Origin of the sequence: Oryzicola mucosus (assembly GCF_014534685.1) — a bacterium.
GTDB lineage: Bacteria > Pseudomonadota > Alphaproteobacteria > Rhizobiales > Rhizobiaceae > Oryzicola > Oryzicola mucosus.
The window spans coordinates 399106-514448 of the sequence record NZ_JACVVX010000003.1; the positions used below are offsets into that span (position 1 = coordinate 399106).

Below are 115343 nucleotides of genomic sequence, written 5' to 3' on the forward strand. Positions count from 1 at the left end.
CCGTTGTGCACGCCATAGGCGGCAAGCCCGGTGGTGACCGTGTTGCTGTTGAAATTATAGGTCGAGCTGACCAGAGCGCCGATCGACTTGCCGTCGAGCAGCAGGTCGTGCGCATTCTTGGTCTCGTAGGCGATGGAGCCCGCGAGTGCCCCGGGACCGGCATCGGCGGGTGCGACGCCGGCATCCACCGCGACCGCCCTCAGCAGAGCGGGGTCGATGACGTTGGTGGCGTTGTGGTGGAACACCTTGTTGTTCTGGCGGCTGCCGTCGATGCTGACGGCGAGGTTGGTTTCCTCGATGCCGTTGACATAGACCTTCTGCGACGCAGGCAAAGAGCTGCCGACCTGGACGCCGGGCTGTTCGCGGAACACGTCGCCAAGATCGGTCGGGTTGATGCGCTCAAGCTGCTGCGGGCCGATCACGGTCTCGGCGACACCGCCCTGCCCGATGCCCTGGCCCTCGATGGTGATGGTGTCGAGCACGATGCTCCCATCGGCCGCGACACCGCCGCCGCCAACCGCCGCGCTCCCGCCTGCCTCACCGACGATGGCCGTGCCATTGCTGATGCGGAACGGAATGCCCGTCCCCGACAGAAGCTGCGATAGCGCCTGCTGCGGCGTCAGCGAACCACTCACGGGCCGTGCGGTAACGCCGCGCGAGGTTGAGGCGGCAAGCGAAACCTGAAGGCCGGACTGCCGGCCGAAGACATTCAGCGCGGTGTCGAGCGGTTGCGCGGGTATGTTGAAGCTGCGCGTCGCCTCCTGCGCCAAGGCGGGAGCAACTCCCAACGCAAAAGTGCCGGCAACCACCGGCAGCGCCGCCGATGCCAGCAGCCGGGCTGCGAAAGCCGCCTTCGCATGCTTGCCGTTTGCCGAATTGAATAGACCCATGAACCCCGTCTCCTGAAGCACTATGCGGGGATCATCTCCCGCACTCATGACCAAAGACGATTGCCACGCTCCACTTTTTCACGCCGCTGGAAGTTTTTTCGCTATTGCGAGAGATTTCTTCAGAAAGGCGCCAGAACTCGGAAATAGGACGAGATGTGGTGAACCTTTCCGCCATATGGTTCGACCAGCGCGCCGAGTGCGCGATCGGGATTTTTAAGATCGTAGAGCCCTGTCACGCGTTGCGCGGCGAGAGCGCCGTCCGGAATGCTGATCCAGGCGGTGTGATAGCGCTGCAAGGCTTCTGCCACCTCACCGATGCTGACATTGCTGACGAACAGCCGGCCGCTGCGCCAGGATGCGATGTCCTCCTGCGCGATGGTGCTGCGGGTCATGACGCCATCGGCATGCGAAACGGTAGCCATTTCGCCCGGTGCAAGCCTTATGGCACTCCCAGGCTCGCTCCCGAATGACAGGCCGACGACACCGCGTGCAAGCTGCACCGTGGTCTGCGTTTCAGACAGGCTGACGTCGAATGCAGTGCCGATGACCGACACTTCGACGCCGCCCGCCTCGACTTTGAAGGGCCGTGTCGCGTCGCTGCGGACGTCGAAAAACGCTTCGCCGGCAAGCAGCGTGACAGCCCTGCCCTCAGCGGTGAAACTGGTTTTGATGGCGCTGGCAGCGCCCAGTTCGACGGTCGATCCGTCTTCCAAAACGATCGTCTGCAACTCCGCCGTCTGCGTCAGATGATCTGCCTGCAGCCGCAGCAGAAGCGACGGCATGGCCAGAAGGAGAAACAGACCTGCGACAAGCGCGGCACCGATGCCGGCCCCCCATGGCAGCCTGCGGCTGCGCCGTCTGGAGTTACCGCCGGGACGCCACAAATGCTCATAGTCCGGTTGAACTTCGCCCATCAACTGCCAGGTTTGATTTGCTTTCTTCCATGCATTTCGATGTGCATCCGAAGCGTTCAACCAGCGGGCGAAGTCCTCGGCCACGACACTTCCTGTCGGCACGGAACGAAGGCGCAGGAACCAGTCCATGGCCTCTTCCAGCAGGTCGGGAGTTTCATCGTCTGGCCGCTTCAAGGATGCCTCTGCTGAGGGAATTGGGTCACGAATCCCCTTCTCATATGTAGGACGAATGAGACGAGCGTTTTTTTCGTTGCAATCCACCGGATCAGGAATTTTTCACATCGAGGGCGCGTGCGATTTGCACCATCGCGGTACGCACGTGCCGGTGAGCCGTGGCGACCGATATGCCGAGATGCTGTGCCACCTCCTCGAGTGTGAGGCCGCCGAGCCGGTGCATTTCGACAGCGATCCGGATGTCCCGCGGCAAAGAGGCAAGGACCTCGCCCGCGATGCGTGCCCCGTCGCGATACAGCAGGTCGTGCTCCGGTGTCGGAAGGTCGCCGGGAACCGACCAAGCCGGCGCGGCCTGTTCCTTGACGCGGGTTTCCAGCCGTCGCCGCTTCATCAGGTCGAGACAGAGATTGCGCACCACCTTGTAGAGATAGGCCAAGGCCTGAGAGGCCGATAGATGATCGAGCCCGGCCGGCTCGAAGCGGATATACGCATCCTGCACGACATCCTCGGCTGCATCGCGAGAGCCCAGAATGCGCGCGGCATAGTCCACCAGCGCAGGCCGATGCACCAGATAAAGGTCATGATCCATGCGGTGCGGCGAGAGATTCACGGAGTTCCAGACGTTAAAAGCCTACAATCATACTCATGTTTATACGAGGCTCGTTCGGCGATGAAAAGCAGGTTTCCTTTTGCATATTTTATGTTATACAATTACATAGATAGGCACTTGACTTCGCCTGCATCGCGGTTAGCTTGCCGCTCGTCATGGTCTTCCATCCTTGGATGGAAGCTAAGAGGGAATCCGGTGCCCCTTCACGGGGAAATCCGGAGCTGACCCGCAACTGTGAGCGGTGAGCTTTTCGCCCAATGTCACTGGCATTCCGATGCTGGGAAGACGGGCGAGGCGAGCGTCGACCCGCAAGCCAGGAGACCTGCCTGACAGAGTGAAGTTCCGTGGTCGGGGTGTGCCACAGGAATGCCGTTGCCGAGCCATGGCGATTTGTCGTGGCGCGTGTCTGCTGCATTGCCGCGCCCCGTCGAATAAGAGGGTGCGACCGTGACAGGCGATCACAGGCGGCAACGATCGGGACGGGCAGTCCTGCTTCTTGCAAAGTCGGCCTTTGCGGCCTCCCCGATCCAGGAGATGGAACGGCTCGCCGCGCGCGTAGCAGCGTTTGACGGCGTTACCGAGACCGCCTTTGCGTTTACGGAACAGGGCGAACCGTCGCTGCGCGAGACGCTCGAAGCGCTGTGCGCCAAGCCATTCGCGGAAATCCTCATCTTACCGTTGTTCCTGCCGATGGAGCCGAGCCTCCTGGCCTGGCTGAAGCGCAGCCTTTCGCGCTGGCAGCTTGAGGCGATCGAGCCTTGGCCGCAGTTGCGCATGGCCCGGCAGGTGTCGGAAAGCGATGCCTTCGACCGGCTGCTTGAGGCGCTGACACAAAGCATCGCTGACCAGACGGAGCTTGTCCCCGCCGCCAGAAAAGCGGCGGAAGGCTCTCTTGTCCCGCCGCAGAAGCGGCGTGTTCTGGTCTGCCAGGGCGGCCCCTGCAATGCCGCCGGCGCATCGGCGATATGGGGTCATTTGAGGAATGAGCAGAAGCGTCAGAACCTTCGCACCACCGGCGATGGCACCATGACGGCGAAGACAACCTGCCTGGGTCCGTGCAATCTCGCTCCGGTCATGCAGGTCTTCCCCGAAGGTACCTATTACGGCGGGGTCACCGAACGGGCGGTCGACCGCATCATTTCCGAACATCTGCTCGAAGGGCGCATCGTCGCCGACTTCGCCTACGAAGCAAACGGCAGGAAACAGTTTCTGCGCGGCTGATTAGACCACTTATCAAGCTGATTAAACCACTTATCAAAACGAGGGAAATCTATGAAATTCAAGCATATTGCGCTTTGGCTCGGCATAGCGGCCGCGGCCTGGCTAAGCGCTTCTTCAGCGTCAGCCGAAAGCTTTACCGACGATGCCGGCCGCACCGTAGAGGTCGAGGTGCCGGTCAAGCGTGCGGTGATCTTCAACCGCTATGCGGTGGAATTCGCTCGCGCCATCGGCGGGATCGAGGATGTCGTCGGCGTCGACGCCAGCACGATGCGCGACCCCGCCTACTGGCCGCAATTCAAGGAAAGCGATATCGTCGGCCAAGGGCAGACCCAGCCGAACTACGAAGCTATCGTGGCGCTCAACCCGGATGTGGTGATCCTGCCGCGCAACGGGGTCTATGAGGAGGCCGTCAAGCAACTCGAGCCGTTCGGCATACCGGTGCTGGTGGTGACCGCCTGGGACACGCTGCAGCATGTCGAGAACGTCACTCTCTTCGGCAAGCTCTTCGGCAAGGAAGAGCGGGCCGCAGCATTGAACGCCTATTACACACGCTACATGGATCTTCTCGCCGAGCGCCTGAAAGGCGTCGAGCGCAAGCGCGTCTATCTGGAAGAAGTGCGGGATTTCGTCACCGTCACCCCCGGTTCGGGCTGGCACGACATGGTCGAGGCCGGCGGCGGCATCAATGTCTTCGGCGACATCGACATCAAGAAGGAGCCGACCTCGCGCGGCAACGAGAACAGCTTTACCGTCGATCCCGAGGAGATCGTCAAGCGCAAGCCGGACGTCTTCATCAAGCTGCAGCCGGGTTCGTACAAGACCATTCCGACCGCGAAATTCGAGGAAAGCTGGAACGCCCTTTCGACCCGGCAGGACGTGCTTGCCACGCCCGCGGGGCAGTCCGGCGACGTCCACCTGATCAATTACTATCTCGCCGGCGGCTCCTCCAAGGTCACCGGCGCGCTGCAGGTCGCCAAATGGCTTTACCCCGATCTGTTCAAGGACATCGAGCCGGAAGCAGCGATGAAGGAATGGATCGAGATATTCCAGGGCCTGCCCTTCGAGGGCAGCATGACGTTCCAGGGCGAAATGTAGGCCCGAAGGCCAGCACATCGGGGTAGCGGGATGGATATGACAAGCAACATGCAGGCCGCGCATACAGCGGCCACCAATGCCGAAAGCTACCGGCGCGCAGGGCGTATCAAGGTGCTGGTCATCGCTGCGAGCTTCGTCGGCCTGCTGCTGCTTGCCGGCAGCGTCGCGATCACCGGCATTTCCGAAACCAGCCTCGGTACCCTGTTTGCGGTGGTTGTTGAAAAACTGACCTTCGGCGCTGTTGCCGCCAGTGTCGACCAGCAGCAGGCGCGCGTCCTGCTGCATCTGAGGCTCCCCCGCGTCGTCATGGCGATGATCGCGGGAGCATCGCTCTCCTTCGCTGGTGTGCTGATGCAGGCCATCACCCGCAACCCGCTGGTCAGCCCCTACACAATTGGCGTGTCGTCGGCGGCGGCCTTCGGCGCCTCCATCGCCATCATGTTCGGTGTCGGCTTCTCCGCCGCCGGGCTCTATTTCGTCCCGCTGACGGCTTTCCTGTTTGCGTTCGGCTGCGCAATTCTGGTGTTTTCCATGGCTTGGCTGCGCGGCATGGGCGGCCAGACCATGATTCTTACCGGCATCGCGCTGATGTATCTGTTCAGCGCGATGACAGCCGCCGTCCAGTTCGTCGCCACGCAGGAACAGCTTGCCCGCGTCGTGCACTGGACATTCGGCAGCCTCAACGGCATTCGCTGGGACGCAGTGGGCGTGGCTGCCATTGCCATGGCGGTCGCACTGCCGTTGGCGCAGTTGAAGGCCTGGCAGTTTAACGCGCTGACCACCGCCGGCGACGACGTCGCCCGTTCGCTCGGCATCGATGTAGCGGTGCTGCGCGGACTGGCCGTGTTTCTTTCTGTGACCGTATCCGCTGTGGTCATCAGCTTCACCGGGGTGATCGGCTTCGTTGGATTGATCGGACCGCATGTCGCGCGGCTTCTGATTGGCGCCGACCACCGCTATCTCCTGCCCTTTTCCTGCATCTGCGGCGCCGTGCTGCTTCTGCTGGCCGATACGCTCGGCCGCATCGCCTTCAGCCCGACCGTCATTCCCGTCGGCATCGTCGTCGCTTTTGTTGGGGTGCCAGTTTTCCTGCATCTCGTTCTGTCGCGCCGGTCGGAGTATTTTTCATGACCCCATGCCTCGACATTCAGTCGGTCTGCTTCGGCTACAAGACGCGGCCGGTGCTGCGCGACCTCTCCTTCACGCTGGATAAAGGCCATATACTGGGGCTCGTCGGGCCGAATGGCGCCGGCAAATCCACCCTTGTGCGCATCGTGTTGGGGCTCCTCGCGCCTGGTTCGGGCCGCGTTCTGCTCGACGGGCAGGACCTGCGCGGCATGACGCCCAAGGCGCGCGCGCGCCGCATCGCCTACGTGCCGCAATCCGCGCCGCTAAGCTTTCCGTCCACCGTTTTCGAAACCTGCCTTCTGGGACGGACCCCGCATATGGGCTCGAAACCCGCGCCGCGCGATCTCCAGGTGGTGGAGAACATTTTGACCCGACTGCGGCTGGAGGACTTCGCTTTCCGGCTGCTGTCGGAACTCAGCGGTGGCGAACGCCAGCGCGTCATGCTGGCGCGCGCACTCGTGCAGGAAACGGATATTCTGGTGCTGGACGAGCCGACCAGCGCGCTCGATATCGGCAACCAGCTCTTCACGCTGCGCGTGCTGTCGGAAGTGGTGCGCGAACGCGGCGCGACGGCGCTGGTGGCAATCCACGACCTGTCGCTCGCCGCGCGCTTCGCTGACCGGCTGCTGCTGCTCAACAAGGGACAGGTGGAAGCCCATGGCGAATGGAGCAGCACGCTGACTGAGGCTTCGCTCCGCGACGTCTACGGCGTCAATGTCGAGATCGGCATGGTTCGCGACATCCCGATGTTCGCGCCCTACGAGAACCGCTGATGCGCATCGACCTTGCGGGTTTTGCCCGAGGCGGTCGCGACCATTCACACAGCGAGATGCTGGCGCTGTGTGAGACGGCGGAACGGCTCGGTTTCGAAGGCATATGGTTCAACGAGTTCCATTTCCAGGAACCGCCTCAGGCCTACCCCTCGATCACGATCCTCGCATCGTCCATCCTGGCGCGGACTTCGAGGCTGCGCGTCGGAGCCTCCGCCATCATCACGCCGCTGCACCATCCGCTGCTTCTGGCGGAGGACATCGCTCAGCTTCATTGGCAAAGCGGCGGTCGCTTCGATCTCGGTATTGGGCGCGGTACCCACCAAGACACATTTTGCGCACTGGGCGTCGATATAGACACTGCGCGCGACCGTTTCGAACAAGCCTACGATATCGTCACAGATGCCTGGGCAACGGGGATCGAGACAACGTCGGGCAGAAGCGTCGGCCCGCTTCTGCCCGGCGAAAAGGTGCCGGTCTACGTCGCCGGCACATCGAAGGAAACGCTCGGCTTTGCCGCCCGGAATAAGCTGCCGCTACTGCTGAGCCTCGACCCGCCTGAAGCGGCGCAACTGGCCACGTGCCGGAACATCCTCGCCGAGACCGGCCACGCCTGCGACCTGCGGGAGTCGTCGTTGTCGCGTTATGTCTGCATCGACACGTCCCGCGACCGGGCGATGGAAAAGCTTGACCGCCTGTTGCCACAGCTCCACCAACGCCGCCTGAGAGCCGCCCACGAGGCTGGCCGCGACGTCTCGACCGTCGTCATGCCCGACCGCGAAACGGCGCTTCAGCGCAAGTTCATCGCCGGTTCGCCCGAGGAGTGCGCGGCGCAGCTCGTTGGCCTACAGCGGGAGACTGGGATCCGAGCTGTCCGGCTCGTCTTCAATGGCAACGGGGTGATCGACTGGCAAACCGCCGAACGGGACATGAGGCTGTTTTCCGCACATGTCATGCCGGCGCTGAAGCAACGAGACATCGCCCCGCCCTGAACTCAGAGCGCTCCAAACAGCGGGGCGATGGTTTCGCGATGCGCCACGATGCGGCGTGCCAATCCGACCATGTCGGGCAACGGATGGGTTGGGCCGAGGCCGCGTGCCTTCCGGACATGGGCGAGCGCGGCGTCGAGGCTCGGAAACGCCTCGCCATGCACGAGATGGAGGTAGAGCGCGACGACTCCGGCCGAACGGCTGCGGCCGCCACGGCAATGCACCAGCACGTTACCCTGCCGATGCGGCGGGTAGCTCGTCTTGCCGGGGCTCGCCTGCCCAAGAATGCCGTGCAGCGTGAAAACCGCGCCCAGCACATGCTGCGGCAGGTTTCCCGGCCCGTCGATCAGTCCGATATGGGTCCGGCGCACGACGGAGCCATCCGGCAAGGCCAGCGGCAACAGTTCGATGTTCACCGCAAGGTTCATGGTCGAGGTTATGCCGTTTGCGGACAGCAGATTGGCATTGTCGGCTGCGACGCGATTGCCGATGAACAGTTTGCGAAGCCCGAGCGCATCGCCGCCCAGCACCTCGATCAGCACGGGCAGCGTGTCTTCGTGCTTTTCGCTCAGCGGCGTGGCGTGGTCGTGCGCGGTCATGTGCCGGTTCCTTGCAAACGCTCCGTCTGGCCGAAAACGACCGTCCTGTCGAGCACCAGACGAGAACCAAGTGCGCGGCACAGTTCCGGCATGTCTTCGGGCCGTGCAAACGCTGGAATGACGTATCTTGCGCCGGTGGTTTCGGTCAGGCCCAGAGTATCGGACAGACGCGGGTGAACGTTCCATGGCAACCATTGCGCTCGGCCTTCCGCCAGCAACGCGGCGGCGGGCGTCCCGACAGGAACATGGCTTGAGAACAGGAAGCGGAACCCTTCCCCGCCAGCCAGCAGATCGGCGGACAGGCCGGCCTCGGCATTGGCCTCGACCGCGACGATTATGTCGGAGGGGCGGTAGTCGTCGGACATCGGCAGCTCCTTGAGAACAGACCGCAGACCCGCACGATCCTCCGCCGTCATGCCGTCTCCTTGCTCAGCAGCAAGCCGTTCCATCTCGGCCCGAATCGTCGGGCAGGCTTTCGGCTTCAATCCGCGCTGCGCCAGCACCAAAACCATTTCCGGTCCGCGCCCACCCGATGGGACAGGCAGAACCATGCCGCCCTTTGCAGCCTCCGCGAGCGCCTCGACCTGTTCGGGGAGAGCCGCCTCCCGGTCGCCATAGGACGCGTCGGTGACGACGCAGTCGGCGGGCGGCGGCGCGTCGAACGGCAGGAGCGCCGACTCTGCACTCCAGTCGCCCATATAGAGAAATCCGCCATCCAGCGGAACATGAAACCAGATGCCTCCCGGCGCATGGCCGCTGCGGCCAAGCGTGATCGGCAAGCCCGCGACAACCGCATCGCCGCGCATCGGCAGAGCACGGCGGCGCATGACAGGAAGCACATCGAATGGAAGCTGCTGCAAGGTCGTTTCCGTCGCATAGACTGGCGGATCGCCAATCTCCGCCGCGAGATGCAGCCCGCCGGCATGGTCCATATGGGCATGCGACAGGCAGATCGCATCCACGCGCCCTACGCCAGTCAGATCGGGAAACACTCCGGCCTGCGGCCCCTCGCCCAGATCGAACAGGATACGCCGGTCGGCAACCTCCAACAGAAACGCCGCCGGAAGCTTGCCGCCGACGCCGCTCAGCGCCGTCAGTTTTGCCACGGCAGAGCCCCCTTGGGCAGGCGCGACGACAGGCCGGACGCCACCAGCATCAATGCAAGCACGATGACGATCATCAGGCAGCCGACGGCAGCCGCCAGCGTCGACGAGCCGCCTTCTTCGAGAAACACGATCATCGGCCCGATGGTGCGGGCGCTGGACGACACCAACAGGATCGAGACCTGTATCTCGTTGAGCGCGCTCATGAAAACGATGATGCCGCTGGCAAAGGCGGCCGGTGCGACCAGCGGCACGATGATGTCGCGCATGCGTTGCAGAAAACCAGCGCCAGCGACCTGGCTCGCCTCTTCCAGCGAGCGGTCGATCTGGGCGAAACCACCGAGAACGGGACGCAAGGCCAGCGCCAGGAAGTTCGAGAGATAGGCTGCCAGGATGATCCAGACCGTGCCGTAGATGCTGAACCCCAGCACCGGAAGCGGCTTCAGGAAGAACAGGATCATCGCCACGCCCAACACGATGCCCGGCAGGGCGTAGGACAGCTCCGCCGCCATGTGGATCAGCCGCACCTCCACGCTGCGCTGCCAGCTCAGAAAATAGCCGAGAAACAGCGCCACCACCATCAGCACGATCACCGCCACAGTGGTAAGGCCAAGGCTGGTCAGGAAGGCTTCCCGGATGGAGGCATGGTGCAGCAGCGCGTTGGAATAGTTGGCGAGGGTCAGGGTGGCAAGGCTGAGTTCCTGGCCGAAACCGGTGACCAGCGAGGTCGCCACCAGAGCAGACAAGGGCAGGACCAGGGTCGTTGCCAGAAACACCCAGCAGGCTGCCTCAACCGGGGGACGCCAGCGGCCGAGGTCGATCTGGATCGCGCCGCCGAGCCCCTCCACGCGCGCATCTTTGCGCCGGCCGAGCCAGCCGGAAAAGCAGATGCCGGCTACCGTGATCAGCGACAGCATCAACGCAAGCGAGGCCATGTCGGCCAACGCATCGGGGCCGTAGCTGTTGAGTTGCTGGTAGATCAGCGTGATCAAGGTGGGAAAGCGCGCCGGGATGCCGAGCATGGCCTGAATGCCGAAATTGCCGATGGCCGAGACGAAGGACAGGGCCGCACCTGCGAAGATGCCCGCGCGGGCAAGCGGCAGCAGCACGGTGAAGAACACGCGCCAGCCGCCCGCGCCGGCGGCACGCGCCGCCTCTACCAGATTGGCGGGCAGACGCCGAAGGGCGGCGCGCACCGTCAGGAACACTAGCGGCGCATTGTAGAGACCGAGCAGCAGCACGATACCATATGAGGAAAACAGCGGATGCCGCGCGCCCTGCGGCAGCGTAAGGCCCAACAGGCCGAGCACCGGGCTGGTCGGCGAAAACGCCTGTACCCAGGCGAGCGCCGTCACCTGCGGGGGGATCATCAAGGGCAGGACGAAGCCAAACACCCAGGCCGTCTTGGCGCGCATGTCGGTGTAGACGGTCAGAACCGCTGCCAGGACGCCGACGATCAACGCCAGCACGGTCGAAGCAACGGCGACATAGAGCGAATTCAGCGTTGCGGTGAAGACGCGCTGCTTGAGCAGAAGGTCGGACAGACGCTGCAGGTCGACAAAGCCATCGGGCGCCACGCCGGTCAACGCCAGCCGCAGCAAGGGCGCAAGCGACAGGACGGCGACGAACGCCGCCAGGCCAGCCAGAATGAGCCCCTTGGCCGATATGGAGAACGCCGGCATATGCCGGCGCTCCCTGAGCATGGGCGAGGCCAGATCGGTCATCCGATCAGCCGCCGAAGATCTCGGTGAATTTCTCGCGCACCTGCTTGTCGTCGGCGACGGCCTTGTCGGCGTCCAGCGGCAGCAGCTTGATATCGGAAAGTTTCGGAAAGCCGGCGGGCGGCGCGACAGACGGGTCGATCGGCATGTTGCCCTGCTTGGCGACCAGTTCCTGGCCTTCCTTGGACAGCAAGAAGTCGACGAACGCTTTGGCGGCATCCGGCTGCTTGGCGGTCGAGAGGATCGCGACCGGCTCGGTGATGAAGGAGACGCCATCCTTCGGGAAGATCAGGTCGACCGGCGAGCCGGCTGCCTTGGCGCGGATAACGTCGGCATCGGCAATGATGCCGTATTTGGCGAGACCGCTGGCCACCGCCTTCAACGCAGGGCCATTGCCGCCGTCGGGCGCGATGTCGAGCTCGGCCAGACGCTCATAGAACTCCCAGCCAATGCCGGGCACGTCGATGACGCTGTGCAGGTGGTTGAGCGCAGCACCCGAATAGAGCGGGCTCGGCACGGCGATCTGACCCTTGTTGTCCTCGACCAGCAATTCGCCCCAAGTCTCGACCGGCTTGGCCGACTGGGTGTTATAGGCAATGCCGGTGGAGATGATCTTGGTGCCGAAGAAGGTCATGTCCTTGTCGTAGGTGCTCTTTTCGTATGAGCCGACCTTGGCATCCGCATAGGCCAGAAGCCGGCCTTCGGCCTTGAGCTGGCCGAGATTGATGGTGTCGGCGACCAGGAGCACGTCCGGCTTGACGTCGCCGGCGGCGATCTCGGCGCGCAGCACGTTGAGAAGCTGGCTGGTCCCGTTGCGCGTCCATTCGACCTTGATGTCGGGGTATTTGGCCTGGAACGCATCGACGGTCTGCTGGGCAATTTCAGGCGACTGCGAGGTATAGAGGGTCAGTGTCTCGGCATGGGCGGTGCCTGCCATCAGAAGCAGGGCGAAAGCGGAAACGAGGCGCATGAGAAGGTCCTTTTTGATCGGTAAGGGTGATATGGTCAGGCAGCGGCGGGGATGACCCAGCCATCGTCGATACGCACGGAAATTGCATGTCCGGGCGCAACCGCACGGTCGAGAGGGGCATGCAAGGTCAACGACAGCTCGGGCATCGCGTCGGGATGGAAATCGACCTGGTTGTGGCTGCCGCGATAGACGACGCGCTCGACGGTGGCGGAGAACCCCTCCCCGTCGTCATTGGCAAGGGCAAGATCATTGGGATGCACGCTGAGCTGCGCGCCGGCACGACCGGACAGCGGCGCACGCACGCGATGGGGCGTACCGAACACTTCAGCCATCACCTGCCCCGGCTGCGAGGCAGCGGCAATACTGCTGGCGGGCAGGATCAGGCCATTGCCGATGAAGCGCGCCACCATCTCGTCGCGCGGTTCGCGATACAATTCGTGCGGACGGGCAAACTGCACGAGCCGGCCCTTATCCATCACCGCGATACGGTCGGCCAGAGCCATGGCTTCGGACTGGTCGTGCGTGATGTAGAGCATCGTCGCACCGGTGCGCTTATGGAAACCGAGGAACTCCTTTTCCATCGAAGCGCGCAGATGGACATCCAGATTGGCGAGCGGCTCGTCGAGCAGCATCACCGACGGGTTGGCGGCGAGGCAGCGAGCAAGCGCGACACGCTGGCGCTGTCCGCCGGACAGATCGGCCGGCGCACGTTCGGACAGGTCGCGCATGCCCACCGCATCCAGTGCATCGAGGCTTTTCCGCTTGCGTTCGGAGGAGCCGACGCCGGCGATCTTGAGCGCATAGCCGACATTGTCGCCAACGCTCATATGCGGCCAGAGCGCGTAGTTCTGAAACACGATGCCGACATTGCGTTTTTCGGGTGGCAGGGTGAAATGCTTGTTAGACACTTCGACACCTCCAAGCGCGATCGAACCGTCGTCCAGTTTTTCAAAGCCCGCGAGAAGGCGCAGCAAGGTGGTCTTACCGCAGCCGGACGGGCCGAGAATGGCGACGAACTCGCCCTTGTCGATGCGCATCGAAACACCGTCCAACACGCGCTTGCCAGCGTAGCTCTTGGCGGCATTGTCGATATCGATCGCGACCAAAGGTCTTGTCCTAAGCACTTGTCTTGTCTGGAATTTCAAACTAGGCGCATCCTGCTTCAGTTTTGTGACAGTGCTGTCGGCTATGGAAAAGTGCCGGGAATCGGCCAATGCCGATGGGATCAGGCACCTGGAATCGCGGCGCTTCATCCGCTTTCAGATCGGATCGATCTCGACGACGAACAGGCTGCAGCTTGGCCCCGACGATGATACCAATTTGTCGCTGGCATCGCAGACCAGACAATCGAAGCGTCGCAGCGGGGCGTCCAGCCCCTCGACATGGCAGAGGTCAGTGGCAAAGATCGCCGTGTGGGCGCTTGTCGTCACGATTGTCATCGGAGCTGATAGCGCGAGGCGCCGGACCCTATGACGACAATGGCTGCGCCGGGTCATGACGTTGAGATCGACGATCGGCCCATTCGTGAGCCGCGCCCAAGTTGGCGCATCACCAAGGAACGACAACGGATTGGTGTATTTGGTCAGGACGTGGCTGCCCATACCTTCGATGTCGAGCGCCATGCCCTCCCCGTCGAGGATGCTCAAGGTGCGGTCGATGCCTTCGAAAACCGAGAACGGCCCGTCGCTGGCGACCGTCGCCATGCTGATCCGCCAGCCAAAGTCGCTGACAGACGCATTGGCAGGAAAGGCAAGGATTTCAGCGGTTTCGCCGCCGCCGTTCTTCCACAGCATGCGGCGATAACTTTCGGCTCTGAGCCGCCGCACCGGGTCAGTTCCCCAGAATGCCGGGCAGCCGCAGGCCTTGTTCCTTGGCGCAATCCAAGGCGATGTCGTAGCCTGCATCGGCATGGCGCATGACGCCGGTGGCCGGATCGTTCCACAAAACGCGCTCCAGCCGGCGCGCCGCATCGGGGGTGCCGTCGGCGCAAATGACCATGCCCGAATGCTGCGAAAAGCCCATTCCGACCCCTCCGCCATGGTGCAGCGACACCCATGTCGCACCCGACGCGGTGTTGAGCAGCGCGTTGAGCAACGGCCAGTCCGAGACGGCATCCGAGCCGTCTCTCATCGCTTCCGTCTCGCGGTTCGGCGAGGCGACCGAGCCCGAGTCGAGGTGGTCGCGGCCAATGACGACAGGCGCCTTCAACTCGCCGGACCGGACCATTTCGTTGAAGGCAAGCCCAAGCCTGTGGCGGTCGCCCAGCCCGACCCAGCAGATGCGCGCCGGCAGGCCCTGGAAGGCGATGCGCTCGCGCGCCATGTCGAGCCAGTTGTGCAAATGCGTGTTGCCGGGCGTCAGTTCCTTCACCTTGGCGTCGGTCTTGTAGATATCCTCCGGATCGCCCGACAAAGCGGCCCAGCGGAAAGGCCCGATGCCGCGGCAGAACAGCGGACGGATATAGGCCGGAACAAAACCCGGAAACGCGAAGGCATTTTCGAGACCCTCGTCCTTGGCGACCTGGCGGATGTTGTTGCCGTAGTCCAGCGTCGGCACGCCCGCGTCCCAGAAGGCGACCATGGCCTCCACATGGGTACGCATCGACGCACGCGCCGCGGCCTCGACCGCTTTGGGGTCGCTCTCGCGCTTGACCTTGTGCTCGGCAACGGTCCAGCCGGCTGGCAGATAGCCGTTCAGCGGATCATGCGCCGAGGTTTGGTCGGTAACGATGTCGGGGCGCGGTCCGCCCGCCTGCATGCGGCGCACGAGTTCGGGAAAGATGTCCGCCGCGTTGCCCAAAAGGCCGACCGACTTCGCCTCGCCCGCCTTGGTCCAGCGCTCGATCATTGCCAGTGCCTCGTCCAGGCTCGTTGCCTTTTCGTCGACGTAGCGGGTGCGCAAACGGAAATCGATGCGGGTCTCGTCGCTTTCGACGGCGAGGCAGCAGGCGCCGGCCATGACGGCTGCCAGCGGCTGCGCGCCACCCATGCCGCCGAGCCCACCCGTCAGGATCCACTTGCCCTTGAGGTTGCCGCCATAATGTTGCCGGCCGGCTTCGACAAAGGTCTCGTAGGTGCCCTGCACGATGCCCTGCGTGCCGATATAGATCCACGAGCCGGCGGTCATCTGGCCATACATGGCGAGACCCTTCTTATCCAGTTCGTTGAAATGGTCCCAGGTCGCCCAGTGCGGCACGAGGTTGGAATTGGCGATCAGCACACGCGGCGCATCCTTGTGGGTGCGGAAGACGCCGACCGGCTTGCCGGACTGAACCAGCAGGGTCTCTTCTTCCGTCAGGGTCTTCAACGTGGCGACGATGCGATCGAAATCCTCCCAGGTGCGCGCCGCGCGGCCGATGCCGCCATAGACGACAAGCTCGTTGGGGTTTTCGGCCACGTCCGGGTCGAGATTGTTCATCAGCATGCGCAAGGGCGCTTCCGTCAGCCAGGACTTGGCGTTGAGCTCGGTGCCGCGCGGGCTGCGTACCTCACGGATGTTGTGACGCGGATTGGTCATGATGCCCCCTGTGCGAGCTGGCGCGCAGCAATATCAATGCGCGAAAGGATTTTTTGGAGATGAACGCGCAGGCGTTCGGCCTTGGCGTCGTCATAGGCGAAGGGCGGCGTCTCCGTGGCAAGATGGGTGGACTGCGCCAGTTCCATCTGGACGGCATGGATGCCCTCTTGAGGCCTCCCATAGTGCCGTGTGGTCCAGCCACCCTTGAAGCGGCCATTGAGAATGCCGGTATAGCCGATCGCTTCGGCCACGGTGTCGACCACGATCTTCTCAATGGCCGGGTCGCAGGTTTTTCCCATGTCCGTGCCGATGTTGAAATCGGGCAAGGTGCCTTCGAACAGGAATGGGATTTGCGAGCGGATCGAGTGGCAATCGTAGAGCACGGCATAGCCGTGAATGGCTTGCACCCGCTCGATCTCTGCCGCCAACGCGTGGTGATAGGGCGCATGGAAAGCCTCCACCCGCCCGGCGATGTCGGCATCCGTCGGCGCCTGCCCGTCCTTCCAGATCGGCAGCCCGTCGAAATCCGTTTCCGGGACCAGCCCGGTGGTGTTCTGGCCGGGATAAAGGCTGGAGCCGGCTGGATCGCGGTTGGCGTCGATGACGTAACGGTGGAACGTCGCGCGAACAGTGGTGGCACCTTCGACCAGGCCGTCATAGAGCCGATGGATATGCCAATCGGTATCGGCCAGAAGTTTTCCGTTGTCGTTGAGGCGCTCCCAGATGGCAGGCGGGACATCGGTGCCGGTGTGCGGCAGGCCGAGGATGAGCGGCGAAGTGCCTTGGTGAAGGAGGACGGGGGTCATTGATATGCCTCCAGCCCCAGATGCGTCCAACATCCCTACCCCTCCAACCCCGGCAATATCCCAGCCGACACCGCAGCGCACAGCCGTCCTTCGGCGACGAGCGAGGACGCGGCGGCGAGGTCGTCGGCCATGTAGCGGTCTTCCTCCAGCGTCGGCACAACAGTGCGGATCGCGGCAATCGCCTTGGCGAGTTCTGGGCTCGTTTTCAGCGGCGCACGCAGTTCGACGCCTTGCGCGGCCGTCAGCGCCTCGATGCCGATGATGCCAAACAGGTTGTCCGTCATCTGCAACAGCCGCCGCGCTCCATGGCATGCCATCGACACATGGTCTTCCTGATTGGCGGAGGTGGGCGTGGAATCAACCGAGGCCGGATGCGACATCTGCTTGTTTTCGCTCATCAAGGCGGCTGAGGTGACCTCGGCTATCATCAGGCCGGAATTCAGCCCCGGCTTCTTCGCCAGGAAAGCGGGCAGTCCGTAGGACAAAGCCGGATCGACCAGCAGCGCGATGCGGCGCTGCGCAATCGCGCCGATCTCGCAGACGGCGAGCGCGATCTGGTCGGCGGCGAAGGCAACCGGCTCGGCGTGAAAATTGCCGCCCGAGACCACCGAATTGTCCGACAGCACCAGCGGATTGTCGGTCACCGCATTGGCCTCGATCTCCAGCGTACGGCCCACGGACCGCAACAGATCGAGGCAGGCACCGTCGACCTGCGGCTGGCAGCGGATGCAGTAGGGGTCCTGCACGCGCTCGTCACCCTCGACATGGCTCTGGCGGATGATCGAGTTCTCTAGCAAGGCGCGCAACGTCGAGGCCGTGTCGATCTGGCCCTTATGGCCGCGCAGCGTGTGGATATCGGGATGGAACGGCGCGGACGAGCCCATCGCCGCATCCGTCGACATCGCGCCGGTGACCAGCGCCGCCTGTGCGGCGCGATGGGCGCGGAACAAGCCGGCGAGCGCGAGCGCGGTCGACGTTTGTGTGCCATTGATCAGCGCCAGCCCTTCCTTGGCGGCGAGCACGACCGGCTCAAGGCCGGCCTGTTCCAGTGCCTCGCGCCCGCCTAGCCTGTGGCCGGCAAAGAAGGCTTCTCCCTCGCCCATCATGACGGCGGCCATATGCGCCAGCGGGGCGAGGTCGCCGGAGGCGCCGACCGAGCCTTTTTCCGGAATGACGGGAATGACACCCTTTTCAAGCATCGCCTCGATCAGGCGCACCAGTTCCAGCCGGACGCCGGATGCGCCGCGGCCGAGCGAAATCAGCTTCAGCGCCATGATCAGCCGCACGATGCTTTCCGGCAGGGGCGCGCCGATGCCGCAGCAATGCGACAGGATCAGATTGCGCTGCAAGGTCGCGACATCGGCTGCCTCGATCTTGATCGAGGCAAGTTTGCCGAAGCCGGTATTGATGCCGTAGACCGGCTCGTTTCCGGCTGCGATCTCTGCGATGCGCGTCGCCGCCTTGCGGATTCCGGCATCGAAGGATGTGTCCAGCCGAACGGGCTCGCCGGTCCGGTAGAGGGTTTCGAGATCGGCCAAGCGCACCTGTCCGGGATGGAGAATGATGGTCAACGGTCGATCCTTTCGCCCCTGAAGACTTGAGCATGCAGCGGGTTGAAGCCGATGCGGTAGACGAGTTCGGCGGGGCTCTCGATGTTCCAGACGGCGAAGTCGGCCGATTTGCCGGCTTCCAGCGTTCCCGCCTCGCCCAAAAGCCCAAGCGCACGCGCCGCCTCGCGCGTCGCGCCGGCAACGCACTCTTCGACCGTGAGGCCGAACAGCGTGGCGGACATGTTCATGGTCAAAAGCAGAGACGTCAGCGGCGAAGTGCCGGGATTGCTGTCGGTGGCAATCGCTATTTTCGTACCGGCGGCGCGCAGGGCGGCAACCGGTGGCTTGTGCTTTTCCTGAAGTGCATAGAACGCGCCCGGCAGCAGTACGGCGACGGTGCCGGCAGCGGCCATTGCCTGCACGCCCTTCTCGTCGAGATATTCGAGATGGTCTGCCGAAAGCGCGCCATAGGAGGCCGCGAGTTCCGCGCCGCCGAGATGCGACAGTTGCTCTGCATGCAGTTTGACCGGCAGGCCGCGCGCCTTGGCGGCGTCGAAAACCCCAGCAATCTCTTTTACTGAAAAAGCGATGCCTTCGCAGAACCCGTCGACCGCATCGACCAGCCCCTCCGCATGCGCCTGCTCGAGACCCGGCAGGACCACATCCGAGATGTAGTCGCCGTTGCGGCCCTTGTAGTCCGGCGGTGTGGCATGTGCGGCGAGCCACGAGGTGACAACCCGCACTGGCCGCACGGTCGCAAGCTGCCGTGCGGCGCGCAGCATCTTCAGCTCGGCCTCGATGTTCAGTCCGTAGCCGGACTTGATCTCGATGGTCGTCACGCCTTCCGCAAGCAGGGCGTCGAGGCGCGGCAAGGAAGCCTGAACGAGCGCGTCGACAGACAGCGCATTCGTCGCCTTGACCGAGGACAGGATGCCGCCTCCGGCGCGGGCGATATCCTCATAGGACGCGCCTTCCAGCCGCATTTCGAATTCACGCGCGCGGTTGCCGCCATAGACGATGTGGGTGTGGCAATCGATCAAGCCGGGCGTAACCCAGCGCGCGCCGAGATCGACGACGTCGACCGCAGCGATTGAGGGATCGAGGCCGCTGCGTGGGCCGGCATAGACGATGCGCCCGTTTTCGACGGCGATGGCACCGTCTTCGACAAGGCCAAGGCCCGGCGCAGCTGGATCAAGGGTGGCAAGCCGCGCATTGACATACAGCTGAGGGGCGTCGGTCTGCCCGTTACCGCCGCTGGAATTTTTTCGTTCCGCCATGCGCCTCGCCTTCCAACTCCAGAAAACATGTATATACATAATAATTGCCTGGCAAGCGAAATTCCGCGTGCCATGCTATCGAACGATCAAAACAGGAGAGAGTCCATGCCAGGTCTGTTTGCGCGTTCGGCCTTTCTCCCCGAAGGCTGGCGAAGGGATGTTCGCTTCACCTTTGCCGACAGGCAGATTGCGACGGTTGAGACGGATGCTGTGGCGCAAGCGGGCGACGAAAGCCACGACGTCGTTCTGCCGGGCATGCCCAACCTGCACAGCCACGCCTTCCAGCGCGCCATGGCAGGCCTCGCCGAAACACGCGGACCAGGCGACGACAGCTTCTGGAGTTGGCGCACCACCATGTATCGCTTCGCGCTGTCGATGACGCCGGAGCAGGTCGAGGCGGTCGCGGCACAGCTTTACATGGAAATGCTGGAGGCCGGCTTTTCGCGCGTCGGTGAGTTTCACTATCTGCATCACGACCGCGACGGCTCCGCCTATGGCGACATTGCGGAAATGGCCGAGCGGATCGGTATGGCGGCTGGTGAGACCGGCATCGGTTTGACACTTCTTCCGGTATTTTACGCCCATTCCGGCTTTGGCGGTGCGGTCCCTGTTGAAGGACAACGCCGGTTCATCAACACGCTCGACAGCTTTTCCCGATTGTTCGAACGCTGCGGCGATGTGGTGCGCGCCCTGCCCGGCGCGGTGCTGGGAGTGGCTCCGCACAGCCTGCGCGCCGTGACGCCGGAAGAACTGGAAACGGTTGTCGCACTGGCTGGCGACCGGCCGATCCACATCCATGTCGCCGAGCAGCTCAAGGAGGTCGAGGATTGCATCGCCTGGTCGGGCGCTCGACCGGTCGATTGGCTTCTGGACCACGCCCCCGTGAATAGCCGCTGGTGCCTGATCCACGCCACCCACATGACCGACGACGAAACCCTGCGCATGGCGAAAAGCGGCGCAACCGCGGGCCTATGCCCGATCACGGAAGCAAACCTCGGCGACGGAATCTTCAACGCACGGCAATTTTTAAATGCAGGCGGCAGATATGGTGTCGGATCGGATTCCAACATCCGGGTCTCGCTGCCCAGCGAACTGAGCCAACTCGAATATTCCCAGCGTCTCGGACTGCACGCCAGAAACATCTTTGCCGCACAGCCTGGATCGTCCACCGGAACGGCACTTTACGAGCAGGCCGTGCTGGGCGGCGGCATGGCGCTTGGCGCGAAAGCCGGACTGGCCGCCGGCAACCGAGCCGACCTCATCTCCCTCGACACAACAGCGGTTCCTTATCTCAAGACGGAACAGCTGCTCGATGCCTGGATTTTCGCAGAGGGCGTCAAGGTCGATTGCGTCTGGACGTCCGGCCGAAAACAGGTGGAGAACGGACGCCACCGCTTGCGCGATGCGATCGGTCGGCGCTTTCTCCATACCATGCAGGAACTGTTGGCGGCATGAACCGCATCATCATCCGTGACGCTGGAGAGACGATGGACATTGCCAGGGATGCGACGCTGCACCAGCGCATCTTGAACGAATTGGAAAGCCAGATCGTTTCCGGCGCATGGCCGCCCGGCCATCGCCTGCCCTTCGAGGTTGATCTGGCCAAGCAGTACGGATGCTCGCGCATGACAGTCAACAAGGTCATGACGCAGCTTGCCAAGGCCGGTCTGATCGAGCGGCGCAAGAAATCGGGCAGTTTCGTCACACAGCCGCAAGCGCAATCCGCCGTTTTGGAAATCCACGACATCAAGACGGAAGTCGCTTCGCTCAAGCTCGCTTATTCCTATGCACTGCTGGCGACGACGGAGCGCGAGGCGGATATCGAGGACCGTCGGCGGCTCGACCTTGAGAAGCCCGGTCCGGTGCTGGAGGTGCGCTGCATGCACCTGGCTGCGGGAGACCCCTTCTGCCTCGAGGAGCGTCTGATCAATCTGGAGGTGGTGCCGGACGCGCGACACGCCGATTTCAGCAATGTCGCCCCAGGCCCCTGGCTCCTCGAGCGTGCGCCATGGACCGCTGCACAACACCAAATTCAGGCGGTCGGGGCGGATCGCGAGACGGCAAAGCTGCTGAAGCTCAAACCAGAAACGGCCTGTCTGGTGATCGAGCGGCGGACCTGGAATACCTTCGGTCCGGTAACACATGTCCGCTTTACCTATCCCGGCACCAGGCATCGGGTCGTCGCCGACTTTCAGCCTTCGAGCAGTCAGCCGCGCTGAAAAGCTAGAATTTCGGTCGTGTATGTCCGGCCTTGCGGGCAGCGGCGATAACCGTGTTGGCCATCAGCATGGCAATCGTCATCGGGCCGACGCCGCCGGGGACGGGCGTGATGGTCGAGGCGACTTCGGAGACTTCGGCAAAGGCGACATCGCCGACAAGCCTGGTCTTGCCTTCGCCCTTGTCTGGCGCAGGCACGCGGTTGATGCCGACGTCTATCACCGTCGCACCCGGCTTGATCCAGTCCGCCTTGACCATCTGCGGACGACCAACCGCAGCCACCAGAATATCGGCGTTGCGGCAGACCGCGGCCAGGTCGCGCGTGCGCGAATGCGCCATGGTGACCGTGGCATTGGCGTTGAGCAGCAACTGAGCCATCGGCTTACCGAAGAGATTCGAGCGACCGATGACTACCGCGTTCAGGCCCGAAAGGTCCTCGCCATGGGCGCGGCGCACGAGAATCATGGCGCCCGCAGGCGTGCAAGAGATCAATCCGGTCTCAAGGTCGCCCACCGCCAGCTTGCCGGCATTGACGACATGCAGCCCGTCGACATCCTTTTCGGGCAGGATCGACTGGATGATCGGATCGCTCTGAAGCGGTTTGGGCAGCGGCAGTTGCACCAGAATGCCATGGATGGACGGATCGGCGTTCAGCTTTGCCACCAGAGCGGCCAGTTCGTCCTGACCGGTCTCAGCCGGCAAAGTGTGCTGGACCGAGTTGAAGCCGCATTCCTTTGCCATGCGCCCTTTGGCGCCGACATAGGCGTGGCTTGCCGGATCGTCGCCAACGATCACCACGGCAAGGCCGGGCTGGACGCCATACCCACTCAGCAGCGCCTGCGTTTCGGCCTTGACCGCCTCGATGACGGAGACGGCCGTCTCCTTGCCGTTGATGATCGCCGCCATATTGTTCAGCCCATCCGTTCCGAGGCATAGCTGCCGGGGCTTGCCGGGAAGACCACCGTACGGTTGCCGTTGATGAAGGTTCGATGATGGATGTGGGCGTGAATAGCGCGCGCCAGCACCTGCGCCTCAACATCGCGGCCCAGCGAGACGTAGTCGTCGGGGCTTTGTGCGTGGGTGATGCGGACGGTGTCCTGCTCGATGATCGGGCCTTCATCCAGGTCGGCCGTCACGTAGTGCGCCGTCGCCCCGATCAGCTTCACGCCGCGTGTATAGGCCTGCTTATAGGGATTGGCCCCCTTGAAGGACGGCAGGAAGGAGTGGTGAATGTTGATAACCTTGCCCGACATCTTGCGGCACAGATCGTCCGACAAAACCTGCATGTAGCGGGCGAGCACGATCAGTTCCGTGCCGCTCTGCTCGACCAGATCCATCAACTGGGCCTCGGCCTTGGGTTTGTTGTCTTTCGTCACCTTGATGTGGTGAAAGGGAATGTCGTGATTGACCACCAGCTTTTGATAGTCGAAATGGTTTGACACAACTGCAACGATATCAATGGGAAGCGCGCCGATCTTCCAGCGATAAAGAAGGTCGTTCAGGCAATGTCCGAAGCGCGACACCATCAGCATCACCTTCATGCGATGCGCCGGGTCGTGGAACTCGTACTGCATGTCGAAGGGCGCGGCGACCTCCGCGAAATCGGCAGTGATGGTGTCGAGCGCAACCGCCGTTTCGGAGATGAAGCTGACGCGCATGAAGAACAGGCCGGTCTCCAGATCGTCGAACTGCGAGCTGTCGACGATGTTGCAACCCTGCTTTGACAAATAACCGGAGATGGCGGCAACGATGCCGCGGGTGGACTTGCAGGATACGGTGAGGACGATGCTGTTCACGGGTTATGTTCCTTGGTCAGTCTCGAGTCGCGCTTTTACAGCATGCCGTACCGCAGCGTCACCGGGGCAATGCGCCACGTTGTTGTTTTTTCGCGGCAGATTGTCCGGAAACCCGCTTGGAGTCTCCGGTGTTTGTCTAACGTCGGGACATCGCCCTCAGATGTCGAGCGTGGTGGCGTGTTCCCACGAGGTGAATTGCGCGCAATAGGTGTTCCATTCGCCATGCTTCAGCTTCAAATAAGCGGCGGAAAAACCTGTCCCGAGGGCTGCCTGTAGTTCGGCGTCTTTCTCATATTCGCGAAGTGCATCGAGCAGGTTGAGCGGCAGCTTCGGTGCATCGGTGACGGTGTGGCCATCCTTGTACATGTCGATGTCGTAGTGACGGCCAGGGTCGGCCTGCGTCCTGATACCGGACAGGCCGGCGGCGATGATGATGGCCTGCAGAAGATAGGGATTGACCGCGCCATCGGGCAAGCGAAGCTCGAAACGGCCTGGACCCGGCACGCGAACCATGTGGGTGCGATTGTTGCCGGTCCAGGTCACGGTGTTGGGTGCCCATGTGGCACCCGAAACCGTACGCGGTGCGTTGATGCGCTTGTAGGAATTGACGGTCGGATTGGTTATCGCGGCAAGCGCGGAGGCATGTTTCATGATGCCGCCAAGGAACGTGCGGCCCTGTGCCGACAGGCCGAAGGGCATCGCCTTGTCGGCAAAGGCGTTACTCTTGCCTTCGGCGTCCCACACGGAGATATGCGCGTGGCACCCATTGCCGGTCAGGCCCTTGAACGGCTTGGGCATGAAGGTGGCGCGCAGGCCGTGCTTTTCAGCAACCGATTTGACCATGAATTTGAAGAAGGAGTGCTTGTCGGCGGTCTGCAGCGCGTCGTCATACTCCCAGTTCATCTCGAACTGGCCGTTCGCGTCCTCATGGTCGTTCTGGTAGGGCTTCCAACCCAGTTCGAGCATGTAGTCGCAGATTTCCGCGATGACATCGTAGCGGCGCATGACCGCCTGCTGGTCGTAGCAGGGCTTCTCGGCGGTATCGTAGTCGTCGGAGATTTTGGAACCGTCCGGGGAGATCAGGAAGAACTCAGGCTCGACGCCGGTCTTGACGCGCAGGCCCTGGGCGGCGGCTTCGGCGACGAGTTTCTTCAAAACAACGCGCGGCGCCTGGTCGACCGGCTGATCTTCCATGACGCAATCAGCAGCGACCCAGGCAACATCGCGCTTCCAGGGAAGGCGGATGACAGAGGACGCATCGGGAACGGCGAACAGGTCGGGATGCGCCGGCGTCAGGTCGAGCCAGGTGGCGAAGCCCGCAAAGCCCGCTCCATCCTTTTGCATGTCGGCAATGGCCTGTGCGGGGACCAGCTTGGCACGCTGGCCGCCGAACAGGTCGGTATAGCTGATCATGAAATATTTGATGCCGTTATCGGCGGCATAGGTCGAGAGGTCCAGTGTCACGTCGTTCCCCATAGTTTTTTGTCTCGTTCAAAGTCTTTGGCCGCGCCCTCCCAAGCGTGGTTCAAGACCGTTAGAAGCCACCCTTGCCAGGATACCAGCCTGTTCCGGCCAGCGGTATCTGCGCCATCGCGGCCGCTTCGAGCGTCAGCGCGCAGAGGTCCTCGGGCTCGAGATTGTGCAGATGGTTCTTGCCGCAGGCGCGCGCGATGGTCTGCGCTTCCAGCGTCATCACCTTGAGGTAGTTGGCGAGGCGACGACCAGCTGCCACCGGATCGAGCCGCTTGGCCAATTCCGGGTCCTGCGTGGTGATGCCGGCGGGATCCTTGCCCTCATGCCAATCATCATAAGCACCTGCCGTGGTGCCGAGCGCCTGATACTCGGATTCCCATTTCGGATCGTTGTCACCGATGGCCACCAGCGCCGCCGTGCCGATGGCTACGGCGTCAGCGCCGAGCGCAAGCGCCTTGGCAACATCGGCGCCCGAGCGGATGCCGCCCGAGACGATTAACTGCACCTTTCGGTGCATGCCGAGATCCTGCAGCGCCTGGACAGCGGGCCGTATGCAGGCCAGCGTCGGCATACCGACATTCTCGATGAACACGTCCTGCGTGGCCGCAGTGCCGCCCTGCATGCCATCCAGAACAACGACGTCGGCCCCCGCCTTCACCGCAAGCGCGGTGTCGTAGTAAGGGCGCGCGCCACCGACCTTGATATAGATCGGCTTTTCCCAGTCGGTGATTTCGCGCAGTTCGAGGATCTTGATCTCCAGATCGTCTGGTCCGGTCCAGTCGGGATGGCGGCAGGCCGAGCGCTGGTCGATGCCCTTGGGCAGGTTGCGCATGTTAGCGACGCGGTCGGAAATCTTCTGGCCCAAAAGCATGCCGCCGCCGCCCGGCTTGGCGCCCTGCCCGACGACGACCTCAATGGCGTCCGCACGGCGCAGGTCCTTCGGGTTCATGCCGTAGCGCGACGGCAGATACTGGTAGACCAGCGTCTGCGAATGGCCGCGTTCCTCGTCCGTCATGCCGCCATCGCCGGTGGTGGTAGAGGTGCCGGCAAGCGTCGCGCCACGGCCGAGCGCTTCCTTGGCGTTGCCCGACAAGGCGCCGAAGCTCATGCCGGCAATGGTAATAGGCGTTCTCAGCGTGATCGGCTTCTTGGCGAAGCGCGTTCCGAGCGTAACCGTCGTATCGCATTTCTCACGATAGCCTTCGAGCGGATAGCGAGAGATCGAGGCGCCGAGAAACAGCAGATCGTCAAAATGCGGCACCTTGCGCTTGGTGCCGGCACCGCGAATGTCGTAGATTCCGGTGGCCGCCGCGCGGCGGATTTCGGCCAGCGTGTAGTCGTCGAAAGTGGCCGACTTGCGGGGCGGCGTGAAGGGATTGTGATAGCTCATGATGTGTCCCCTGCCTCAATATGCGTCGGCGTTGTCGATGTTGAAATTGTAGAGCTTGCGGGCCGAGCCATAGCGCTTGAATTCTTCCGGCTTCACATCGGTGGCACCGGCCTTTTCGAGAAGCTCGGCAAGCAGTTTCAGATGCTTTGGCTTCATCTCCTTCTGAACGCAGTCAGCGCCCAGGCTTTTGACGGTGCCGCGCACGAAGAGCTTGGCTTCGTAAAGCGAGTCGCCGAGCGCATCGCCCGCATCACCCAGCACAACCAGATGTCCGGACTGCCCCATGAAGGCTGACATGTGGCCGATGGAGCCATGGACGACGATGTCGATGCCCTTCATCGAAATTCCGCAACGCGATGCAGCGTTGCCCTTGATGACGAGGAGACCGCCGCGACCCGTGGCGCCGGCATATTGGGAGGCGTCGCCCTCGATGACGACGGTACCCGACATCATGTTTTCGGCCACGCCGGGGCCAGCCGAGCCGTGCACGGTGATCGTGCCACCATCGTTCATCCCGGCACAGTAATAGCCTACCGAACCCTTGACCTCGACGGTGACCGGCTTGTCGATGCCGACGGCGACCGAGTGACTACCGCGCGGATTGACGACTTCGAAACTCGTGTCGTTAGCGCCGGGCGCTACGGTGTGCAGCGCGCTGTTGAGCTCGCGCAGCGGGGTTGTGGCAAGGTCGAAAACTCGCATCGATTCAAGACTTTCTCGTTGGACGCTGGCGTGCACGGTCAGGCGGCCTTCTCGTGATCCCAGAAATATACGGTCGCCGGCTCCGGCTCCCAGACCCGGGCATCCTCGATGCCGGGCAGGTTGACCAGCGCGCGATATTCGGACCCGAAGGCGACATACTGGTCGGTTTCGGCCATGACGGCAGGCTTGCAGGCGATCGGATCGCGCACGACGCCGAAGCCGGATTTGGTGCCAACGACGAAGGTGAAGAAGCCGTCAAGATCGTCAAGCGCGCCTTCCAGCGCTTCGCCCAAATCTTTGCCCTTGGCCATTTCGGCAGTGAGATAGGCGGCTGCAACTTCCGAGTCGTTCTGAGTCTCGAAGGTCATGCCCTCGCGGATGAGTTCGCGACGCAGATTGTTGTGGTTCGACAGGGAGCCGTTGTGCACCAGGCACTGGTCGGCGCCGGTCGAGAACGGATGCGCGCCGAGCGTGGTGACAGCCGATTCCGTCGCCATACGGGTATGGCCGATACCATGCGTGCCGGACATGGCGCGAACACCAAAGCGCGCGACCACATCCTTCGGCAGGCCGACTTCCTTGTAGATTTCGACACTGTCTCCCGACCCCATGACGCGTACATCAGGACGGCTGGCAGTGATAAAGGCGCGGATATCGGCGATGTCAGCAGCGGTTTCGACAACCGCATGGGTGCTTTTGATCGTAACCGAAGCGTCAATACCCGCCGCCTTCAAGTCCGCAGCGAGCTGCCGAAAATCCTGATCGGGCTCTGCCGACTGCAGCGTGACTTTGGTCTTGCCGTCCGCCTTGCCATAAATTGCGATGCCGGCGGAATCCGGCCCCCGGTCCGTCATCGTGATCAGCATATCGGAGAGAAGCTCGCCGAGCTTAGGCTCAAGCGCCTTGTCTTTCAGGAACAATCCAACAATGCCGCACATGCAAACAGCTCCGTATTTGGGTGAGATGAATGCGGTGTAGCAAGAAGTTGGAGGCGTCGCAATCCTTAGGAATATAAAATTCTTAAAAGGAATAATAGCGTTGATTTGTCATCGGTGGGTGCAAGGATTCCAGCAAGCCTGCCGGAGGTGCGGATACCGTATGTGCTGTGAAGACGACTTCAAGCCGTTGATACCAGATTCGCCGCTTGCTATGATGTGACCATAAAGTTGGTCAGGAGTATATCGATGACCCGTTTCAACCTCGCCGAAGCCAAGTCGCATCTCAGTGAACTCATCAACCGCGTCGAAAACGGCGAGACCGTGCAGATCATGAAGCGCGGCAAGCCGGTCGCGGAGCTTGTTCCCATTCGCAAGCCGAGGAAACCTATCGACAAGGACTTCTTCAAGTCGGAAACGCAGCACATTAAGGTACCTGAGGTACCCGACGACTCAAACGAGTTCATGCAGCGTCTGCGCGATTCCGACCGCTACTGATGGTCTACGTCGATACCTCGATCCTGGTCTCCGCTTTGACCGTCGAAACGCGCAGTTTGGAGATGCAGCAATGGCTCATCGCCGCGAGTCAGACAGATGGCGTTTTGATCAGCGAGTGGACGATCACCGAGTTCTCCAGCGCACTTTCCGTCAAAGAAAGAACCGGGCAACTGACGTGGGAAGGTCGCGGATCGGCATTGCAGTCGTTCCGCGCACTGATACGAGACACGTTCGAAGTCAGGACGGTCACGCGGCAACATTTCTTGTTTGCCGCAGGGCTGTCCGATCAATCCAAAATAGGCTTTCGGGCATCGGATGCTTTGCACGCCGCAGTCGTCATCCTTGAACAGGTAACGCTGGCCACTTTGGACAGGCGTTTGGCCGCAGCAATGAATGAGGGCGGGGCGTCCTGCCTCGTGCCATAAGTGGTCTTTGTCAGCGCTACTGCGGATAGGAAATGATCGACAGGTAGCGAGCAGGCAGCTTGACCAGCTGTTCGGGACCATGCGGCGCATCAGCATCGAAAAACAAGCTGTCGCCAGGCTGCATTGTGTAAAGCCGGTCGCCGTGGCGGTACACCACCTCCCCTTCCAGCATATAGAGGAATTCCAGGCCCTCGTGCTGGAAGGTCGGGAATACGTCCGAGGCGGTCGTCAGCGTGATCAGATAGGGCTCGACCGCGACTCCGCTGGAATTGTTCTCGAACGCGCCCAAAAGGCTATATTGGTGGCCGGCGCGCGTACCGCGCCGCTCAATGTTCACGCCCTCGCCCGCCTTGACGAAAGTAGCGCTGCGGGTTTCCTCGAACCCCTTGAAGAAGGCTGTAAGCGGTACGCCGAGCGCTTTGGAAAGCGCCTGCAGCGTTGTCAGCGACGGCGAGATGTTGCCGTTTTCGATCTTGGACAGCATGCCCACCGACATCTCCGTGGCCACGGCCAGATCGGTGATGGTCAGCCCCAGCTTTTTGCGGTAGGCGCGCACCTCACGGCCGATCGCCATTTCGAGATTGTTTTCGCGAGGCTCGCGTACTGCATGCGGATCCTGATTGAACGCCGGTCTCGAAGGCGGATTTTCTTCAGCTTTTGCAGTTTTATTCGCCAATGCCGATACCCCGGATTTTTCTCAGAACTATAATAAGACGAGAAAAATTCAACCGTGAAGAAAATTCGGTTATAATTTTTTGCGTGTTGCCCGAGGCGCCTCGCCATAGGCCCGGCCATAGACATTGGAGAAATGCGCGGCGCTCGAAAAGCCGGTCGCAAAGGCGATTTCCGAGATCGACAAGGGGCTCTGCTCGATGAGGCGGCGGGCGTGGCTAAGGCGGATTGTCCTGTAGGTCTCCAGAAATCCCGACCCCAGTTCATTGGCAAAGAGCCGGTCGATATGGCGTTCGCTGATACCGGCAAAGGCGGCCATCGCAGCGCGTGGCAGCGGCTTTTCTACAGTCACCTCCATTTTTTCAAGTATTGCCAGAAGAGCGGGATGGTGCGTGCCAAAGCGTTCCGCCGCCGAACCTCGCTGCGGGGCTGTCGGTTCGGCCACCGCGGCATGCAGGTACCAATCGCTGACCCGTCGGGCGAAGTGAGATCCCATCCGTTCGGCGATCAAGGCGTGCATCATGTCGAGCGGGGCGATGCCGCCGCCGCAGGTGATGCGGTCCCCGTCGAGCACGTAGCGTGCCTGGCGCGGTACCAGATGCGGAAAGGTTTCCCTCAGCACCGGCGCGTGTTCCCAGTGAATCGTGAAATCGCGGTTTTCAAGCAGACCGGCGGCAGCCAGCAGGAAGGAGCCGCTGGAAATCGCGCCAATGCGGACGCCTTGCCGCGACAAGCGTCTCAGTGCAGAGATCAGCGTGTCGTTGCCCATCCAATCCTGTGGGCCTCCGCCGGCGCACATGAAGATCGTATGGCACTCATCTCCTTCTGTGGAGAGGGCCTTGCAGTCGATGGCCATGCCTGACGAACTGGTCACGGCCAAGCCGTCGACGGACAGCGGAATGACCTCGTAGAGATCGACGCCGGAAAGAAGATTGGCGGCCCGCAACGGCTCTGTGGCCGACGCGTAGGACATCAATGCGAAATTGCTGATGAGCAGGAAGCCCATACGGTATGTGTCGGAGGCCATGTCCCAATTTTACACTTACGCGTCCTATTCTTGCAATCCCTTAATGATACTCTTTGGTATTCTCAAAGACGGCTTTGCAAAGACGCCTGATTTCAAGGGCCTTCCTGAATGCGCTATTCGGCACTCTCGGTTTTTCTCAACGGCTTGCGCGGCAATAAGGGCTGGGGGGCGGCCTGGCGCTCCCCGCAGCCCAAGCCGCATTACGATGTGGTGATCGTCGGCGGTGGCGGGCACGGACTGGCAACCGCCTATTATCTCGCCAAGGAATTCGGCATCACCAATGTGGCTGTGGTCGAGAAAGGCTATATCGGCTCCGGCAATGTCGGCCGCAACACCACCATTATCCGCTCCAACTATCTGCTGCAGGGTAACAACCCGTTCTACGAGCTATCGATGAAGCTGTGGGAGGGGTTGGAGCAGGACTTCAACTTCAACGCCATGGTCTCGCAGCGCGGCGTGGTCAATCTCTACCACTCCGACGCACAGCGCGACGCCTATACCCGACGCGGCAATGCCATGCGGCTGCATGGCGTAGATGCCGATCTGCTCGACCGTGAGCAGGTGCGCGCAATGCTGCCTTTCCTGGATTTCGACAATGCACGCTTTCCGATCCAGGGCGGGCTGATGCAGAAGCGCGGCGGAACCGTGAGACACGACGCGGTAGCTTGGGGCTATGCGCGCGGTGCCGACATGCGCGGCGTCGACATCATCCAGGATTGCGAAGTCACCGGCATCCGGCGCGAAAATGGCGCGGTGACCGGCGTGGAGACCACCAAGGGTTTCATCGGCTGCGGCAAGCTGGCGCTGGCAGCAGCCGGCAACTCGTCGCGCGTCGCGGCGATGGCCGACATGAAGCTGCCGCTCGAAAGCCATGTGCTGCAGGCCTTCGTGTCCGAAGGGCTGAAGCCGTTCATCGATTGCGTCGTCACCTTCGGAGCGGGACACTTCTACTGTTCGCAGTCGGACAAGGGCGGTCTCGTCTTTGGCGGCGACATAGACGGCTACAACTCCTACGCCCAGCGCGGCAACCTTGCCACCGTCGAACACGTCGCGGAAGCCGGCAAGGCGATGATACCCGGCCTGTCGCGGGTGCGCGTGCTGCGTTCGTGGGGTGGCATCATGGATATGAGCATGGATGGCTCGCCCATCATCGACCGAACCCATATCGACAATCTCTACCTTAACAGCGGCTGGTGCTATGGCGGCTTCAAGGCGACGCCGGCGTCCGGCTTCTGTTTCGCCCATCTGATCGCGCGCAACACGCCGCAGGAGACGGCGACGGCTTTCCGACTGGACCGTTTCGCGCGCGGCTTCATGCTTGACGAAAAGGGCCAGGGCGCCCAGCCCAACCTGCACTGACCCCGCAAGGATTTCGAACCATGGCAAGCCTCGTTTCCTGCCCTCATTGCGGCAGCAGACCCAAGGAAGAATTCACCGTCAAGGGCGCCGCACTGAAGCGGCCCGCGCCGGATGCCGGCCAAGAACGCTGGATGGATTACGTCTATCTCCGCGACAATCCGCGCGGCGCCTATGAGGAATACTGGCATCACACGTCGGGCTGCCGACGCTGGCTGGTGGTGACCCGCGACACCGCAACTCATGAAATCGCGGACAGCCGCGATGCCGCCCTCGGCGTTCCGGAAACCCGCGCATGACCTCCTATCGCCTGCCAAAAGGTGGTTTGATCGACCGCCAGTCGCCCCTCAGTTTCCGCTTCGACGGCAAGGCCCTGTCGGGTTTTTCCGGTGACAGTCTGGCGTCCGCGCTGCTCGCCAACGGCCAGCGGCTGGTCGCCCGCAGCTTCAAATACCATCGTCCACGCGGCATCCTGACGGCCGGCAGCGCGGAGCCCAATGCGCTGATGACGATCGGCAGCGGCGGACGCACCGAGCCCAACACCCGCGCCACCATGCAGGAACTGTATCAGGGGCTCGAAGCGCAGAGCCAGAATCGCTGGCCGTCGCTTGACCTCGACATCGGAGCGCTCAACAGCCTGCTGTCGCCCTTCCTCGGCGCAGGCTTTTACTACAAGACGTTCATGTGGCCGGGCGCCCTTTGGGAAAAGCTCTATGAACCCTTCATCCGCAAGGCTGCGGGGCTGGGCAAGGCAACGTACGAAGCCGACCCGGACGGTTACGAGAAAAGCTGGGCGCATTGCGACCTGCTGGTGATCGGTGCCGGACCTGCCGGCCTTGGCGCCGCGCTGACGGCTGGCCGTAGCGGCGCTCGTGTCATCGTGGTCGACGAGCATGCGCTGGCCGGCGGATCGCTGCTGGCCGAGACCGCAAGCATCGGCGGAGCGACGGCCGCCGAGTTCGCCCGACAGGCTATAGCCGAGCTGGAAAGCCTGCCCAATGTCGAGGTGCTTACGCGAACGACTGCTTTCGGATGGTATGACGGCAATGTCTTCGGCGCGGTGCAACGGGTGCAGAAGCATGTCGCGACCCCCAAGGACAATGTGCCAGTCGAACGGCTGTGGCGCATCGCGGCCAAACGGGCATTGCTGGCAACCGGTACGGAAGAACGCCCGCTTGTTTTCGGCGGCAATGACATTCCGGGCGTGATGATGGCCGGTGCTGCGCGCAGCTATCTCAACCGCTATGGCGTAGCCTTCGGCAAGCGCGCAGCGGTGTTCACCACCAATGACAGCGGTTATGCGCTGGCCCGCGACCTCGAGGGGGCGGGTGTGGAGCTTGCCGCGATTGTCGACAGCCGTGCCGATGCTGCGATCGCCTGGTCGGGCAAGGCGCGACTGGTCAAGGGCGCTTTCGTCAGCGATGCCAAGGGCGGCAAATCGCTGTCGGGCATCTCGATCTGGAAGGACGGCAAAAGCGAAACGCTCGATGTCGATGCGCTTGCCGTTTCCGGGGGCTTCAGCCCCATCATCCATCTCGCCTGCCACCGTGGCGGCAGACCGGTCTGGTCGGATACCCATTCAGCCTTTCTTGCACCGACGAAGCTGAATGGCCTGTCGCTCGCTGGCGCCGTAAAAGCCACGAGCGGTATCGCGGCCTGCATGGCAGACGGCGCTGCGCAGGCATCGGCGCTGCTTGGCGAGCTTGGCTTCAAAGTTGAACCTGCCACGTTCGGCGCGGTCGAGGGCGATATCGCGGTACCCGCCGCAAAGGCGGTCTGGTCGATCCCCGGCATCAAAGGCAAGGCTTTCGTCGATTTCCAGAACGACGTGCACCGCAAGGATCTCGGCCTTGCGGTCCAAGAGGGCTACGGCCATGTCGAACTGGCCAAGCGCTACACCACCACCGGTATGGCAACCGATCAGGGCAAGCTATCCAATGTCAACGCCATTGGTTTGCTGGCGGAGGCGCGCGGCGTCTCGCCGGCTGACGTCGGCACGACCACCTTCCGCCCCTTCTACACGCCAGTGTCCTTCGGCGCGTTGACCGGCGCCTATCACCGCGACCACTTCCAGCCCGTCCGCAAATCGCCACTGCACGATTGGGCAGCAAAGAACGGAGCCAAATTCGTCGAGACCGGCCTTTGGTATCGCTCGTCATGGTTTCCCCGCGACGGCGAGACGAGCTGGCGCGAAAGCGTCGACCGCGAGGTCCGCAACGTCCGGCTGAACGCCGGGCTCTGCGATGTCTCCATGCTTGGCAAGATCGAGATCGTCGGGGCGGATGCAGGCGAGTTTCTCAACCGCATCTACTCCAACGGCTTCGCCAAGCTCCCTGTCGGAAAGGCGCGCTACGGGCTGATGCTGCGCGAAGACGGCATCGTCTATGACGACGGCACCACGAGCCGGATCGAAGAAAACCGCTATTTCATGACGACCACAACCGCCTACGCGGCGGGTGTGATGAACCATCTCGAATTCTGCTCCCAGGCGTTGTGGCCGGATCTCGATGTGCGGCTGTCCTCGGTCACCGATCAGTGGGCGCAGATGGCGATTGCCGGACCAAAGTCACGCACGATCCTTCAGGCCATCGTCGACGACGATATTTCCAACGAGGCTTTTCCGTTTCTCGCTGCACGGGACGTCTCGCTGTTCAGCGGGCAACTGCGCGGTAGACTGTTCCGCATCTCGTTCTCGGGCGAACTGGCCTATGAATTGGCGGTGCCCGCAGGGTATGGCGAAAGCGTCGCCGATGCTTTGATGGATGCCGGCAAGCAACATGGCATCTGCGCTTACGGCGTCGAGGCGCTGTCGGTCCTGCGCATCGAAAAAGGTCATGTCACCCACAACGAGCTGAATGGCACGGTGGTGCCCGCCGATCTCGGTTTCGGCAAGATGGTGTCGGCTGCAAAGCCGGACTTCATCGGCAAGGCGATGGTCGACCGCGAAGGACTGGTTGCCGAGGACCGGCCGCAATTGGTCGGTGTGGTGCCGCTCGATCCGGCGCAGGCGTTTCGCACCGGCTCGCACATCCTCGCCAAGGATGCTGCCGCGACGCTCGAGAACGACCAGGGTTATGTCACCTCAAGCTGCTATTCCCCGCATATCGGCTCGACCATCGGCCTCGCCTTGGTCAAGCGCGGATCGCAGCGGCATGGCGAGGATGTCATGATCTGGAACGGCTTGCGCAACGAATATACGCCGGGCCGCCTGTGCAGTCCCGTCTTCTTCGATCCGGCAAACGAGAAGCTCCATGTCTAAGTATCGCCTCATCCACCGTCCCGCGCTTTCGGACAAGCAGCCGTTCAACGCGTCGGGCATCGGCCTGACCGCACTTCCGGAAGGTCATGTCATTCATGTGCTCGCGGAACAGGGCGCGGATCCGTCCGCCATGCTGAAGGGTCTGGCAGAACAGGGGCATTCCGTGCGCTACGCGGCGCCGGGCCAATGGTACATCGTCGGCGACGAACCATTGGCGGATGACGCGCTGGCCGCCTTGCTGACCAGGCTTACGCCGCATGCCGAGGGTGTCGACCAAAGCCATGGACGCGTGCGCATCCTTGCACGCGGTCCGATGGTCGAGCGCGTCTTGGCCAAGGGCAGCGGCACTGACCTTGCCCTGTCCGCCTTTGTCGTCGGCCGGTCGACCACGACGCTGATCGGACACATCGCGGCGCATATCACCCGCGTCGAGGATCACGCCTTCGAGATCATGGTGCTGCGCGGTTTTGCCGAAAGCCTGTGGGACGATCTCGCGCAGATGAGCGCCGAATTCGCGGCGTGACGAGGTTTGGCTGACAAATTTAGCCTGCTGACGCTCTACGTCCGCGAAGGAATGCGACCCAGCTTCTTACCCGCCGCTGTCGCCTCCCTCCGCGTCGAACGCATTGGCCTGGGCGATCAGCCAGTCAGAAAAACGGATGAGCGAGAGGCTACGCTCACGGTCGCGCGGGGTGACGAGATAGTAGGAGCTCGGGCTTTTCACACGCCAGTCGAACGCCTGCACCAGTTGGCCGCTTTCCAGTTCCGACGCGATGAGGAAAGTTGGCATCAGCGCGACACCCAGACCCTCGATGCAGGCCTGTGCGACGCTGATGAACTGTTCGAAGCGCATGCCGCCGCGATGGTTGGCCTCCAACCCCAGCGTTGAGAACCAGTAGCGCCACGCGCCTGGGCGCGATGCCATTTCCAGCAACGGCAGCTTGAGCAGCGCCGACGGCTCTTCGATCGGATGTTTTGCCAGAAACGCCGGACTGCAGACCGGAGCCACTGTCTCGCCCATCAGAAAATTGCATTCCGCGCCCGGCCAGTCCGGCGCGCCGATATGAATTGCGGCATCCAGCTGTTCGGTGCGAAAGTCGAAGTGGCCGATACGGGTGGCGAAATTGATGATGATGTCCGGATTTTTCCCGACGAAATCGGAAATGCGGGGCAAGAGCCAGCGCGTGCCCATGGTCGGGAGAACGGCAATGCCGATGGATTTGGCCGGGCTCCCGCTCAAAGTCTCAAGCGACAGCGTGCGGATGCGCTGGATAATGTCAGCGACGCCCGCGGCATAGGTCTTGCCGCGTTCGGTCAGCGCGATGCCGCGATTGGTGCGCTCGAACAACGTTACCCCAAGCTGCTGCTCCAGCAGCGCTATCTGGCGGCTAAGAGCACCCTGCGTCAGGTTGAGCGATTTTGCACCGGCCGAGAAACTGCCGAGCCGCGCGACAGCGTCGAAAGCCACGAGCGCTGTTGTTGACGGCAGAAGGCGTCGCGTGAGGGGATCCATCTGGTATGAGTAAAACTGATAGCGCCGCAAGTAAATATGGTTTGCCTGCAGGTGCGAAAATCGCGACACTGCGGACAACAAGGGAGCCGTTATGAGCACTGCAGCATTTTCCTGGGAAGACCCGTTTCTGCTCGACCAGCAGCTGAGCGACGATCAGCGCATGATCCGCGATTCCGCCGCCGCCTTCGCCGAAGCCGAACTCGCGCCGCGGGTCGAAGACGCCTATCTGAACGAAGAGACAGACGCCTCGCTGTTCCCTCTGATGGGCAAGGCCGGGCTTCTCGGCATCACCTTGCCTGAGGAATATGGTGCGGCGAATGCCGGCTATGTCAGCTACGGCCTGGTTGCGCGCGAGATCGAACGCATCGATTCCGGTTACCGCTCGATGATGAGCGTGCAGTCCTCGCTCGTCATCCACCCGATCTATGCCTATGGCTCGGAAGAGCAACGGAAGAAGTATCTTCCGGGCCTGGTGGCAGGCGACCTGATCGGCTGCTTCGGCCTGACCGAGCCGGACGCAGGCTCCGACCCCGGCGGCATGAAGACTCGGGCGGAGAAGATCGAGGGCGGCTATCGCCTGCGTGGATCCAAGATGTGGATTTCCAACGCGCCGATCGCCGATGTTTTCGTCGTCTGGGCCAAGTCGGAAGCGCATGACAACCAGATACGTGGCTTCGTGCTTGAAAAAGGCATGAAGGGGCTGTCGGCCCCGAAGATCGGCGGCAAGCTGTCGCTGCGCGCCTCGATCACCGGCGAGATCGTCATGGAAGGCGTTGAAGTCGGCGAAGACGCTCTGCTGCCCAACGTGTCGGGCCTCAAGGGACCGTTCGGCTGCCTCAACCGTGCCCGCTACGGCATTTCCTGGGGGGCGATGGGCGCGGCCGAAGACTGCTGGTTCCGCGCGCGGCAATATGGCCTCGACCGCAAGCAGTTCAACAAGCCGCTCGCCGGCACCCAGCTTTATCAGAAGAAGCTGGCCGACATGCAAACCGAGATCGCGCTCGGTCTCCAGGCGTCGCTGCGCGTAGGCCAGCTTTTCGATGCTGGGCAGATGGCGCCGGAGATGATCTCGCTCGTCAAGCGCAACAATTGCGGCAAGGCGCTCGACATCGCCCGGCAGGCCCGCGACATGCACGGCGGCAACGGCATCCAGATCGGCTATCATGTCATGCGCCACGCGCAGAATCTGGAAACCGTCAACACCTATGAAGGCACGCATGACGTGCATGCGCTGATCCTGGGCCGCGCCCAGACCGGCATTCAGGCGTTCTTCTGAGCGGAGCAAAACAGATGTCGGAAGCGCCGCTTGCCGGGATCCGGGTCATCGAACTCGCCCGCATCCTGGCCGGACCGTGGATCGGCCAGACGCTGGCCGATCTCGGCGCGGATGTCATCAAGGTCGAGAGCCCGGAAGGCGACGACACCCGCAAATGGGGTCCGCCCTATGTCGATGAAGGCGAAGACGGCCGCTCCGCCGCCTATTTCCACGCCTGCAATCGCGGCAAGCGCTCGATAGCGGCCGATTTTGGCTCGGAAGAGGATTTGGCCACCGTCAAGGCTTTGATTGCATCGGCCGATGTGGTGGTCGAAAACTTCAAGGTCGGCGGGCTGGAGAAATTCGGCCTCGACTATGACAGCTTGAAAACCAACAACCCCGGCCTGATCTATTGCTCGGTGACTGGCTTCGGCCAGACCGGACCCTACGCGCAGCGCGCCGGCTACGACTTCATGATCCAGGGCATGAGCGGCATCATGGACCTGACCGGCGAGCCGGACGGGCCGCCGGAAAAGATCGGCGTCGCTTTCGCCGATATCTTCACAGGGCTATATGGCGTCATTGCCATCCAAGCGGCTCTCAGGGCGCGGGAAACGACCGGGCGTGGCCAGCATATCGACATGGCGCTGCTGGACTGCATGGGTTCGGTTCTAGCCAACCAAGCGATGAACTATCTCGTCTCCGGCACAGCGCCGAAGCGCATGGGCAACGCGCATCCCAACATCGCGCCCTATCAGACCTTCCCGGTTTCGGACGGCTACATCATCGTCGCCTGCGGCAACGACAAGCAGTTTGTCCGGCTCTGCGGCGTTCTCGGCCTGGCGGAGCTTCCGCTTCAACCGGACTTCGCGACCAATCCTGAACGTGTGCGCAACCGTGTTGCACTGACCGAGACGATGGAAGCCAAGACCGTACTCTGGGCGCGCGACGACCTGCTTGCCGCACTGGAAAAGGCCGTCGTGCCCGCCGGGCCGATCAATACGGTCGGCGACCTCTTCGAAGACCCGCAGTTCCGGCATCGTCAGATGCAGGTGACGCGCGACGGCATCCCGGGCGTGCGGACGCCGGTCGTTTTCTCTAAATCCGCACTCAATCTGACACGCCGTTCACCTCGGCTGGATGAACATCGCGACGAAATCCTCGCTGAAATTGAAGCTGCTCGCGCGAGGTAGCCACTTCGGCTGATCTTACTTCGGCGTCGGCAACCTCGCCAGTTGTCAGCACATCCGGCGACCGCTATGTACTTGGTAGGCCATATTACGAATCTCGGACAATCCGGGAGGGGTTTGACGGCCTTGCTAAAGAGGTGCCGGAACATGAGCAACGCGCTGGACGACACGGCTATTCGCGTCGAACGTCCGACCAAGACCTTGCGCGAGCTTGCACTGGACAAGGTTCGCGAGGCGATCGTGAACGGCTATTTCAAGCCCGGACATCGACTGGTGGAACGCGATCTCTGTGCCCAGCTCGGCGTCAGCCGCACCATCGTTCGCGAGGTTCTCCGCCACTTGGAATCCGAAGGGTTGGTTGCCAATTTGCCCAACAAGGGCCCGATCGTCGCCCTCCTTGATCCCAATGAGGCCAAGCAGATCTACGAAATCCGTGGTGCGCTCGAAGGCATGGCGGCCCGGCTGTGCGCCGAAAGCGGTGATGCCTCCATAGTGGCCGAGCTTGAAAAGTCTCTCATTGGAATCCGCAACAGCTATCGTGACAAGGACATGCCGGGTGTCCTCACCCACACCTCGACTTTCTACCATACGCTTTTCGGGAAGGTTGACCGCCATGTCGCGTGGGGTGTCGTCAACCTGCTGACCGTGCGTATCAATCATTTGCGTTCGATGACGATCAAGACTGAGAATCGCAACATCGAAGGTCCCGCTCAGATGGAGCGGATCATCGAGGCCATCCGCAAGGGTGACGGTCCCGGTGCCTATCAGGCTGCCATAGACCATGTCACTCATGCAGCGGCGATTGCCGAGAAGGTCTTGTCCAGCCAGGCCGCTCCCCCACAAGCCTGAAGACGTCTCGCTAAAACCTGCCTTGATCGGATGCAACAGACGCGCGCCAGCGCCTGTCTGGAAAGCTGCGCGACCGACAAACGGCCATCTTCACCCGCAGATGAGAATGGATTTTCATCGGAAGGTTGCTTGACAGCAAACTTGGTTCGATGTGATGGTATGCCATAATCAATAATACCAAAATATGGGAACCGTAATGAGCCTTGTGAATCCTAGCCGTTATTCTTCTCGCCTTGTGAAAAGCGCCCTCGCCGCCTCGGCATTTTCCGTCCTTGCCAGCATTGCCCATGCGCAGGACTGCGAGCCAAAAATCTCCGACGACCATCTCGTCAAGGCCGGGCATCTCGTCATGGCAACCAGCCCCACCCTCCCGCCGATGGCCTATGCCGATCAGCAGGGCAATCTGAAGGGTCTTCGCGTCGAGATGGGCCTCGAAGTCGCCAAGCGCCTGTGCCTGACGCCCGAATATATCAGCACCGAATATGCGACGATGGTGCCCGGACTTCAGGGCGGCCGCTGGGACATGATCAATGCCGGCCTATTCGTCACCGCCGAGCGTCGCAAAATCCTGCTGATGATTCCCTATGAGAACCTAGCCATCAGCATCTCCACAGTCATGAACGGCCCCAACCCGATTACCAAGATCGACGACCTTGCCGGCAAGACGGTGAGCACCGATATCGGCGGTTACGCCGAGCGCAAGATCAAGGAACTGAACGAAGACTTCAAGAAGCGCGGTCTTCCGGAAATGACCATCAACCTGTTCGACAACTACGCCACCGTTTATCAGGCGCTGCGCGCGGGCCAGGTCGAGGCTGCCGTCTCCATCGATCCCGTCGCCAAGCAGTACCAGGATCGCGGCGAGTTCACCCACGCGCTGTCGGGGATGTATCCGACGCCCGGCTCATTTGCCTTCGGCAGTCCGGAGGTGGCGGAGGCCGTTTCGGTAGCGCTCAAGGAAATGAAGGCGGACGGCACGTTCGACAAGATCATGTCGTCTTATGGCGTCACCCCCGCCCCGGGCGATCTCAGCGTGCTCAGCCTCGAGGGCTGATCGTTTCCCGGATATCTGATGATCTTTCGTCCCGGCGGGCGCGTCCCGCCGCGATGATCTTTGAATGAACGGAGAGACTTGTGAAGGGTTGGAACTGGGAAGGCTTCTTCGAGTATTTGACGAATTATTACCTGCTCGAAGGCGCATTGATAACGCTTGGTCTCACCGTCTTCGCTATGACCGCAGGGCTCTTTATCGGCTTTTTCGTCGCCATGATGCGCATGTCGCGCTACAAAATCCTCTCCGCGCCGGCGAATTTCTATATCTGGATCTTTCGCGGCACGCCGCTTCTGGTGCAGCTTATCATCATCTACACCGGCCTGCCGCAGATCGGCATCAAGTTCACCGTCATCCAATCGACCCTGCTTGGCCTGGCACTCTGCGAGGCAGCTTATCTGGCTGAAATTATCCGTGCGGGTATCTCGGCGGTCCCGAGCGGACAGGTCAACGCAGCGCGGGCCATCGGCATGCGGGAATCCCAGGTGATGCGCTACGTCGTGGCGCCGCAGGCGCTGCGCATCATCATCCCTCCGCTTGGCAACTCGGTGAACAGCGTTCTCAAGACCACCTCGATCGCTTCGATCATATCCATGGAGGAATTGCTTCGGCGGACCCAGGTTTTGATCCAGGAGAAATTCCTGGTGCTCGAACTCTTCACCGTCGCGGCCCTCTATTATCTCGCTATGACAACGGCTTGGGAACTGATCCAGCGTCGCATCGAAAAGCGTTTCGGCAAAGCCTATGGCCCGATGTCGGTCGACGCACACTGAGGAGGCGATCATGCAGGAACAGACCAAGATGATCGAACTCAACGCCGTCAACAAATGGTACGGCAGCAATTTCCAGGTGCTGAAAAACTGCAGCCTGACGGTTGGTAAGGGCGAGGTGGTGGTGATTTGCGGCCCCTCGGGCTCTGGCAAGTCCACTCTCATCAAGTGCGTCAACGCGCTTGAGCCGATCGGCAACGGTCGCATCACCGTAACCGGCGTCGAAGTCAGCGACCCCAAGACGGATATGCCGAAGCTGCGCTCCAAAGTCGGCATGGTGTTTCAGCATTTCGAGCTGTTCCCGCACATGACCATCCTGGAGAATTTGTGCGTAGGCCAGGAAAAAGTGCTCGGCCGCAGCCATAAGGAGGCGTTGGTCAAGGCAGAGGCCTTGCTCGAGCGGGTCGGCCTGACCGCCCACGCGAAGAAATATCCGAGCCAGCTGTCCGGCGGACAGCAGCAGCGCGTCGCGATAGCGCGCGCCCTTGCGATGGACCCGGTTGCCATGCTGTTCGACGAGCCGACATCGGCGCTCGATCCGGAGATGATCAACGAAGTGCTCGACGTCATGGTAGCGCTTGCTCACGAAGGCATGACGATGATGGTCGTTACCCACGAGATGGGTTTTGCACGCAAGGTGGCGGACCGCATCGTCTTTATGGATGGCGGCGAGATCGTCGAAATCGGCGGCGGCGACAGCTTCTTCGACAATCCGAAGACCGAGCGGGCGAAGTCCTTCCTGTCCAAAATACTCGCCCACTGACACGTCAAACTGTCCCAGCCGGAATTTTAGCGGAGCACCGCAATGATCAATCGTGTCCTGATGCCGCGTGAAATCCTCATCGGCGGCGGCAGCCGGTACAGGCTCGGCGACGTCCTGATATCGCTGAACGTCAGCCGTCCACTGCTGGTGACCGATCCAACGATGGTGAAGCTCGGCCATGCCCAAGATCTATGCAGATCTCTGGAGAAGAAGGGGCTGGCTGCAGGCGTCTTCGCTGATGTGGTAGAGGACCCCACCGACGTCTCAATCCACGCGCTGGCGGCACAAATCCAGGCCGGTGACCATGACGGTCTTGTCGCGCTCGGTGGCGGCAGTGCAATCGATACCGCGAAAGCCGCGGCACTCGTCGTCAAGACGGGTGAGGGTCTGCCGGCGCTGAAGGTGCCACGTATCGTGGATATCCCGGTCATGCCGGTGATCGCAATCCCGACCACCGCCGGCACCGGCTCGGAGGTGACAAGGGCCGCCGTGGTAACGGACACGCAGGTCAATGAGAAGATGCTGATACTCGGAACGGCGGCGCTGCCGGCGGCCGCCATCGTCGACTATGAACTCACCCTCACCTGTCCTTATCGCGTCACCGTAGACACCGGCATCGATGCCCTGACCCACGCGCTAGAGGCACTGGTGAACCGCAACGGCAATGCCCATTCGGACGCCTTGGCGCTTTCGGCACTGAAGTTGATCGGCGCCAATCTGGAATGTGCTGCCGAAGAACCTGGCAACCATGCCGCGCGCGAGGCGATGATGCTTGGAGCGACACATGCGGGCCTTGCCGTGTCCAACACCTCGACCGCGCTGATTCATGGCCTCAGCCGGCCGATCGGTGCGTTCTTCCACGTGCCGCATGGCATGTCGAACGCCATGGTGCTGCCGCTGGTCACGCATTTTTCCCTGTCGTCCGCGCCAGACAAATATGCCGCCGCCGCACGGGCGCTCGGTTTTGCCACCGACGAGCACGATCTGACGGCGGGCAACAAGCTCGTCTCGGCATTCGAAAATCTCAATCGGCGGTTGAAGGTGCCGACGCTCAGGGCATTCGGCCTCGAACGTCAACGTTATGCCGACCTCATACCGGAAATGGCGCGCCAGGGACTGGCATCCGGGACGCCGGGCAACAATCCACGCGTCCCCAACGAGTCCGAGATGATGCGGCTTTATGAACTCGCCTACGATGGTTTGATCGAGACCGTCTGACCGATCCAACTGCGCCGCCGTCCGCCTAACAAGCAGGCGTAATAGGGCGCTTGACACATCAATATTATGGCATACCATAGTACAAGCCTTTACGAGGAGCTTCGATGTCCGTCCAGATCCGCAAAACTTTGCTACAAGTCGAAACCACGCTAATCGAGGGCGGCAAGTCCGCGGCCATCCCTCTCAAGCTCTTCTCGGCTTTCGCCGTGGTGAAAAATCCATGGGCCGGCAAAGGCTTCGTGGACGACCTGAAGCCGGAGATTCACGCGGCGGGCCCGGTTCTTGGCGAACTGCTCACCAAGATGATCATCGATGCTGTGAGCTCGGGTGAAGCCGTTGAAGCCTATGGCAAAGCCGCGGTGGTGGGGCTGGACGGCGAGATCGAGCACGCCTCGGCGTTGATCCACACGCTGCGCTTCGGCAATCACTACCGCAACGCGGTCGGCGCCAAAAGCTATCTGGCTTTCACCAACACCCGCGGCCCGGCGAATGCACCCATCATGATTCCGCTGATGGACAAGAACGACGAAGGCCGCCGCTCGCACTATCTGACAATCCAGGCCGCCATTCCCGATGCGCCCGCAGCCGACGAGATTGTCGTTGCGCTCGGCGCTTCGGTGGGTGGCCGGCCACATCACCGCATCGGCGACCGCTATCAGGATCTGAAGGACCTTGGCCAGGACGTTTCCAACCCGGCCGGCGTTTGAGACGTCGAGCGCGGCGATGCTGATCATGGACACCAACCCCGCCGACCAGCGCTCCAAGGCCCATCATCGGGCCTTCGAGCGTCTGCACACCGCTGGCGGAACCGCTTATGTTTCGGAGGGTGAAGGCGATCCGCTGGTCCTGATCCACGGCGTCGGAATGCGGCTGGAGGCTTGGGCACCGCAAATCGCGTATTTTTCCACGACCCGTCGCGTTATCGCTGTGGACATGCCCGGCCATGGCGGAAGCGACAAACTGCCGGAGGGCAGCCGGCTGGAGGATTTCGTCGCCTGGTTCGGCCGTTTCCTGGACGATATCGAGATCGACGCCGCCACCATCGCCGGCCACTCGATGGGCGCGATGATCTCGGGTGGCGCCGCTGCCACAATGGGAAACCGCATACACGGCGTCGGCTACCTCAATGGCGTCTATCGCCGCGACCCGCAGGCAAAGGCCGCCGTTCTTGCACGGGCGGCTTCGATCAAGACGGATGGCGTCGACAAGGACGGCCCGCTTCAACGCTGGTTCGGCGACGATGCCGACAGCGTGCATGCACGGTCGCTGACCAAGTCCTGGCTGGAAATGGTCGATCCGGAAGGTTACGCGGTGGCCTACACCGCTTTCGCCGACGGGGACGAGACCTATGCCGGCCGCTGGCCGGACGTCCAGTGCCCGGCCTTGTTTCTGACGGGTTCGGGGGATCCGAATTCAACACCGGAGATGGCGCGTCAGATGGCGGCACTGGCGCCCAAGGGTTCCGTCGCAATCGTCGAAGGACACCGCCACATGGTCAATTTGACAGCGCCGGACACGGTCAACGATCTTCTGGCGCAATGGCTCGGGAAAAAAGGATAGCGAGATGACAATCGACCCTCGTGCCCTGAGAGACGCTTTCGGCGCTTTCCCGACCGGGGTCACCGTTGTCACCACCCACGACCATGCCGGCAACCCGATCGGCTTCACCGCGAATTCCTTCACCTCCGTGTCGCTCGATCCGCCGATGCTGCTGGTGTGCCTGGCAAAGACGTCGCGCAATTTTGGCGTCATGACTGGTACCGCTCGCTTTGCGGTCAACATTCTGTCCGAAACGCAAAAGGATGTTTCCAACACCTTCGCTCGACCGGTGGAAGATCGTTTTGCCGCCGTGGCATGGAGCGACGCACCGGGCGGCTGCCCGGTCTTCGCCGATGTTGCCGCATGGTTCGAATGTTCTATGGATCGTGTCATCGACGCCGGCGACCACGTCGTCCTGCTCGGACTGATCACGTCCTTCGCCAATTATGGGCTCAACGGCCTGGGCTACGCGCGCGGGGGCTATTTCACGCCGATGCTCGCCGGCAAGGCCGTATCGGCCGCGGCCGACGGCAATCTCAGGATTGGCGCGGTGGTCGAGCGCGATGGCCAGGTTCTTCTCATCGGTACGAACCCGGTGTCCCTGCCCACCTGCGATGCAGGCGCCGAAGATCCTGCCGAGGCGCTCAGCGCCTATCTGGAAAAGCTCACCGGACTGCAAGCGTCGCTCGGTTTCCTCTATTCGGTCTATGACGACAAAAGCGACGGCCACCAGCACATCGTCTACCGGGCGTTCCTGAGCGACGGAAAGCCGAAGCAAGGCCACTTCCTCGATCCTGCAACAGCGGCAGAAAAAGCCAGCGATAGGCCGACCGCTGACATTCTCAGCCGGTTCGCGATCGAAAGCTCCATCGGTAATTTCGGCGTCTATTTCGGCAGCGAAACCGCAGGAAAAGTCCATCCCATACCCGTGAAGAGGGCCTAGGCATATGAAATTCTCCCTTTTCGTCCATATGGAACGGCTGGATGCGAGCCAGAACCACAAGGAGCTCTACGAGGAGTTCGTGGCTTTGTGCGAAATCGCCGACAAGAGCGGTATGCATGCCATATGGACAGGCGAACATCATGGCATGGACTTCACCATAGCGCCGAACCCATTCGTCACCATTGCGGACCTTGCGCGCCGCACCAAGAATGTACGCCTGGGGACCGGCACGGTGATTGCGCCCTTCTGGCACCCGATCAAGCTGGCCGGCGAGGCGGCGATGACCGACCTGATCTGCGACGGCAGGCTGGATATTGGCATCGCTCGCGGCGCCTATTCCTTCGAATATGAGCGCCTTTTGCCAGGCCTGGATGCGTGGGGAGCCGGCCAGCGCATGCGCGAACTCATCCCCGCGATCAAGGGCGTGTGGGAAGGCGACTACGCCCATAACGGCGAGTTCTACCAGTTTCCCGCGACCACATCGGCGCCGAAGCCGATGCAAGAGCCGCATCCACCGATCTGGGTGGCGGCGCGCGACCCCAACAGCCACGAATTCGCGGTTGCCAATGGCTGCAATGTGCAGGTGACGCCACTCTGGCAGGGCGACGACGAGGTGGAAACCCTCATGAGCCGCTTCAACGATGCCTGCGCCAAGAATCCGAGCATAACACGGCCCAAGATCATGCTGCTGCGCCACACCTATGTCGGCTCGGATGAGGCGGATGTTGCACGGGGCGCCCACGAACTGAGCGTCTACTACAATTATTTCTTCGCCTGGTTCAAAAACGAGAAGCCGATCCATCAGGGTCTGATTGAACGCATCCCCGACGACGTCATCGCCGCAAACGCGATGCTTTCGGGCGATACGATGCGCAAGAACAATGTTGTCGGCAATGCCGAGGAGGTCATTGCACGCATCAAGACCTACGAGGCCATGGGTTATGACGAATATTCCTTCTGGATCGACACCGGCATGAGCTTCGAGCGCAAGAAAGCTTCGCTCGAGCGCTTCATCGCCGACGTCATGCCGGCTTTTGCGGAGTAAGCCGATGGAGCAGTTCCAACATTATATCGACGGCGCTTTTTCCGATGGCGAAGGCCGATTCCCGAGCATCGATCCGGCAACCGGCGCTCCGTGGGCCGAGATGCCGGAAGCGCGCGAAGCCGATGTCGACCGCGCGGTCGAGGCCGCGCACAAGGCGCTTTACGAGGGCGCTTGGGCAAAGACAACAGCGACCCAGCGCGGCAAGCTGCTCTACCGACTGGCCGATCTCGTTGCCGCCAATGCGCAGAAGCTCGCGGAACTGGAAACCCGCGACACAGGCAAGATCATCCGCGAAACCTCGGCGCAGATCGCTTATGTGGCTGATTATTACCGCTACTACGCCGGCATCGCGGACAAGATCGAGGGCTCCTATCTGCCCATCGACAAGCCGGACATGGATGTCTGGCTACGCCGCGAGCCTGTCGGCGTCGTCGCCATGGTGGTGCCATGGAACAGCCAGCTTTTCCTGTCCGCCGTCAAGATCGGCCCGGCGCTGGCAGCCGGTTGCACCATGGTGGTCAAGGCATCCGAGGACGGTCCGGCACCGTTGCTCGAATTCGCGCGCCTGATCGACGAAGCAGGCTTTCCCGCAGGCGTGGTCAACATCCTCACTGGCTTCGGTTCGTCCTGCGGGGCGGCACTGGCGCGCCATCCAAAGGTGGCTCATATCGCCTTTACGGGCGGCCCGGAAACAGCGCGCCACATCGTGCGCAATTCCGCAGAGAACCTGGCTTCCACCTCGCTTGAACTGGGCGGAAAATCCCCCTTCATCGTCTATGCCGACGCCGATCTCGAAAGCGCCGCCAATGCCCAGGTCGCAGGCATTTTCGCTGCTACGGGGCAGAGCTGCGTGGCCGGGTCGCGGCTTCTGGTCGAGCGCAGCATCAAGGACCAATTCGTCGGCCTGCTCAAGGCCAAGGCGGAAGCAATCCGCATCGGCGGACCGCTGGACATGGCGACAGAGGTCGGCCCGTTGGCGACGAGCAGGCAGCGCGATCACGTCACGGCACTGGTCGAGCGCTCTGTGGCTGCTGGAGCGAGGCTGGTCACAGGCGGCAAGGCCCTTTCCGGCGACGGGTTCTACTATCTGCCGACCATAATCGATTGCGACGGCGTGGCCTCGCCGTCACTTGCAGAAGAGTTCTTCGGGCCGGTCCTTTCCGTGGTTTCCTTCGAAGATGAAGCGGAAGCGGTGCGGATTGCCAACGATACGCCGTTCGGCCTTGCCTCCGGCGTCTTCACTCAGAACCTGACCCGCGCCCACCGCATGATCAAGAGCATCCGCGCCGGCGTCGTGTGGGTCAACACCTATCGAGCCGTATCGCCGATTGCACCGTTTGGCGGGTACGGCCTTTCCGGTCATGGCCGCGAAGGAGGCATGGCGGCCGCGCTCGATTTCACGCGAACCAAGACCGTGTGGCTCCGGACATCGGACGATCCAATCCCGGACCCCTTTGTCATACGGTGACGGCTCGCCTCCTGCAACGGAGCGCGCCAGGAAGACGATCGACGATCGGGAGAACGTCGGGAAGCATAAAGAGAACAACATCGAGATTGGAGTAAAGGGAACATGAAGACGACATTCGCATCAGCGGTGTTTGCCGCAGCGCTCGCATTTTCCACCTCGGCCTTTTCGGCTGAGATCGTCTTCTCCAGTTGGGGAGGCACCACCCAGGACGCGCAGAAAGCCGCTTGGGCTGACAAGTTCACGGCCGAGACCGGCACCACCGTGCTGCAGGACGGGCCGACCGACTACGGCAAGATCAAAGCCATGGTCGAAGCCAGTGGCGTGACCTGGGATGTCGTCGATGTCGAGGGCGATTATGCCGCGCAGGCCGGCAAGAACGGCATGCTCGAAAAGCTCGACTTCGCCGTCATCGACAGATCAAAGCTCGATCCGCGCTTCGTCACCGATTACTCAGTCGGCAGCTTCTATTACTCCTTCGTCATCGGCTGTAATGTCGATGCGGTCGACGCCTGCCCGAAGAACTGGGCTGACCTGTTCGACACCACCAAATTCCCCGGCAAGCGCACTTTCTACAAATGGTCTGCCCCTGGCGTGATCGAGGCTGCCCTGCTCGCTGACGGCGTGGCAGCCGACAAGCTCTATCCGCTCGACCTCGACCGAGCCTTCAAAAAGCTCGACACCATCAAGGGCGACATCATCTGGTGGTCGGGCGGCGCGCAGTCCCAGCAGTTGATCGCGTCGGCGGAAGCCCCCTTCGGCAGCGTCTGGAACGGCCGCATGACCGCACTCGCGGAGACTGGCGTCAATGTCGAGACGTCATGGGAGCAGAACATCACGGCAGCCGACTCGCTCGTCGTACCGAAAGGCGCGAAGAACAAGGACGCCGCGATGAAGTTCATCGCATTGGCGACATCCGCCCAGGGCCAGGCCGATCTGGCCGCCGCCACCGGCTATGCGCCGACCAATCTCGACTCCGCAGCGCTGATGGACCCGGAAAAGGCAAAGACTTTGCCGGACCAGCAGACCGCCAGCCAGGTCAATGCCGATATGAATTACTGGGCCGAAAACCGCGATGCCATCGGCGAACGCTGGTATGCCTGGCAGGCTCAGTAACGACCGACCCGGGGGAGCGGCGACGCTCCTCCGTCCTCTCAAAGGACTATCGTCATGCCTTCATTCGTTGCCCTGCCCGAAGTTGCGACGGTAAAGCGGCGCGAATTCCGTTCCACGCTGCCGGCCCTGCTGTTCCTTGCACTGTTCTTCGTGGTGCCGGTGATAGCCCTTCTGCTGCGCAGCGTTCTTGAACCCCAGCCAGGCTTGCAGAACTATGTCGAGTTGCTGGGGTCTTCGACCTATTTGAAGGTCTTCTTCAACACCTTTATGGTGTCGGCGGTAGTGACGATCGTGTCACTGACCATTGGATTTCCGGTCGCCTGGACCTTGGCCATCATGCCATCGCGCTGGGCCGCGATCGTTTTCGCCATACTGCTTCTGTCGATGTGGACCAATCTTCTCGCACGCACCTACGCCTGGATGGTGCTCCTGCAGCGGACGGGTCTGATCAACAAGATGCTGATGGGCATGGGCCTGATCGACAAGCCGCTGGCACTGGTCAACAACCTGACAGGCGTGACGATCGGCATGACCTATATCATGCTGCCCTTCATCATCCTGCCGCTCTACGGCACGATCCGGAAGATCGACCCCGCGATCCTGCAGGCTGCCGCGCTGTGCGGCGCAAATCGCTGGCAGGCGTTGACGCGGGTGCTGCTTCCGCTCACCGTCCCGGGCATGGCCGCGGGCGCGCTGATGGTGTTCGTCATGTCACTCGGCTATTTCGTCACACCCGCCCTTCTGGGCGGCACATCCAACATGATGCTCGCCGAACTCATCGCACAGTTCGTGCAATCGCTGGTCAACTGGGGCATGGGCGGCGCAGCCGCGCTGGTTCTGCTGGTTGTCACGCTTGCGCTCTATGCCGTGCAGCTTCGCATCGTCGGCAACGAGAGTGAAGGAGGCCGTTGAAGTGCTGCTCAATTTCGAACGGCTCGGTTGGTTGAAATATGTGCTGCTGGGCATCACGCTTTTGACCGCCTTGTTTCTCCTGCTGCCCATCATCTTCATCGCGGCACTCTCTTTCGGCTCGTCGCAATGGCTGATCTTTCCGCCACCAGGCTGGACGCTGAAATGGTATAGCGACCTTCTCGCCGATCCGCGCTGGCTGTCCTCAGCGTGGACGAGCTTCAGGATCGCGGCAATCGTGACCGTGCTCTCCGTCCTGCTGGGGCTCGTGACATCCTTCGGGCTGGTGCGCGGGCGATTCCTGTTCCGCAAGACGCTGAGAGCGCTGTTCCTGACGCCGATGATCCTGCCGGTGGTCGTGCTGGCGGTCGCGCTTTACGCGTTCTTCCTCAAGATCGGCCTCAACGGGACGATGACGGGATTCGTCATTTCTCATCTCGTTCTAGCGCTGCCTTTCTCCATTCTTTCGATCAGCAATGCGCTCGAACGCTTCGACAAATCGATAGAGGATGCCGCCGTGCTGTGCGGTGCATCGCCGCTTGAAGCGAAGATCCGCGTGACCCTGCCCGCGATCAGCCACGGCATCTTTTCTGCGGCAATCTTCTCGTTCCTGACGTCTTGGGATGAGGTTGTCGTGGCGATCTTCATGTCGAGTCCGACTTTACAGACCCTTCCCGTCAAGGTGTGGGCGACATTGCGGCAGGATCTTACCCCTGTCGTGGCCGCCGCTTCGACCCTTCTCATCCTGCTGACCGTCATTCTGATGGCACTGTTTGCGCTGGTGCGCAAAGGATTGAAATCATGACGACACCCTTCCTGAAAATCGAAGGAATCCGCAAAGAATACGGGCCCGTTGTCGCCGTGCAAGACGTCAATCTCGAAGTTGAGCGCGGCGAATTCCTGACCTTTCTCGGACCATCGGGCTCGGGCAAAAGCACCACCCTTTACATCCTCGCCGGCTTCGACAACCCGACGCGTGGCGACATCAAGCTCAACGGCAAGACGCTGCTCGCCACGCCATCGCAAAAGCGCAACATCGGCATGGTCTTCCAGCGTTACACGCTGTTCCCGCACCTCTCCGTCGGCGACAACATCGCATTTCCGCTCAAGGTCCGGCGGCTGCCGAAGCATCAGATCGATGCCAAGGTCAAGGAAATGCTGCGGCTGGTGCGCCTTGAAGGCTTTGAGGACCGCAAGCCGGCGCAGATGTCCGGCGGCCAGCAGCAGCGCGTCGCGCTAGCCCGCGCGCTTGCCTACGATCCTCCGGTGCTTTTGATGGATGAGCCGCTCTCCGCACTCGACAAGAAACTGCGCGAGGAAATCCAACATGAGATCCGTCGAATTCACCAGCAGACCGAGGTGACGATCCTCTACGTGACGCACGACCAGGAGGAGGCCCTGCGCCTGTCGGACCGCATCGCCGTATTCTCCAAGGGCGTGATCGACCAGATCGGCACCGGGCCTGAGCTTTACGCCAATCCCGCCACCCGGTTTGTCGCCCAGTTCATTGGCGACAGCGATTTTCTGCCGTGCCAAATGCTTCACTCGGCCAATGGCCGCGCCACCGTTTCGGTTGGAGGAGCGGTCTTCAGCGACGTTCCTCTGCACGAAACCGGCAAATCGGAGGGCGCCGCCCTGATGCTGCGCCCCGAACGTCTGTCGCTGACGCGAGAACCCTTGCAGCAACGATTGGCCGCGACAGTGAGCGACATCACCTTTCTCGGCAACAACGTCCACGTCGCCACATCAACGCTAAGCGGTGATCCGCTGTCGGTCCGCCTGCCTTTCGGACATCCGGCGATTTCAGGCCTGAGCAGAGGCGACAGCGTCTGGCTTGGTTTTGAGGCCGCGTCCGCGCATGTGTTCAACTGAGCGGCGAGAACGCGCAGATTTCAGGACCGCGCGTTTCCAGATGGAAGTCAGCCAGCGGCACTAGCCTTGTCAAGCGCCGCGATATCCGATTCGGATAGTTTGAGGTCAGCAGCTTTTGCGAAGCTTTCGACCTGCGCAACGCTTGTCGCGCTGGCAATCGGCGCCGTGACGCCCTTACGTGCGATCAGCCAGGCGAGCGCGACTTCGGCCGGCTCGACGGCATGCCCAGCAGACACTGCGTCGAGCGCGTCGAGAATCGCGAGGCCGCGCGGCGTCAGATATTTGGCGGCACCTTCGCCGCGCTGGGATTTGCCGAGATCGGCTTTGGAACGATATTTGCCGGACAGGAAACCGGAGGCGACGCTGTAATAGGTCACCACGCCGATGTCTTCCTCGATGCACAGATCGCGCAATGCCCCATCGAATTCAGCGCGATCGTAGAGATTGTAGCCGGGCTGGAGCACTTGATAGGCGGGCAAAGCCTTATCCTTGGCAACCGCTAGCGCCTCGCCCAATTGTTCGGCGCTGAAATTGGAAGCGCCTATCGACCGTATCTTGCCTGCCTTGAGCAGCTTGTCATAGGCGCCAAGCGTCTCCTCATGCGGCGTGTTGTCGGGCCAGTGCGAGAAATAGAGGTCGATGACATCGGTCTTCAGCCGCGCTAGGGATTCGTCGGCCGCCTGGAGAATCCACTTCTCGGACAGTCCCTTTTTGCCGGGAATGCCGAGATCGGAACCGACCTTGGTGAAGATGACGACCTTGTCGCGCAAGCCCGGCCGGCTCTTCAGCCAGTTGCCGATGATCACCTCGGATTCGCCGCCCTTGTTGCCGGGCGCCCAGGACGAATAGACATCCGCCGTGTCGATGGCGTTGAAGCCACTGTCGACGAAGGCATCCAAGACGGAAAAGCTGGTCTTCTCATCCGCTGTCCAGCCGAAGACGTTGCCGCCGAGGACGAGCGGAGCAATATCGAGGCCGGTTTTTCCGAGGGGGCGTTTCAGCATATGAGATTTCCTTTGCCTGTTCTGGCTTTGGCCAGCGACAATCAAGATAGGGACGCACAGGGGCGGGTCAAGGTTGGCTCACTGGCTTGAAGCGTGGCGCGGGAAAGACATTCCATCGGAAGGCGTCACGCCTCCCGATCCCAGCCGTCAGTCCTTGACGGCTGGGCGAGCGCTCAGCCAGACCGCGAGCATGGTGCAGATGGCACCCGAGAGCAGATAGCCGCCAGCGGCCAGAAGGCCGAATTCGGTGGAGAGCAGGAGAGCCGCCAGCGGTGCGAAACCCGCTCCGAACAGCCATGCAAGATCGCTCGTGATCGCAGAGCCCGTGTATCGATAAGTTTTTGAGAACCCCGCCGCCACGACGCCCGAGGACTGTCCGAACGACAGGCCGAGCAGAATGAAGCCGAGCACCATGAACACGGTCTCGCCAACCGGCCCGCCGTCAAGCAGTTGCGGCGCGAAACCGCTGAAGGCGGCAATCGCCACCGCCGTGCCGATGAGAAGGGAGCGACGCCCGACGCGATCGGCAATGATGCCCGATGCCACGATGGCCGCCAGCCCGAAGAAGGCGCTGACGGTTTCGATGACCAGAAAGCGCGCAATCTCTTCCGAGGTGAACAGGAAGACCCAGGACAGCGGGAACACCGTGACCATGTGGAACAGGGCAAAGCTTGCCAGCGGCGCGAAGGCGCCGATGAGAACGGTTCGTCCTTCCATGCGGAAAGTGTCGAAAACCCGCATCGGCATCAGTTCGCGGTTGGCGAACATGTCGGCATATTCCGGCGTCGAAACCATGCGAAGGCGGGCGAACAGCGCCACCACGTTGATCGCGAAGGCGACGAAGAACGGGTACCGCCAACCCCAGTCGAAAAAGTCCTGCGCTGAAAGATTGCCGACGAAAAAGGCAAAAAGTGCGCTCGCGACGATGAGGCCCGCGGGGGCGCCGAGTTGCGGGATCATCGCATACCAGCCGCGCTTTTCCTTCGGCGCATAGAGCGCGAGCAGCGAAGCCAGCCCGTCCCAGGTGCCGCCAAGCGCTATGCCCTGCAACATGCGGGCAATTGCCAGAAGCCATACGGCGGCGATGCCGATGCGCTCATAGCCGGGCAGGAACGCGATGGCCACGGTCGCCGTGCCGAGCAAGAAAAGCGCGGTGATCATCTTGGCGCCTTTGCCATAGGCTCGGTCGACCGCCATAAAGATCGCAGTACCGATTGGCCGAACGACGAAGGCGAGCGCGAAGATGCCAAAGGAATAGAGCGTACCGGTCAGGGCATCGACATAAGGAAAGACGAGTCGGGGGAAGACGACTACCGAGGCAATGGCATATACGAAGAAGTCGAAGAACTCCGACGTGCGGCCGATGAACACTCCGACGGCGATTTCGCCGGGTGCGATGGAGCCGTGGCTGCCGATATGTCCGTCCCGGACTTCCGGGCCGAGATTATCGGATATAGGGTGTGTTGCCGAGGGTTGCGTCATGGTCGCTTTGCAAAACAGGGAATTTCCCGATCAAGCCCACTCTAGCGGACAAAATCGCGCTGGTCGTGGGACTTATGCGCGTGAGCATACAATAGAGGCATTGGGCAAATTGTCCAATGTGTCTGAAAGGCTGCGGGGGATAGGACAGCGCATCGACCATAATCCGTGCGGACCCATTGCGTTGACTCGTTTCAAATATTTTCTGCTTCTGCCGCTGGCTGTGATGCTCAGCGGGTGCAACCTCGTGGTGCTGAGGCCTTCGGGGGACGTTGCCAGTCAGCAGGCCAATCTTATCGTCATCTCGACGGTTCTGATGCTGATCATCATCGTGCCGGTGATGTTTCTCACCGTCTTTTTCGCCTGGCGCTATCGCGCCGGCAACAAGGAGGCGAAGTACGAGCCGGACTGGGACCACTCCACCCATCTGGAATTGGTGATCTGGGCGGCGCCGCTCCTCATCATCATCTGTCTCGGCGCGCTGACATGGATGTGGACGCATTTGCTCGATCCCTATCGCCCACTCAGTCGCATCGCGGAAGGCCAGCCGATAGAGGATGCCGGAGATCCGCTCGAAGTGCAGGTGACCGCGCTCGACTGGAAATGGCTGTTCATCTATCCCGAATACGGCATCGCATCGGTCAACGAACTGGCGGCGCCGGTCAACCGGCCGGTCCGGTTCCGGATCACCTCGTCCTCGGTGATGAACTCGTTCTACATCCCTGCCCTCGCCGGACAGATTTATGCGATGCCGGGCATGGAAACGACGCTGCATGGCGTCATCAACAAGCCCGGCGAATACACCGGCTTCTCCGCCAACTACAGCGGCGACGGCTTTTCCGGCATGCATTTCGCCTTCCACGGCCTGGAAACCGCCGCTTTCGACACATGGGTCGCCGACACCAGGGCTGAAACCGGCGCACTCGACCGGACTTCCTATCAAGAACTGGCCAAGCCCAGCGAAAACGTACCCGTGCAGAAGTTCGGCACGGTCGAAAACAATCTCTTCCGCTTCATTCGCGACCGCTGCGTCGAGCCCGGCAAGATGTGCATGGATGAAATGATGGCTATCGACCGCAATGGCGGTCTCGGTCTCGCCGGCGTCAACCTGCTGCAGCAGCCCATGGTAGGCGACACGGCGGTGCGAACGGCCCTGTTCGGCCTCAAATCAAATATCGTCACCGGCATCTGCACGATCGAGGAACAGGAAGCCGTCGCCGACGTCGGTATCGCCATAGGCAAGCCGGTCAATCCCGATCCGCTGGTCGGCGCCGGTCTCGCGCGCCGCAGCTTCCTGCCGTTCCGTGCACCGATGCTCGACGCACAGTTGCAGTTCAGCCGGCCGTCAGGCTCCTGAGGACTCCGATGTCTGAAAATTTGATCAAAATGATCTTCGGCCGACTGACTTTGGAGTCTTTTCCGCTCCACGAGCCCATTGTCGTGGTCACCTTCGCTGTGGTCGCACTGATGGGCATGGCCGTTCTGGGCGCGATCACCTATTTCCGCCTTTGGGGCTATCTGTGGCGCGAGTGGTTCACCACCGTCGACCATAAGCGCATCGGCATCATGTACATGATCCTCGGCATCATCATGCTGCTGCGCGGTTTCGCCGACGCCATCATGATGCGGCTGCAGCAGGCCATGGCCTTCAACGGGTCGGAAGGCTATCTCAACGCCCACCACTACGACCAGATCTTCACCGCGCACGGCGTGATCATGATCTTCTTCGTCGCCATGCCGCTGGTGACGGGCCTGATGAACTATGTCGTGCCGCTGCAGATCGGCGCGCGCGACGTTGCGTTCCCCTTCCTCAACAATTTCAGCTTCTGGATGACCGTCGGTGGCGCCGTTCTGGTGATGATGTCGCTTTTCGTCGGAGAGTTCGCGCGTACGGGTTGGCTTGCCTATCCACCGCTGTCGGGGGCGGAAGCCAGTCCGGGCGTCGGCGTCGACTATTACATATGGGCCTTGCAGGTGGCCGGCGTGGGCACGACTTTGTCCGGCATCAACCTGATCTGTACCATCGTCAAGATGCGCGCGCCCGGCATGGCGATGATGAAGATGCCGGTCTTCACCTGGACATCGCTGTGCACCAACGTGCTGATCGTCGCGACCTTCCCAGTGCTCACCGCCACCTTGGTTCTGTTGTCGCTCGACCGCTACGTCGGTACGAACTTCTTTACCAACGACCTCGGCGGCAATCCGATGATGTATGTGAACCTCATCTGGATCTGGGGCCACCCGGAGGTCTACATCCTCATTCTGCCGGCCTTCGGCATTTTCTCGGAAGTCGCCTCGACCTTCTCGGGCAAGCGGCTGTTCGGCTACACTTCGATGGTTTACGCCACGGTCGTCATCACCATCCTGTCCTATCTGGTCTGGCTCCACCACTTCTTCACCATGGGTTCGGGTGCCAGCGTCAACTCCTTCTTCGGCATCACCACCATGATCATCTCGATCCCGACGGGAGCGAAGATTTTCAACTGGCTGTTCACGATGTATCGCGGGCGCATTCGCTTCGAATTGCCGATGATGTGGACCATAGCCTTCATGCTGACCTTCACCATCGGCGGCATGACGGGTGTGCTGCTGGCCGTGCCGCCAGCGGACTTCGTTCTGCACAACTCGCTGTTCCTCGTCGCGCACTTCCACAACGTCATCATCGGCGGCGTTCTCTACGGCCTGTTCGCCGGTATCACCTTCTGGTGGCCGAAGGCGTTCGGCTTCAAGCTCGATCCGTTCTGGGGCAAGGTCTCGTTCTGGCTGTGGGTGGTCGGTTTCTTCTTCGCCTTCATGCCGCTCTATGTTCTCGGCCTGATGGGCGTCACCCGCCGCCTGCGCGTGTTCGACGATCCGTCGTTGCAGATCTGGTTCTGGCTGGCAGGCTTCGGCGCCTTCCTGATCTTCTGCGGCATCGGGGCCATGCTGGTGCAGTTCGCCGTCAGCATCATGCGTCGCGAGCAACTGCGCGACACCACCGGCGACCCGTGGGACGGGCGCACACTGGAATGGGCGACTTCCTCGCCGCCGCCGGATTACAACTTCGCCTTCACCCCGGTCGTCTATGACAATGACGCCTGGTGGGACATGAAAAAACGTGGCTACGAGCGTCCGATGGATGGTTTCAAGCCCATCCACATGCCCAAAAATACCGGTGTCGGCGTTGTCATCGCCGGTCTCAGCGTGGCGCTGTCGGTCGGCCTGATCTGGTACATCTGGTGGCTCGCTGCGGTCTGCTTCGTCGCAATCCTTGCGGTCGCCATCAGCCACACGTTCAACTACGACCGCGACTTCCACATCGAGGCCGACGAAGTCACGCGGACCGAAGGCGCGCGCACCAAGCTGCTCGCGGCAGGTGAGTAAGACAATGACAGCATCCATCCCAGCATCGGCCAACGACAAGAAGCCGGTCTTCTACCAGCGGGAAGAGCACGGTCACGCCGAAGGTGGCAGCACCATGCTCGGTTTCTGGATCTATCTGATGAGCGACTGTCTCATCTTCGCGGTGCTGTTCGCCACCTACGGCGTGCTTGGAGCGAACTATGCCGCCGGCCCCGCCCCCAAGGACCTGTTCGATCTGAACCTCGTGGCGCTCAACACCGCCATGCTGCTGTTCTCGTCGATCACCTACGGCTTTGCCATGCTTGAGATGGTCAAGGGCAACCAGAAAACCACGCTGATTTGGTTGGCCGTGACGGGCTTGTTCGGCCTAGCCTTCCTGGGCATCGAACTTTATGAGTTCCACCACCTGATCGAAATCGGCGCCACGCCGCAGCGCAGCGCTTTCCTGTCGGCCTTCTTCACGCTGGTCGGCACGCACGGGCTGCATGTTACCTTCGGCATCATCTGGCTGGTGACGTTGATGGTTCAGGTCAGTCGTCGCGGGCTGATCGAGGCAAACAAGCGCCGGCTGATGTGCCTGAGCATGTTCTGGCACTTCCTCGATGTGATCTGGATCGGGGTTTTCACCTTCGTTTATCTGATGGGGATGCTGAGATGAGCGGCGCCAACACAAAAGCCCACGTCCCGACCGCGCCTCACGACGATCATGACGATCACTCGCACGGATCGATGCGCAGCTATCTGATCGGCTTTCTCCTGTCGGTCGTGCTGACCGCCATTCCGTTCTGGCTGGTCATGAACGGCGTTCTCGACAGCAAGATGGTCACCGCCATTGTGATCATGGCCTTCGCCATCGTGCAGATTTTCGTGCATATGATCTATTTCCTGCACATGAACGCGCGGTCGGAACAGGGCTGGACGATGATGGCGCTGATCTTCACGCTGATCGTAGTGGTCATCGCGCTGAGCGGCTCGCTTTGGGTCATGTACCACCTCAATGCCAACATGATGCCGGTCCACGACATGCAGCAGATGCCGTGACCAACACCGCGAAGCCCAGGCGCTCTTTTGCCTTTCTGTTGGTGGCAATTTGCGCCGCGCTGGTGAGTGCTGTGCTGCTGGCTTCCCTTGGTGTCTGGCAGATCGAGCGGCTGCGGTGGAAGGAAGCGTTGATCGCGCGTGTCGAGCAGCGCGTCGGCGCAGAGCCTGTCGCGGCGCCGGGGCAAGCCGACTGGAGCGGCATCAGGCGTGACGGGAGCGAGTATCTTCGCGTTCAACTCCAAGGCCGCTTTCTCAACGACCGGGAGACGCTGACCCAGGCGGTGACGGGCCTCGGCGGCGGTTACTGGGTGTTGACGCCCTTCTTGACCGATGGGGGCTTTACCGTGCTGGTCAATCGCGGCTTCGTACCACCTGACAGGCGCGACCCCTCCTCGCGGCCCTCCGGCCAGATCGAAGGCGCCACCAGCGTGACCGGCCTGCTGCGCCTCACCGAGCCAGGCGGCGGTTTCCTGCGCAACAACGACCCCGCAGCCGACCGCTGGTATTCGCGCGATGTCGAGGAAATTGGCGCCAAGCGCGGCCTCGGCCAGACCGCTCCCTATTTTATCGATGCCGATGCCACGCCGAACATCGGCGGCTGGCCGGTCGGCGGCCTCACTAAGATCACGTTCAACAATCACCACCTCATCTATGCCTTCACCTGGTTCGGCCTGGCCTTGATGGCGCTGGGAGCTGTTTGGATGCTGTTGCGCGACCGGCTCGGCAAACGATCTGCGAAGCGCGACGCCGGCCAGCCCCGGACGGCGGTCTCGTGATCACGCCTAGCACCCCTCAGGATCGGCTGGTGTGACCGATGTCAGCCCAGGAGACTACAAACCGCAAGAATCTGCTTCTGCTGGTCCAGCTTCGCTGGCTCGCCGTTGTCGGCCAGGTCATTACGATCCTGATCGTCCATTTTCAGATGGGGGTGGATATTCCCCTCGCCCAGATGACGGGGATCGTCGCCTGTCTGCTTGTGCTGAACCTCGCCACCTTGCTTCGGCTCAACAGTGATCGCGATGTCACTCAGGCTGAGCTGTTTATCGAACTCATCCTCGATGTAGCAGCACTAACCGCTCAGCTCTATTTGAGCGGCGGTGCGGCCAACCCCTTCGTTTCGCTCTATCTGCTCCAGATCACGCTCGGCTCGACCTTGCTCGACACGCGTTCGACATGGGCTTTGGTCGCCTTTGCCAGCCTATGCTTTCTGCTGCTGATGCGCTTTAACCAGCCTCTGGTGCTCCCGAACCTCGAAGACGGCGGATTTCTGACTCGCTATATTCAGGGCGCTTTCGTCAGCTTCCTGCTCGCAGCCATCCTGCTCGTTCTGTTCATCACCCGAATCTCGAGGAATCTGCGGGAGCGCGATGCGCATCTGGCTGACTTGCGACAACAGTCGGCCGAGGAGGATCACATCGTTCGCATGGGGCTTCTTGCTTCCGGTGCCGCGCATGAGCTTGGCACGCCGCTCGCGACCGTCTCGGTCATCCTCAATGACTGGCGGCGCATGCCCAAATTCAAGAAGGATGCCGAACTCATAGAGGATATCCGCGAGATGCAGGCGCAACTCGACCGCTGCAAGCAGATCGTCACTGGCATCCTCATGTCCTCCGGCGAAACGCGTGGCGAAGGGACAATTCGCACCACGATACGTGACTTTTTCGATGAGACGGTGGTAGATTGGCTCGCCAGCCGGTCGCCAGCGACGTTCGACTATAACAACGCCCTCGTTCCGGACACCGCCATCGTCTTCGATGCGGCACTGAAGCAGGTCGTTTTCAATTTGTTCGACAACGCGTTCGAGGCTTCGCCAAACTGGGTGGGCCTGTCCGTCACCCGGCAGGAGGACAAGCTGGTCACTATCGTCAGGGATGCGGGTCCAGGGTTCAGCCCGGATATGCTGGACACGCTGGGAACGCCCTATCAGTCGAGCAAGAACCGGCCGGGCAGCGGACTTGGCCTGTTTCTCGTCGTGAACGCAGTGCGAAAACTCGGAGGAACCGTGGTCGCGGCGAACAATCCGGGCAAGGGTGCGTCTGTGACCTTGACGCTCCCGCTGACAACCTTGTCACCTGAGGGAATTGCATGACGAACGACCGCCCCCTGCTGATCCTGGAAGACGATGCAGCCTTTGCCCGCACGCTGAAACGCTCATTCGAACGTCGCGGTTATGAAGTGATGGTCTGCGAAGGGCTGGAACAGCTTTCCGAAACGCTGAAGAACAGCAAGCCCGGCTACGCAGTCGTCGATCTCAAGCTCGGAACCGGCTCAGGCCTCAAGGGCGTCAAGATGTTGCACGAGCACGATCCTGAGATGCGGATCGTGGTTTTGACTGGTTTCGCCAGTATCGCCACTGCGGTGGAGGCGATCAAACTGGGTGCATCGCACTATCTGGCAAAACCCTCCAATACCGATGATATCGAAGCCGCCTTCGGCAAGTCTAGTGGCGATGCCGAGGTGCCGCTGACCAAGCGCCAGACCTCGATCAAGATGCTGGAGTGGGAGCGCATCCACGAGACGCTTGTCGAAAACGACTTCAACATCTCCGCGACCGCGCGCCATCTCGGCATGCATCGCCGGACCCTTGCCCGGAAGCTGGAGAAGCGCCGTGTCAACTGACAGGAACAATATCGTCGCCCGGACCGAGGGCGTGGAAGACGACTCCCAGTTGCTTGAGCAGGTCGAGGCGCATATGCGCGCCACCCTCATGAACGAAGCGTGCGATATGATGCGGCGCACGGGACTGCCTGCGATGACGGTGCTTCGGCTGGCGGCCACCGCGATGGGTTCGATCTATCGCGAAATGGCGGACGAACATCTGCAGGGGATCTGCGAATGCGGCTGGCAGCCGGACGAAACCAGCGAACTGCGCGAACTTTGCCAGGCATTGATGGAAAAGACCTGCCAGCGCGCTCTTCCCGACCTGGCCGCCATGCACGTTGCTGGCAGCGCCTAAACATCGCTGCTCAGGGACGTTGGAGTTTTTCGTAGCGTTTGACGAGCCGTTCGCGCTTCAGCCGCGACAGACGCTGCAGCCAGAAGATGCCGTCGAGCTGGTCGATCTCATGCTGGTGGCAGACCGAGCGCAGGCCCTCTGCCTCTTCCGTTTTCTCGATGCCGTCCATATCCTGATAGGCGATCCGCACCGAAGCATGGCGCTCGATCTCGTCGACGACGCCGGGCATCGACACGCTGCCTTCCTGATGACGAAGAAGCGTTTCGGACCGCCAGACGATTCGCGGATTGATATAAGTCTGGACGCCGGCGGCGGCCGAAAGCTCCAACACAACGACCCGCTTGAGGACGCCGATATGCGGTCCTGTGATGCCGATACCGGGCGCTGCGCGCATCGTATCGAGCAGATCGGTCGCAAGCTCTCGCAGCCCGGTATCGAATATTGTTACCGGCTCCGCAACCAGCCGCAGGCGCGGATCCGGATATGTGACGATGCTCCTGATTGTCATCTCGCTTCCTGTAGAGCCTCGTAGCGATCACGATCTGGTAAACGCCGACACACCGCCTCGTGATGCCTAGCCAGCCATTGAAGGCTCAGAAAAGGCCCGCGCTGCCCGGCAGCGCGGGCTTTTTCGTAGCTGCTAACGCGACCATACATTGGTCTGCAGCAAATAATCGCGTGTCGAGCGGTCGAGCGGATAGACCATCATGCCGTCCCGCCCGAACCACTTGTCGTAGATCTCCATGTAGCGGCCACGATAGTCGGCGAGGCCGCTGGTCAGGCCAACGATGGTCTGATTGACGAAATCCCGCCATTCGCTGTCGTTCTGCGGGAGAATGCAGGCCATGGCTTCGTTGCTCAGCGGCTCGGTTCGCGGCAACAGGACCACGCTGCGGGTCGGCTCGAGCTTGCGGGCCAAGCCGAGCAGGATGATGCCGATATTCGAAACGCCTTGGATTTCTCCACGGTTGAGCGCGGCAAAGGCATCGTCCATCGTCGGATAGGGTTTCGTCACGATGCCCGGCATGGCTTCTTCCAGGATGGTAGCCGTAGTCGTGCCTTCGGCAATGCCCACCACCATGTCATTGATATCGGGCGTTTGACGCAAGGTCTCGCGATAGGCCAAGATGCGGGTGCCGTCGCGGAAGAAGGGAATCGAGAAATCGATCGTCTTTTCGCGCTGCCAAGTGGGCGTGGTGATCTCGCACACGATATCGAGCTCTCCGGCTTCGACAAGCTGCAGCCGGTTGGACGGTGTGACGATGGATAGGTCAAGCCTGACAGGCTTACCAAGCCGCGCTTCGGTGGCGGCGCGGATTTCCTCAAGCAAATCGACAGAGAACCCTTGTGGCGTTCCGTTGGGGCCACGGAATGCGAATGGCACCGCATCCGCTCTTGTGCCGGCCCGGATGACGCCGCTTTCGGCGATGCGCTGAAGCTCGGTCGCCTGTACGCCGAACGAAGACAATAAACAGGCTGCGGCGACGATCAGCGCTCTTATGCCCTTCCGATGTGTCACACCCAACCTTTCCTAGCCGTTGAAGCGAAATCGCTGTCACTGTGGGGCTTATTTGTTCATAAATTACGTAAGATATTCAAACCAATTCAAACTTGGACAAGACGGATCGTCCTGTGCCTCTTTTCTTATCGGCCCCCGCCTTCTGGCTGATCGCTTTCCTATGCCTTCTTGTCGCGCCGCCAGCGCGAGCGGATGCGCTTGACGACATCAAAGCCAGAGGCGAACTCGTGGCTGGCGTCAAGGCCGATTACCAGCCTTTCGGCTATCGCGACCGCCAAGGCAACATCGTCGGTTTTGATGCGGATGTCGCAGCCAGCCTGGCGGAAACCCTCGGCGTGCCCCTGCGGCTGGTGCCGGTAACCAGTTCCAACCGCCTTCAGAAACTGGCCGCAGGCGATGTCGATGTGGTCGTGGCGACGCTAGGCGATACAATTGACCGCCGCCGCCTCGTCCGCATGATCGAGCCTGGATATTACGGGGGCGGCGCCAGCATCCTCGTGCCGGAAGACAGCCCGATCCGCGCCTGGAGCGATATTGCCGGCAAGCCTCTCTGTGCGGTTCAGGGCGCGCTCTGGAACAGGCTCGCCGCAACACGTCTGCTTGCCGACATCAGGGCTTTCGCCAACACAAGAGATGCCGAGCTTGCCTTGCGCGAGCGCAACTGCGCCGCATGGCTCTATGACGAGGCCGCCCTCCAGCACGCACTCACCAGCGGGGCATGGCCGAACTATAGGCTGCTGCCGGCCGATTTCGTCTCGCCATGGGCCATTGCTGTAGCCTCTGACGGGCGATTGGCCGACCAATTCGACCAGATTGTGGCCGGCTGGCTGCGCGACGGTCATCTGAAGGCGTTGGAAGCCAAATGGGGACTGCCGCCCGCCGCCTATCTCCAGGATGCAGGCGCACTCTGGTCGAGGCGTGATGACGATGGAGAATGGCACTGCAGGCGCGGCGCCGATGGGCGCTGGACCGCCGATTGCCGCGATCTCAATCTGGTCGAGGCGCAGGAACTGCAAGGCTTCGGCGCCATGGTCCTGAGCCTGCGCGACCGCTTCGGCATCGACCTGACCGCCTTCTACGACCCCTATGGCCGCGACCTTTTCGTCAGGGCACTGCTGACAACCTGCATCCTCGCTATATCGGTGATTGCGGGCAGCCTCCTGGTCGGATTCGCCGGAGCGGCACTGTTGCGGCTGCGCATTCCCGGACTCACGCAGCTGATAGCGACGCTGTTGACCGTTTTGCGCATGACCCCGCCCTTGCTGCAGCTTTATCTGGTCTTCTTCGGCATTGGCGGCCTTCTGGCGACACACGGCTTCAGCCTGAATGCCATGATCGTGGCAATCGCTGTTTTGTCGCTTTATGCAGGTGCGGCAAATGCCGTCACCCTGGCGGACGCATCTGCAACCGTCACCGCAACATCGACAGATCGGCGCCATCGGATCGCCGTGCTTGCCTATCCGGCGGTGATGGGCAGTTGCATCAACATCGTCAAGGCAACGGCCATGGCCAGCGCCATCGCCGTCCCGGAACTGGTTTACGCCAGCACCACCATCATTGCCGACTACGGCAATGGCGGCTTGATGATGAACATTTTGCTCGCCTGCTACGTCGCCATCGTTCTGGTCGTCGTGCAGGGCTTCAACCTGTTCCAACGCAGGGTGCTGCAGCGGTGAGCACGGCCGAGGTCTTCACCATGCTATGGGTCTGGACGCCGTTTCTGGCGGCCGGCTTCCTGTGGAACATCCTGATATCGGCCACCACGATGGCCATCGGTACCCCGCTGGGTTACGGGCTTGCGAGGCTTCGACTGTCGGGGTCGCGGCTTGGCCGCTTCCTGACGGCCGCTGCGCGCGTGCCGCCCACCTTCGTGCTGATCTATTACCTCGCCTACGTCCTGCCTACCGAGATCTCAATCGGCGGCGTGTCGTTGGGGATTGCGGGCTGGATCAAGGCGTCGCTTGCGCTTTCAGTCGCCGTCGCCGGTTTCGTTTCCGACAATGCGCTTTCGGCCATCCGGCACCATCGGCGCGGCGAAACCGTCGAGGCACTCTATTTCATCCCTGCATGGACAACTTATTTTCTTATCATCGTCATGGCTTCGTCCACCGCGTCGGTCATCGGCGTGCCTGAAATCGTGCAGCGTGCGAACACCGTGATTGCCGCCGTCGGCGATCCGAGCGCGACGCTATGGGTCTACATCTATACAATGCTGTGGTTTCTGGCCTTCTGCTGGCCACTCAGCCGGCTGATGAACTATGCCCGTGCCCGACTAGGCCGCTATGCTGGCCATGGACCGCGCAAAGATACCGACCCTATTGTGCCGCTGGCCGGGCCGATGATCGTGCAGGAGGAAAAGTAAATGGTTCCTGACACCGAGGTGGTAAGCCGCTTCAAGGTACCTGCGACTCTGGATGCCATCGGCGCGATCCAAGCGGCGGTCGAGGAGGCTGCGGAGGGTGTGCTGGCGCCAGCCGCAGTGTTCAAGCTGACCATGTCGATCGAGGAGTTGGTCACCAATATCGTGACCTACGGCAAGGCGGAGGGGACTGACATCGGTGTCGTCATCACGGCGACCACAGCCAGCCTCTCCGTTGAGCTGGATGATGCCGGCGTCGCCTTCGACCCTTTTCATCAGGCGCCGGAGCCCAGGCTGAACGAGTCCGTCGAGGACCGGGCTATCGGCGGCCTGGGCGTTTTTCTCGTGCGCGAGATGGTCGATGAGGTCGCCTATCACCGCAGCGCCGAGCGCAACCATATCCGGCTGGTCATGCTGAGACCCACCGCGAAGTCCGACGGAACCGCACCATGACTCTCACCCGTCGTCTAGTCCTGATGGTGGCGGCGTGCATCGCGCTCGCTATTCTGTCGATCAGCCTCGTCTTCGGCTATCTCGGACGAAACGCGCTAATCGAACAGGCTGAAGAGCAGGCCCAGGCCATCGCCCGCATCGTCGCCGAAAGCGCGCGCCTCACGGAAATCTCCCTTGAAGAGATGGAAGGGGTCGTCATCGACGATCTGTCCATTCTCGCCTTCGCCATCGGTAGCATGAATACCTTGTCGCCCGGGGAACTCGGCAACCGCCTGGCGGAGATTGTCGCCCGCGGCAATGCCTCGTCCATCTGGCTGGTCGACAGCAATCTCAGGGTCATCGCCAATTCCATCGGCGATTATGGCGCGATCATCGAGGGTGAAACGCTGCCGATCGGCCTGCCGCGGCATGCGCTCGACGCCTTGACCAGCGGCAAGCGGTTCACCCTGGAGTTGGGCAGTCCCATCGATGGCGTGCAATATGTCGGTGTCCGCGTCGATGGGGGACGCGCGCTGATTGCCGGCCAGCCCATCACCGTGCTCGATCCGGTCCGAGCAGCCAACAGTGTTCCCGTGCTTCTCGCCGCCTTGCTCAATCGCGACGAAATCCAGGCGATCCAGATTTTCGACGACACGATGCGCATGACAGCAAAGATCGGCGACGAGTTGCCCGTTGACGACGTCAACGAGTTGGTCGATGACAGCATCAGCGGCGCAGCACCTTCGTCCGACCTGTGGGAGAACAAGCTGCTGGTGGCCGCACCGATCCGCGACAGTGCTGGCATCGCCATCGGTTCGACCGTGATTGCGTTGTCGACTAAGCGCCTCGATGCGATGCTGTCGAGTTATCTGCTCTATGGCGCAATCGCTGCGGCCATCGTCTTTGCCCTCGGTTCGGCCATAGCCGGCGTGTTTGCCGGCCGTATCACGAGGCCAGTGGCTGCGATGACGCATGCTGCTCGCGAGATCGACGGCCGTACCTTCCAACCCGAGAGCCTCAACGGGTTGGCTGCGCAGAGCGACGAGCTCGGAACCCTTGCCCGCGTGTTCCAGCACATGGCGATAGAGGTGCAGGCGCGAGAAGAGCATCTGGAGTCGCTGGTTCGTGCGCGCACCATCGAACTCGAGCAGAAAAACCACCTTTTGGAGGAATCCAAACGCCGCGTCGAAGCCGAACTCGATGCTGCTCGCTCGCTGCAGGCGGCGATCCTGCCGCAGGCCTTGCCCGCCCACCCTTCCTATGACGGTAAGGCAACGATGGTACCGGCCCGCGAGCTTGGCGGAGATTTCTACGACTTCTTCGCCATCGACGACCGGCATCTCGGCATCGTCATCGCCGACGTTTCCGGCAAAGGGGTTCCGGCTGCTTTCTTCATGGCGATCTCGCGCACAGTGCTCCAATCGACCGCGCGCGAGAGCCATTCAGCCGGCACTTGTCTGGCTGCCGCCAACACGGTGATCTGCAGCCAGAACCCGATGGATCTGTTCGTCACCACCTTTTACGGCATCCTCGATACCGAGACAGGCGATTTCACCTACGCCAATGGCGGGCACAATCCACCTTTGATGATCCGCCGCGCCGATGGCAGTGTCGCAGACCTGCCGCGCACCGGCGGCATGGCGCTGGGTGTGATGCCCGGCCTGTCCTACAGCGAGAAGAAGGTCCACCTCAACGCCGGCGACACCTTGTTCCTGTATACGGACGGCATTTCGGAAGCGATGGACAGCGAAGGCCGGGAGTTCACGGAAGGGCGGCTGAAGGATGCGTTGATCGACGCCCATGCGCAGCATGTCGATCTGGTCATCTCCGGGGTAACGGACGCCGTCGGACGTTTCGTCGACGGCGCGGAGCAATCCGACGACATCACCTGCCTCGTCATCCGCTACAAGGGCGCTCGCGAGACGCTGGATTCACCGACAGAACTCGCGAGAGCTTCATAATTACAGGCGGGTCAAGGCATCCGCGCGGCTATCGGCGACATCGAGGATGCCAAGAAAACCGGAAATCTCGAACACATCCTTGATATGGGGTTGCAAGCCGGCAAGAATGAACTTGTTGCCGGACTGTTTCAGGCGCTTCGCAACGACCAGCACGACCCGCAAGCCTGCGCTGGAAATGTAATCGAGCCGCGTGAAATCCAGGACGAAAGCGCTGGAGCCAAGTTGCTTGAAGAGTTCAGCCTCGACCGCCGCCGCATTCGTGCTGTCCAGTCGGCCCTGAACGTCTGCGACGACCGCAGGTCCATGCGCCTCGAATGTAATGCTCATCTTTGTTCGGTTCCTAAGTGCCGGATTGCGGCTGGTATGTTGCTCACAAAGGTAAAAATTAACAGAATGAGAGTTACACAACTAGCACCGTAATCACAATGTTCCAGAGGTCATGAGGAAGCAGGCGGAGTTGCGGGAAAGTCTCACCCAGCATGCTCCGTCTTTCATTGACATCGGCAAGGCACCCTATGATCGGCTTCACCCTCCCGCCATCGCGACCGCGCCGCAGACCGCAGGAACTTTCCATCGCGGCCGATGAAAAAGCCGCGTGGTCAGTGCTGCTGCCTATCGGCTTCCAGCATGCTGCCATGGCGTTGGGCCTGTCTGCCTATGTGCTCGCACTCGCCAAGGCCTCCAATTTCGATTTCGAACAGACCAGAAATCTGCTCGCGGTCACCATCATGACCATGGCCTTTGGCACAGCACTTCAGGCCTGGGGCGGAAAGCTCGGTTCCGGTGCGCTGATCGTCCACATCCCAACTGCGATTCTCATCCCACAGATTGCACCGATATTCATCGAGACAGGCCCCGGCGGCGTGGGGGTGGTGACCATTCTTTGCGCCATCGTGTCGCTGATCCTGGCGCCGCTCACACCGCGACTTCGGGGCCTGTTTCCTCCCATCGTTGCCGGTCTCATCGTGCTGATCGGAGGCATGTCCCTTGTCGAAGGCGCGTTCGCACATTCCACCGGCTTGAGCGAAGACATGACGCTCGACCCCAACAGCATGATTATCGCCGGCATCACGCTTGGGCTGATCGTGGCGACCTCGGTTTGGGGCAACCGCAGCCTGCAGCTGTTTTCTCTCCTGATCGGCATTGGCGGTGGCGTCATTGCGGCGTTTTTCCTTGGAGAGCTTTCCGGTGGCCAGGCGCTGATGAGCGCACCCATCGTCGATTTGCCCAGCATTGCGACCCCGGTCTTCAATATCCCGATCAGCGCATTGATCGCTGCTGCCTTCGTTGCGGCACTGGTAGAGATAGATTCCATTGGCAGCTTCATCCTGATGGACAAGATGGACGACGCCGACTGGCGCAGGCCGGACATGAAGCAAGCCGGGCGCGGCATTCTTGCCGGCGGCATAGGCGATGCGCTCGGTGGTCTGCTGGGCGGCATGAGTACGGCCACCTCGTCGGCCAATATCGGTCTTTGCCACGCCAGCCGCACCACCACGCGTTATGCCGGCCTCGTGGCCGCGGCGATGCTTCTATTCATCGCCTTTCTGCCGCAGGCGACAATGGCCCTGACGCTGATCCCCACCCCGGTGATCGGCGCCATCGAAATGTATGCGGCAGCCTTCCTCATTGCAGCCGGCATCGATCTAATTGCCGAGCGTAAATTCGACACGCGCGGCATGTTCATCGTCGGCATCTCCATGGCGGGCGGCGTTGCCATCATGCTGCTGCCGGGTCTGGCCGAACGCATACCGCCTTCGCTGCGCCACTTGCTCGGCAGCGGCTTCATCGTCACCGGGGTGCTGGCGATCGTCCTCAATCTCCTGTTTCGCATCGGGATCAAAAAGACGCAGCTTCAACAGATCGAGCCGAACGGCCACCCCATCGCCATTCAGGTCACAGACTTCATCGAGCGCATGGGCGGTGCCTGGGCAGCGCGACGCGACGTCGTACAGCGAGCCGCGCAAGCCTCCGTCGAAGCTATCGAGGCAATCCAGTCGACCGGCGTGCATAAGGTGACTTCGGTTGTGGGCCACTTCGACGAGTTGAACTTCAACATCGAGTTGCGGCACACCGGATCGCCCTTGCCGCTCGGGCCGGGCGCCATGCCGGACCTTGCCTCGATCCTCGACGCCGACAATGACGAAGGCATCGACGCGGCCATCGCCAGTGTCTCGCAAGTTCTGATCCATCGGCTGGCTGACGGTCTGAAATGCGGCGCCCTGCCCTCCGGCGGCGGCGCCTTCCTGCGCCTGCATTTCGATCACTGACCGATGAAGAATAATGGCAATCGCGACATGAAGCAGACGGAAAGTGTGCCGAGCGCCGCCCTTGGCCGCAACGAAATGCGTCGAAGCTACGACGCTTACTTTGCCTCCGGCCTTTATGTCTCGCGCTATCCCAAACCGAACCGGCGATGTTTGCGCCTTTTGTCCGCGGCTCTTCCCAAGGGAGGGCGGCTGCTCGACTACGGCGCGGGCGAAGGCCGCTACTGCTTCGCACTGGCAAAGAGCCATGACGCAGATGTTCTCGCCGTCGACATCAGCGCGGTCGCGCGCAGTCACCTTACCTCGGCCGCCCAAAGCGAGGGTCTGGGCGCCAAGGTGACCGTTTGCGACGTTGGCGATGCGGCCTACACCCGCGAGGTCGAAAGCGGCAGCTACGACGTTGCGCTGCTGGGTTTCGGCGTGCTCGGCCACATCGCAGGCAGAAGCAGGCGGCTCGAGGCACTCATCGATATGCGCCGTGCTTTAAAACCAGCTGGGACGCTTGTGCTGGGCGTACCCAACGCATTCAGACGCATGCGCGAGCAGCAAGCCGAATGCCGCCCGATGGTGGAACGCGGCGAACTGGAACCCGGCGACATCCGCTATCGGCGTTCGGTTGGCGGAAACGACATCGCTCTGTTCTATCATCTGTTCACCGAGACAGAAATTCGCGACGATCTCACGGCGGCGGGTTTCACGGTAGAGCAACTAACCGGCGAGAGCCTTCTGCCGGAAAGTGCCGTTACCCACTCCAGCCTTGTCGGGATTCTGGATGACCTTGCCTGCGCCGTCGTGCCGCCCGGATTGTGCTACGGCTTGCTGGTCGCGGCGCGGCCGAGGTAACCCTCACACTTCCTGGGGTGTATCGCTGCTTTGGCCCACACGCGGACGGAAGCGGCGCAGGAACCCTCTGAACCGCTTTGTCCAACTGACATCGCGCGCTTCGACGATCCGCGCCATGGTCCGGGCATAGTCGACCACCAGACCGGGCGTCCAGGTCGCAGAATTGGCCCGGTTGCTGATCATCGCGGCCACCCAGAGGTCGGGGTTGATGAGCAGGCGGATCAGCCGAAGCCATGGCGTCTTGCCAGCCAGCGAGCCTTCCAAAGCCGCGTTGAGTGCTGCGGCGACCACAACGGAACAATTGCGATTGGTCAGATTGTAGGTGTTGTCCTGCCTGTATCCGGCCCAGAACGCCCGCAGGCGCCTTGGATTGTAGTTCCAGAAATCGATGTTGACGTCGGCATCGCACCACCAATCCGACTCCCATGCATAGGATGGCTGGAAACGACCGTGGAGATCGTTTTCCGAAGTCCCGCGTAGAGAATTGATGAAGTCCTGCTCGGAGCGTTCGAGCTCCTTCTTCGGATAGTGACTGATATAGACGTCGGGCAGCATTTCCATAGCGGCATGGCCTGTGGAAATCACACCGTTTTTGTCGACGGCGGCAACGTATCGGTCGATCAGGAGCCGGCGCGCCGGCTCCTCGGCCGATCCGACGGGCGTCCAGACATGGACGGTGAGTGGGTTTTCGACCTTTACCTCTTCGCCAGTATCGATCAACACGGGTGCATTGTCATACCAGCCGCGACCGGCGAACAGTGGCAGATTGAGGATTGCGACTTCGCTTTCAAGCGTCCTCAGCATCAGCGACATGCGCACGAGCAGCCATCCAGACAACGCCAGGAACAGGCTGATACAGAAGATGATGTTCTTTTCGCGTGGCAGCGGCCATTCGGTGATGACGAGGACGGCAAGCATCAGTTCGACGGTGCCGTAAAAAACCCCCATCCGCCAGCGTGGGAAACGAACGATGACAGCGGTGGCGATACGGCCTGCCCCATCGAGCAAGAAGGCCAATGCGAACAGCATGGCAATGCCGATGTCGGTCCGGAATGGATAGCCGATGATGAGAACACCGATGATGATCAGGCCAATCGCCTTCAGCAGGGTCAGGATACGTGCCTTGCGGTCGAGTTCGGGCACCAGAAGCGGCAAGAAGGACAAAAGGCCGTTGAGCACGAAGATCAGCCCGAGCGCTTCGACGGTAACAAAACTGACTCGTTCGGAAATGCCTATGATCATCAAAAGCGCCAGCGTGATCAGTGCTGCGCCTAGAACGAGCAGCACATACCAACGCGAGCGAAAGGCCGCAGGTCCGATAAGCAGAAATGCCATTTTTAACATCAGCTATCGAACGCTCTGCGCCCGCCCCGTCGCGAATTGATGAGATTGTCTGTGATTCCGCTGTCTCGCTAAAAATTCCATGAAGATGACAGCACCTCAACGGAAAAATTCGGGTGTATCGGAGTTGCGAGGTATTCTTTTTATAGGACCATAACGGTCAACAAAGGAAACTTAACGTATCTTCTTTTTACCACAGGTGGCGATCCTGGTTTTGCCCCTAAACAAGCCCAATCTTTATCGCACCAGCGTCGTCATCACGGCGGCACGGACTGCGGCATTCGTGGCGATCCTCTGATCGAACTGGCGCTGCTTTACGTCCGCGAAATCACCCAGCTAAGGTACTATGCGCAGGCATCGTGATGCTGGTGGCCTCCACCAAATTCACCAAATGGTGTCCGGACCGGAAAAAAGACGAAGGCTCCAGCCGAATGTTTCGATCTTCTTAAGGGTTTCGTGTCTAGACACTGGACTTCCCCGCCACAATTTGCATGATTGTGTTTCCTAAAGGAAAACGATCATGGCTGAGCTGCATGCTCGAGGCGTCGAGCTCGTTTCAACTCTTCGACATACCGCCGACAACATCCAGCACTTCGAAGAAGCTGAGGTCAGGATGCTGCTGCAGAAGACCGCGCAAGTTCTTTCCGATTTGTTGGCGCGCGATATGCCCTCTTCCAGAATGTACGAGCCCACGGCGCGGAAGTCGGTCCATTTCTCGAGGATGGAACGGCCGACATTGACGTTTTAAGGCGACTCCGAGCAAACCGCTTGCTACCTTTGGCTCGGTGGGTTTGCCAATCTATGTCGGGCCGCTGCCTGCAACCACCGCCAAACCATGCTGTGGTAGACTGCATGATCAAGCAAATTTCGCTAATGTCGCATAGAGCTCGCTGATTCACGCGGGCTAGAAGCACCCGTTGTTTTTTCAATCCTGCTTGAAGGATATCCGACGTGACCACTTTAGCGAAGTTTTCGATCGGCTTTCTCGCGCCGACGGCCGCGGCCCTTTCTGTGATGCTGATGTCTTCGGCTGCCTCGGCGCAGCCGATGCCGCAGATCGGACTGCTGTCCTGCGATGTATCGGAAGGCATCGGTCTCATCCTCGAACGTAAGCAGACATTGACCTGCACCTTCACGCAGAATGGCGGCCAGACCGAATCCTACACCGGTAGCATCGATGAATTCGGCATCGAGATCGGCACGATCAATCAGAGCCACTTGGTCTGGGGTGTCGCGGCAGCCACTGAGGGCGTCGCCGCAAAGGGCGCGCTCACCGGCCAATATGCCGGCGTTGGCGCGGAAGCAGCAGTGGGCGTTGGTGCCGGTGCCAATGTGCTTGTGGGCGGAACGGGCAAAGCGTTTTCGCTGCAGCCAATCTCCGTCGAGGGTTCGACCGGCCTAAACATTGCAACCGGCGTCGTTCAAGTTACCCTTACCGCCGCGCCGTAAGGCCGTTGTCCGGGCAGGCATCGCATGCCGATGCCTGCTCGTTGTTTGACCCTAATGTGCTCTACGACGACGGCGCCATGAGTTCGGCAAGTTCGGCCACGCTCGTAATGAGCTCGCGGCGGCGTGCCGGCGACAGCGATGCGAACCGGTGAGCGAATTTTTCACCGAACACGCTCGGCGTGTGCGCGACCATATCCCTGCCCTTCTGCGTAAGCCTGGTGTAGACAATGCGACGGTCGGCAGCGGAGCGGTAGCGCTCGACGACGCCATGCTGCTCGAGATTGTCGAGCACGGTAACGACGGTTGCCGGGCTGAGATCGGCATGGTCGGCCAAAGCTTTTGTCGTAACCTCTGACAGTTCGCTTACCGCCATGACGATGACCAGTTGCGGCCCGGTCAAGCCGTGCTGGCTCTTCAGCGCATGAGATTGCAGATCGCTTGCGCGCGCGATGCGCCGAAGCGATTTCAGCAGATCTCGGGTTTCCTCAGCAGTAATTGTGTCGGTCACGGGGAACGAAATGGCCTCCTCGCCATTGTTAGGCTTCAAATCATTTGTACTCTACCTATCTAGGGTACTTCACCCGATCGACAACAATCAACGGAGGATCTGGATCCGCTTATGTGCGGCATTTGTGGCGAAATCACCTTTGACGGCAGCACACCATCCGCTGCCAAAATCTCAACCATGCTGGAAACCTTGGCGCCGCGCGGCCCCGATGGCGAGGGGATCGTCTCCCACGGCAACGCAGGTTTCGGCCACCGCCGCCTGCGCATCATCGACCTGTCCGACAAGGCGCAGCAGCCCATGGTGGATTCGGCCCTAGGGCTGACGATCGCTTTCAACGGCTGCATCTACAACTATCCCGAGTTGCGCTCGGAACTCGAAGCGCAGGGCTACAGCTTCTTCTCGCATGGCGACACAGAAGTCATCCTCAAGGCTTGGCATTGCTGGGGCGAACGGTGCGTGGAGCGCTTCCTTGGCATGTTCGCCTTCGTCATCCAGGAACGCGACACCGGCCGCATTGTCATGGCCCGCGACCGTTTCGGCATCAAGCCGCTCTACCTCGCGGAAACCGGCAAGACCTTGCGGTTCGCCTCATCGCTGCCCGCGCTGCTGGCGGCCGGCGGCATCGACACGTCGATCGACGAGGTCGCGCTGCATCACTACATGTCGTTCCACGCCGTCGTTCCGCCGCCGCGCACCATTATCAAGGGCGTGCGCAAGCTGCCACCGGCCACGATCCGGATCATCGACCGCGACGGCCGCCACACCGACAAACGCTATTGGGACCCGGCCTATGCCCGCGATCCCGCCGACAAGGACGTGTCAGCCGAGGAATGGCGAGACCGTGTGCTCGACATGCTCCGCACGGCTGTCAAGCGCCGCATGGTCGCTGACGTTCCAGTCGGCGTGCTGTTGTCGGGCGGTGTCGATTCCAGCCTGATCGTCGGCCTTCTGGCCGAGGCCGGCCAAGCCGATCTCAAGACCTTCTCGGTGGGCTTCGAGGAAGCGAATGGCGAAAAAGGCGATGAGTTCCACTATTCCGACCTTATCGCCAGAGAATATGGCACCGACCATCACCAGATCTTCGTGCCATCTGCCAACCTCATGGAAGCCCTGCCCGGCACGATCGCGGCGATGTCGGAACCCATGGTTTCCTACGACAATGTCGGCTTCTACCTGCTGTCCAAGGAGGTGTCGAAGCACATCAAGGTGGTGCAATCCGGCCAGGGCGCCGACGAGGTGTTCGGCGGATATCACTGGTATCCGCCCCTGGAAAACTCCAACGACGTGGTCGGCGACTACAGCCGGGTCTTCTTTGACCGCTCGCACGAAACGCTGAAGCGCCAGCTTGGCGCCGATTGGATCAACGGCGTCGATCACAGCGGCGACTTCGTTGCCGGCGAACTGATGCGCGCCGGAGCGGATACCAATGTCGACCGCGCACTGCGGCTCGACACCAACGTGATGCTGGTGGACGATCCGGTCAAGCGCGTCGACAACATGACCATGGCCTGGGGTCTGGAAGCGCGCGTTCCATTCCTCGACCATGAGCTTGTTGAACTCGCTGCCCGAATCCCGCCGGAACACAAGCTCAAGGATGGCGGCAAGGGCGTGCTCAAAGATGCCGCCCGTCTCGTCGTGCCGCATGACGTCATCGACCGTCCCAAGGGCTACTTCCCCGTCCCGCAGCTCAAATATGTCGATGGTCCCTATCTCGATATGGTGCGCGACGCGCTGACCTCGAAAGCCGCGCGCGAGCGCGGGCTGTTCGACGAGAACTATCTCGACCAACTCTTCAAGGCACCGTCGGAGCACATCACGCCGCTGCGCGGCTCCGAGCTCTGGCAGGTCGGGCTGCTTGAGCTCTGGCTGCAGGCGCAGGGGGTATAGCACCATGACATCAGTCAAAACGGTGAACCGAAAGGTGACGGGCGTGCGAAACGATCGCGCGCTCGATCATCGTCTGCGCCGGCTACGTGTACACTCCATGCAGGAACCGATCGAGACCCGGCCCGCCGCCGATCTTGAACGCAAGCCGGTGGTGCTCGATTGTGGTTGGGGCCGGCTCCTGTTTTCGCAGACTTTCCGCGACAATGCCGAACTGGTAGAAACCCTCCGCAGCGAGGAGCTCGGGCAGCGCGACATCGCCTTTTACGTGCGTGATCCGCATGTACTGTTGACGCAGGCGCCGCAGGAAATCTTCCTCGATCCCTCGCATACCTATCGGCTCGACCTGTCGACCTATCGTGCCAGCCGGCGACGGACGAAGAACTTCTTCATTCGGCGGCTTGCTTCCGAGGAAGATGCCAAGGCGGTCAACACGATCTATGCCACGCGCGGCATGGTGCCGGTCTCGCCAGAGTTTTTCTGGTCCAAGCGCGACAGCCGCTCGCTGACTTATTTCGTCGCGGAAGAAGAATCGACCGGCGAGATCATCGGCACCGTCACCGGCATCGACCACAACCGCCTCTTCCAAGACGAGGAGCGCGGCTCTTCACTGTGGTGCCTGGCTGTGGCTACCCAGGCGCGCCATCCCGGCATCGGTGAAATGCTCGTGCGGCGTCTGGCCGAACATTTCCAGGCGCGGGGCGCGGCCTATCTCGACCTTTCGGTTCTGCACGACAACGAGCAGGCAATCGGGCTTTACGAAAAGATCGGCTTTCGCCGCGTGCCGGTCTTCGCCGTCAAGCGCAAGAACCCGATCAACGAGAAATTCTTCGCGGCCCCCATCGATAGCTACGACGAACTCAACCCCTATGCACGGCTTCTGGTCGACGAGGCGCGGCGGCGCGGCATCCGCGTCGATATCACCGATGCCGCTGCCGGCTTCTTTCGTCTCTCCTATGGCGGGCGCTCCGTGCACTGCCGCGAAAGTCTGTCGGAACTCACCTCCGGCGTCGCCGTCTCAATCTGCGACGACAAATCCGTCACCCGGCGCGTCGTCTCGAAAGCTGGACTCAATGTGCCCGAGCAGATCGTCGCCGACGATCCAGCGGCCGTCTGGGCCTTCGTCGAAAAGCATGGCAGCGTGGTGGTCAAGCCGGCGCGCGGTGAACAGGGGCGCGGCATTTCCGTTGGGCTGAGCGACATCGCCGAGGTCGAGAGCGCCATCGGCGAAGCGCGGACGGTATGCGACCGCGTGTTGTTGGAATCCTTCTTCGAGGGCCAGGATCTGCGGCTCGTGGTCATTGATCACAAGGTGGTAGCCGCAGCCATTCGCCGCCCGCCGCATATTGTCGGCGACGGGTCGAGCACGGTCGGTACGCTCATCGAAAAGCAGTCCCGGCGGCGCGCCGAGGCAACCGGTGGCGAAAGCAGCATCCCTGTTGACCGCGAGACCCTGCGCTGTCTGGCGGATGCGGGCATGGATCTCGACAGCGTGCCCGAGGCCGGACAGCAGTTGATGGTGCGCCGAACGGCCAACCTGCACACCGGCGGCTCGATCCACGACGCGACAGACGTCGTTCATCCCACCCTGGTCGAGGCCGCATGCCGGGCGGCGCGCGCCATCGACATTCCGGTCACCGGCATCGATTTGATGGTAAAATCGCCGTCCGAGCCCGACTATGTCTTCATCGAAGCCAATGAACGGCCCGGCCTCGCCAATCACGAGCCGCAGCCGACGGCGGAACGTTTCATCGACCTGCTGTTTCCGCTGTCGCGCGTGCGTGACCACAACGGCCAGCTGAAAGGCGAGGAGTTGCCGCGATGAAGACGGTGATCGACGCGGATTATCTCAGGGACCGGCTCCAAGCGCTGCTGGCGATCGACAGCCCGACCGGTTTCACCGACAATGTTGTCCGCTACTGCAGCCGGGAGTTGGAGCGGCTTGGCCTCAAGCCGCAGCTGACCCGCCGTGGAGCTATCCGCGCCATCAGTCAGGGCGGCCGCCGCCAAGGCGCGCGCGCCATCGTCTCCCATGTCGACACGCTCGGCGCACAGGTGAAGGCGATCAAGGAGAACGGGCGGCTATCGCTTGTGTCGATCGGAAACTGGTCGGCCCGTTTTGCCGAAGGCGCACGCGTGACGATCTATGGGACGGGCGACATCCATCGCGGCACCATTCTGCCCCTGAAGGCATCAGGCCATACCTTCAACGAGGAAGTCGACACCCAGCCCACCGGTTGGGAGCATGTAGAGCTGCGCATCGACGCCATAACCGGCAGCAAGAGGGATACCGGGGCGCTCGGCATCGAGATTGGCGACGTCGTCGCTGTCGATCCGCAGCCGGAATTCCTCGACAACGGCTTCATCAACGCACGTCATCTCGACGACAAGGCGGGCGTGGCTATCATGCTCGCCACAATCGAAGCGTTCCAACGGGAACAATCTACAGCTCCCGTCGACATCCATTGGCTGTTCACCGTGGCCGAGGAAGTCGGTGTGGGCGCTTCCTCGGTTATCCTGCCCGAAGTCGCCTCGCTCGTCGCCGTCGACAACGGCACCAGTGCACCGGGCCAGAATTCGTCCGAATTCGGCGCGACCATCTGCATGGCCGACGAGTCCGGCCCGTTCGACTATCACCTGACGCGGAAACTGGCCGAACTTTGCATGGAAAAGGACATCCCCTACCAGAAGGACATCTTCCGCTACTATCGCAGCGATGCCGCCGCCGCCATCGAGGCCGGTCACGACATCCGCACCGCACTGATCACCTTCGGCATCGATGCCTCGCATGGCTATGAGCGCATCCATATCGACGCGCTGCTGTCTGTGGCCGAAGCGCTTTTCCACTACGTCTCGAGCCCTATCGAAATCGCGCGCGACGTCAAGGAATTCGCGACCGTGCAGTCGTTCACGCGGCAGCCGGAGAAGGACCCGACAGTCTAAATCCCGATCAGCGGAACCGCTCTTATGCCCGAATATCGGAGCCCAGCTGTCTCCCTCGTGAGCGCCCTTTGTTGACAAAGCGCTGGGGATAAATCACCTGAGACGACGATACCGCATTCGAACAGGGTGTTCCGACATGGCTGGCAAATGGGACTTCTGGATCGACCGCGGCGGCACCTTCACCGATGTCATCGGCAGGGATCCGGATGGCAGGCTGCATCCGTGCAAGCTCTTGTCGGAAAACCCTGAGGCCTATCGCGATGCCGCCATCCACGGTATCCGCACGCTGCTCGGCGTGGAGCCTGGCGCTCCGATTCCCGGCGGCCTGATCGACACCGTGAAGATGGGCACGACGGTGGCCACGAACGCGCTTCTGGAGCGCAAGGGCGACCGGGTCTTGCTTCTCATCAGCAAGGGGTTCCGCGATGCGCTGCGCATCGCCTACCAGGCACGGCCAGACATTTTTGCCAAGGAAATCATCCTTCCGGAGCAAATTTATGAACGTGTGGTGGAAGTTGAGGAGCGCGTCCGTGTCAACGGCACCGTTGAGATCGCGCTCGACCGTGACACTGCAAAAACTGAAATCGAACGCGCCAAGGCCGACGGCATCGATGCGGTGGCGATCGTCTTCATGCACTCCTGGAAATATCCGGAGCATGAAGTAGCGATGGCCGAACTCTGCCGGACGCTCGGCTTCGGACAAGTGTCCGTCAGCCATGAAGTTTCGCCGCTGATCAAGCTGGTCGGACGGGGCGATACGACGGTGGTCGACGCCTATCTGTCGCCGATCCTCGGTCGCTATGTGGAACAGGTCGCGGGGGAGTTGGGGATTGCCCAAGCCGCTGCCTCCGCGATGTGGGAAGGTCGCGCCAACCCTCCCCACAAGGGAGAGGGTGACCAGCCGCGTCTGCTGTTCATGATGTCATCCGGGGGGCTGACGGCCGCGGACCTGTTCAAAGGTAAGGACGCTCTACTGTCCGGCCCAGCCGGCGGCGTCGTCGGCATGGTGGAGACGGCGAGGCTGGCCGGCTTCGAGCGTGTCATCGGCTTCGACATGGGCGGCACATCGACCGATGTCGCGCATTACGATGGCGAATATGAGCGCGCGTTCGACACAGAGGTTGCCGGTGTGCGGGTGCGGGCGCCGATGATGCGCATTCACACCGTCGCAGCCGGCGGCGGATCGATCCTGCATTACGAGGCCGGCCGGTTCAGGACAGGCCCCGATTCTGCCGGCGCAAACCCCGGTCCAGCCTGCTACCGCCGGGGTGGGCGGTTAGCGGTGACCGACGCCAATGTGATGCTTGGCAAGTTGCAGCCGGATTTCTTCCCAGTGATTTTCGGACCCGACCAGAACCAACCTCTGGACCGGGCCGTCGTGCGCGAACGCTTCGAAGCGCTTGCCGCAGAGATCGGCGACGGTCGCAGCCCGGAAAACGTCGCCGAGGGCTTCATCACCATTGCCGTCGAGAACATGGCCAATGCGATCAAGAAGATTTCCGTACAGCGCGGCTACGATGTCACTGGTTATCTCCTCAACTGCTTTGGCGGCGCGGGCGGTCAGCATGCCTGTTTGGTCGCAGATGCGCTTGGCATGGAAGCGGTGCTGATACACCCCTTTTCCGGGCTGCTGTCGGCTTACGGCATCGGCATGTCGGGTGTGTTCGCTTCTCGTCAGCAAGGCGTTATCCAGCCGCTGAGCGACAATACCGTCGAGCCGATTAGCGATGCAATCAACATCTTATGCGATGCCGTCTTCGCCGAACTCGACGCCCAGGGCGTGCCTGAGGATGCTGTAAGTTGGCGGCCGATCCTGCATATCCGCTATGACGGCACCGACACAACGCTGCCGGTCAACTTCGCAGCGCGGTCGATCGTCGAGGCGCGTGAAACGTTCGAAGCCGCGCACAAAGCGCAATTCGGCTTCATCTATCCCGACAAGCCGCTGATCATCGAAACGGTCGAGGTTCAGGGCCAGGACGGCCGCATCGCCGGCCGGGATGAAACCGATCAACCTCTGGAAGCGGCAGCGGCCGGCGCGACACCTGAAACGCGGCCGCTGTTTTGCGGCGGCGAATGGCGCGATGCCGCGATCCATCGCCGCGCGACGCTGAAACCCGGCCACCGGATCGCCGGCCCCGCTCTGATCATCGAAAGCCACCAGACCATCGTCGTGGAACCCGGGTGGGGTGCGGAGATCACCGCCAAGGATCATGTGCTGCTGCGGCGTACGGAAAAGAAGCGCCGGCAGGCCGCGCTCGGCACCGCAGCCGATCCGGTGATGCTGGAGGTCTTCAACAACCTGTTCATGTCGATCGCCGAGCAGATGGGCGTGACGCTGCAGAACACGGCTTCGTCGGTCAACATCAAGGAACGGCTCGATTTCTCTTGCGCCGTCTTCGACCGCACCGGCGCGCTGGTGGCAAATGCGCCGCACATGCCGGTGCATCTGGGATCTATGGACCGCTCGGTCGAGGCGGTGATCCGCCAGAACGAGGGCAACATCCGTCCCGGCGACGTGTTTGCGCTCAACGCGCCTTACAATGGCGGAACGCACCTGCCGGACATCACGGTGGTGACTCCGGTGTTCGAGGAACGCGACGTTTTCTCCCCCTCAAGGGGGGAGAAACCGCGCATCCTGTTCTACGTCGCCTCGCGCGGACACCACGCCGATATCGGCGGCACAGCGCCCGGATCGATGACACCGCTGGCTACCACGGTGGACGAGGAAGGCGTGCTGTTCGATAATTTCCACCTCGTGACGCAAGGCCGGTTCCGCGAGACGGAACTGCACGAGCTTCTGACCGACCACCCCTACCCCGCCCGCAACCCCCAGCAGAATGTGGCTGATCTGAAGGCGCAGATTGCTGCCAACGAAAAGGGCGTGGCCGAACTGCGCAAGATGGTTTCTCATTTCGGGCTCGACGTGGTCGAGGCCTATATGGGCCATGTACAGGACAACGCCGCCGAAAGCGTGCGACGTGTGCTCGATCTATTGCCGGATGACAGCGCCTGCGAATACCCCACCGATACAGGCCAAGTTATCAAAGTGCGCATTACGGTAGACCGCGACAAACGCGAGGCGACCGTCGATTTCACCGGCACCTCGCCGGTGATGAAGAACAATTTCAACGCGCCCGAACCGGTGGCGCGCGCGGCAGTGCTCTATGCTTTTCGAGTCATGGTTGAGGACATGATCCCGATGAATGCCGGGTGCCTGCGGCCGATCAACATCGTCATCCCCGACGGCTGCATGCTGAAGCCTACCTATCCGGCGGCCGTGGTTGCGGGCAATGTCGAGACCTCGCAGCACGTCACCAACGCGCTGTTTTCGGCTATGGGCGCGCTCGCCAATGCGCAAGGCACGATGAACAACCTTACCTTCGGCAACGCGCAATATCAGTATTACGAGACGATCTGCTCAGGCTCGCCGGCAGGACGCATGAATGACGGGCGCGGCTTTGCCGGCACATCCGGCGTGCACACCCACATGACCAATTCACGGCTGACCGACCCGGAAATCCTCGAACTCCGCTTTCCCGTGCTGCTTGAGGATTTTCACATTCGCGAAGGCTCTGGCGGCAAGGGAGGGTTCAGGGCAGGTGATGGCACACGCCGCACAATCCGCTTCCTCGAACAGATGGAATGCGCAATCCTCTCCTCCCACCGGTCGCGGCCGCCACAAGGTCTGGATGGCGGGGGCGACGGCGAGCGGGGAAGCACCGAGGTGCGCCGGACGAACGGAACTGTGGACACGCTGAAGGCCTGCGATCAAACCGTACTTGAGCCCGGCGACGCGGTTATCGTCACCACCCCAAGCCCAGGCGGATACGGCAAACAGTAATACTTTCTGGGCGACCTTTGCGCTGCGGCATCTGCCAACGCGCAGGTCAGTTCGCTTCGCGGTTGCCTTCCATCATCTTTCGGGTCACCGAGTCGATGTGCTTGCGCATAGCCGCCTCCGCCGCATCGCCATCCCGGTCGGCGATGGCGCGGATGATCTCGTCATGCTCGATGAAGCTGTGATGGTTGGGAGCCGGAGCCGCCCCGCCGTCGCGCCGCCGTCCCCACGCCACGGTGCGCCTGACATTGTTCAGGCTGTCGAAGATCATGATCAGGACCTTGTTCTGCGTCGCATTGGCGATGGCGCGGTGAAAGCGATTGTCCCAGTTCTCATAGCGCCGCCACGTATCCGCCTCGCGGCCGCGCTTGGCGCTGAGCCGCAATTCGACGAGGTCGGCTGCCGACGCATTGATTGCAGCCTCACGACAAAGCGAAGGCTCTAACATCGCCCGGGCCCGAAGAACTTCTGCCGGACTTGCATAATTGGCGACGGCGGAAACCTCCGATAGGTCGTGGACCGGTTTGGAACCAAGGAAAGTCCCCTTGCCAACGTGACGCCAGATCCGTCCCTCTGATTCAGCAATCGCCAGTGCCTTGCGCAGCGCGCCTCTGGAGACGCCAAGGATTTCGCAGAGCTCGCGCTCCGCCGGCAGACGACCATGATCGTTCGGCTCCAACTGAGCTAAAAAGGCCTGTAATTGCGTAAAAGCGGCACGACCTTCGTCTCTGACGGACAAATCCCACTCACTCGTCACAATTTTGTCAGGCGCGTTCAAGGCCAACCTCGTCTAGTGATATGCCGGCGCTGGTCCGACAAGTCTTTCGATCCAATTTTTCATTAGCACAATTTCGCAGGCCTCAAATATCTCGTCAAACCGCGCGGAACAAATAAATCGTGCCAATCGATAAAACCGCTTGCGACTATTGATAAATTGGTCAAGATTGGTTCAAAATCCACAGCGACGGAGATCGAAGGTGAATGCACAAGTGGCTCGTGATGGGCATGCCGACAGCCAGTACGTCTTCAGCGTCCCGGCGCTGACGACCGTTCCGGTCGAGGGCAGCGACAAGCTTTTCCCCGTGCGACGCATCTATTGCGTAGGCCGCAACTTTGCCGCCCATGCCGTCGAGATGGGCCACGATCCGTCGAAGGAGCCGCCCTTTTTCTTCCAGAAAAACGCCGACAACATTCTACTGGCGGGGAATGATTTTCCCTACCCTCCCAAATCGAACGATGTCCATTTCGAAGTCGAGATGGTCATTGCAATCGGCACTGGCGGCAAGGACATCTCGCAGGAAAACGCTCTCGACCACGTGTTCGGATACGCGGTTGGTCTCGATATGACCCGCCGCGACCTGCAGGGTGAAGCCAAGGACCTGCGCCGGCCCTGGGAAATCGGCAAGGCCTTCGAACATTCCGCGCCCTGCAGCGCCATCGTTCCGGCCTCCAAAATCGGGCACCCTTCGGCTGGAGAGATATGGGTCGACGTCGATGGCACGCGCCGTCAGACTGGCGACCTCAACCAGATGATCTGGAAGACGCCCGAAATCATCGCCTACCTGTCCGGCCTGTTCGTGCTCGCGCCGGGCGACCTGATCTTTTCGGGCACCCCCGGGGGCGTCGGCGGAATCCAGCCTGGCAACCTGATGCACGCCTTCGTGGAAGGTGTCGGCGAACTCAAGGTCCGCGTGTCCTGAGCCGGGCCGCATAGAGATAACATAGAAGAGGTGAACTGAAATGATCGTTGGTATCGACCATATCGAATCATCGTCCGCGACGTGAAGCAATATGTCGAGTTCTATCAGAAGATGGGCTTCAAGCTGCTGACCTGGACGGAGCACCACGGCGGTTCCGCGGAACTGCAGCTGCCGGGCGACAACCAGCCGATCTTCGAGATCCCGATGGCTGGCGCCGGCAGCTCTCCGACGAAAAACGCGGCACTCCGCAAGTCAAGCAGGACTGACGCACTTTCAAACGGAGTGAGGGCTGAGCCGGTGACGAAGTGCTCGAAATAAATGCTGCCTGAAAGAAGATGGCAGCACTTGGCTTGCCGCTGGTCTAGACTAACGAAGCTCGCGCCTGCTCTATCGCTTTTTTGAGGTCGTCCTCGCCATAGGGCTTGGTCAGGAGCACCGCGTCACGCGGTGCCGATTCCGGTGCTCGATCCTGTCCGGTAGCAAAGACGATGCCAACATGTGGTCTGATGTCCCTTGCCTTGGCGGCAAGTTCGCCACCGTTCATATCGGGCAGGCCCAGATCGGTGACCAGCACGTCGATGTCCTGGGCCTTAAGCAACGCCAATGCTTCCATGCCGGCTGAAGCTTCTTCGACGGAATACCCGATGTCGCTTAACATTTCCGAGGTGTTGGCGCGGATGAGAAAATCGTCTTCCACCACCAGCACACGCAAGGCGGTGGCGACTGGAGCGCTCTGCTCCCCCACAGTCCTCGGCGCTCTCGCCTGGGCGAGTTGCTTCTGGTTGGCGATTACATGGCGCAGCCGGCGCGCCAGCGCCTCGCGCGTATAGGGCTTCGACAGAAGCTCGACGCCGGCGTCCAGCTTGCCGCCATGCACGATTGAGTTTTCGGTGTAGCCCGAGGTAAACAGAACAGCCAGATGAGGCAGGCGCTCCTTGGCGCGCCGTGCCATCTCCGCACTCTTCAGCGTGCCAGGCATGACCACGTCGGTGAAGATGACGTCGATGGGGACGCCGCTTTCCACCACCGTCAGGCCGGATTGCGCATCGCGGGCGGTCAGCACGCGATAGCCGAGATCGGAGAGAGTCTCCACCACGGTGTTGCGCACGTCCTCGTCGTCCTCGACCACCAGAACCGTCTCGGTGCCGCCCTCGACAGGCCCTGCCTGCACGACGACTTCGCGATCTTCGTCGGCCACGGAACGCGGCAGGTAGACCTTCACAGTCGTGCCCTGCCCGACTTCGCTATAGATTTTCACATGGCCGCCGGACTGCTTGACGAAACCGTAGACCATAGACAGCCCAAGCCCCGTGCCCTTGCCCTCGGGTTTGGTCGAAAAGAACGGTTCGAACACCTTGTCCAGGATATCAGGCGCCATGCCCGAACCGGTGTCGGTAACGCCGAGCATGACATACTGCCCCGGCGACACCTCGGCATGGGTGCGCGCATACTCCTGATCGAGGAACGCGTTGCCAACCTCGATCGTCAACTTCCCCGAGCCTTCCATGGCGTCGCGGGCATTGATGGCGAGATTGAGCAGCGCATTCTCTACCTGCGTAGGATCGGCATAGGTATTCCAAAGCCCCCCGCCGGCGATGATCTCGACCTCGACCGCCTCTCCCAGCGAACGGCGCAGGAGATCGTCCATGCTGGCGATGAAGCGACCGATATTGATGACGCGCGGCTCGAGCGCCTGGCGTCGGCCGAAGGCGAGCAACTGGCTCGCAAGCTTGGCGCCCCGGTTGACGCCGGCAAGTGCGTTGGAAACCCGGCGCTCGGCGCGCTCGATGCCGGCGATGTCCTTCGCCAGCAATTGGAGATTGCCTGCCACGACCTGAAGCAGATTGTTGAAGTCGTGCGCGACGCCGCCCGTCAGTTGGCCGATCGATTCCATCTTCTGCGCTTGCAACAAAGCGCGCTCGGCCAGACGTCGTTCGGCGATTTCAGCTTCGACGCGAACTTCCAGGCTTTCGTTCAACTGCCGCAGTTGCTCTTCGGCCCGCAGTCGGTGACGAACCTGCCGTTCCAGATCGGTGGCATGCTGTTTGAGGGTGAGTTCAGCCTCGCGCTGCTCGGTGATGTCGGTATGCACGCCGACCCATTCTTCGATCTCGCCGGATGCATCGAGAATAGGCACGGCCCGAATGATGAAATTTCGATACACGCCGTCATGCCGCCGCACGCGGTGCTCATTGGTGTATGTGCTTTTGGCGGCAACCGCGGCGTCCCAGCTTTCGACCGAATGCTCACGGTCATCGGGATGCACGGCGTCAGCCCAGCCATAGTCCTGATATTCGGCAGGCGACTGACCCGTCAGCGCCGCCCATGCCGGCTGTTCGCCCAGCATGCGCCCGTCGGCGCTGTTGGTCCAGATGACGCCATGCACCGCATTGACCGCGGCTCTGAACCGTCCATTGCTCCTGCGCAGATTGATCTCGGAACGCTTGCGGTCCTCGATGTCGATGATCAGCACATAAATGCCGTCGATCTCGCCGCTCGCGGTCTGACGAGGAATGTAACGCACCTCAGCGGCGCGCGGCTCGCCGTCGGGTCTCTGTATCACCAGGTCGGCGACAACATTCTCGCCCGCCGCGGCCTTGGCCATGAAAGGCTGTCGCCTTTTGTAGTAGGCCTCGCCCATGACGTCTTTGACATGTCGTCCCAGAATATCCTCGGCCCTCAGGCCGAACCATTCGAGATAGCCCTGGTTCGCGAACCTATAGACATGGTCGAGATCGACAAAGCCAACCAGGATGGGAAGCGCATTGGTCAGTCGGCTCAATTCCTCGCGGCTGGCCGCAAGCGCCTGGACTGCACGGACCTTTTCAGTGTTTTCCAGAACGGTGCAAAGAACCCCATCGACCCCGCCATCGTCATTGTAGATAGGGGTGTAGAACAGATCGAAGACGACCTCTTCGGGAACGCCGTTCCGGTTCAATGTCAAAGTCTGGTCGCGGAAAGCCTGGACTTCGCCTCGGAACCCCGCCTCCAGAACTTTTTTGTTCCAGTCCCAGATTTCGGGCCAGATCCCCGGCACCGTGCCGCCAAGTGCGGTGGGGTGATAGCTGCCCGCAATTTCCATGTAGCCGTCATTGTAGATCATGACATGGCTGTCTCCCCACATCAGCACCTGCGGGATGGGAGAGTTGACGATGGAGTTGACCTTGATCCGAAGATTCTGCGGCCACTGGCTGATGGGGCCGAGCGGCGTCGTCGACCAATCGAACCGGCGCACCAACTCGCCCGTTTCGCCTCCGCCAATAGGCCACTGAGCGGAGGCAGTCTTATGGATCATGACTTCACCAGGAAAGAATTTTGTTAGATTCCATAGTCGACAACCTAAGGAGTGCGCAAGGACCGAGGCACATACATGCGGTGCAAAGTGGAATTCAGGTGTCGGATCGGCTTTTGCAACATGTGAAGCCGCTGCGAACAACTCAACAACAGCCGATCTGGAATGTACTCTTCTAGTCAGATTGGAGGATACTACCGCTTCCCGGCATACGCACTTTGAACCAGCGCTGCACCACCCTTTGCCATCGTCCGCAGCGGCGGGAAAGCTGGCAAAGTCGAGCCTCAGATAAGCTTGGTCAGTTTTCGATCGAGCGGCAAACGAGGCGCCGCAAAATGATCAGAATCAATATCCGTAACGACGATTATTTGAATGCAACCGGCGTGTCGGCCGAGATGTTCACGGCCGCGGACGGCATCCACCGCTTTCACGAAATCATTGAGACCAAGCGTATCCCTGCCGGCATCAAGCGGTCGAAGCAGCTTGCAGTGGCCCCGGGCGAGAACCCGCAGCAAAGCGGGAGCGGCGTTCTCGGCTCCCGGCTGGACAGTCCCTCGGATGTCCTCGGTCAATTCGCCGGCAAAGCCGCCTTTGCGTTGGGCCTTGTCAGCACAAGCTCCTTGCTGAGCGGTATGGGCACTCAGGCGCAGGCGATAGCCTACGCCCCGCAGGCTGGAGAGCCGGCTGCACCTCAAGCGGCGTCAAGCCTGCCGGCCTGGACCGTGGGCGCGACGTCCTCGCTGCCGGGTCTCGCCGGGCAACGCATCACGCCATCCGCCGCAAGTGACAGCGGCGCAAGCACAACCGGCATCTCTCTGAAGACTGCGACCATAGCAACCCCACCGATCGCGCCTCTGCTCGCCGCGAACGTCGCAATCGCCGAAGAGATCATCGACGCTACGGTTGGAATCAATTCGATTGGCAGTGAGATGCCAGGCGGACCGATAACCAACATACCGCCGCCCGGCTGGGAACCGGGCGAACCGATTATCGATGCGGCGCCTGCCGTGACCAACGTAACGGGGACGCCCAACAAGATCGCCATCGAAAACGCCAAGCAAGGCAACCCCATCAGCGAATGGGGCGTGGAAGGTGATGGCGACGGCAACATCCAGGGCTTCGCCACCGAAATCAGTACCAATGTCGGGCAGACGGTGGATTTCAAGATTGCCACCGATTCCACCAACTATCGCATCGATATCTATCGGCTCGGCTATTATGGCGGCGCCGGCGCGCGCAAGGTCGACTCGATCGACAAATCGATGACCTCGGCTCAGGTCCAACCGCATCCGATCGTCGACATGTCGACCGGTCTCATCGATTGCGGCAACTGGGATGTCTCCGCGAGTTGGCAGATCCCGGAGGACGCCGTCTCGGGCGTCTATATCGCCAAGCTCGTGCGTGAGGACGGCACGGAAGGCGAAAGCATCATCCCCTTCGTGGTGCGCGACGACGCCTCGACAAGCGATGTCGTGTTCCAAACCGCGGATACGACATGGCAGGCTTACAACGCCTGGGGCGGCGCCAGCTTGTATTACGGCCAGGTGCCCGTCGATCCGGCTGACATGATCGGCTACATGCCGCCCAACTGCAGTTGCGGCTTGACCGCCATCGGCCGCGCCTCCGCCGTCAGCTACAACCGCCCGATCATCACCAACACCAGCCCGGTAGGCGGCACCCACGACTTCATCTTTGGCGTCGAACATTCCGCGATTCAATGGCTCGAACAAAACGGCTATGACGTATCCTATATTTCCGGCGTCGACAGCGCCCGGTCGGGCGGCAACCTGCTCAACCACCAGGCCTTCCTTTCCGTCGGCCATGACGAATATTGGTCAGCCGAACAGCGTGCCAATGTCGAGGCCGCGCGCGATGCCGGCGTCAACCTTGCCTTCTGGGGCGGCAATGACTGCTATTGGAAGGTGCGTTGGGAAACCAGCATCGACGGCAGCGGTACGCCTTACCGCACGATGGTCTGCTACAAGGAAACTTGGGGCACAAGCGTCGATCCAAGCGACACCGGCACCGGCACCTGGCGCGACCCGCGCTATGCAGATCCCGGCCAGGAACCTGAAAACTCGCTGATCGGCACCATGTTCTCCGTCGACGGCTACCGGCTCGACACCATCTCGGTCGGCTACGACTTTTCCAACCTGCGCTTCTGGCGCAACACCGACGTGGCCGATCTCGAAGAGGGGGAATCCCTCGACCTGGTGCAGAACATTCTCGGCTATGAGTGGAACTCCGACGTCGAAAACGGTTTCCGGCCCGCCGGCCTGATCAACATGTCGCTGTCGACCGTTTCTGTGAACAGCTATCTCAGAGATTACGGCACCAGCGTCGGCAGCGCCGACGCCACCCACAGCCTGACCATGTATCGGGCCGAAAGCGGCGCGCTGGTGTTCAGTTCCGGCACCGTTTTCTGGTCGTGGGGTCTGAACTCCAACCACGAAGGTCCTGCGACCCCAACCGACCGCAATGTCCAGCAGTCGATGGTCAATATGTTCGCCGATATGGGCATCCAGCCGACGACACTGGATGCGAGCCTCGTGTTGTCGACCCAATCAATCGATACGATCAAGCCGACCTCCACCATCACGTCCCCGACGCTTGGCGCTAGCTTCGTCGAAGGTCAGCGCGTGACCATCACGGGAACGGCCCTGGATGCGGGTGGCGGTGTCATTGCCGGTGTTGAGATATCGCTGGACGGCGGACAGCGCTGGTTCAAGGCGTCAGGTCGTGAAAACTGGAGCTACAGCTGGGTCGTACAGGCCAGCGGGACCTACACGATTATGTCGCGGGCTGTCGATGACAGCCTCAATCTCGAGACGCCCGGGGCCGGAGAGCAGGTGTCGGTGACCTTGCCGACCACCTCCAGCCTGTGGACCATGGGCACCACGCCGACCACCGAAACCGAGCTCGACCGCAACGGCATCGAACTCGGCGTCAAGTTCCAGGCCACCACCGGCGGAGCGGTCGAAGGCATCCGCTTCTACAAGGGCTTTTACAATGTCGGCGAACATGTCGTCAATTTGTGGAAAGAAGACGGCACCTTGCTCGCCACCGGCACCTCGACCGGAGAGTCGCTGTCGGGTTGGCAGACTGTAACCTTTTCGACCCCGATCCAGATCACAGCAGGAACCACCTACGTCGCATCCTATCATACCAACGGCTATTACTCGATCAACGACGGCTATTTCACCTCGACCTATTCCAATGGCCCGCTGAAGGTGATGCCGGGCGGCGGGGTCTTTGCCTACAGTGCGGAACCTGGAGCATTTCCCGGCAACACCTACAACGGCAACAACTATTGGGTTGATGTCGTCTTCAACGCCGGAGCGAACGAGGTTCCCGTTGCAACCGACGACAGCGGCTTCGTCGTGACCAAGAACACCACCTTGGCGCTCTCCATCGCCAGCCTTGTAGCCAACGACACCGATCCCAATGGCGACGCTTTGACGATCATTGCCGTCGGCAATGCGTCGAACGGGACGGTTTCGCTCAACAGCCAGACCGGCAATGTGATCTTCACGCCCGACACCGGATATAGCGGGCCGGCCAGCTTCAGCTATACGCTGTCGGACGGTCGCGGCGGAACCGACGAAGGTACCGTCAGCCTGACGGTCGATGATGGCCCCGCCGGCGTGACGCTGTTCCAGCCGGGCGACGGCCCGAGCAACACCGGAAATACAGAAACCGCATCCGTCGAGCTCGGCATGAAGTTCGTGTCTTCGGCCAGCGGGACAGTCACCGGCATCCGGTTCTATAAGGCGGTTGGCGACACCGGCCCCCATACCGGCTCGGTCTGGACCGCAAACGGTACGCTGCTGGGAACCGTGACGTTCTCGAATGAATCGCTGAGCGGCTGGCAGACCGCGACATTCGCAAGTCCCGTCCAGATCACCGCCGGAACGACCTATATCGCCTCTTATCATACGTCAGGCAGATACGTTTCCGACGCAAACTATTTCGCCACCTCCCACAGCAACGGACCGCTCACGGCGCCATCGTCATCGTCGAGCGGCGGCAATGGATTGTTCGCCTACGGTACAGGAACCCGCTTCCCCAACGCCTCATACCAGGCGAGCAACTATTGGGTCGATGTCGTCTTCAACCAGTCGACGGTCAACACAGCGCCGATCGCAAACAACGACAACGGCATTTTCGTCATCCAGGACACACCGCGCATCATCAACTTTACGACGCTGCTTGCAAACGACAGCGATCCCGATGGCGATGCTCTTACCATCATCTCCGTAGGTGGAGCGGCAAACGGCACGGTCAGCCTCGACAGTCAAAACAACACCGTCGTCTTCACGCCGACCGCCGGCTATAACGGGCCGGCCAGCTTCACCTACACCATATCCGATGGCGGGACTGGAACTGCGTCTGCAACCGTCGATCTTACGGTCAGGGCGCCCGCGACATCGCTCAGCCTGTTTTCACCGTCCGACACGCCTGCGATTGCCGCGGTCAACGACCGGAATTCGGTCGAGCTCGGCATGAAGTTCACGGCATCGGCCTCAGGCACGATCACAGGCATCCGATACTACAAGAGCGCGCAGGATACCGGCACCCATACCGGCTCGCTCTGGACAAGCACGGGTACACTATTGGCGACGGCCACCTTTACCAGCGAGAGCGCAAGCGGCTGGCAAACCGTGACCTTCTCCGACCCGATCGCGATTTCGGCCGGCACCACCTATGTCGCAAGCTATCACTCCAACGGCTACTATGCCGCGACGCAGAACTATTTCACCAGCACCCGCAGTAATGGGCCGCTCTCCGCTCCATCCAGCAGTTCCAGCGGAGGCAACGGCCTCTACGCTTATGGGACCGGAACTCGCTTTCCCAACGCGAGCTACAATTCGACGAATTACTGGGTCGACGTCGTCTACGAACCGGCGGCGCAGAACACCGCGCCTGTCGCGAGCAGCGATGGCGAGTATTCCACCACGTCCAACACGGCGTTTTCCATCCAGGCATCGGCCTTATTGGCCAATGACACTGACCCAGACGGCGACGCCCTGGTCATCACCGGCGTCGGCAACGCGGTGAACGGCACGGTCGTCTTCGATGCGCAGTCGAACACGGTGACGTTTACGCCGACGACCGGCTACCAAGGCAATGCCAGTTTCTCCTACTCGATCTCCGATGGCCGAGGCGGAACCTCCTCCGCCAATGTGTCGCTGGACGTGGTTCCATTCGGCGACGAGCAGAACCTGTTTTCGGAAGACAGCACGCCGGCGATTGTTTCCGTCAACGACTCCAATCCGGTCAATCTCGGCATGAAGTTCCAGGCCGATGTCGCAGGCTGGATCACCGGCATCCGCTTCTATAAGGGCGCCGACAACACCGGACCGCACACTGGCTATCTCTGGACCTCGACCGGCACCTTGATGGCCAGCGCGACGTTCACGGGCGAGACCGCCAGCGGGTGGCAGACAGTCAGTTTCTCGCAGCCCGTCGCTATCCAGGCGGATACGACCTACGTCGTTTCCTACTCAACCAACGGCTCCTACTCGGCGACGGGGAACTTCTTCACCTCGGATGTCTCCAACGACAATCTGCGCGCTCTGTCCTCCGCGCTCAGCGGCGGCAACGGGGTCTATGCCTACGGGACGAGCGGGATTTTCCCGACGAGTTCCTACAACAGCACCAACTACTATGTGGACGTCGCGTTCAGACCGCAGCTCGCGGCTTAGAGGATGGGGATGCCATTACAGACTGGATCAGACCAACGACTGCCGGTGACGGTGCTCACCGGCTTTCTCGGCGCCGGCAAGACGACGCTTCTGAACCATGCATTGTGCAATCGAGAGGGGCGTCGCGTCGCGGTCATTGTCAACGATATGAGCGAGGTCAACATCGATGCAGACCTCATCCGCGATGGCGATGCCAAGCTGTCGCGGACCGATGAAACGCTGGTCGAACTCAGCAATGGATGCATCTGCTGCACGCTGCGCGAGGATCTTCTAAGCGAGGTTCGACGCCTCGCGTCCGACGGACGGTTCGACTACCTTCTCATCGAAGGCACAGGCATTGCCGAACCTTTGCCGATTGCAGCGACTTTTTCGTTCCGCGACGAGCGCGGTGCGGCCCTGTGCGATGTTGCGCGCCTGGATACCATGGTGACGGTGGTCGACGCGGCAAACCTGCTGGCGGACTATTCCAGCGACGATCTGCTGTCCGATCGCGGCCAATTGCGCGACGGCGACGACACAAGAACGCTGGCCGATCTGCTTGTCGAACAGATCGAATTCGCCGATGTGATCGTCATCAACAAGGTTTCGGATATCAGCCCTTCCGCGCGTGCGTCCGTCCGGCGCGTCGTCGCGGCGCTGAATGCGGATGCGCGCGTCATCGAAACCGATTTCGGCAACCTGCCGCTCCCGGAAATTTTGGGCACCGGCCTGTTCGAGGAAGCCAAGGCAAAGCGCCACCCCTTGTGGCACAAGGAGCTGTTCGGCTGGGCTTCGCATGTTCCCGAAACCGAGGAGTATGGCGTTTCGAGCTTCGTTTACCGGGCGCGGCGGCCGTTCGACCCCACCTTGCTGAAGGATTTTCTGGCGCAGGATTGGCCCGGCCTGATCCGCGCCAAGGGGCATTTCTGGTTGGCCACGCGCCCCGACCAGATCGGGCTGTTGTCGATCGCAGGCTCCCAGCGCCGCACCGAAACCAAGGGCTTCTGGTGGGCGAGCGTGCCGCAGGCGCAGTGGCCGCGTTATCCGCAGTTCCGCACGCTTCTCGACCGTCATTGGGACCCCGTATGGGGCGATCGTCGCCAGGAGCTCGTCTTCATAGGCGTGGGATTTTCCGAAGCGTCGATACGGGTGGCACTGGATGACTGCCTTGTCGGGCCGGAAACCGCCTTTGACCCCGAGCTCGCACATACGCTCCGCGACCCTTTTCCACCTTGGCATCACGCGCATGCCGCATGACCGCACTGCAACCCTGACCCATGGAGACGACAATGGCCAACGAACTCTACGCTGACGGCATCGGCGAAATCACCATCACAGGCTCGATCGTTCGCATCGACTTCATGAGCCTCTCCGAAACCGAACGCGACGACAAGAACAACCCGAAGCCGACCTTCCGTCAGCGCGTCATCATGCCCGTAGACGCCTTCGCCAACTCGATGGACCTGATGCAAAAGGCGCTCGACGGACTGGTCGAAGCCGGTGCCGTCCGCCGCACCGCCGAACCGGCCAGGCGCCCGGCGGTTGAAGCTGTACAACAGGGACAAAACGCCTCGCCGAACTTCAACTGACCAAAGCACTCTGTTCGCGGGGGCGGCCATGGGCACATTTCAGCACACCGGTCTTCAGTGCCTGGCCCTGGTCGCGCGCCATCACGGCATCGACCTCTCGCCGGAGCGGCTCGTTCACGATTATGCGGTAAGCGACCAACCGGTCGCGACACGGCAGTTGCTGCGCATGGCCAAGGACGCGGGCATGAGTGCGCGTCACCTGAAGCTCTCTTGGCCGGGGCTCTTCAAGCTCGGAGAGGCCTATCCCGCCCTTGCCCAGTTGGGGAATGGCAACTGGGTGGTGATCGCGGGCGCACTGGAGGGAGAAGACGGCGGCACGATCCGCGTTCTGGATCCTCTGGCGCAGCGTCCGGAAATGCTGCTGCTGAACGAGCAGCAGTTTTCGAAATGCTGGCACGGCCAGGTCATTTTGCTGAAGCGCGCCTTTCGTCTCGCCGACGACGACCAGCCCTTCGGCTTCCGATGGTTCATTCCCGAAATCATCCGCCAGCGCAGCCTGTTTCGCGATGTCGCACTCGCCGCCCTCGTGCTTTACGGGCTTGGATTGGCGACACCGATCTTCTTCCAGATCGTCATCGACAAGGTGTTGGTGCACCAGAGCTATGCCACGCTCACCGTGCTCACCATCGGGATCGGCGTAGCCCTTCTGTTCGACGCGGCCTTCACATTCCTGCGGCGCTATCTTTTGCTCTACGCCACCAACAAGGTGGATATCAGGGTTGCGACCCGCACATTCGGCCATCTGCTCAACCTGCCCATCGCTTTGTTCGAACAGACCTCGGCTGGCGTGCTGGTCAAGCATATGCAGCAGGTCTCGCGCATCCGTGAATTCCTCACCGGGCGCCTGTTCCTCACCTTCCTGGACTCGCTGTCGCTGCTGGTCTTCCTGCCAATCCTCTTCCTCTATAGCGTCAAGCTGACCCTCGTCGTGCTCGGTTTCACCGCCCTCGTGGGGCTGGTGGTCATGGTGCTCGTCGGCCCCTTCCAGCGCCGGCTTCAGGCGCTCTACAAGGCCGAGGGCGAACGCCAGTCGTTGCTGGTCGAGACGGTCCACGGCATGCGCACGGTGAAGTCGCTGGCGCTGGAGCCGCGCCAGCGCAAGGTCTGGGATGACAGTTCAGCCCAATCGATCTCCGTCCGTTATCGCGTCGAAAAAATTTCGACCATCGCGCAGGCGATCACCGGCCTTCTGGAAAAGCTGATGAGCGTCGCCATCATCGGGCTCGGCGCGCTGGATGTTTTCGACGGCACGATGACGATCGGCGCGCTGGTGGCGTTCAACATGCTTGCCGGTCGGGTCTCCGGGCCGTTGGTGCAAATCGTCACCATGGTTCACGAATATCAGGAAGTCGCGCTGTCGGTCCGCATGCTGGGCGAAATCATGAATCAACGTCCCGAGCAGTTCGGCCGCGGCCGAGGTCTGCAGCCCGAACTCAGCGGTCGGGTCGAATTTTCCAATGTCTCGTTCCGCTATGGGCCGGACGGCGCGCCGGCGCTCGACGACGTCTCCTTCACCGTGCCGGCCGGGACCGTCTTCGGTATCGTTGGCAAGAGCGGATCGGGCAAGACCACCGTTACCCGACTGATCCAGGGGCTTTATACGATCCAGCAGGGTTTGGTTCGGATCGACGGTTTCGACAGCCGTGAACTCGACCTCGTTCATCTCAGGAAAAGCATCGGCGTGGTGCTGCAGGACAGTTTCCTTTTTCGCGGCTCGGTGCGTGACAATATCGCCGCCGCCAAACCCGACGCGAGCATCGAGGAAATCGCCGCGGCCGCCCGCATCGCGGGTGCGGAAGAGTTCATCGAGCGCCTGCCGCGCGGCCTGGAAACCATGCTCGAGGAAAACGCCTCCAACCTCTCCGGCGGCCAGAAGCAGCGGCTCGCTATTGCCCGCGCCCTGATCACCAACCCGCGCCTGCTCATCCTCGATGAGGCGACAAGCGCGCTCGATCCCGACAGCGAGGCCATCATCCGCCAGAACCTGCGCCAGATCGCGCAGGGGCGCACGGTCATCATCGTGTCGCACCGGCTGTCCACGCTGGTCGATGCTGATGCCATCCTCGTTGTCGAACGGGGCAAGATCGCCGATATCGGCCGTCACGATGCGCTGGTTTCCCGCTGCATGACCTACCGCCATCTGTGGTCGCAGCAGACGAGGCAGGTCGCATGAGCGCCAGTGTCAGCAAGCTTCCCGTCAAATCGGCTAGGCCGGGCCTTCCGGCAAACACATCGGTTCCGGAACGCTCCATCATCGCAGAGTTCCAGTCCGACGCCGTGGAACTCGAGGAACGCACACCGCCCAGAATAGCGCGTCTGACGCTCTATGGCATAACCGCGCTGATCGGCGCGGCCATCCTGTGGGCTTCGCTGTCGTCGGTGGACGAGGTCGTCATTGCGCCCGGCAAACTGATCACCACCCAGCCAACCATCATCGTGCAGCCGCTCGAAACCTCCATCATCCGCTCGATCGACGTCTCGGCGGGCGACGTGGTTCGCGCCGGGCAGACGCTGGCGACATTGGATGCCACCTTCAGTCAATCCGATGTCGACCAGCAGCAGGCAAAGTTCATCGCCCTCGACGCCCAGGTGAAACGGATGGAGGCGGAACTATCGGGCGCCGATTATTCCAAGCTTGCCGGCACCTCGGACGACGAGTGGCTGCAGGTGCAACTTTTCGGGCAACGCCGGGCCTTCTACATGGCGCAGTTGCAGAATTTCGAGCAACAGATCGCCGGGCAGGCGGCCGCGATCACCTCTGGCAGCGAACAGGAAGCAATTCTGCTCAGCCGTCGCGAAAACCTTTCGCTGATCGAGAATGCCCGCGAAACGCTCTACAAGAACGAGACCGGCTCGTTGCTCAACCTGTTGAGCTCGCGCGATGCCCGATTGGACGTCGATGCCAGCTTGTCGCAACTGCATGGCAACGCCGCCGAAGCCGGCCACACGCTGGCCAAGCTCAAGGCCGACCGGCAGGCTTTCATCGAGGATTTCCGCCGCGTCACGATGGAAAAGCTCGTCGAGTTGCGCAGCCAGCGCGACACGGTGGGCGAAGAAGTGAAAAAGATGGAATTGCGCCGCAACATGATCGTGCTGACTGCGCCGGCCAATGCGGTAGTTCTCGATCTCGCTCAGCGTTCGATTGGGTCGGTCGTACGTGAGGCGGAGCCGATCGTCACGCTCGTGCCGTTGAACGTGCCGCTCGAGGCTGAAGTGTCGATCAACGCGCGCGACATCGGCCGTGTCGCGGTCGACAAAGAGGCGCGGGTCAAGTTCGACGCTTATCCATTCCAGAAGTTCGGCACCACCGCCGGCACGATCCGCACGATCAGCCGCGATGCCTTCACACCCAGCCAGGAGGAAGCCGCGACGACACAATCCATGGCTCCCTACTTCAAGGCGCGCATCGTCCTTGCCGAAAATCAGATGCAGCTTGCCGGCGAGCCAGTGCGGCTTCTGCCCGGTATGTCCGTATCGGCCGAACTCAAGGTCGGCCGCCGAACGGTGATGTCCTATTTCCTCTACCCAATCGTGCGAGGACTCGACAACGCCATCCGCGAGCCGTGATACCAGCGCTGGTCACGTCTGCGGATGCCAGTCCGTCATCTGCAGGATGTTGCCCCCGAGCTTGGCGAAAGCCCTTTGGCGGCAGGAAAAAACGAGAATTTGCTGATCGCGCGACTGGTGGTGCAGAACGTTGAACATACGCTCGATGCGGTCATCGTCGGAATACACCAAGGCATCGTCCAGGATGACGGGCGCAGGCCGGCCGTTCTGTGCGAGCAGGCGCGCAAAAGCAAGGCGCGTCAGCACTGAAAGCTGTTCGCGCATACCGCCGCTCAGCCTGTCGACATCCTCGTCCTGGCCGTTGCGGCGTATGGTCTGCGGCAGAAGAGTCTCCTCGTCGAAGACGATGGAAATGTCGTCGAACAGCAGGCCGAGCAAAGGACGCAATTCGCTGATGACTGGCTTGAGATAGAGATCCTTGGCGGCGGATCGCGCCGACTGCAGCGCCTTGCGCAGCCGGTCGAGAACTTCGACCTCGGTCCTGTAGTGCCTGACCCGCTGGTCTGCTGCCGCGCGCGCCTCACTGGTTTCGCGCCAGACCTCCTCAACAGCGTCGTCCGAGCGCGTGCGTATGTGGCTGTTGAGCTCTGCCAGCGTTTCACGCAGCTTCGCGATTTCCTGCTGGGCAGCCTCCTGCACAGACCGTGTTCGGCGCAATATGGCTTCGGCGGCGCCCAAATCCTGGGCTCCGGAACGCAACGCAGCCACGCCAGACTCGGCCTCCAGAAACCGCGCTTGCGCGGCAGCATGATCAGCCGCGAGCTTTTCTTCCCTGGCGGTTCGGTGCTCTGCCGGGCCCAACAGAGCATCGAGCCGGGCCAGTTCCGCCGCAAGTGTGGCATAGGTGGTCTCGGCAGCGACCACCGCATCCGCTGCCCGGTCGCGAGCAGGCTGGGCCTCACGTGCCGCGTTGAACGTGTCTTTCACCTTTTGATTGGCGCTGGCTGCCTGCTGGCGCACCTGATCCGCGTCCGCCTTGAATTCGAGGGCTGTTCCACACAAAGCCTCAAGCCGGGCAATGTTCTCACGCAAAGAGGCAAGGCCTTGAGGCGCGAGATGCGTAAGCTGCTGGCGCGACAGCGCGAGTTCGGTTGACTTGTCGCGTGTAGCGGCTTGTCTCTGCCGCGCCGCGTCCAGGCTTTCCACGCCGAGGGACGTCAACAGCTTGCGGTGCGTCTCTTCCGCCTTATGAAGCGCGTCGTCGGTCGTTGCAGGACGGTTGGACCTGAGCGTCAGCGTTCCGACGCCGGCAATCGTCAGTTGTGCTGTTTCGGCAAACACCTGCTCGGCATCGTGTTGCAGCACGACACCGTCCATGGCGACCGAGCCCTCCGCCCCTTGAGCATAGGCAAGGCGGACCGTCGGCAGGGTCGCGTCCTTTGCCGCCCGCAGCCGAACCAGCTCGATTTCCAGCTTCTGCAGGCGCTCGACCGCATCGGTCGGCAAAGTAAGAAGGGCGAGCGCGGCTTCCTGCGCCTCGATGCCGGCCCGCAATGTTTCGACCTGTTCGAGAACACCGCGCATCTCGCCGAGTTCTTCCGCCGCCTTGCGCGCCGCCAGAGCGGCATCCAGCCTCGACAGAAGCTCGCGGGCTTCACGCTCTTCGGCCTCTGCGGCCTTCACCGCTGCCATGGCGGCATCGATGCTGGCTGCGGCTGCATCGCGTTGCTCCAGCGCGTGCTGTCGCTTTTGCCCGGCGGCATCCGCATCGGCGCGCAGTTTTACGGCCTGCGCATGCGCTGTCTGGAACTCGACTAGACTGCTCTGAGCGGCATCGCGCCGGTTGCGGGCCAATGCTGCTTCCGCCTCGGCGGTTTTGAGCAGTCCGGCCCGAGCCTTTGCCGCATCGAAAGAGGCTTGCGCTTTTTCGACGGCCAGTAATCTTTCGGCTGCTTCGTCGGGGTCCTCCAATTCGGCAAGACGCTTGAGTGCTGCGCCGCGTTTTTCCAGGGCATCCCTCAGGGCGTCAACCTCAACGCCGAGCTGCCGTTCCTTTTCGGCAAGACGCCTCTGCTCCTCGAGCGCCTGATCATAGAGGCTACCGGCCTTTGGCTTCAGGGTAGGCGTTACGTAGCGGAAAAGTTCCTCGCTGCAGGCGTCTGCGATCTCCGCCATGCGGCGACCTCCGGTCAACGCCTCGACCTCGCCTTGCACGGACGACAAAAGGCTTTCGCGAACGCGCTTTTCGCCCTCTTCCTCGGACTTGCTGCGCTTTTCGATGCCTGTCACGCCCTGACGCACCCAGAGAAGACCGCCCGGCCCTGCCGTCCCGCCCCGGATCAGGTTGGCGATGAAAGCTTCGGCCTCGTCGGCCTGTGCCACCAGCCGCTGACTGGAAAGATCGGTGACAGCAGCGCGTTTTCCGCCATAAAACTGCTTGGTCAACCGATAGCGGCCTTCCGAGGTGGTGATATCGGCTTCGACAAGCGGATTCCCGCCGCTATAGGGGCGCAACTGCCGCACCGCCTCCGGCGTGCCGGTATGCGCCTGGAAAAACAGCGCATGCAAGGCTTCGAAACTGGTCGATTTGCCGAACTCGTTGACCGCGCAAAGAACATTGACGCCGTCGCCGATATTTTCGATCGCGACGCCGCGTCCAGCGAAGCGCTTGACATTGTGAAGCCGCAGCGCGGTGATCTTCATGACGCGACCTTCTCGGAATAGGAGAACAGCCTTACGAGCGCCGCGCGCGCCACATCACGGTCAGCCTCCGAGCGGGCTTCATCCGTGCTTTCCGCAAGCAGCGCTTCGGCGGCCTGGCGCAGGGCTCCTGCCCTGTCGATGAGGTCGAGATCCTCGCTTTCGCAATCCGTCGACAACGCGCTCTCATCCAGTTCGAGCAGGGCGAATTCGGGCGCGGCGTGTTCGACAGCCGATGCGAGCGCGGTGCGGCCGGCAAGCCGGGTCCGCCCGGAAGCTTCGATCCTGATCAGGGACTGCCGCCGCAGCGGGCCGGCAGGAAGCAACCCACTAAGCGCTGCTACGCAATCGTCCTGGGACAGGAGATGTAAAGGCAGTGTCCGCCAGGTAAAACTGCCCGTCTCGAGCGGCAATACTTCTGGCGCCGAACCTGGCCCTGCAATCGAGACGAGAAGCGCCTGCCCCGGTCTATCATGCTTGAAGCGGTCCGGCTCAGGCGTGCCGGCATAATGGGTGTGCGAATTGACGGCAATTGCACCATGCCAGTCGCCCAGCGCCAGATAGTCTAGCCCGGCTCGGCGCGCGCGGTCGGGCGCGATGACGTCGGATGCCGCCGCGTCTTCGGAAAATTGCTGGATCGCGCCATGCGCGAGACCGATACGGATGGTCCCTTCCGGCGTCGCAGCCCCATCCATCCAGTGGGTCAGATCCCGCCCGGGCCTGCGCGCGGTGCAAGGCGCCGGCAAAAGGGCGACGCCGGGAGACAAGATCACGACTTCCGTTTCAGCGGCAAAGACGATGTTGTCCGGCGCATTGCCGCGCAAAGCCGACCATAGCTGCGCGGCCTGCAAGGAGTCGTGATTGCCGGGCAGCACGACCCAGCGGATCGGGGCGTGATGCCCCATTTCCGCAATGGCCTGCCGGCGGGTTTCGGGCGTTGGAGTCTCGGTGTCGAACGTGTCGCCGGCCAGAAGAACGGTGGTGGCGCCCTGCGCACGGGCATGGTCGGCCAGCCGCGCGATGATGCCATGCCGCGCTTCGCGCAATCTTCCGCGCAGATCCTCCGGCATGTTGCCGAACCGCTTGCCGAGATGGAGGTCGCCGCTATGCAAAAAACGAAACATGCCCGCTTTAAGCCTCAAGCCGGAGCGGGATGCAACCGCCCCAGCGGCCAACCGCGCGGCACAGGTCCAAACCCACTTGGAAGGGTGTTGAAAACCCCCGGAGAACCCTGCCGTTTGCCCATATGCCTGCCCTGATCGGCCAATAGTCATCCACATGCTTTGGAGGCTTGCCCTTGCGGCGACGGCCTCAGTCTGATTCCTTGTCGGGATGGGGGGTTGCCCTGATTCGTACGCCCCGCTCAGCGACAGGGTGGCGCTTCAGGCGCCTGATAGGTTGATAAACATGAACACCAAGCCGCAAATTCTCGAGATGAAGCCGAAGATGACCGTTATCGGCGTCGGTGGCGGTGGCGGAAACGCCGTCAACAACATGATCGCCGAGAAGCTGGAAGGCGCTGAATTCATCGTTGCCAACACCGACGCCCAGGCGCTCACCATGTCCAAAGCCACCCGGCTGATCCAACTCGGGGCCCATGTCACCGAAGGTCTGGGCGCAGGTTCGATGCCCGATATCGGGCGCGCTGCGGCGGAAGAATCCATTGACGAGATCATGGACCATCTCGCGGGCACGCATATGTGCTTCGTGACGGCGGGGATGGGCGGCGGCACCGGAACGGGCGCAGCGCCCGTCATCGCGAAGGCCGCCCGCGACGCCGGCATTTTGACGGTCGCTGTCGTTACCAAGCCGTTCGTTTTCGAGGGGACGCGGCGTACGCGCGCTGCCGAGGAAGGCATTGAGCGCCTGCGCGAATGCGCCGATACGGTCATCGTTATCCCGAACCAGAACCTGTTCAGGATATCCGACGCCAAGACCACCTTTGCCGATGCCTTTGCCATGGCCGATCGTGTGCTCTATTCCGGCGTCGGCTGCATCACCGACCTGATCGTCAAAGAGGGCCTGATCAATCTTGACTTCGCCGACGTGAAATCCGTCATGCGCGACATGGGTCGCGCGATGATGGGGACCGGCGAGGCTTCGGGAGAAGGCCGTGCGAAAATGGCAGCGGAAGCTGCAATCGCAAATCCGCTGCTGGATGAAACGTCGATGGCTGGCGCCAAGGGCGTGCTCGTCTCGATTTCCGGCGGCATGGATATGACGCTGTTCGAGGTCGATGAAGCGGCCACCCGAATCCGCGAGGAAGTCGACACCGATGCCGACATCATCGTCGGCGCCATTTTCGATCAGGCCCTGCAAGGCAAATTTCGCGTCTCCGTCGTCGCCACGGGCCTTGGACGAAGCGCCGATGTGATCCAGCTTGGACGAAAAGCCGGATAGGCTCTGCTCTGCGAACCGGATTTTGACTGCCGCCTTGGGCGAGGCTTTTGCGTGTGGGCAGAAGCCAGCATCATCGTATGGCCTGTGGAAGGCGGCAAGCTCCAGCCTCAACCTGGCCGGAATTATTTTGCTAAAAATCCGCAGGAATTTTTCGCCCTTGCTCGCACAGCGTCCAAACGCGCTCCCGTAGGAAAATATTTTCTATAGACTCTTTGAAATAGAACCCTTTCGCTCACATTGCCCTGTCCGTCCCACGATAATGTGCAGATGAGAGAGAAGCGGGGACAACTTGTGCAGTCGGCAGATGGCAGGCGACCTTGAGGCGATAAGCTTTGCGAGGTCTTGGCGTGGCGTCTTGTTTTCGGCAAGCGCCGACCTTGAATGTATGCTGCCTTGTCTCGAAATAGGCTCGTAGCGTCGGCTGAATGGTGCTGGACGAAGCATTTTGAGAAACCAGCCACTGACAGCGAAATAGTTTCGTGTTGGAGGGTCCCCAACACCGGAAACATCCAAGGGAATTATGAACGTGCCAAGTTATGAGCCTTTCCGGAGCGTACCGGAATGAGCGCCGCCTTTAAAATTGAACCGGGCCGAACAGGTGCTCCACGAATTGACAGCAGCCGGCTCCCGGATAGCAGCAAGGCCCTTTCGGCCGAAAAGATCGTCTCGTTCGACCTCGTATCGAAGACGTTCGACGGAGGGAGCAGCGAAACGGGTTTCGCAGCTCTGTCCAATGTCAACCTCGATATAGAAAAGGGCTCGACCACCGCCATAATCGGCCGCTCCGGCGCAGGAAAATCGACCCTCATCCGCATGGTGAACGGCCTGGAGAAGCCGAGCCGCGGCCGTGTTCTGGTCGATGGAACCGATGTTGCCACCTTGGACGAAACGCAGTTGCGCACCCTCAGGCGGTCCATCGGCATGATCTTCCAGCATTTCAACCTGCTGGCCTCGCGCACGGTATTCGACAATGTCGCCCTGCCCCTGGAAATCACCGGGCTGCCCAGGCATGAGATCGTAGCGCGGGTCGCGCCGCTGCTAGACCTGGTCGGCCTTGCCGACAAGCGGGACCGCTATCCGTCCGAGATTTCGGGCGGACAGAAGCAACGCGTCGGTATCGCACGCGCGCTGGCGACCAATCCCAAGCTGCTCTTGTCCGACGAGGCAACCTCGGCGCTCGACCCCGAAACCACCCAGGCCGTGCTTGATCTGCTGCGCAGGATCAACCGCGAACTCGGCCTGACCATCCTGCTGATCACGCACGAGATGGAAGTGGTCAAGCGGGTCGCCGACCGGGTCGCGGTCATCGATGCCGGTACCATCGTCGAAAGCGGTGCTACCTATGACGTGTTCAGCGCGCCGCAGCATGCCACCACCAAGGCGCTGCTGTCGGGACTGCCGGGCTATCGCCTGCCACCCGAGATCGCCCAACAACTGAAACCAGCGCCCTCGGCATCCAGTCACGCCGTACTGCGCCTGTCGGCAGCCGCACAATCCGCCGAGAGCGGTCTTTCCGCTTCGCTGTTCAGCCGCCTCGGAGCCGGCCACGCGCTGCTTTCCGGCTTTGTCGACGAGATCGGCGGTCGGCCTCTGGCGAGTTTCATCGTCAAAATTCCCGCGAGCACTGCGCAAACCGAAAAGCTGCAGGCGGAACTGTCTCCGCTTGGCGTCAACCATGAGGTGCTCGGCTATGTCGACTGATATCCTCTGGCTCATCGTCAAGGCGACCGGACAGACTTTGCAGATGGTCGCCATCGCATCGGTCATCGGCACCTTGCTCGGCCTGCCGCTAGGCGTGTTCCTGGCCACCAGCGGTCGTGGCGAACTTTATGCCGCCCCGGGCGCCAACCGTATCCTCGGCGCAGTCGTCAATGCAACGCGCTCGGTGCCATTCATCATTCTGGTTGTGGCGATCATCCCCTTCACGCGGCTCGTCGCCGGCACATCCATCGGCACAAACGCTGCCATCGTGCCGCTGACCATCGCCACCATCCCATTCGTCGCGCGGCTGGTGGAATCAGCCATCCGCGAGGTCGATCCGGGCCTTCTGGAAGCTGCGCGCGCCATGGGCGCAACCCGGCTTCAGATCGTCTGGAAGGTGCTTCTGGCCGAAGCGAAACCCGGCATCACGCTGGCTCTGACGCTGACCGTCGTCAGCCTCATCGGCTATTCGGCGATGGTCGGTGCCGTTGGCGGCGGTGGTTTGGGCGATCTCGGCATCCGCTACGGCTATCAGCGTTTCATGCCCGACGTCATGGCAGCCGTCGTCGTGGTGCTGATCGTTCTTGTGCAGGCAGTGCAGAGCATCGGCGACCGCCTCGCCCGCCATTTCGACAAGCGCGCCCGACCGCGTTGAGACACGCTTTCCCCTAAATCCCAAGGAGACCATCCATGCTCATAAAACTTAGTCTAGCAGCCCTGTCGCTCGGCCTGACGGCAGGGCTCGCATCGGCCGAAACCGTCAAGATCGGCGTTACACCCGGGCCCCATGCCCAGATCATGGAGAAGGTGAAAGAGATCGCCAAGGCCGACGGCCTCGACATCGAGATCCTCGAATTCTCCGACTACGTCGTGCCGAACCAAGCGCTGAACGACGGCGAGTTGAACGCCAACTCGTTCCAGCACAAGCCCTATCTCGACAATCAGGTCGCCGACCGCAAATACGACATCGTCGACGTCGCCTTTACGGTGAACTTCCCGATGGGCGTCTATTCGAAGAAGGTAAAGTCCTTCGCAGAGCTGCCGGAAGGTGCGACCATCGCCATCCCCAACGATCCGACCAATGGCGGCCGCGCGCTGCTCATCCTCGCCGACCAGGGCTTCATCAAGCTCGACGACAGCAAGGGCCTTAAGGTCGGACCGGCCAATGTGACCGAGAACCCCAAGAAGTTCAACTTCGTCGAACTCGACGCAGCCCAGCTTCCACGGTCGCTGGACGATACAGACGCGTCGGTGATCAACACCAACTATGCGCTTGAAGCTGGCCTCGATCCGTCGAAAGACCCTATCCTGAAGGAAGGCGAGAAGGCGCCTTACGTCAATCTGATCGCCGTCCGAACCGCAGACAAGGACGCTCCCTGGGTTGGGCAGTTGGTCAAGGCCTACCATTCGCCCGAAGTCAAAACGTTCGTTCTGGAGCAATTCAAGGGCGCGATCGTCACCGCCTGGTAGGAGCGCCGCCTACCCGTCCGCTCAACTATGCGGCCAGCCATTGGCCGCATAGGTGCCTATCAAACCGCACCTGGCATGGGACCGTCCTCTGATGACATAAGATCGTCTGCCGCGCGGCGTACCGATGCCAGCAACCGTTCGAAGCCGGGTGGCTTCTCCATCTGCGTGCGCATGGTCAGGCCCACCGGCCCCTTGGTGTCGCCGGTGTCGATGGGCAGTGTGGCGAGCGCACCATCCTCGATATCCCTGGCAATGACCCCTTCGGAAATCACCCAGACGGCATCGCTGTCGCGCAGAAAAGCGCGGCCGAAGCCGTCTGACACCGTTTCGATCTCGGTCTGGATCGCCGGCATTCCATTGGCCATGAAAAAGCGGTCGACAAAGGGGCGGATAATCGAGCCTCGCGTCGGCATCAGGACCGGAAACGCGCCGATCCGCTCGAACAGCCCCTCGCCCGCCTCCAGCAGCGGATGCCCGGTGCGCACGGCGAAAACCACTCGCTCCGAATAAAGATGCTCGAAGAAGAATCCCGTCATCTTTTCGGGTGCGGCCAGCCGCCCGACCACGAGGTCGAGTTCGCCAAGTCGCAGCTGGTCGAGCAGCACGGCGTTTTCGCCGGTGACGATCTTGATCCGGCTGCGCGGACCTCCACTGATGAAATGGCGCATCGCCGCCGGCATGATCCGGGCCGAGACCGTGGGCAGAGCACCGACGCGCAAAGGCACTGCCGGAGCGGCATCCGCCGCCGAAATGGCATCGAGCCCTTGCCGAACCGCTGACAGAGCCATGCCGGCATGGCCTAGAAAGGCTTCGCCCTGGGGGGTGATGCGGATACCCCTGCCGTCCCGTTCGAACAAAACTGCGCCCAACAGCTCTTCCAACTCGCGGATGGTCTTCGTTACGGCCGGTTGGCTGATGTTGAGTTGCGAAGCCGCGCGGTTCACGCTCTTCTGCCGCGCCACGGCGAGGAACGTGCGGAGATGACGGAGCTTGATGCGTTGATCGACCATGAAATTGCATAACCCAGAGGTTATCGATGACGCAAAAGAAATGATTTTACGGCCGGCGGAAAACCGGCCACTTTCATGTCGATCGAGGAGGACAGCGTGCAATTTACCAGCATCGGCGGCGTGACGCTGCATTATTCATTTCACGATGCCGGCGTAGGCAGGCCCTTGCTCGTCTTCATCAATTCACTCGGCACCGATTTTCGCATCTGGGATGCTGTCTCACTCCGTTTTGCCGGCGACTATTCCATCCTGCTTTACGACAAGCGCGGACATGGCCTGTCCGACCTAGGTCCAACGCCCTATTCGATCGATGATCACGTCGACGACCTCCGGGGCCTGATCGACCATATCGGCGCAAAGGACATCATCGTCTGCGGATTGTCGGTCGGCGGGTTGATCGCGCAGAAGCTCGCAACACGCCGTCCGCAGCAGATCAAGGCGCTGGTGCTGTGCGACACAGCTCACAAGATCGGCAGCGCCGAAATGTGGAACGGACGGATCGCGGCCATCGAGTCCGGCGGCATGGAACCCCTTGCGGACGGCATTCTGGAGCGCTGGTTTACGCCGGCCTTCCGCGAGACCCGACGCGATGAACTGGCCGGCTGCCGCAATATGCTGATCCGGCAGTCCGCCGCCGGCTATGCCGCGACCTGTGCCGGGATACGCGACGCCGACCAGACCGAACTGGTCAAGTCGCTGGATGTGCCGACGCTGTGCGTGGTCGGCGACCAGGACGGCTCCACCCCGCCCGAACTCGTCAAGTCCATGGCTGACCTGATCCCCGGCGCGCGCTTCGAGATCATCGCCGATGCCGGTCACATCCCCTGCATCGAACAGCCCGAAGCGCTTGTCGCGTTGATCGGCGATTTCCTCAACGCCCACCGCGCAGGAGCGTGACGCCATGAGCGACACCCAGAACCGTTACGACCAGGGCATGGCGACGCGCCGCTCGGTCTTGGGCGACGCCCATGTCGACCGGGCGCAGGCGGCCAAGACGGCCTTTGACGAGCCGTTTCAGGACCTCATCACGGAATCGGCCTGGGGCCATGTCTGGTCTAGGCCCCAATGGACCAAGCGTGAGCGGTCGATGGTAACCATCGCGCTTCTCGCCGCATTGGGTCAGGACGAGGAAGTGGCGATGCATGTGCGTGCCACGCGGAACACGGGCGCCACCCGGGAAGACATTCGCGAGGCGCTTCTCCACGTCGCGATCTATGCGGGCGTCCCCGCCGCCAATCACGCATTCAAGATTGCAAAAAAAGTGTTCGACGAGCTCGATGGCAAGGGAGGCCAAGGATGACCGACGCCAAGACACTCTCCAACCGGCGGCCCGAGACGGGCGCCTTCTTTCAACGCGACCGCGCCATGCATCCGCCGGCATATACGCCGAGCTACAAGACATCGGTGCTGCGCTCGCCGCAAAAGGCGCTGCTGTCGCTCGACAACACCCTCTCTGAGATCACCGGACCAGTCTTCGGTCACAACATTCTCGGCGAACTCGACAACGACATGATCCACAATTTCGCCAAGCCTGGCGAAAGCGCCATCGGCGAGCGGATCATCGTCTATGGTCGCCTGCTCGACGAGCGCGGCAAGGGTGTGCCCGGCGCGCTGATCGAATTCTGGCAGGCCAATGCGGGAGGCCGCTACCGCCACAAGAAGGAAGGCTACATCGCAGCCCTCGATCCGAACTTCGGCGGCTGCGGCCGTGTCGTCACCGACGAAGACGGCAACTACTGGATTCGTACGATCAAGCCTGGGGCCTATCCTTGGCCGAACGGACCGAACGATTGGCGTCCGGCCCATATCCACTTCTCCATCTTCGGCCACGGCTTTGCCCAGCGGCTGATTTCGCAGCTGTATTTCGAGGGTGATCCGATGATCTGGAAATGCCCGATCGTGCGAACCATTCCCGACCGCGCAGCAGTCGAGCGGCTGGTTGCGGCACTCGACATGGAAGCCACGATTCCGATGGACTCCCGCGCCTACAAGTTCGACATCGTGCTGCGCGGACGCCGCTCGTCGATGTTCGAAAACCGGATGGAGGGCAACTGATGGTTCAGAGTCTCGACAGACTGAAGGAAACCGCCTCGCAGACGGCGGGTCCTTACGTCCATATCGGCCTCACGCCGAATTTCTGCGACATCCCCGGCGTCTATCCCGTCGATCTCGGCGACACCATGGTCAACGACAAGACCAGGGGCGAGCGGATCAAGGTCAAGATGCGCGTCATCGATGGCGCCGACACGCCGCTCAAGGACGCGCTGATCGAAATCTGGCAGGCGGATGCCGATGGGCTTCACAATTCGCCGTCGGAGATGCGCGGCGCGGCGGACCCCAACTTCACCGGCTGGGGCCGCAAGCCCACCGATATGACGACGGGCGAATGCGTTTTTGAGACCATCAAGCCGGGCCGCGTGCCGTTCAAGGACGGTCGCAAAATGGCGCCGCATTTGACGGTCTGGATCGTCGCGCGCGGCATCAATATCGGGCTGCACACACGCATGTACTTTTCCGACGAGGAGAAGGCCAATGACGAGGACCCGGTGCTTGCTCGTATAGAGCATCGCCGCCGCGTGCCGACCCTGATTGCCCAGCGCGACGGCGACACCTACACGTTCGACATCCATCTCCAGGGCGAGAAGGAAACCGTGTTCTTCGATATCTGAGATGTCCATCAGCGCATTCGAACATCCGTTTCTGTCGGGCCTCGCTGGCGATAACGAGGTTGCCGCGCTTCTTGGCCCACAGGCCGAAATCGACGCGATGCTGGCGTTCGAGACCGCCCTTGCCGAAGCGGAGGCCGAGTTCGGCGTCATCCCCGAGGCAACCGCGCTGGCAATCGCTGCTACATTGACGGGCTTCACCGCGGATTTCGAGGGGTTGAAGTCCGGCACGGCGCGCGACGGAGTGGTCATTCCCGAATTCGTCAAGCAGATGCGGGCTGCGGTGGGCGCGCCGCATGCCGAGCACTTGCATTTCGGCGCGACCAGCCAGGATGTCATCGACACCGCGCTGATCCTTCGGCTCAAGCGTGTCGTTGCGTTGTTCGAGCAACGCCTCGCCGCTCTGGAAGCAGGCTTTGAGAACCTTTCGAACCGCGCCGGCCAGTCAACACTAATGGGCCACACACGGATGCAGGCGGCGATCCCGATCACGGTGGCCGACCGCATCGAAAGCTGGCGCGCGCCCCTCGCGCGGCACCGCGACCGGCTTTCCCATAGTGCAAAGGATTTGCTGGTCGTCCAGTTCGGCGGCGCGGCCGGCACGCTTGAAAAGCTGGGCACAAAGGGGCCTGCCGTCCGCGCTTCGCTCGCCGCGCGCCTGGGGCTGGGCGATGCGGCGCAATGGCACAGCCAACGCGACCGCATCGCCGATTTCGCAAATCTTCTGGCGCTGGTCACGGGCAGCCTTGGCAAATTCGGACAAGACATCGCTTTGCTCGCACAGATGGGTGTCGAAATCCGCCTGACCGGCGGCGGCGGCTCCTCCGCCATGCCGCACAAGCAGAACCCTGTGCAGGCCGAGCTTCTTGTCACGCTCGCCCGATACAATGCGGTGCAACTGTCAGGCATCCATCAGGCCATGGTGCATGAGCAAGAACGCTCGGGCGCTGCCTGGACGCTGGAATGGTTGATCCTGCCGCAGATGGTTTTGGCGACCGGCGCCGCCACGCTGGCGGGGCTAGACCTGATCCGGTCCATCGCCTCGCTCGGCAACGCTTCTTAAGCTGCAGCGGTCGAGTGGTTGACGAACCATTACGTCCACTGCGGTTCTCCCGAGTCGTCTGCAAAAGGCATTGTTCCGCGTAAAAAATCGTTCGAACCGGCGGAACAAACGCCTTTCGCAGTGCTTAGCTTTGCGTACAGCGAATAAGGACTGAGATCATGTTTCGAACGCTTGTTTTGGCAGCAGCCGGCTACGTTATCTACCGCATCGCAGAGGAGAACAAACTTCTGCCGGCGGAGGGTGGCTTTCTGTCTTCGGGAACTCATAATCCAGCGAGATTGGACGCAATGGCCAACTCAAACCAGAACCTCAACCGCACAAACTCCGAGATGCACGCTCGTACCGAGGAGCCGGAAGATATCGAGGAGCAGTTGGATACAGGGCTGGAGGATTCGTTTCCGGCCAGCGATCCGCTCTCGGTGACCTCTACGACGACGGCTGGCGGCGCGGAGGACATCGTCGGAACCGATGAGGTGTTGCGTCGGCAGCGCGAAGAGCGCGAGAAGTCAAATCGATCTTAAAGGATACGGCGCTCTCGGTTCAGCAAACGGCGCCGTTCATGTCTAATCAAGCCTCCCCCGCCGAATGGCGGAGAAGGCTTTTTCAGTTCAGACCTCGCCGAAACGGCTGCCTTCCTTTGACGGGTCGCGCGTCAACACCCGCTCGTCCTCATCGTCGGGAAGCGCCTCGTCGCTGTCCTGCATAGGATTGTCGTCGTCTTCTTCTTCCCGCGCGGGATCCTGTTTGATATCGCTGGCTTCGGAAAGCTGGTCGAGGGACACTTCTTCATCGGCCAGTGCGTCCCAATCGGCTTGGGCAACGCCGTCCAGCGGCTCGGTGTCTTCCGGCAGTGGCTTGCGGTCAGTCATGTTGGCTCCTTGCGGTTTTCGACTGCTTGCGAAACTGTCGGGCCCGTCAATCGTTCCGCCTGGAACTACGAAGGAAGATCACCTTTGCGGGAAGATCACAGCTCTATTCTGAACCCATTCTTTTCGCGTAGCGCGGTCGCCGTTGCCAAGGATCTGATCGGCGCAACTCTGCTGGTCGACGGTGTCGGCGGCCTCATCGTTGAGACCGAAGCCTATGAGCGTGACGACCCCGCCTCGCACAGCTTCAAAGGCCAAACCACCCGCAACCAGGCGATGTTCGGACCCGCAGCCTGCGCCTATGTTTATCGCTCCTATGGTCTTCATTGGTGTTTCAACATGGTCTGCCTGCCGGGCAGCGCCGTTCTCATTCGCGCTCTGGAGCCGAACGTCGGGATCGAGACGATGGTAGAACGCCGGCGGCTCGAAGAGCCCCGACTTCTTTGCTCGGGACCGGGACGGCTGTGTCAGGCCTTGAGCATAGACAAATCGCTCGACGGTCTGCCGCTGGCGGACATGCCGTTCCAACTCTTGCTGCCGCGGGCACCGGTTCCGGTTGTCAACGGCGCCCGGATAGGAATCAGCCGCGCTGTGGACCTTCCCTGGCGCTTTGGGCTGAAGGGTTCAAAATACCTAAGCAGCGGATTTCGAGACGCGAATCTTGGAAAAACGTCATCCAGAACGACATAAAAGCGCAATATCAAACGTATAGTCCATATTATGGATCTTTAAAAACAGAAAAATCTTTTTCAAAACAGACACATAAAAAAATTTCTTGTGCCTTTCAAAAAAACACTCTGTATTGTGGACTATCCGGGCGACTTGAGAAAGTGGCTCTGGACATCGTTCGATCCGCTCTGGGAGGGGCCGATGCAATGCCGAAAACGGCAGGCATACTGGCGGATCAGAGATGCAGAGACAGGGAGGAGTGCCGGATGAACGCGGCCACGCAGGAATTAAACGAATTTACCGTGCCGGCCGAAACGCTGGAGTCGAAACCCGGCTCCACCTTCATGAAGCCCGTCGAAGCCATCTCGGCTGTACTGCTTCTTGCGATCATCGCGATGTTGCTGACCGGCGTGACGTCTCGCTATATTTTCGGGCGCCCGATCACCTGGATAGACGAAGCCGCCTCCATCGCATTTCTCTGGCTTGCCATGCTCGGCACGGCAATTGCTATTGACCGCAGCGAACATCTGCGCCTCACGCTGTTCCTCGCCATGCTCAGTGACCGCAGGCGTCAATTCTGTGAGACGCTCGGCATGGTGCTGATGGGCACATTCCTCGTCGCCCTAATGCCGGCCGCCTACGAATACGCCATCGAAGAGATGGACATCACCACCTCGGCGCTGAACATCCCCAACGGCTACCGTGTGTCGGCCATCGGCGTAGGCATGTTGCTGATGCTGGGCCTGATCGTCATCCAGCTCCTCAAATCGGCCAAGCTCGCCGATGTCCTGCTCGCCGTGGGCGCCGTCATCGTCATCGGTGCAGGCCTCTGGTTCATGGGGCCTGCGATCAAGTCGCTCGGTAACGCCAACATCCTGATTTTCCTCGTCGGTGGCGCAGCCCTGTGTCTCGCGCTCGGCGTACCGATTGCCTTCTGCTTTGGTATGTCGACGCTGGTGTTCCTGACCTTTACCACGACGATGCCACTCATCGTCGTCATCGGCCGTATGGACGAAGGCATGTCAAGCCTGATCCTGCTGTCGGTGCCGGTCTTCGTCCTGCTCGGCTGCATTCTGGATGCTACTGGCATGGGCAAGGCGATTGTCGACTTCCTCGCCTCGATGCTTGGCCATGTGAAGGCCGGCATGTCCTATGTGCTGCTCGGTTCGCTGTTCCTGGTCTCCGGCATTTCGGGCTCCAAGGTTTCAGACATGGCGACCGTCGCGCCGGCGCTGTTTCCTGAAATGAAGCGCCGCGGCTACAAGCCCAAAGAGAT

Annotated in this window: 103 protein-coding genes and 1 riboswitch (2 of these 104 only partly in view); of the genes, 68 read left to right on the top strand and 35 right to left on the bottom strand. The window is 61.5% G+C overall.

Annotated features, from left to right (window positions below):
* The 3 genes from ICI42_RS12125 to ICI42_RS12135 form a co-directional block, all read right to left on the bottom strand.
* Positions 1-890, bottom strand: the 5' end (the start) of a protein-coding gene (locus ICI42_RS12125; protein ID WP_188164830.1) for a TonB-dependent receptor. It extends 1402 nt beyond the left edge of the window; only the first 890 of its 2292 coding nucleotides appear in the window; its start codon is at positions 888-890; its stop codon lies off the left edge, out of view.
* Between the two features lie 119 nt (positions 891-1009).
* The gene (locus ICI42_RS12130; protein WP_230980295.1) at positions 1010-1978 is read right to left on the bottom strand and encodes a FecR family protein; all 969 of its coding nucleotides are present in this window, start codon (positions 1976-1978) and stop codon (positions 1010-1012) included.
* A gap of 91 nt (positions 1979-2069) precedes the next feature.
* A complete protein-coding gene (locus ICI42_RS12135) occupies positions 2070-2567 on the bottom strand; it encodes a sigma-70 family RNA polymerase sigma factor (RefSeq protein ID WP_188164831.1) in 498 nt (165 codons plus the stop codon).
* Between the two features lie 160 nt (positions 2568-2727).
* Positions 2728-2932: riboswitch (cobalamin riboswitch) on the top strand.
* Between the two features lie 103 nt (positions 2933-3035).
* Between ICI42_RS12135 and ICI42_RS12140 the strand changes: the two genes are divergently transcribed.
* Genes ICI42_RS12140 through ICI42_RS12160 form a run of 5 tightly spaced genes read left to right on the top strand, consistent with a single transcriptional unit; the run spans position 3036 to position 7794 of the window.
* A complete protein-coding gene (locus tag ICI42_RS12140) occupies positions 3036-3809 on the top strand; it encodes a (2Fe-2S) ferredoxin domain-containing protein (RefSeq protein WP_330999154.1) in 774 nt (257 codons plus the stop codon).
* 51 nt (positions 3810-3860) lie between these two features.
* Complete coding sequence (locus ICI42_RS12145) at positions 3861-4904, top strand: ABC transporter substrate-binding protein (RefSeq protein WP_188164832.1); 1044 nt, start codon at positions 3861-3863, stop codon at positions 4902-4904.
* Between the two features lie 30 nt (positions 4905-4934).
* Complete coding sequence (locus ICI42_RS12150) at positions 4935-6035, top strand: FecCD family ABC transporter permease (RefSeq protein ID WP_230980296.1); 1101 nt, start codon at positions 4935-4937, stop codon at positions 6033-6035.
* Complete coding sequence (locus ICI42_RS12155) at positions 6032-6805, top strand: ABC transporter ATP-binding protein (protein WP_188164833.1); 774 nt, start codon at positions 6032-6034, stop codon at positions 6803-6805. Before ICI42_RS12150 ends, ICI42_RS12155 begins: the two co-directional genes overlap by 4 nt.
* Complete coding sequence (locus tag ICI42_RS12160) at positions 6805-7794, top strand: LLM class flavin-dependent oxidoreductase (protein ID WP_188164834.1); 990 nt, start codon at positions 6805-6807, stop codon at positions 7792-7794. Before ICI42_RS12155 ends, ICI42_RS12160 begins: the two co-directional genes overlap by 1 nt.
* Positions 7795-7796: 2 nt before the next feature.
* Here ICI42_RS12160 and ICI42_RS12165 read toward each other — a convergent pair whose 3' ends face one another.
* From ICI42_RS12165 to hutI, 10 genes are all read right to left on the bottom strand, one after another.
* Entirely contained in the window at positions 7797-8390 is a 594-nt protein-coding gene (locus ICI42_RS12165) for a dual specificity protein phosphatase family protein (protein WP_188164835.1), read from the bottom strand.
* Positions 8387-9496, bottom strand: coding sequence for an MBL fold metallo-hydrolase (locus ICI42_RS12170; RefSeq protein WP_188164836.1), 1110 nt, complete (start codon positions 9494-9496; stop codon positions 8387-8389). Before ICI42_RS12170 ends, ICI42_RS12165 begins: the two co-directional genes overlap by 4 nt.
* Positions 9484-11217 (bottom strand): ABC transporter permease, encoded by a 1734-nt coding sequence (locus ICI42_RS12175; protein WP_230980297.1) that lies wholly within the window; start codon positions 11215-11217, stop codon positions 9484-9486. The genes ICI42_RS12170 and ICI42_RS12175 overlap by 13 nt, the downstream gene beginning before the upstream one ends.
* 4 nt (positions 11218-11221) lie before the next feature.
* A complete protein-coding gene (locus tag ICI42_RS12180; RefSeq protein ID WP_188164837.1) occupies positions 11222-12184 on the bottom strand; it encodes an ABC transporter substrate-binding protein in 963 nt (320 codons plus the stop codon).
* A gap of 35 nt (positions 12185-12219) precedes the next feature.
* Complete coding sequence (locus tag ICI42_RS12185; RefSeq protein WP_210317159.1) at positions 12220-13290, bottom strand: ABC transporter ATP-binding protein; 1071 nt, start codon at positions 13288-13290, stop codon at positions 12220-12222.
* Between the two features lie 153 nt (positions 13291-13443).
* A complete protein-coding gene (locus ICI42_RS12190; RefSeq protein WP_188164839.1) occupies positions 13444-14010 on the bottom strand; it encodes a HutD/Ves family protein in 567 nt (188 codons plus the stop codon).
* A gap of 4 nt (positions 14011-14014) precedes the next feature.
* Positions 14015-15700, bottom strand: coding sequence for a urocanate hydratase (hutU, locus tag ICI42_RS12195; RefSeq protein ID WP_188164840.1), 1686 nt, complete (start codon positions 15698-15700; stop codon positions 14015-14017).
* Positions 15697-16506: an N-formylglutamate deformylase gene (hutG, locus tag ICI42_RS12200; protein ID WP_188164841.1), complete on the bottom strand. Its 810-nt coding sequence runs from the start codon at positions 16504-16506 to the stop codon at positions 15697-15699. Before hutG ends, hutU begins: the two co-directional genes overlap by 4 nt.
* Positions 16507-16541: 35 nt before the next feature.
* Positions 16542-18077 (bottom strand): histidine ammonia-lyase, encoded by a 1536-nt coding sequence (hutH, locus tag ICI42_RS12205; RefSeq protein WP_188164842.1) that lies wholly within the window; start codon positions 18075-18077, stop codon positions 16542-16544.
* On the bottom strand, positions 18074-19333 hold the full coding sequence (hutI, locus tag ICI42_RS12210) for an imidazolonepropionase (RefSeq protein ID WP_188164843.1): 1260 nt from the start codon (positions 19331-19333) through the stop codon (positions 18074-18076). The genes hutH and hutI overlap by 4 nt, the downstream gene beginning before the upstream one ends.
* A gap of 105 nt (positions 19334-19438) precedes the next feature.
* Here hutI and ICI42_RS12215 point away from each other — a divergent pair, with 105 nt between their 5' ends.
* Both ICI42_RS12215 and hutC read left to right on the top strand, forming a co-directional pair.
* Positions 19439-20788 carry a formimidoylglutamate deiminase gene (locus tag ICI42_RS12215; RefSeq protein WP_188164844.1) on the top strand — a complete coding sequence of 450 codons (1350 nt, stop codon included), beginning with the start codon at positions 19439-19441 and terminating at the stop codon, positions 20786-20788.
* A 32-nt stretch (positions 20789-20820) separates the two neighbouring features.
* Entirely contained in the window at positions 20821-21552 is a 732-nt protein-coding gene (gene hutC, locus ICI42_RS12220) for a histidine utilization repressor (protein WP_188165068.1), read from the top strand.
* Between the two features lie 4 nt (positions 21553-21556).
* Here the strand turns inward: hutC and folD are convergent, their stop codons facing one another.
* The 6 genes from folD to ICI42_RS12250 form a co-directional block, all read right to left on the bottom strand.
* Positions 21557-22456: a bifunctional methylenetetrahydrofolate dehydrogenase/methenyltetrahydrofolate cyclohydrolase FolD gene (gene folD / locus ICI42_RS12225; protein WP_188164845.1), complete on the bottom strand. Its 900-nt coding sequence runs from the start codon at positions 22454-22456 to the stop codon at positions 21557-21559.
* Between the two features lie 5 nt (positions 22457-22461).
* Positions 22462-23346, bottom strand: a complete 885-nt coding sequence (purU, locus tag ICI42_RS12230) for a formyltetrahydrofolate deformylase (protein ID WP_188164846.1) — start codon at positions 23344-23346, stop codon at positions 22462-22464.
* Between the two features lie 156 nt (positions 23347-23502).
* Positions 23503-24810: a type III glutamate--ammonia ligase gene (glnT, locus tag ICI42_RS12235; RefSeq protein WP_188164847.1), complete on the bottom strand. Its 1308-nt coding sequence runs from the start codon at positions 24808-24810 to the stop codon at positions 23503-23505.
* 70 nt (positions 24811-24880) lie between these two features.
* Positions 24881-26209 (bottom strand): FMN-binding glutamate synthase family protein, encoded by a 1329-nt coding sequence (locus ICI42_RS12240; protein WP_188164848.1) that lies wholly within the window; start codon positions 26207-26209, stop codon positions 24881-24883.
* 15 nt (positions 26210-26224) lie between these two features.
* Complete coding sequence (locus ICI42_RS12245) at positions 26225-26911, bottom strand: GltB/FmdC/FwdC-like GXGXG domain-containing protein (RefSeq protein WP_188164849.1); 687 nt, start codon at positions 26909-26911, stop codon at positions 26225-26227.
* 38 nt (positions 26912-26949) lie between these two features.
* The gene (locus ICI42_RS12250; protein WP_188164850.1) at positions 26950-27849 is read right to left on the bottom strand and encodes a class II glutamine amidotransferase; all 900 of its coding nucleotides are present in this window, start codon (positions 27847-27849) and stop codon (positions 26950-26952) included.
* Positions 27850-28095: 246 nt separating this feature from the next.
* Here ICI42_RS12250 and ICI42_RS12255 point away from each other — a divergent pair, with 246 nt between their 5' ends.
* Both ICI42_RS12255 and ICI42_RS12260 read left to right on the top strand, forming a co-directional pair.
* Positions 28096-28344 (top strand): type II toxin-antitoxin system Phd/YefM family antitoxin, encoded by a 249-nt coding sequence (locus ICI42_RS12255; RefSeq protein WP_188164851.1) that lies wholly within the window; start codon positions 28096-28098, stop codon positions 28342-28344.
* Entirely contained in the window at positions 28344-28769 is a 426-nt protein-coding gene (locus ICI42_RS12260) for a type II toxin-antitoxin system VapC family toxin (RefSeq protein WP_188164852.1), read from the top strand. Before ICI42_RS12255 ends, ICI42_RS12260 begins: the two co-directional genes overlap by 1 nt.
* A gap of 16 nt (positions 28770-28785) precedes the next feature.
* Here the strand turns inward: ICI42_RS12260 and ICI42_RS12265 are convergent, their stop codons facing one another.
* Both ICI42_RS12265 and ICI42_RS12270 read right to left on the bottom strand, forming a co-directional pair.
* A complete protein-coding gene (locus ICI42_RS12265) occupies positions 28786-29343 on the bottom strand; it encodes a helix-turn-helix domain-containing protein (RefSeq protein ID WP_230980298.1) in 558 nt (185 codons plus the stop codon).
* Positions 29344-29514: 171 nt separating this feature from the next.
* Positions 29515-30468 (bottom strand): GlxA family transcriptional regulator, encoded by a 954-nt coding sequence (locus tag ICI42_RS12270; protein ID WP_188164854.1) that lies wholly within the window; start codon positions 30466-30468, stop codon positions 29515-29517.
* A 108-nt stretch (positions 30469-30576) separates the two neighbouring features.
* Between ICI42_RS12270 and ICI42_RS12275 the strand changes: the two genes are divergently transcribed.
* Genes ICI42_RS12275 through ICI42_RS12290 form a run of 4 tightly spaced genes read left to right on the top strand, consistent with a single transcriptional unit; the run spans position 30577 to position 35606 of the window.
* A complete protein-coding gene (locus ICI42_RS12275) occupies positions 30577-31827 on the top strand; it encodes a sarcosine oxidase subunit beta family protein (protein WP_188164855.1) in 1251 nt (416 codons plus the stop codon).
* A gap of 20 nt (positions 31828-31847) precedes the next feature.
* Positions 31848-32123, top strand: coding sequence for a sarcosine oxidase subunit delta (locus ICI42_RS12280; protein WP_188164856.1), 276 nt, complete (start codon positions 31848-31850; stop codon positions 32121-32123).
* Positions 32120-35083, top strand: coding sequence for a sarcosine oxidase subunit alpha (locus ICI42_RS12285; RefSeq protein WP_188164857.1), 2964 nt, complete (start codon positions 32120-32122; stop codon positions 35081-35083). Before ICI42_RS12280 ends, ICI42_RS12285 begins: the two co-directional genes overlap by 4 nt.
* Positions 35076-35606, top strand: a complete 531-nt coding sequence (locus tag ICI42_RS12290) for a sarcosine oxidase subunit gamma family protein (RefSeq protein WP_188164858.1) — start codon at positions 35076-35078, stop codon at positions 35604-35606. The genes ICI42_RS12285 and ICI42_RS12290 overlap by 8 nt, the downstream gene beginning before the upstream one ends.
* 66 nt (positions 35607-35672) lie before the next feature.
* On the opposite strand, the gene ICI42_RS12295 is transcribed toward ICI42_RS12290, so the two are convergent.
* On the bottom strand, positions 35673-36596 hold the full coding sequence (locus ICI42_RS12295; protein WP_188164859.1) for a LysR family transcriptional regulator: 924 nt from the start codon (positions 36594-36596) through the stop codon (positions 35673-35675).
* A 91-nt stretch (positions 36597-36687) separates the two neighbouring features.
* On the opposite strand from ICI42_RS12295, the gene ICI42_RS12300 reads away from it, so the two are divergent.
* From ICI42_RS12300 to ICI42_RS12375, 16 genes are all read left to right on the top strand, one after another.
* Positions 36688-37872 (top strand): acyl-CoA dehydrogenase, encoded by a 1185-nt coding sequence (locus ICI42_RS12300; protein WP_188164860.1) that lies wholly within the window; start codon positions 36688-36690, stop codon positions 37870-37872.
* A 14-nt stretch (positions 37873-37886) separates the two neighbouring features.
* Positions 37887-39044: a CaiB/BaiF CoA transferase family protein gene (locus tag ICI42_RS12305; RefSeq protein WP_188164861.1), complete on the top strand. Its 1158-nt coding sequence runs from the start codon at positions 37887-37889 to the stop codon at positions 39042-39044.
* A 144-nt stretch (positions 39045-39188) separates the two neighbouring features.
* The gene (locus ICI42_RS12310) at positions 39189-39890 is read left to right on the top strand and encodes a GntR family transcriptional regulator (protein ID WP_188164862.1); all 702 of its coding nucleotides are present in this window, start codon (positions 39189-39191) and stop codon (positions 39888-39890) included.
* Positions 39891-40086: 196 nt separating this feature from the next.
* On the top strand, positions 40087-40944 hold the full coding sequence (locus ICI42_RS12315) for an ABC transporter substrate-binding protein (protein ID WP_188164863.1): 858 nt from the start codon (positions 40087-40089) through the stop codon (positions 40942-40944).
* 80 nt (positions 40945-41024) lie between these two features.
* Positions 41025-41714, top strand: coding sequence for an amino acid ABC transporter permease (locus tag ICI42_RS12320; RefSeq protein WP_188164864.1), 690 nt, complete (start codon positions 41025-41027; stop codon positions 41712-41714).
* Between the two features lie 28 nt (positions 41715-41742).
* The gene (locus ICI42_RS12325; protein WP_188165069.1) at positions 41743-42474 is read left to right on the top strand and encodes an amino acid ABC transporter ATP-binding protein; all 732 of its coding nucleotides are present in this window, start codon (positions 41743-41745) and stop codon (positions 42472-42474) included.
* A 42-nt stretch (positions 42475-42516) separates the two neighbouring features.
* Entirely contained in the window at positions 42517-43692 is a 1176-nt protein-coding gene (locus tag ICI42_RS12330) for an iron-containing alcohol dehydrogenase (RefSeq protein ID WP_188164865.1), read from the top strand.
* Positions 43693-43796: 104 nt separating this feature from the next.
* Positions 43797-44399 carry an amino acid synthesis family protein gene (locus ICI42_RS12335; RefSeq protein WP_188164866.1) on the top strand — a complete coding sequence of 201 codons (603 nt, stop codon included), beginning with the start codon at positions 43797-43799 and terminating at the stop codon, positions 44397-44399.
* 25 nt (positions 44400-44424) lie between these two features.
* Positions 44425-45252 carry an alpha/beta fold hydrolase gene (locus ICI42_RS12340; RefSeq protein WP_407945159.1) on the top strand — a complete coding sequence of 276 codons (828 nt, stop codon included), beginning with the start codon at positions 44425-44427 and terminating at the stop codon, positions 45250-45252.
* Between the two features lie 4 nt (positions 45253-45256).
* A complete protein-coding gene (locus ICI42_RS12345; protein ID WP_188164868.1) occupies positions 45257-46174 on the top strand; it encodes a flavin reductase family protein in 918 nt (305 codons plus the stop codon).
* 4 nt (positions 46175-46178) lie between these two features.
* The gene (locus tag ICI42_RS12350; protein WP_188164869.1) at positions 46179-47219 is read left to right on the top strand and encodes an LLM class flavin-dependent oxidoreductase; all 1041 of its coding nucleotides are present in this window, start codon (positions 46179-46181) and stop codon (positions 47217-47219) included.
* Positions 47220-47223: 4 nt separating this feature from the next.
* The gene (locus tag ICI42_RS12355) at positions 47224-48687 is read left to right on the top strand and encodes an aldehyde dehydrogenase (RefSeq protein ID WP_188164870.1); all 1464 of its coding nucleotides are present in this window, start codon (positions 47224-47226) and stop codon (positions 48685-48687) included.
* Positions 48688-48789: 102 nt separating this feature from the next.
* Positions 48790-49800, top strand: coding sequence for a polyamine ABC transporter substrate-binding protein (locus ICI42_RS12360; RefSeq protein ID WP_188164871.1), 1011 nt, complete (start codon positions 48790-48792; stop codon positions 49798-49800).
* A 54-nt stretch (positions 49801-49854) separates the two neighbouring features.
* A complete protein-coding gene (locus tag ICI42_RS12365; protein ID WP_188164872.1) occupies positions 49855-50712 on the top strand; it encodes an ABC transporter permease in 858 nt (285 codons plus the stop codon).
* A 1-nt stretch (position 50713) separates the two neighbouring features.
* Positions 50714-51514: an ABC transporter permease gene (locus tag ICI42_RS12370; protein ID WP_188165070.1), complete on the top strand. Its 801-nt coding sequence runs from the start codon at positions 50714-50716 to the stop codon at positions 51512-51514.
* Entirely contained in the window at positions 51511-52581 is a 1071-nt protein-coding gene (locus tag ICI42_RS12375; RefSeq protein WP_188164873.1) for an ABC transporter ATP-binding protein, read from the top strand. Before ICI42_RS12370 ends, ICI42_RS12375 begins: the two co-directional genes overlap by 4 nt.
* A gap of 47 nt (positions 52582-52628) precedes the next feature.
* Here the strand turns inward: ICI42_RS12375 and ICI42_RS12380 are convergent, their stop codons facing one another.
* The gene (locus tag ICI42_RS12380; protein WP_188164874.1) at positions 52629-53585 is read right to left on the bottom strand and encodes an aldo/keto reductase; all 957 of its coding nucleotides are present in this window, start codon (positions 53583-53585) and stop codon (positions 52629-52631) included.
* 147 nt (positions 53586-53732) lie between these two features.
* Positions 53733-55067, bottom strand: coding sequence for an MFS transporter (locus ICI42_RS12385; protein ID WP_188164875.1), 1335 nt, complete (start codon positions 55065-55067; stop codon positions 53733-53735).
* A 181-nt stretch (positions 55068-55248) separates the two neighbouring features.
* Between ICI42_RS12385 and cyoA the strand changes: the two genes are divergently transcribed.
* From cyoA to ICI42_RS12425, 8 genes are read left to right on the top strand one after another with little or no spacing between them, the layout of a single operon-like run.
* Positions 55249-56421, top strand: a complete 1173-nt coding sequence (gene cyoA, locus ICI42_RS12390) for a ubiquinol oxidase subunit II (protein WP_188164876.1) — start codon at positions 55249-55251, stop codon at positions 56419-56421.
* A gap of 8 nt (positions 56422-56429) precedes the next feature.
* Positions 56430-58427, top strand: coding sequence for a cytochrome o ubiquinol oxidase subunit I (cyoB, locus tag ICI42_RS12395; protein ID WP_188164877.1), 1998 nt, complete (start codon positions 56430-56432; stop codon positions 58425-58427).
* A 4-nt stretch (positions 58428-58431) separates the two neighbouring features.
* Positions 58432-59064 carry a cytochrome o ubiquinol oxidase subunit III gene (gene cyoC / locus ICI42_RS12400; protein ID WP_188164878.1) on the top strand — a complete coding sequence of 211 codons (633 nt, stop codon included), beginning with the start codon at positions 58432-58434 and terminating at the stop codon, positions 59062-59064.
* Positions 59061-59447 (top strand): cytochrome o ubiquinol oxidase subunit IV, encoded by a 387-nt coding sequence (gene cyoD / locus ICI42_RS12405; protein ID WP_188164879.1) that lies wholly within the window; start codon positions 59061-59063, stop codon positions 59445-59447. Before cyoC ends, cyoD begins: the two co-directional genes overlap by 4 nt.
* Positions 59444-60223, top strand: a complete 780-nt coding sequence (locus tag ICI42_RS12410) for an SURF1 family protein (RefSeq protein ID WP_188164880.1) — start codon at positions 59444-59446, stop codon at positions 60221-60223. Before cyoD ends, ICI42_RS12410 begins: the two co-directional genes overlap by 4 nt.
* Positions 60224-60261: 38 nt before the next feature.
* Positions 60262-61536 (top strand): ATP-binding protein, encoded by a 1275-nt coding sequence (locus ICI42_RS12415; protein WP_188164881.1) that lies wholly within the window; start codon positions 60262-60264, stop codon positions 61534-61536.
* Positions 61533-62066 (top strand): response regulator transcription factor, encoded by a 534-nt coding sequence (locus ICI42_RS12420; protein WP_188164882.1) that lies wholly within the window; start codon positions 61533-61535, stop codon positions 62064-62066. Before ICI42_RS12415 ends, ICI42_RS12420 begins: the two co-directional genes overlap by 4 nt.
* Entirely contained in the window at positions 62056-62403 is a 348-nt protein-coding gene (locus tag ICI42_RS12425) for a hypothetical protein (protein WP_188164883.1), read from the top strand. The genes ICI42_RS12420 and ICI42_RS12425 overlap by 11 nt, the downstream gene beginning before the upstream one ends.
* 10 nt (positions 62404-62413) lie before the next feature.
* Here ICI42_RS12425 and ICI42_RS12430 read toward each other — a convergent pair whose 3' ends face one another.
* Both ICI42_RS12430 and ICI42_RS12435 read right to left on the bottom strand, forming a co-directional pair.
* Positions 62414-62911, bottom strand: a complete 498-nt coding sequence (locus tag ICI42_RS12430; RefSeq protein ID WP_188164884.1) for a peptide deformylase — start codon at positions 62909-62911, stop codon at positions 62414-62416.
* 132 nt (positions 62912-63043) lie between these two features.
* Positions 63044-63922, bottom strand: coding sequence for an amino acid ABC transporter substrate-binding protein (locus ICI42_RS12435; protein WP_188164885.1), 879 nt, complete (start codon positions 63920-63922; stop codon positions 63044-63046).
* A gap of 113 nt (positions 63923-64035) precedes the next feature.
* On the opposite strand from ICI42_RS12435, the gene ICI42_RS12440 reads away from it, so the two are divergent.
* Genes ICI42_RS12440 through ICI42_RS12455 form a run of 4 tightly spaced genes read left to right on the top strand, consistent with a single transcriptional unit; the run spans position 64036 to position 68674 of the window.
* A complete protein-coding gene (locus tag ICI42_RS12440; RefSeq protein ID WP_188164886.1) occupies positions 64036-65598 on the top strand; it encodes a transporter substrate-binding domain-containing protein in 1563 nt (520 codons plus the stop codon).
* Entirely contained in the window at positions 65595-66284 is a 690-nt protein-coding gene (locus ICI42_RS12445) for a polar amino acid ABC transporter permease (RefSeq protein ID WP_188164887.1), read from the top strand. Before ICI42_RS12440 ends, ICI42_RS12445 begins: the two co-directional genes overlap by 4 nt.
* On the top strand, positions 66285-66734 hold the full coding sequence (locus tag ICI42_RS12450) for an ATP-binding protein (protein ID WP_188164888.1): 450 nt from the start codon (positions 66285-66287) through the stop codon (positions 66732-66734).
* A complete protein-coding gene (locus ICI42_RS12455) occupies positions 66731-68674 on the top strand; it encodes a PP2C family protein-serine/threonine phosphatase (RefSeq protein ID WP_188164889.1) in 1944 nt (647 codons plus the stop codon). The genes ICI42_RS12450 and ICI42_RS12455 overlap by 4 nt, the downstream gene beginning before the upstream one ends.
* On the opposite strand, the gene ICI42_RS12460 is transcribed toward ICI42_RS12455, so the two are convergent.
* A complete protein-coding gene (locus ICI42_RS12460; RefSeq protein WP_188164890.1) occupies positions 68675-69001 on the bottom strand; it encodes an STAS domain-containing protein in 327 nt (108 codons plus the stop codon).
* 188 nt (positions 69002-69189) lie between these two features.
* Between ICI42_RS12460 and ICI42_RS12465 the strand changes: the two genes are divergently transcribed.
* On the top strand, positions 69190-70944 hold the full coding sequence (locus ICI42_RS12465; RefSeq protein WP_188164891.1) for a solute carrier family 23 protein: 1755 nt from the start codon (positions 69190-69192) through the stop codon (positions 70942-70944).
* 27 nt (positions 70945-70971) lie between these two features.
* Complete coding sequence (locus tag ICI42_RS12470) at positions 70972-71784, top strand: class I SAM-dependent methyltransferase (protein WP_188164892.1); 813 nt, start codon at positions 70972-70974, stop codon at positions 71782-71784.
* 3 nt (positions 71785-71787) lie between these two features.
* Here the strand turns inward: ICI42_RS12470 and ICI42_RS12475 are convergent, their stop codons facing one another.
* The gene (locus tag ICI42_RS12475; protein ID WP_230980300.1) at positions 71788-73119 is read right to left on the bottom strand and encodes an HdeD family acid-resistance protein; all 1332 of its coding nucleotides are present in this window, start codon (positions 73117-73119) and stop codon (positions 71788-71790) included.
* A 526-nt stretch (positions 73120-73645) separates the two neighbouring features.
* Between ICI42_RS12475 and ICI42_RS12480 the strand changes: the two genes are divergently transcribed.
* Together ICI42_RS12480 and ICI42_RS12485 are read left to right on the top strand one after the other, a co-directional pair.
* On the top strand, positions 73646-73873 hold the full coding sequence (locus ICI42_RS12480) for a hypothetical protein (protein ID WP_188164894.1): 228 nt from the start codon (positions 73646-73648) through the stop codon (positions 73871-73873).
* A gap of 203 nt (positions 73874-74076) precedes the next feature.
* Positions 74077-74574 (top strand): DUF992 domain-containing protein, encoded by a 498-nt coding sequence (locus ICI42_RS12485; RefSeq protein WP_330999155.1) that lies wholly within the window; start codon positions 74077-74079, stop codon positions 74572-74574.
* 61 nt (positions 74575-74635) lie between these two features.
* Here ICI42_RS12485 and ICI42_RS12490 read toward each other — a convergent pair whose 3' ends face one another.
* Positions 74636-75082 carry a MarR family winged helix-turn-helix transcriptional regulator gene (locus ICI42_RS12490; protein WP_330999156.1) on the bottom strand — a complete coding sequence of 149 codons (447 nt, stop codon included), beginning with the start codon at positions 75080-75082 and terminating at the stop codon, positions 74636-74638.
* Positions 75083-75193: 111 nt separating this feature from the next.
* Between ICI42_RS12490 and ICI42_RS12495 the strand changes: the two genes are divergently transcribed.
* The 4 genes from ICI42_RS12495 (at position 75194) to ICI42_RS12510 (ending at position 83753) form a co-directional block, all read left to right on the top strand.
* Positions 75194-76969, top strand: coding sequence for an N-acetylglutaminylglutamine amidotransferase (locus tag ICI42_RS12495; protein WP_188164895.1), 1776 nt, complete (start codon positions 75194-75196; stop codon positions 76967-76969).
* A 4-nt stretch (positions 76970-76973) separates the two neighbouring features.
* Complete coding sequence (gene ngg / locus ICI42_RS12500) at positions 76974-78791, top strand: N-acetylglutaminylglutamine synthetase (RefSeq protein WP_188164896.1); 1818 nt, start codon at positions 76974-76976, stop codon at positions 78789-78791.
* Positions 78788-79909 (top strand): osmoprotectant NAGGN system M42 family peptidase, encoded by a 1122-nt coding sequence (locus ICI42_RS12505; protein ID WP_188164897.1) that lies wholly within the window; start codon positions 78788-78790, stop codon positions 79907-79909. The genes ngg and ICI42_RS12505 overlap by 4 nt, the downstream gene beginning before the upstream one ends.
* Positions 79910-80045: 136 nt before the next feature.
* Positions 80046-83753 (top strand): hydantoinase B/oxoprolinase family protein, encoded by a 3708-nt coding sequence (locus tag ICI42_RS12510; protein WP_188164898.1) that lies wholly within the window; start codon positions 80046-80048, stop codon positions 83751-83753.
* A 46-nt stretch (positions 83754-83799) separates the two neighbouring features.
* Here ICI42_RS12510 and ICI42_RS12515 read toward each other — a convergent pair whose 3' ends face one another.
* Complete coding sequence (locus ICI42_RS12515; protein ID WP_230980301.1) at positions 83800-84528, bottom strand: FadR/GntR family transcriptional regulator; 729 nt, start codon at positions 84526-84528, stop codon at positions 83800-83802.
* 199 nt (positions 84529-84727) lie between these two features.
* Here ICI42_RS12515 and ICI42_RS12520 point away from each other — a divergent pair, with 199 nt between their 5' ends.
* The gene (locus tag ICI42_RS12520; protein WP_407945153.1) at positions 84728-85450 is read left to right on the top strand and encodes a fumarylacetoacetate hydrolase family protein; all 723 of its coding nucleotides are present in this window, start codon (positions 84728-84730) and stop codon (positions 85448-85450) included.
* Positions 85451-85531: 81 nt separating this feature from the next.
* Positions 85532-85768 (top strand): hypothetical protein, encoded by a 237-nt coding sequence (locus tag ICI42_RS12525; protein ID WP_188164899.1) that lies wholly within the window; start codon positions 85532-85534, stop codon positions 85766-85768.
* Positions 85769-85811: 43 nt separating this feature from the next.
* Here the strand turns inward: ICI42_RS12525 and ICI42_RS12530 are convergent, their stop codons facing one another.
* The gene (locus ICI42_RS12530) at positions 85812-88745 is read right to left on the bottom strand and encodes a hybrid sensor histidine kinase/response regulator (protein ID WP_188164900.1); all 2934 of its coding nucleotides are present in this window, start codon (positions 88743-88745) and stop codon (positions 85812-85814) included.
* Positions 88746-89077: 332 nt separating this feature from the next.
* On the opposite strand from ICI42_RS12530, the gene ICI42_RS12535 reads away from it, so the two are divergent.
* The 5 genes from ICI42_RS12535 to ICI42_RS12555 are packed head-to-tail and all read left to right on the top strand — an operon-like array spanning position 89078 to position 99582.
* Positions 89078-94447, top strand: coding sequence for a DUF4082 domain-containing protein (locus ICI42_RS12535; RefSeq protein ID WP_188164901.1), 5370 nt, complete (start codon positions 89078-89080; stop codon positions 94445-94447).
* A 9-nt stretch (positions 94448-94456) separates the two neighbouring features.
* On the top strand, positions 94457-95683 hold the full coding sequence (locus tag ICI42_RS12540; RefSeq protein WP_188164902.1) for a GTP-binding protein: 1227 nt from the start codon (positions 94457-94459) through the stop codon (positions 95681-95683).
* Positions 95684-95715: 32 nt separating this feature from the next.
* Positions 95716-96015 (top strand): hypothetical protein, encoded by a 300-nt coding sequence (locus ICI42_RS12545; protein ID WP_188164903.1) that lies wholly within the window; start codon positions 95716-95718, stop codon positions 96013-96015.
* Positions 96016-96043: 28 nt separating this feature from the next.
* Positions 96044-98188 carry a peptidase domain-containing ABC transporter gene (locus ICI42_RS12550; protein WP_188164904.1) on the top strand — a complete coding sequence of 715 codons (2145 nt, stop codon included), beginning with the start codon at positions 96044-96046 and terminating at the stop codon, positions 98186-98188.
* Positions 98185-99582, top strand: a complete 1398-nt coding sequence (locus tag ICI42_RS12555) for an HlyD family type I secretion periplasmic adaptor subunit (RefSeq protein ID WP_188164905.1) — start codon at positions 98185-98187, stop codon at positions 99580-99582. Before ICI42_RS12550 ends, ICI42_RS12555 begins: the two co-directional genes overlap by 4 nt.
* 12 nt (positions 99583-99594) lie before the next feature.
* Here ICI42_RS12555 and ICI42_RS12560 read toward each other — a convergent pair whose 3' ends face one another.
* Together ICI42_RS12560 and ICI42_RS12565 are read right to left on the bottom strand one after the other, a co-directional pair.
* Positions 99595-102225, bottom strand: coding sequence for an AAA family ATPase (locus tag ICI42_RS12560; RefSeq protein ID WP_188164906.1), 2631 nt, complete (start codon positions 102223-102225; stop codon positions 99595-99597).
* On the bottom strand, positions 102222-103346 hold the full coding sequence (locus tag ICI42_RS12565) for a metallophosphoesterase family protein (protein WP_188164907.1): 1125 nt from the start codon (positions 103344-103346) through the stop codon (positions 102222-102224). Before ICI42_RS12565 ends, ICI42_RS12560 begins: the two co-directional genes overlap by 4 nt.
* Positions 103347-103629: 283 nt before the next feature.
* On the opposite strand from ICI42_RS12565, the gene ftsZ reads away from it, so the two are divergent.
* From ftsZ to ICI42_RS12585, 4 genes are all read left to right on the top strand, one after another.
* The gene (ftsZ, locus tag ICI42_RS12570; RefSeq protein ID WP_188164908.1) at positions 103630-104622 is read left to right on the top strand and encodes a cell division protein FtsZ; all 993 of its coding nucleotides are present in this window, start codon (positions 103630-103632) and stop codon (positions 104620-104622) included.
* Between the two features lie 660 nt (positions 104623-105282).
* Complete coding sequence (locus ICI42_RS12575) at positions 105283-106323, top strand: methionine ABC transporter ATP-binding protein (protein WP_330999166.1); 1041 nt, start codon at positions 105283-105285, stop codon at positions 106321-106323.
* Positions 106313-106978, top strand: coding sequence for a methionine ABC transporter permease (locus ICI42_RS12580; RefSeq protein WP_188164910.1), 666 nt, complete (start codon positions 106313-106315; stop codon positions 106976-106978). The genes ICI42_RS12575 and ICI42_RS12580 overlap by 11 nt, the downstream gene beginning before the upstream one ends.
* A gap of 35 nt (positions 106979-107013) precedes the next feature.
* On the top strand, positions 107014-107793 hold the full coding sequence (locus ICI42_RS12585; RefSeq protein WP_188164911.1) for a MetQ/NlpA family ABC transporter substrate-binding protein: 780 nt from the start codon (positions 107014-107016) through the stop codon (positions 107791-107793).
* A 59-nt stretch (positions 107794-107852) separates the two neighbouring features.
* On the opposite strand, the gene pcaQ is transcribed toward ICI42_RS12585, so the two are convergent.
* Positions 107853-108803: a pca operon transcription factor PcaQ gene (gene pcaQ / locus ICI42_RS12590; protein WP_188164912.1), complete on the bottom strand. Its 951-nt coding sequence runs from the start codon at positions 108801-108803 to the stop codon at positions 107853-107855.
* A gap of 96 nt (positions 108804-108899) precedes the next feature.
* On the opposite strand from pcaQ, the gene pcaD reads away from it, so the two are divergent.
* The 6 genes from pcaD (at position 108900) to ICI42_RS12620 (ending at position 113053) form a co-directional block, all read left to right on the top strand.
* The gene (pcaD, locus tag ICI42_RS12595) at positions 108900-109700 is read left to right on the top strand and encodes a 3-oxoadipate enol-lactonase (RefSeq protein ID WP_188164913.1); all 801 of its coding nucleotides are present in this window, start codon (positions 108900-108902) and stop codon (positions 109698-109700) included.
* A 4-nt stretch (positions 109701-109704) separates the two neighbouring features.
* A complete protein-coding gene (gene pcaC, locus ICI42_RS12600; protein WP_188164914.1) occupies positions 109705-110103 on the top strand; it encodes a 4-carboxymuconolactone decarboxylase in 399 nt (132 codons plus the stop codon).
* Positions 110100-110858 (top strand): protocatechuate 3,4-dioxygenase subunit beta, encoded by a 759-nt coding sequence (pcaH, locus tag ICI42_RS12605; RefSeq protein WP_188164915.1) that lies wholly within the window; start codon positions 110100-110102, stop codon positions 110856-110858. The genes pcaC and pcaH overlap by 4 nt, the downstream gene beginning before the upstream one ends.
* Positions 110858-111472, top strand: a complete 615-nt coding sequence (gene pcaG / locus ICI42_RS12610; protein ID WP_188164916.1) for a protocatechuate 3,4-dioxygenase subunit alpha — start codon at positions 110858-110860, stop codon at positions 111470-111472. Before pcaH ends, pcaG begins: the two co-directional genes overlap by 1 nt.
* 1 nt (position 111473) lies before the next feature.
* Positions 111474-112532 (top strand): 3-carboxy-cis,cis-muconate cycloisomerase, encoded by a 1059-nt coding sequence (locus ICI42_RS12615; protein ID WP_188164917.1) that lies wholly within the window; start codon positions 111474-111476, stop codon positions 112530-112532.
* A 158-nt stretch (positions 112533-112690) separates the two neighbouring features.
* Positions 112691-113053, top strand: coding sequence for a hypothetical protein (locus ICI42_RS12620; RefSeq protein ID WP_188164918.1), 363 nt, complete (start codon positions 112691-112693; stop codon positions 113051-113053).
* An 87-nt stretch (positions 113054-113140) separates the two neighbouring features.
* Here the strand turns inward: ICI42_RS12620 and ICI42_RS12625 are convergent, their stop codons facing one another.
* Positions 113141-113401: a hypothetical protein gene (locus tag ICI42_RS12625; protein ID WP_188164919.1), complete on the bottom strand. Its 261-nt coding sequence runs from the start codon at positions 113399-113401 to the stop codon at positions 113141-113143.
* Positions 113402-113485: 84 nt separating this feature from the next.
* Between ICI42_RS12625 and ICI42_RS12630 the strand changes: the two genes are divergently transcribed.
* Entirely contained in the window at positions 113486-114088 is a 603-nt protein-coding gene (locus ICI42_RS12630) for a DNA-3-methyladenine glycosylase (RefSeq protein WP_210317168.1), read from the top strand.
* Between the two features lie 245 nt (positions 114089-114333).
* Positions 114334-115343 carry the 5' portion of a TRAP transporter large permease gene (locus tag ICI42_RS12635; RefSeq protein WP_188164920.1) on the top strand. Its footprint extends 859 nt past the window's final position, so the window shows 1010 of its 1869 coding nt (coding positions 1-1010); it begins with the start codon at positions 114334-114336; the stop codon falls past the right edge of the window.

Coding starts and splice junctions, on each gene's coding strand:
- ftsZ (WP_188164908.1), top strand. CDS start 103,630: ATGAACACCAAGCCGCAAATTCTCGAGATGAAGCCGAAGATGACCGTT.
- ICI42_RS12335 (WP_188164866.1), top strand. CDS start 43,797: ATGTCCGTCCAGATCCGCAAAACTTTGCTACAAGTCGAAACCACGCTA.
- pcaQ (WP_188164912.1), bottom strand. CDS start 108,803: ATGGTCGATCAACGCATCAAGCTCCGTCATCTCCGCACGTTCCTCGCC.
- ICI42_RS12255 (WP_188164851.1), top strand. CDS start 28,096: ATGACCCGTTTCAACCTCGCCGAAGCCAAGTCGCATCTCAGTGAACTC.
- ICI42_RS12345 (WP_188164868.1), top strand. CDS start 45,257: ATGACAATCGACCCTCGTGCCCTGAGAGACGCTTTCGGCGCTTTCCCG.
- ICI42_RS12470 (WP_188164892.1), top strand. CDS start 70,972: ATGAAGCAGACGGAAAGTGTGCCGAGCGCCGCCCTTGGCCGCAACGAA.
- ICI42_RS12555 (WP_188164905.1), top strand. CDS start 98,185: ATGAGCGCCAGTGTCAGCAAGCTTCCCGTCAAATCGGCTAGGCCGGGC.
- ngg (WP_188164896.1), top strand. CDS start 76,974: ATGACATCAGTCAAAACGGTGAACCGAAAGGTGACGGGCGTGCGAAAC.
- cyoB (WP_188164877.1), top strand. CDS start 56,430: ATGTCTGAAAATTTGATCAAAATGATCTTCGGCCGACTGACTTTGGAG.
- ICI42_RS12340 (WP_407945159.1), top strand. CDS start 44,425: ATGGACACCAACCCCGCCGACCAGCGCTCCAAGGCCCATCATCGGGCC.
- ICI42_RS12295 (WP_188164859.1), bottom strand. CDS start 36,596: ATGGATCCCCTCACGCGACGCCTTCTGCCGTCAACAACAGCGCTCGTG.
- ICI42_RS12365 (WP_188164872.1), top strand. CDS start 49,855: ATGCCTTCATTCGTTGCCCTGCCCGAAGTTGCGACGGTAAAGCGGCGC.
- ICI42_RS12510 (WP_188164898.1), top strand. CDS start 80,046: ATGGCTGGCAAATGGGACTTCTGGATCGACCGCGGCGGCACCTTCACC.
- hutC (WP_188165068.1), top strand. CDS start 20,821: ATGGACATTGCCAGGGATGCGACGCTGCACCAGCGCATCTTGAACGAA.
- ICI42_RS12495 (WP_188164895.1), top strand. CDS start 75,194: ATGTGCGGCATTTGTGGCGAAATCACCTTTGACGGCAGCACACCATCC.
- ICI42_RS12300 (WP_188164860.1), top strand. CDS start 36,688: ATGAGCACTGCAGCATTTTCCTGGGAAGACCCGTTTCTGCTCGACCAG.
- ICI42_RS12585 (WP_188164911.1), top strand. CDS start 107,014: ATGCTCATAAAACTTAGTCTAGCAGCCCTGTCGCTCGGCCTGACGGCA.
- ICI42_RS12305 (WP_188164861.1), top strand. CDS start 37,887: ATGTCGGAAGCGCCGCTTGCCGGGATCCGGGTCATCGAACTCGCCCGC.
- ICI42_RS12615 (WP_188164917.1), top strand. CDS start 111,474: ATGTCCATCAGCGCATTCGAACATCCGTTTCTGTCGGGCCTCGCTGGC.
- ICI42_RS12535 (WP_188164901.1), top strand. CDS start 89,078: ATGATCAGAATCAATATCCGTAACGACGATTATTTGAATGCAACCGGC.
- pcaC (WP_188164914.1), top strand. CDS start 109,705: ATGAGCGACACCCAGAACCGTTACGACCAGGGCATGGCGACGCGCCGC.
- ICI42_RS12155 (WP_188164833.1), top strand. CDS start 6,032: ATGACCCCATGCCTCGACATTCAGTCGGTCTGCTTCGGCTACAAGACG.
- ICI42_RS12385 (WP_188164875.1), bottom strand. CDS start 55,067: ATGACGCAACCCTCGGCAACACACCCTATATCCGATAATCTCGGCCCG.
- ICI42_RS12265 (WP_230980298.1), bottom strand. CDS start 29,343: ATGGCGATCGGCCGTGAGGTGCGCGCCTACCGCAAAAAGCTGGGGCTG.
- ICI42_RS12620 (WP_188164918.1), top strand. CDS start 112,691: ATGTTTCGAACGCTTGTTTTGGCAGCAGCCGGCTACGTTATCTACCGC.
- ICI42_RS12505 (WP_188164897.1), top strand. CDS start 78,788: ATGAAGACGGTGATCGACGCGGATTATCTCAGGGACCGGCTCCAAGCG.
- ICI42_RS12480 (WP_188164894.1), top strand. CDS start 73,646: ATGGCTGAGCTGCATGCTCGAGGCGTCGAGCTCGTTTCAACTCTTCGA.
- ICI42_RS12275 (WP_188164855.1), top strand. CDS start 30,577: ATGCGCTATTCGGCACTCTCGGTTTTTCTCAACGGCTTGCGCGGCAAT.
- ICI42_RS12360 (WP_188164871.1), top strand. CDS start 48,790: ATGAAGACGACATTCGCATCAGCGGTGTTTGCCGCAGCGCTCGCATTT.
- ICI42_RS12540 (WP_188164902.1), top strand. CDS start 94,457: ATGCCATTACAGACTGGATCAGACCAACGACTGCCGGTGACGGTGCTC.
- cyoD (WP_188164879.1), top strand. CDS start 59,061: ATGAGCGGCGCCAACACAAAAGCCCACGTCCCGACCGCGCCTCACGAC.
- pcaH (WP_188164915.1), top strand. CDS start 110,100: ATGACCGACGCCAAGACACTCTCCAACCGGCGGCCCGAGACGGGCGCC.
- ICI42_RS12560 (WP_188164906.1), bottom strand. CDS start 102,225: ATGAAGATCACCGCGCTGCGGCTTCACAATGTCAAGCGCTTCGCTGGA.
- ICI42_RS12325 (WP_188165069.1), top strand. CDS start 41,743: ATGATCGAACTCAACGCCGTCAACAAATGGTACGGCAGCAATTTCCAG.
- ICI42_RS12355 (WP_188164870.1), top strand. CDS start 47,224: ATGGAGCAGTTCCAACATTATATCGACGGCGCTTTTTCCGATGGCGAA.
- cyoC (WP_188164878.1), top strand. CDS start 58,432: ATGACAGCATCCATCCCAGCATCGGCCAACGACAAGAAGCCGGTCTTC.
- ICI42_RS12290 (WP_188164858.1), top strand. CDS start 35,076: ATGTCTAAGTATCGCCTCATCCACCGTCCCGCGCTTTCGGACAAGCAG.
- hutG (WP_188164841.1), bottom strand. CDS start 16,506: ATGACCCCCGTCCTCCTTCACCAAGGCACTTCGCCGCTCATCCTCGGC.
- ICI42_RS12250 (WP_188164850.1), bottom strand. CDS start 27,849: ATGTGCGGCATTGTTGGATTGTTCCTGAAAGACAAGGCGCTTGAGCCT.
- pcaG (WP_188164916.1), top strand. CDS start 110,858: ATGGTTCAGAGTCTCGACAGACTGAAGGAAACCGCCTCGCAGACGGCG.
- ICI42_RS12550 (WP_188164904.1), top strand. CDS start 96,044: ATGGGCACATTTCAGCACACCGGTCTTCAGTGCCTGGCCCTGGTCGCG.
- ICI42_RS12180 (WP_188164837.1), bottom strand. CDS start 12,184: ATGCGCCTCGTTTCCGCTTTCGCCCTGCTTCTGATGGCAGGCACCGCC.
- ICI42_RS12160 (WP_188164834.1), top strand. CDS start 6,805: ATGCGCATCGACCTTGCGGGTTTTGCCCGAGGCGGTCGCGACCATTCA.
- ICI42_RS12350 (WP_188164869.1), top strand. CDS start 46,179: ATGAAATTCTCCCTTTTCGTCCATATGGAACGGCTGGATGCGAGCCAG.
- ICI42_RS12285 (WP_188164857.1), top strand. CDS start 32,120: ATGACCTCCTATCGCCTGCCAAAAGGTGGTTTGATCGACCGCCAGTCG.
- ICI42_RS12310 (WP_188164862.1), top strand. CDS start 39,189: ATGAGCAACGCGCTGGACGACACGGCTATTCGCGTCGAACGTCCGACC.
- ICI42_RS12375 (WP_188164873.1), top strand. CDS start 51,511: ATGACGACACCCTTCCTGAAAATCGAAGGAATCCGCAAAGAATACGGG.
- ICI42_RS12330 (WP_188164865.1), top strand. CDS start 42,517: ATGATCAATCGTGTCCTGATGCCGCGTGAAATCCTCATCGGCGGCGGC.
- ICI42_RS12280 (WP_188164856.1), top strand. CDS start 31,848: ATGGCAAGCCTCGTTTCCTGCCCTCATTGCGGCAGCAGACCCAAGGAA.
- ICI42_RS12135 (WP_188164831.1), bottom strand. CDS start 2,567: ATGGATCATGACCTTTATCTGGTGCATCGGCCTGCGCTGGTGGACTAT.
- ICI42_RS12270 (WP_188164854.1), bottom strand. CDS start 30,468: ATGGCCTCCGACACATACCGTATGGGCTTCCTGCTCATCAGCAATTTC.
- ICI42_RS12465 (WP_188164891.1), top strand. CDS start 69,190: ATGATCGGCTTCACCCTCCCGCCATCGCGACCGCGCCGCAGACCGCAG.
- ICI42_RS12150 (WP_230980296.1), top strand. CDS start 4,935: ATGGATATGACAAGCAACATGCAGGCCGCGCATACAGCGGCCACCAAT.
- ICI42_RS12260 (WP_188164852.1), top strand. CDS start 28,344: ATGGTCTACGTCGATACCTCGATCCTGGTCTCCGCTTTGACCGTCGAA.
- ICI42_RS12450 (WP_188164888.1), top strand. CDS start 66,285: ATGGTTCCTGACACCGAGGTGGTAAGCCGCTTCAAGGTACCTGCGACT.
- ICI42_RS12240 (WP_188164848.1), bottom strand. CDS start 26,209: ATGAGCTATCACAATCCCTTCACGCCGCCCCGCAAGTCGGCCACTTTC.
- ICI42_RS12245 (WP_188164849.1), bottom strand. CDS start 26,911: ATGCGAGTTTTCGACCTTGCCACAACCCCGCTGCGCGAGCTCAACAGC.
- ICI42_RS12545 (WP_188164903.1), top strand. CDS start 95,716: ATGGCCAACGAACTCTACGCTGACGGCATCGGCGAAATCACCATCACA.
- ICI42_RS12475 (WP_230980300.1), bottom strand. CDS start 73,119: ATGGCATTTCTGCTTATCGGACCTGCGGCCTTTCGCTCGCGTTGGTAT.
- ICI42_RS12420 (WP_188164882.1), top strand. CDS start 61,533: ATGACGAACGACCGCCCCCTGCTGATCCTGGAAGACGATGCAGCCTTT.
- ICI42_RS12145 (WP_188164832.1), top strand. CDS start 3,861: ATGAAATTCAAGCATATTGCGCTTTGGCTCGGCATAGCGGCCGCGGCC.
- ICI42_RS12315 (WP_188164863.1), top strand. CDS start 40,087: ATGAGCCTTGTGAATCCTAGCCGTTATTCTTCTCGCCTTGTGAAAAGC.
- ICI42_RS12625 (WP_188164919.1), bottom strand. CDS start 113,401: ATGACTGACCGCAAGCCACTGCCGGAAGACACCGAGCCGCTGGACGGC.
- ICI42_RS12455 (WP_188164889.1), top strand. CDS start 66,731: ATGACTCTCACCCGTCGTCTAGTCCTGATGGTGGCGGCGTGCATCGCG.
- ICI42_RS12215 (WP_188164844.1), top strand. CDS start 19,439: ATGCCAGGTCTGTTTGCGCGTTCGGCCTTTCTCCCCGAAGGCTGGCGA.
- ICI42_RS12175 (WP_230980297.1), bottom strand. CDS start 11,217: ATGACCGATCTGGCCTCGCCCATGCTCAGGGAGCGCCGGCATATGCCG.
- ICI42_RS12415 (WP_188164881.1), top strand. CDS start 60,262: ATGTCAGCCCAGGAGACTACAAACCGCAAGAATCTGCTTCTGCTGGTC.
- ICI42_RS12460 (WP_188164890.1), bottom strand. CDS start 69,001: ATGAGCATTACATTCGAGGCGCATGGACCTGCGGTCGTCGCAGACGTT.
- folD (WP_188164845.1), bottom strand. CDS start 22,456: ATGGCGGCGATCATCAACGGCAAGGAGACGGCCGTCTCCGTCATCGAG.
- ICI42_RS12165 (WP_188164835.1), bottom strand. CDS start 8,390: ATGACCGCGCACGACCACGCCACGCCGCTGAGCGAAAAGCACGAAGAC.
- hutI (WP_188164843.1), bottom strand. CDS start 19,333: ATGGCGGAACGAAAAAATTCCAGCGGCGGTAACGGGCAGACCGACGCC.
- ICI42_RS12530 (WP_188164900.1), bottom strand. CDS start 88,745: ATGATCCATAAGACTGCCTCCGCTCAGTGGCCTATTGGCGGAGGCGAA.
- ICI42_RS12565 (WP_188164907.1), bottom strand. CDS start 103,346: ATGTTTCGTTTTTTGCATAGCGGCGACCTCCATCTCGGCAAGCGGTTC.
- hutU (WP_188164840.1), bottom strand. CDS start 15,700: ATGACCAATCCGCGTCACAACATCCGTGAGGTACGCAGCCCGCGCGGC.
- ICI42_RS12580 (WP_188164910.1), top strand. CDS start 106,313: ATGTCGACTGATATCCTCTGGCTCATCGTCAAGGCGACCGGACAGACT.
- ICI42_RS12380 (WP_188164874.1), bottom strand. CDS start 53,585: ATGCTGAAACGCCCCCTCGGAAAAACCGGCCTCGATATTGCTCCGCTC.
- ICI42_RS12430 (WP_188164884.1), bottom strand. CDS start 62,911: ATGACAATCAGGAGCATCGTCACATATCCGGATCCGCGCCTGCGGCTG.